The organism is Arthrobacter sp. GW822-FHT05G07 (assembly GCF_058799755.1).
Genome location: NZ_JBXALT010000001.1, coordinates 129,473 through 244,815 on the forward strand (window position 1 = coordinate 129,473; position 115,343 = coordinate 244,815).

Sequence of the window (115,343 nt, forward strand, 5' to 3'; positions counted from 1 at the left end):
CGCCGCCGCCAGGACGGAGCCGGGCGGGCGCAACCCCAAGTCCCAGACACACTCATTCCCACCCCGCGCACCCCTTCCCGTCCCGCGCACCCCTTCCCGCCCCGCGCACCCCTTCGGCGCCAGGAGCGCACGCCTTCCCGCCCCGCGCACCACCTATGCACCAGGGACTGCGCCGTCTCGGCCCCGCGCATCTGATCGCTCTTTCGGCAGAGATCATCGCCACACCGCTTCCAGGAATAACTTCACACACGCCCCACTCAGGGCCGGAAATTCGGGGATCAACCGGCAACGAGGTTCCCGAGCCCGCGTAACATTTCTCAACGTTCGTTCGCTATGTTATTTGAGAAGCACCTAACGTGTTCCGGTGAGCACCTCAACCAACACTTCCCCAGCAGCTGGCAAGACCGGCTTCCGGCTCCCCAAGTGGGCCGGTTCCTTCGGCGTCCAGATCATCGCAGCCCTCATCATCGGCCTCGTCCTCGGCCTTATTGCCAAGTACACGGGCAGCACCAAAACCGCCCCCAACGGCCTCGGCGCTACTCTCCAAACGATCGGCTCCAGCTACGTCTCGTTGCTGCAGACCGCCGTCGTTCCTTTGATTTTCACCGCCGTGGTGAGCTCCATTGCGAATCTTCGTCAGGTCTCCAACGCTGCCCGACTCGCATGGAACACGCTGCTCTGGTTCGCCATCACTTCGCTGGTTTCGGTGCTGATCGGCATTGGGCTGGGCGTCCTCCTGCAGCCCGGCGCAGCCACGGGTATCACCGAAGAGGCCAAGTACACAGGTAAGACCGGCGACTGGTGGGCCTTCCTGATCGGCCTGTTCCCCAAGAACTTCCTTGGACTCGGTGCCAGCTCCACCGTCACTGAAAGTGCCAACGCCGCCACAACGGTCAGCACTGCAGTCAACTTCAACGTGCTCCAGATCCTGGTGATCGCCATCGCCATCGGCGTTGCAGCCCTCAAGGTGGGCAAGCAGGCCGAAGCCTTCCTGACGTTCAACGCTTCCGCACTGGCCGTCATCCAGAAGGTCCTGTGGTGGATCATCCGTATCGCTCCGCTTGGCACCATCGGCCTGATCGGCAACGCTGTGGCCATCTACGGCTGGGACACCATCGGCTCCCTGGGTAAATTCACCGCAGCCATCTACATCGGTTTGGCCCTGGTGCTCTTTGTCCTTTACCCGATCCTGGTCCGCGTCCACGGCCTCTCCGTCAAGCAGTACTTCTCCGGTGTTTGGCCGGCCGTGCAGCTGGCCTTCGTCTCCCGCTCTTCCATCGGCACACTGCCGCTCACGCAGCGCGTCACTGAGCGGAACCTGGGCGTCCCCTCCGGCTACGCTTCCTTTGCCGTGCCGCTCGGTGCCACCACCAAGATGGACGGCTGCGCAGCAATCTACCCGGCCATTGCAGCGATTTTCGTGGCACAGTTCTTCGGCATCAACCTGGACTTCAGCCAGTACCTGCTCATCGTGCTGGTCTCCGTCCTCGGTTCCGCCGCTACGGCAGGTACCACCGGCGCCGTCGTCATGCTCACACTGACCCTGTCCACGCTGGGACTTCCGCTGGCCGGCGTCGGCCTTCTGCTGGCGATCGACCCCATCCTGGACATGGGCCGCACCGCCGTCAACGTGGCAGGCCAGGCACTGGTTCCCGCCATCGTGGCCAAGCGCCAAGGCATCCTGGACGAGTCGCTCTACAACGCACCCCGCAACGGTGCCGCCTTCGCTGATGAGTTCGCCGCCGACAAGGCAGCGGCTGAAAACAACGAGCGCGAGCTGGCCGACTCAAAGGCCTAGGCTCAGCCTCTTTGGAACGGCGCAAATCCCCCGGGGAGTTCTCCCCGGGGGATTTCCCCGTTTAAGGGGTCAAGTCTGGATAGGCTCGGACCATGTTGATCGTCACCTCCAACGAAATCCCGGGCCACCGCATCGACGCCGTCTTTGGCGAAGTCATGGGCCTCACTGTCCGTTCACGCGATATTGGCTCACAGATGCTGGCCGGCTTCCGCTCCCTGGGCGGCGGTGAGCTGCCCGAAATGACCAAGGCCCTCTACGAAAGCCGCCAGGAAGTCATGGCACGCATGGTCAACGAAGCACAGCAGCGTGGAGCCAACGCCATCGTGGCCATGCGTTTCGACACCTCGGAAATGGGCACCAACTGGACCGAAGTGTGCGCCTACGGAACCGCCGTGTACGTGCTGCCTCTTGGAGAGGGTGAACCCGGAGCCACCGGACAGTCTGTTTACCTGACCAAGACGGCGGCCCAGCAGTCAGCCCAGCCCACTCCCCCGGCCCCGCCGGCTCCTCCGGCGCCGCCGCACCAGTTCTGAGCCAAGCCCTCCTTTGATCCCGCCCTAGTTTGCTCCCCTCTCCACTCAACGGGGAGGGGAGCAAACGAAGGCGGGTTTTTTCGTGCGCTCAAAGCCGCTCAAATTGCGCAGAGTGCAAACTTGCACTTAGTGTAAGTATGTGACCCAAACCAGTAGCCAGGATGCCACTGCGGAGTCGTCCGCCACAGCTGAGCCCACCGCGCCCTCACGGCGCGAACTCAACAAGGCGGCCACCCGCAGCTCTATCGCCTCCGCCGCCCTGGACCTTTTGCGCAGCAACGGGTCCGGCAATTTCACCGTGGAAGACATCGCAGCCAGCGCGGGTGTATCACGGCGAACCTTTTTCAACTACTTCCCCAGCCTTGAAGCTGCGCTGGCGTCCGTAGCCGACGGCTTCATGGACCACGCATTGGAACAGTTCCGGCTGCGTCCCAGAGACGAGTCCATCCTCGAATCCGCGCAGGCCGCCCTCATGGCCCTGGCCGATCCCATGTCCGTCGCCCCCATGGCCGAGTTGTTCAGCTTGACCCAGGACAACCGATCACTGGCCCGCTCCGAGTTGGAAGCCTGGGAACACTGCACCGAGCAGATCATTGACGCCGCCCGCAGCAGGCTCGGCACGGGCATCAGCGAGCTCTACCTTCATGCCCTCGCGGGTTCTGTGATCTCCTGCGGCAAAGCGGCGATGACCGTCTGGTTCGTCGAGCGCGGACCCGACCTCTCGGCGGAATCCCTGGCGGTCCTCCGCCAGCACCTCATCGATGCGATGGGTCTCCTCGGTGCCGGCTTCGCGCCGCCGTCGAACGCGTTCCCACAAGCCGCAACAGCCTCACCTTCCGTTCCAACCACCAAAGATCGGTTCTGACATGGCCTCGTTCCTCTACCGTCTCGGCAAGTTTTCGTATCGCCGCCGCTGGCTCGTCATCTCCATATGGCTGGCCGTCATGGTGGCAGTGGGCGGCTCGGCCGCAGCGTTCCACGGCACCATGTCCAACAACTTCACCATTCCGGGCACTGAAACCCAGCAGATGGCCGACAAACTCAAAGAGGCCCTGCCCGACTCCTCCGGCGGCTCTGCCAGCGTGGTCTTCGACGCCGGAGATGCCGGCTTTGACCAGGCCAAAAAAGACGCGGTCGCGGCTGCACTCACCAAGCTTGAAGCCATGCCTGACGTGCAGGGAACAGTGAACCCGTTCACCACCCAGGAGCAACTCGACAAGTCCGCCGGCGAAATCGCCGCCGGTGAAGCTCAGGCCGCCGAAGGGCAGACCCAGCTGGATGCCGCCCGCGCACAGTTGACTGCGGGCGAAGCGCAACTGGCAGGCGCCGAGCAGCAACTGGCAGCCTCCGGCCTGACGTCGGCACAGATTGAGGCGCAGCTGGCTCCGCAGCGCGCCGAACTCGCCGCAGCCAAGGAAAAGCTCGACGCCGGAACCAAGGAAGCAGCCGACGGCGCCACAGCGCTGGCACTGGGCAAGCGACAGCTCGAAGCCTCTCAAGGCCTACGTTTCGTGTCCAGCGACAACAAAGCCGCAATCGCACAGGTCCAGTTCAAGACCTCCATCAACGCCGTTGACCCCGCCGTCCGCGAGGAAGTTCAGGAGATCGTCCACGGCGTTTCCTCGGCAGGCGTCACGGCCTACGCCAGCAAGGAAATCACCGAGGACGTCTCGGAAATCTTCGGTGTAGCTGAAATCGTGGGCGTCGCTGTGGCTGCCCTGGTCCTGGTCCTCATGCTCGGCACTCTCATCGCGGCCGGACTGCCCCTTGTCATGGCGCTGATCGGCGTTGCCGTAGGTGTCGGCGGAACGTTCGCGCTCACCAGCGTGATCGACATGAGCTCCATCTCCCCCATGCTTGCCCTGATGCTCGGCCTTGCGGTCGGCATCGACTACTCCCTGTTCATCGTCAACCGCCACCGCACACAGCTTCTGGCCGGCATGGACGGGGAAGAGTCCGCAGCACTGGCCACCGGGACGTCCGGCAACGCAGTGCTGTTCGCAGGCCTCACTGTCATCATCGCCCTCGCTGCCCTTGTGGTTCCCGGGTTGCCCTTCCTTGCAGTGATGGGTGTTGCCGCCGCAGCGACAGTCGGCGTAGCCGTCGTCGTGGCTTTGACGCTGACACCCGCCGTACTGGCCCTGATCGGCCGCCGACTTATCTCCAAGCGCGCTTGGGCCAAGGCCGAAAAGCACAACGCCGAGCCGGGCCACGAAGCTGCCGACCGTGAACTCGAAGAGAAGCGAAGCAGCGGAGGCTGGGGTGGCTTGGTCACGCGTCGTCCGTGGGTTGCCCTCGTAGCAAGCGTCGTTCTGTTAGGTGCCTTGGCGCTGCCTGCCTCCCAGCTGCGGCTGGCACTTCCCGACGGCGGCTCCGAGCCGGTCGATTCGCAGGCCTTCAAGGCGTATGACCTCACTCGCAGCAGCTTCGGTGAAGGCATGACCGGGCCCATCATCGTGGTGGGCGAATTCCCCGAAGGCCTCAGCGAGAACGATGCCAAGAACAAGCAGTTCGACGTCGCGGATCAGCTCCGCAGCGTAGAGAATATCATTGCCGCCGTACCGATTGCACTGAGCGACGACCGCCGCACCGCCGTCTTCCAGGTCATCCCGAAGGAAGGTCCGGCCAGCGCCGGCACAGTGCAGGTGGTGTCCGATCTCCGCGCGAAGGGCACCGGCATCAATGAGGACCTGGGCGTGAAAATCGGTTTGACCGGCCAGACGGCCGGCAACATCGATGTGTCCGAGAAACTTGGCGCCGCCTTGCCGCCGTACTTGGCGATCGTCGTCGGACTTTCACTGCTGCTGCTCCTTCTGGTGTTCCGCTCCATCGTGGTGCCGCTGCTGGCCACCGGCGGGTTCCTGCTATCCCTCGCTGCCGCATTCGGTGCCGTGGTTGCTGTTTACCAGTGGGGTTGGCTGGGAGGCATCTTCGACGTCGCCAATCCAGGCGCTGTCCTGAGCTTCCTGCCCATCATCCTGATCGGCGTGCTGTTCGGACTCGCGATGGACTACCAGGTGTTTATTACATCCGGCATGCGGGAGTCGTTCATGCACGGTGAGTCCGCCAAGCATGCTGTCCGCTCCGGGTTCAGCCACGCGGCAGCCGTTGTCACCGCGGCCGCGATCATCATGGTCAGCGTGTTCTCCGGCTTCATCTTCAGCCACCTCACCATGGTCCGGCCGCTTGGCTTCGCGATGGCATTCGGTGTGCTGATCGACGCCTTCGTGGTTCGCATGACCATCGTCCCCGCAGTGATGTATCTCTTGGGCGAGAAGGCCTGGTGGCTGCCCAAATGGCTGGAACGCATCCTCCCTGACGTGGATGTTGAAGGCGCCAAGCTGGAGCGGAGCGACCGTTCAAAAGCCGGATCCGAGGAACTGGTCCACTAACCCTCACTCACATCACAGCTGATATATCCGAACGCTCGCTCACTTGCTTCAGGCAAGTGAGCGAGCGTTCGGTTTAAGCACGCGGGATGTGAGAGAGGGTTCGCCGTAAGCACGCGGGATGTGAGAGAGGGTTCGTATTAGGCTGGGAGGCGTGACCCGATTGATCCTTGCCTCCCAGTCCCCTGCCCGCACCAAGCTCCTCACGGAAGCCGGGATCCGGCATGACGTCCTGGTGTCGGACGTTGATGAGGATGCGGTGCAGGCAAAATACGGTGTGACGGACGCCCACGACACCGCTTTGTTGCTGGCACGGGCCAAAGCCGAAGCCGTCGCAGCCCTCCCCGAAGCCGAAGGTGCCTTGGTCATCGGCTGCGACTCTGTCTTTGAATTCGACGGCGAGTCCCACGGCAAGCCCTACACGGCGGAGGTCGCCCGGGAACGGATGCTGCGCATGAGCGGCTCGCAGGGGGTGCTTCACACAGGGCATTGGCTGGTTGACTGCCGGGACACCGCCGCTGACGCAGACGAGGATGCAGCAGGTGACGAGACCCCCGAAGGCACGGGCGCCACAGTCGGAGCGGTTTCGAGCGCCGAGGTCCACTTCGCCCGGATGAGCAGCAACGACATCGACGCCTACATCGCCACTGGAGAGCCCCTTCATTGCGCGGGCTCCTTCACCATCGACGGTTTGGGCGGGGCCTTCATCCGCAAGGTGGACGGCGACCCGCACGCCGTCGTCGGGCTTTCCATTTCCACACTCCGGGACCTGCTGGTCCACGCGAACGTTGGCATCACGGAGCTGTGGGACGCGAATAGCCAGTAAAGGCAATTTGTAGCAACCCTACAAAGGAACATCGCCTCACACACGGAATCCCCCATCAATATGGGCGGAACCCTCACAATCGCGCTAGGCTCCTCAAGGACAGAAGGAGTCAACAACTTGTCAGCTAACCCGGCGCAGCCCATTTCCAGCCCTCTCACCAAGGTCTTGATTGCCAACCGCGGCGAAATCGCGGTCCGCATCATCCGAGCCGCCCGGGACGAAGGCATTGCCTCCGTAGCCGTTTACGCCGACCCCGACCGCGACGCCCTCCATGTCCGCCTCGCCGACGAAGCCTACGCTTTGGGTGGCAACACCGCCGCCGAGTCGTACTTGGTGATGGACAAGATCATCGACGTCGCCAAGCAGTCAGGCGCCGACGGCATCCACCCCGGCTACGGGTTCCTCGCGGAGAACGCCGAGTTCGCGGCTAGGGTCATTGAAGCTGGCATCACGTGGATCGGCCCGTCCCCCGAGGCCATCTCGGCCTTGGGCGATAAGGTTCAGGCCCGGCATATTGCCGAAAAGGTGGGCGCTCCCCTGGTCCCCGGCACCGCCGACCCCGTTGAGTCCGCGGACGAGATCCTGAAGTTTGCTGAGGAGTTCGGCCTCCCCGTTGCCATCAAGGCAGCTTTCGGCGGTGGTGGTCGCGGCATCAAGGTTGCCCGCACCATGGACGAGATCCCGGAGCTGTACGAATCCGCAGTCCGTGAAGCCGTCGCAGCTTTCGGCCGCGGCGAATGCTTCATCGAGCGCTTCCTCGACGCTCCCCGCCACGTTGAGACCCAGTGCCTGGCCGACGCATACGGCAACGTCGTGGTGGTTTCCACCCGCGACTGCTCGTTGCAGCGCCGCAACCAGAAGCTCGTGGAGGAAGCTCCCGCTCCTTACCTCAGCGAAGAGCAGAACAAGCGACTGTACGAGTCTTCCAAGGCCATCCTGAAGGAAGCCAACTACTTAGGCGCGGGCACCTGCGAGTTCCTGGTGGGCCAGGACGGCACTATTTCCTTCCTTGAGGTCAACACCCGCCTCCAGGTGGAGCACTGCGTCTCCGAGGAAGTCACGGGCATCGACCTCGTCCGCGAGCAGTTCCGCATCGCCCGCGGTGAAGCGCTTGGCTATGACGACCCCGAGGTCCGCGGCCACTCCTTCGAGTTCCGCATCACCGGCGAGGACCCGGGACGCAACTTCATGCCCGCCCCCGGCACCATCACCACTCTGAAGAACCCGACGGGACCCGGCGTCCGGATCGATTCCGGCATTGAGCAGGGCGACGTCATCAGCGGCAACTTCGACTCGATGCTCTCCAAGCTGATCGTCACTGGCGCTTCCCGCGAGCAAGCCCTTCAGCGTTCACGCCGCGCCCTTGAAGAGATGGTGGTGGAGGGTATTCCCACCGTCATCCCGTTCGACCTCGCCGTGGTCACCGATCCCGCCTTTGCCCCGGCGGAAGGACCGTTCAAGGTTCACACGCGCTGGATCGAGACCGAGTTCGTCAACAGCCTCCCGGCATGGTCGGCAAGCGGTGCCGGTACTGAAACGCCCGACGCCGGTGAGCGCCAGCGCGTCGTCGTCGAGGTTGGCGGCAAGCGCCTTGAGGTCGTCCTGCCGTCCGGCCTGGGTGGCGGCGTCGCCGCGGTTTCCAGCGGTTCAGGCTCCAAGTCCGGCAAATCCAAGAAACGCTCCCGCTCGGCTGGTGCCACGGCTGCAGCTGCCGGTGGCAATGCCCTGACGTCCCCCATGCAGGGCACCATCGTCAAGGTGGCAGCCTCGGAAGGTGATGTTGTGGCCGAGGGCGATCTGATCGTGGTCCTGGAAGCCATGAAGATGGAGCAGCCCCTGACTGCCCACAAGGCCGGTACTGTGCGTGGCCTTGCTGCCACCGCCGGTGAGACCGTTGCCGCCGGCGCAGTCATCGCGACCATCGAGGATTAACGCCAAGAACCTCTTAACGACGTCGGCCCCGCACCGTTTGGTGCGGGGCCGACGTCGTAAGCGGGGTACTTAGGCGACGTTGTTCTCGTAGTCCATGTCCTTGGTTTCGCGGGTCAGCCAGAGCGCGATGAAGGTGACCACCGCAGCGGCGGCCATGTAGACACCTACCAGCCACGTGCTGCCGTTGGCTGCGGACCAGAGGGCAATTGCCACGAACGATGCCGGGGCGGCTCCGATCATGGAGGACAGGTTGTACGCCACAGCCGAGCCCGTGTAGCGGACGTTGGCCGGGAACAGTTCCGGAAGGATCGCCGCCATGGGACCGAAGGTCAGGCCCATGAGCGTGAAGCCCACAATGAGGCCAACCATCGCCGCTGCCTGGCCGGGACCAAACATGGTGAACCAGAGCGCACCGAACACGAAGATGCCGGCGGTGACGCCCAGCAGGAACTTGCGGCGGCCCCACTTCTCAGCGAGCGGTCCGGAGACCACGGTGAAGATGCCGAAGAAGACGACGCCGATGATCAGCATCCAGAGGAAATCGGACCGGGTGATTCCCAGGCCGGGGACGAACGCCGCGATCTGTTCTGCCGTCATGGGTGTGCCGGCCTTCTCAGCGGCTGCCTGCGCACCGGCCAGGGTGGGCTTGGTGCCGTAAGACAGCGTGAACGTAGTCATGATGTAGAACAGCACGTAGGTGGCAAACATGATGAACGTACCGGCCACCACGGGGCGCCAGTGGCTCTTGAGTGTGGCGGCGAGGGGCACCTTCTGCACCTTTTCTTGCTCGATCACCTTGGTGAAGGAGGCGCTCTCCACCAGCTTCAGTCGAACGTAAAGGCCCACCACAACCAGCACCGCGCTGAGAATGAACGGAACACGCCAACCCCACGCAAGGAACTCTTCCGCGCTGAGCGACACGTTCATCCAGATGAAGATGACGTTGGCGATGATGAAGCCGATGGGTGCACCCAACTGAGGGAACGTTCCGTAGATGGCGCGCTTGCCTTCGGGGGCGTTCTCGGTGGCCAGCAACGCTGCGCCTGACCATTCTCCGCCCAAAGCAAGGCCCTGGAAGAAGCGGAGGATAACCAGCATGATCGGGGCAAGGATGGCCCATCCCGGCATGGAGGCCGTGGGCAGGAGACCGATGAGGAACGTGGCGATACCCATGGTCAACAGCGAGGCGACCAGGGTGCCCTTGCGGCCGATCTTGTCACCGAAGTGGCCGAACACCACTGCGCCAATGGGTCGGGCGAAGAAGGCAACACCGAAGATGGCGAACGCACTGAGCAGCGCGTTGATGTCAGTGGCGTCGGGGAAGAAGAGCTTGGGGAAGACGAGTACTGACGCGGTGGCGTAGGCGTAGAAATCGTAGAACTCGATCGTCGTGCCGATCAGGCTCGCGAAGATCACCTTGCCCCGTGAGTTCACTGGCTTAGTGGACTCACCTTCCTTGGATGGTGCGGTGGAAGACATGTATTTGCAGCTTTCTTTTGCGCCGGCCGATGCCCCAGAACCTACCGGCGACGGATTATTCGAGAGTTCAATAATAGTTCCCGCTGTCCATTGACCGGACAACCAAGTCCAACATGCGGACACACAAGAAAATCTCACCTTGTGGTCCGCGCCACATTACCTCACCATTGCCTCACGCGCCGGTGACCCCGCCGATAGGGAAATGTCACAGCACGTTTACAAACGGCGCCCGTCCACGAAATGCGCGAAACCTACCTTGGAATAACAACGTCCCCCACCAAGGAGGCACTCCGTGACTGTTGACCGCTCCGCAGAAGAACTGGCCCCCGTCCAGTCCACTGCCACCGCCACCCCCACCCTTGAGCACCGCCCCGGCCGCTGGATTGCCAACTGGGACGCCGAAGACAAGGGCCAGTGGGAAGCCGAAGGCCGGTCCATCGCCAAGCGCAATCTCTACTGGTCGATCTTCGCCGAATTCCTCGGCTTCGTCGTCTGGCAGCTGTGGTCCATCGTGGTGGTCCAGCTCCCCGCAGCAGGCTTCACGTTCGACACCAACCAGATCTTCTGGCTCATCTCCATCCCCAGCCTCGTAGGCGCAACACTCCGAATCCCCTACACGTTCATGGTTCCCAAGTTCGGTGGCCGGAACTGGACCATCGTCTCGGCGCTCCTGCTCCTGATCCCCACCACAGGCCTTGCCATCTGTGTGTCCAACCCGGAGACGCCCTTCGGTGTCATGCTCCTCATGGCCGCACTCGCCGGCTTCGGTGGCGGCAACTTCGCCAGCTCCATGGCCAACATCACCTTCTTCTACCCTGCCCGCGAAAAGGGTTGGGCGCTGGGCCTGAACGCGGCCGGCGGAAACCTTGGTGCAGCCGTCGCACAGCTTGTTGTCCCCATCGCCATCACCTTGCTGGCTGCCGGGACCGTCAACCTGCCGATGGCGGGCATCATCTGGATCCCACTGATCATCATCGCCGCTTTCGGCGCCTACAAGTACATGAACAACCTCACCAGCGCCAAGGGTGATGTGGCCGGTTCCCTGGCCGCCCTCAAGGAACCTCACCTGTGGATCATGGCGTTCCTCTACATCGGTACGTTCGGCTCATTCATCGGCTTCGCGGGCGTCTTCCCCAAGCTGATCAAGGACTACTTCCCGGACTTCTCCTCCATCCACGTCGGTGCCGTTGCATTGTCCCTTGCATTCCTCGGCCCGCTGGTCGGATCCTTGGCCCGTCCCTACGGCGGACGCATGGCCGACCGTATGGGCGGCGCCCGGATGACCATCGCCTCGTTCGCCTCCATGGCCGTCATCACCCTGACCATGATCTGGACCCTCCCACTGAAGAACTTCTGGCTCTTCCTCACCCTCTTCCTGCTACTCTTCCTGGCCAGCGGCTTTGGAAACGGCGCGACGTACCGCATGATCCCGGTCATCTTTGCAACGTCCAGCCGAGCAGCCCGTTCAGGCGCCACGAGCGCCACCACCGCACGGCTCGCTTCTTCCTCGTTGGGCCTGATCTCCGCGATCGGCGCCTACGGCGGCTTCGTCATCCCTCAGGTGCTCAATGCCTCCAACAGCGCCAGCGGCTCCTACACACCGGCGTTCTACGGATTCGTTGGAGCCTACGTCCTGATGCTCACCGTCTGCTGGGTCTGCTACATCCGCCCCGCCCAGAAGCGCAACACGATCGGACACATCTAGATGCCCAACGGCGCCGATACCCACTGCCCCTACTGCGCGCTCCAGTGCGCCATGACGCTGACCCCGGCTGCACCTGCAGCCGGGGCAGTGCCCGCGCCGGACGCAGCACCCGCCGCGCCCCTGGAAGTTTCCGGGCGTGACTTCCCCACTAACCGGGGCGGGCTGTGCCGCAAAGGCTGGACATCGGCGTCGTTGTTGCGTCACAACGGGCGCGTCACGGAGCCGATGCTCAAGGGATCGGACGGCGTGCACCAGCCCATCTCCTGGGACCAGGCGCTCATGCTCATCACGGCCGCCGTCAGAGACACCCAGCAGCAGTACGGGAACGACGCCGTCGGAGTCTTCGGCGGCGGCGGCCTCACCAATGAGAAGGCGTACCTGCTGGGCAAGTTCGCCCGGCTGGCCCTGCGCACGTCAAGGATCGATTACAACGGCCGGTTCTGCATGTCTTCGGCCGCGGCTGCAGGCAACCGGGCGTTCGGCGTGGACCGCGGCCTCCCCTTCCCCGTCACGGACCTGGACACCGCGTCCGTGATCCTCATGCTCGGTTCCAACGTTGCCGAAACCATGCCTCCGTTCGTCCAGCACCTGCAAAGCGCCCGCGACGCCGGCGGGCTGATCGTTGTGGACCCTCGACGCTCGGCTACTGCTGCTTTCACGGGCGACGGCGGCGGCCTCCACCTGCAGCCGACGCCCGGCACCGATTTGGCGCTCCTTTTGGGCATCAGCCACGTGGTGGTGCACGAGGGACTCGCCGACGCCTCGTACATCGAGAAGAACACCAGCGGTTACGCAGCCGTGGTGCGCAGCCTCAACGCTTTCTGGCCGGAGCGCGTCCAGTCCATCACCGGCGTACCGGCCACCCTTATCCGCGAAACCGCACGCCGGCTCGCCCAAGGGGCCCGCGACGGTGGCAGCTACATCCTCAGCGGCCGTGGCGTGGAACAGCACGTGGACGGCACGGACACCGCCACCGCAGCCATCAACCTCAGCCTTCTCCTTGGCCTCCCCGGCTCGGCCCGCAGCGGCTACGGCACGTTGACTGGCCAGGGCAACGGCCAAGGCGGCCGCGAGCACGGCCAAAAGGCTGATCAGCTTCCCGGCTACCGCAAGATCACCGATCCCGCTGCGCGCGCCCACGTCGCCGGCGTGTGGGGCGTCGACGAGTCGTTGATCCCCGGACCCGGCCTGCCCGCCGTCGAACTTCTCAAGTCGCTCGGAAAGCCCGACGGCGTCCGTTGCCTTTTCGTGCACGGCGCCAATGTGGTGGTGTCCGCTCCTGATACCAATGCAGTGATCCAGGGGCTCCGCAGCCTGGACTTCCTGGTGGTCTGCGACTTCTTCCTGTCCGAGACGGCTGCCGAAGCGGATTTGGTTCTGCCGGTCACGCAGTGGGCCGAGGAAGAAGGAACGCTCACCAACCTTGAAGGGCGTGTGATTCGTCGCCGCCGCGCGCTAACCCCTCCCCCGGGTGTCCGCAGCGAGTTGTGGCTCATGGCCCGGCTTGCCGGGATGCTTGACGCTCCTTCAACGTTCAGCGATGACCCCGAGACCGTCTTCGAAGAGCTGCGCTTGGCTTCTGCTGGCGGCCTTGCTGACTACTCGGGCATCGATTACGCCATGCTGGACCGCGGCGAAGCTGCCTACTGGCCGTATCCGGTGGGCAGCCATGGTACCCCCAGGCTGTTCGGCGACGGATTCGCCCATGCTGACGGCCGGGCCGTCATGGTGCCGGTGACCCCGTCCAAGCGGGCTGTCCGTTCCTTTGCGGACGACTCACTGGCCCTTGCCACCGGCAGGCTTCTGGAGCACTACCAGTCCGGCGCCCAGACGCGCCGCGTGAGCGAACTCCTCGCATCGCAGCCCCAGGCCCGGCTCCTTATTCACCCGGCTACGGCGGCCTCGCGCGGCATTGCCGACGGCGACTACGCCACCGTCACGAACCAGCGCGGCGAAGTGCTTTGCCGTGCCGAGCTCAGCAACTCGGTCCGCCCGGACACCGTCTTTCTGCCGTTCCACTTCCCCGGCCAGGAAAACGCCAACCGCCTCACGGAGGCGGCCACAGATCCCATTTCCGGTATGCCGGAGTTCAAGACCAGCCGGGTATGGGTCCGGCGCGCGGTTTCCACCCAGGACCCGCACTCTTACACCGTCCCTGAGGGCACGCGGCTGCCACTGCACGTCAAGGAGGCATCATGAGCGAGCGCATTGTTGTTGTTGGATTCGGGCCGGTCGCTGCCCGGCTCGTGGACGAACTGCTCCCCGCTGTCCGCACCGGGCTGGTGCAGTTGCTGGTCATCGGGCAGGAAAGCGAAGCTGCCTATAACCGCGTCATGGTGGCTGAACTCGCTGTCGGCCGCACCACTGCCGAGGCTTTGGCCATGGCTGATGCGTCCGAATTGGAGTCCGACGGCGTGGAAGTGCGGTTGGGCGTGAAGGTCAAAAGGATCGACCGTGCCCGCCAGAACGTAGCGCTGTCCGATGGCAGCACTGAACACTACGACCGTCTGGTGTTCGCCACCGGGTCCCGTCCCGTGATTCCCAACCTGACCGGACTCAACCCGGATCCTTCCGGACCTGTGCTTCCAGCCGGCGTTACTGCTTTGCGCGATCTGAAGGACGCAGCCGTGGTCCGTGCCGCCGTCGCTGACGGCAAGCGCGTGGTGGTGCTTGGCGGCGGCGTGCTGGGCCTGGAGACTGCACTCGCGGCCGCCGAAGAAGGCGCGCAGGCCACTGTGGTTCACAACGGTCCCTTCCCGCTGGGGCGCAGCATCGACCGCGGCAGTGGCTCCGTGCTCACCAGCAGCCTGCGCGCCGGCGGCGTCCGGATAGCCGGGAACGCGCGTTCTACAGGCGTGGAAACGGCTGGTCCCGGCGGCAGCTTCTCCGCTCTGCTGCTGGATGACGGCTCCGCGATCGACGGCGACCTGCTGGTGTTGTCCTGTGGCGTCCGCCCCCGCATTGAACTGGCTGAGGGCTGTGGCCTTCCTGTGGGGTCCGGAATCCTGGTGGACCACCATCTGCGGGCCTATCACGAGCCCCACATGTTCGCGATTGGAGACTGCGCGGAAGTGCGGTGCCCGGATGCTGCCTGTGTCGAGTGCCGAACAGCCGGCGGGCCCTCAGGTTTGGTGGGTCCTGGTTGGCGTCAGGCCGAATGGTTGGCTGAGTACCTCGTGGTCCTGGCCCGTGACGGCCAGGCCGCCGCCGAGGCACTGGAAGCCCTGCCCATGGAGAAGCCCGGAGTGGTGGTCTTGAAGGCGCGGGGCATCAACCTTGCGGTGGCAGGCGACAACCAGGCCGATCCTTGGGATGAGGAGCTCCTGGAAGCCGGTGCCGCGTCCGGGCGTGCCCGCCGGCAGATCTCCCAGTGGGCTGATCCTGAACACGGCCGCTACGTGAAGATGACCACCCGCGGCGGAGTGCTGGAAGGCTTGGTAGCGGTGGGCATGCCCCGGACCGCTGCTGAGCTTGTGGTGCTCTTCGAGCGTTCCTCGGAGCTGCCCGCTGACCGGTCCCTGCTGCTCCGCTTGGATGGACCCGACCAACTCGATGCCGGAGCCGCCACCAGCAACGATCCCCAGCGGACCGTGTGCCGCTGCGCCGGAGTGAGCGCGGCCAGCATCGAGACTTCCGTGGTGGAGGGCTGCAGTACAGTGGGCGAGGTCTCCAAGGCCACCCGCGCCGGAACAGGCTGCGGGGGCTGCCACGAGGACATCAAGGGGATCATCGAAAAACATTTCCAAGCGGCTGCCGCCTGAGGCCGCATAGCCCCCTCTACGTCGTACAGTTGCCAGCACCCTGAAAGGCTGCGAAATCGCCGGTCCGGAACCGCGGTCTCGCAGCTTTCCGGCGATCTCGCTGGTTTAGAATTCCCGAGTGAAGGTATCCGAACCCGCGCCCGGCGTCCATTTTGTTGAGGGGCCTGCGTCCAACTGGCTCATTGTCCGTGACGCTTCAGGCTTCATGTTGATCGACGGCGGCTATCCGGCGGACCGCGAGCTTGTCCTAGAGTCCATCCGAGGGCTCGGACTCGATCCCGCCGACGCCAAGGCAATGTTGATCACGCATGGACACGTGGACCATACAGGATCCGCGGCTTACTTCTCCCGGACCTTTGGCACACCCATCCTCTGCTCCCCCGAGGAACTTGCCCACGTTCAGGGCAAGGAGAAGCACCAGGTCACGTTCGGGCAGGTCCTCGTCAGGGCCTGGCGTCCCACGGTGTTCCGGTGGATGCTGCACGTCATCAAGGCCAAGGCCCTTCAGGCAGAGCCGGCCACGCACGCCGAAGCCTGGAAGCCCGAAAAGCTCAAGGACCTTCCGGGGCAGCCCCAAGCGATCCTTCTACCCGGGCACACCCCCGGCAACGTGGCCCTGCTGCTGCCAACAGCCGGGGCGATCGCCGTGGGCGACTCGTTCGTCAGCGGCCACCCGATCAGCACCACGTCCGGCCCGCAGATGTTGCACCGGATGTACCACTCGGACCCGGCCGCCGCGCTCGCTTCGGCACGCTCCCTCGCTGCTGTCCAGGCGAAGGTGATCCTGCCAGGCCACGGAACTGCCCTGCATATGCCATTGACTGAGGCCCTCGCCGTGCTGCAAGTGTAGGGCCTGCGGAGCCCGCTTCGATGGTTCCCTGCCAGGAGTGCCGTGCGCACGGCATGATCAGCAGGGAACCCCCGAAACGGGCGCCGGCGTTGGAGCTACATGTGCACGTGCAGGCGCCGCGCGGCCTCCGAAATGGACCCGGTCAGCGACGGGTACACCGTGAAGGCGCTGGCTACGTCATCCACGTGGAGCTTCTGGGTGACAGCCACGGAGATCGGGAAGATGAGCTCCGAAGCATTCGGGCCCACCACCACGCCACCAATTACGGTCCCGGATCCCTTGCGTGCAATGATCTTGACGAAGCCGTCCTTGGTGTTGCGCATCTTGGCTCGGGCGTTGCTCAGCAAGGACAACATCACCACGTCGCCCTGGTACTTGCCCGAAGCGAGGTCTGCTTCTGAAACACCCACCGAGGCGATCTCCGGAGACGTGAAGATGTTCGACGCCACTTGATTGAGCTTGAGCGGCTTCACGCCGTCGCCCATGAAGTGTGCGATCGCGATGCGGCCCTGCATGGCGGCAACGGATGCCAGGGCGAAGACACCCGTGCAGTCGCCGGCAGCGTAAATGTTGGGGGCAGTGGTGCGGGAAACGCCGTCCACCTTGATGTGCCCGGACTCTGTGAGCGTCACGCCGGCTTCTTCGAGGCCGATGCCGGCGGTGTTGGGGATGGAGCCGACACATACCAGGCAATGCGAACCTGTCACGATCGATCCGTCACCCAAGGTGACCTTAACGCCGTCGTCCGTTCGCTCCACTGCGTTTGCACGGGACTTCGACAGAACGCGCACGCCGCGACGTTCGAAGACGCCTTCCAGCAGCTTGGCGGCGTCCGTGTCCTCGCCCGGGAGAACCTGGTCGCGGCTGGAGATCAGCGTGACGTTGGAGCCCAGGCCGTTGTAGGCGGATGCGAACTCGGCACCGGTGACGCCCGAACCCACCACGATCAGTTCTTCGGGAAGCTCGTCCAGGTTGTAGATCTGCGCCCAGTTGAGGATGCGTTCGCCGTCGGGCTTGGCGGTGGGGAGTTCACGCGGATGAGCGCCGACAGCCAACAGAATGGCATCGGCATCGATGGTGCGGATTCCGTCGATGGTCAGGACCTCGATGGTGTTGTTGTCCAGCAGTTTGCCGGAACCAATAACGATCTCCACACCCAGGCGCTCAAGGCCTGCACGGATGTCATCGGACTGCCCATGAGCCAGATTAAGCACGCGATCGTTGATGTGCTTGAGGTCGGCACGGGGCTTCGAAGCCGTACCGTCGCCGTCGAACTTCACACCGAGTTCGTCCGCCTCACCGACGCGGGTCATGAGGTCAGCGGTGGCAATAAGGGTTTTGGAAGGCACGACGTCGGTCAGCACCGCGGAGCCGCCGAGGCCTGCCCGCTCGATGATCGTGACGTGCGCGCCGAGCGAGGCGGCCACCATGGCAGCTTCATATCCACCGGGACCACCTCCCAGGATCGCGATACGGGGGGCACTAAAGTCAACTTGGGTGGTCACAGTCCTCAATTCTCGCTCATTGCCACGCCGGTTGCCACCCAGCCGAACCTCACTCCACCCGGGTCCCTACCAAAGTGCTGTAGCCGCAAGGTAGCTTGTACCAGTGAGTAACACTGAGCTGATGAACACTGACCCCTTTGAGGCCGCGAAGGCCGCCGCGGACTTCATCGCCGCGGAGACCGGCGTCGAGTCCCATGACGTGGCCCTGGTGCTCGGATCCGGATGGGCGGAGGCTGCCGATCTGATCGGCGAAACCACCGCCACATTGAACGCATCCGAGGTCCCGGGCTTCCACAAACCAGCGGTGGTGGGCCATGTTGGCACCATCCGCTCCGTCCTCACCAAGGAGGGCAAGCGCGCCTTGGTGTTAGGCGCCCGGACCCATTACTACGAAGGCCGGGGTGTACGGTCCGTAGTCCACGGCGTCCGCACGGCCGCGGCTGCCGGTTGCAAGACTCTGGTCCTCACCAACGGTTGCGGCGGGCTCAATGAAGACTGGACCCCGGGCACACCCGTTCTCATCAGTGACCACATCAACCTCACCGCAACCTCACCCCTTGAGGGCGCAACGTTCGTTGACCTCACCGACCTCTACTCCTCCCGGATCCGCGAGCTCGCCCGCGAAGTCGACTCCTCCCTGCAGGAGGGCGTGTACGCGCAGTTCACGGGGCCCCACTACGAGACTCCGGCAGAGGTCCAATACGCCAAGCGGATCGGCGCAGACCTGGTGGGCATGTCCACCGCCTTGGAAGCCATCGCCGGCCGCCATGCAGGCATGGAAGTTTTCGGTATCTCCCTGGTCACCAACCTCGCAGCCGGCATCAGCCCGGTTCCTTTGAGCCACGCGGAAGTCCTGGAAGCCGGACACGCAGCGGGCAAGCGGATCTCCACGCTTCTGGCGGAGATCATCGCCAAGCTCTGACCGCTACCTACAACAATGCGGGGTCACCTTACGGGTGGCCCCGCATTGCTGTTTAAGGGTGTGCGCTAACAATTCCACAGCGGAAGTAAACGCACACTAAATTCTCAGGAAGAATCCGGTAGGTGACGCAACATTTGACCCGCATCGCACAGAAATGTCACGCGCGCACGTTGGCAATGTAAGCGCTTGCGCAAGTACCGGCGGGTAACCGCAAATGCTTGCGAAACACCCTTTTGATTTGGGACCTAACACGTGTCTAGCGTGGAGAGCGTTCCGGTAAGTCGACGTGCCGGAGCCACCGCGGCGGATAGCTACAAAGCTTCCCCGCACCTCGAAACGATGGCGTCCTTCGATGACGCCTACAGCGGATCGATGGACGCCTGAGTAGAGAACCCCCAACAGGGGGTCAGGGCATGCGCCCCACTCCACGAAGTCCAACACTCCGCGAGAAGAGCAAGCATGAACACGCACTCAACCCCTCAACGGCCGCGCCGCCGGTTGCGACAGGCCGTAGCCCTCGCAGCGGCGGCAGGCGTGGCCGGCAGCATCCTGCTGGTGACGCCAGCCGCGCAGGCCAACCTCCCGGCAGACCCGCCGTCGAGCACTATGCCGGCACCCACGCCCGGCTTCCCGCTGCCAACCACCCACACGCAGCAGGCATACGATCCCGCGGCTGACTTCACGTCCAAATGGACGCGAGCTGACGCCAAACAGATCATGGCCCAGAGCAACCCCAACGTTGCCCCCGGCCAGAACTCCATGAGCCCCAACGTCACCATGCCGGAAATCCCCAAGGACTTCCCGGCCATGAACGACGACGTCTGGGTCTGGGACACCTGGTCCCTGACGGACGAGAACGCAAACCAGATCAGCTACAAGGGCTGGGACGTCATCTTCGCCCTGGTTGCCGACCGGCACGCCGGATACGGCTTCGACCAGCGCCACTGGAACGCGCGGATCGGCTACTTCTTCCGGAAGACCAACGCCGATCCTGCCAAGGACAAATGGAACTACGGCGGACACTTGTTCCTGGACAACACGTCCATCGGCAACACTGAGTGGTCCGGTTCCACGCGCCTCATGCAGGGCAACAAGATCAACGTCTTCTACACCGCTACCACGTTCTACGACGTCGCTGAGCGAAATGCGGGCGGCGGCGGTATCGCTCCGGATGCCGTGATTGCCAAGGCACTGGGTAACATCCATGCCAACCAAAACGGCGTGACCTTCGACGGCTTCCAGCACACCAAACTGCTGGAGCCGGACGGAAAGCTGTACCAGAACAAAGCCCAGAACCCCGGCTTCGCGTTCCGTGACCCGTACACCTTCGCGGACCCGGCACATCCGGGCAAGACCTTCATGGTGTTCGAGGGCAACACCGGCGGCACCCGCGGCTCCTACAAGTGCAAGCAGGAAGACCTCGGCTACCAGCCGGGCGACCCCAACGCCGAAACCGTGGCCCAGGTCAACAGCACCGGCGCTTGGTACCAGACCGCAAACGTGGGCCTGGCAGTGGCGGACAACAAGGACCTCACCAAGTGGAGCTTCCTTCCGCCGATCCTGTCCGCCAACTGCGTCAACGACCAAACTGAGCGTCCGCAGATCTACATCCAGAACGAGAACGGCAAGAACAAGTACTACCTGTTCACCATCAGCCACCAGTTCACGTATGCAGATGGAATGCGCGGCCCCGACGGCGTGTACGGCTTTGTCGGCAACGGCGTCCGTTCGGACTACCAGCCGGTCAACAACAGCGGATTGGCCTTGGGCTCCCCGACGGACCTGAACATGCCGGCCAACGCGCCGGAGGGTCCGGATCCACGGCAGAACGGCCGCCAGTTCCAGGCCTATTCGCACTATGTGCAGCCCGGCGGCCTCGTCCAGTCCTTCATCGACAACGTGGACGGCGTCCGCGGCGGTTCCCTGTCACCCACCGTGAAGATGAACTTCAAGGCCGGCGTGACCCAGGTTGACCGCAGCTTCGGCCAGAACGGCCTCGGCCCGTTCGGCTACCTGCCCACCAACCTCCGCGTTGGCGGCGAAGGCCACTACAAGTAGGCCGTAACACCCTGGCCATGAGGCCGCGGCAGGGGTGTTGGCTCCAGAAGAGCCGGCATCCCTGCCACCCCCAAACCTTCAGGATTTCTCCCCCATGACTTACCCCAACCCCCACCTGTCCCGCCGCCACATGCTGGCCGCAAGTGCCGCCGTCGTGGTCGCCTTTTCTGCCGCGTCCTGCACAGCAAGCCCGACGCCGGTGCCAACACCCTCGGGTCCGGCACCCACCGCTTCGGACCCTTGGCGGCCCGTAGCCCACCTGACGGCTGAGAAGAACTGGCTCAACGACCCCAACGGGCTCGTCTATCACGACGGGACCTACCACGCGTTTTATCAATACAACCCGCGTGGAAACTCGTGGGGCAACATGTCCTGGGGGCACTCCACCAGCAAGGATCTGATCCACTGGGAACAGCAGCCCGTGGCCATGGAGGCGAGCCCCGAAGAAGAAATCTTCTCCGGCTGCATCGTGATGGATAAGAACAATGCTTCCGGTCTCGGCTCAGCCAAAAACCCACCCATGGTGGCTCTCTACACCAGCGCGTACGGTAAGAACGGCGCGCTCCCGCAAGGCGCGCAGGCACAGTCGGTGGCCTTCAGCTTGGATAACGGAACCACGTGGCAGAAGTACCAAGGAAACCCTGTTCTGAACCTCGCACCCACCAACAACAACTTCCGCGACCCCAAAGTCACGTGGTACGAGCCCGGTCGCTACTGGGTGATGACCACTGTGGTGGCCGACGCCCAGGTGGTCAAGATGTTCAAGTCCACGGACCTCCTCCGCTGGGAATACCTGAGCGATTTCTCCGGCGCCGGTGCCCAAGGCGGGCTCTGGGAAGTACCTGAACTCATCCAGATGAACGTGGAGGACTCCACCGCGAAGAAGTGGGTGATGCTCCTGAGCATCAACCCCGGCGGCATTGCGGGCGGTTCGGGCATGCAGTACTTCGTGGGCGAATTCGACGGGACGCGCTTTACGGCCGAAGATGCGGCCGCTCCCGACGCGCCGCTCGACGAATCCCAGTGGCTGGACCACGGCGCCGACTACTACGCCGCGAACTCCATCTCGGGCGCGCCCGGGGACAAACCCGTTCTTTTGGGGTGGATGGGCAATTGGGACTACGCCCAGGATGTGCCCACCACGCCATGGCGCGGCTCCATGGCAATTCCCCGCGAACTCACCTTGGTTCGGGGCGAGAAGAGGTTTGAGTTGCGATCCGCCATTGCCGGCGCTGCGCGGGAAGCGATGGAACACTCCGGTGAAGTGAAGAGCAAAAACCTCACCGTCGGCTCTTCACCGAAGGACCTTGGCCAGGACTTCAAGGGCCGTACGCAACTAATCGAGCTGGAGATGGACCTGACCTCAGCTCGCGAGGCGGGCGTTCTCCTCCGCCAATCATCCGGCTCCGACTCCGGGCTGCGCATCTCCTATAACAAGGAAACAGGCACTGTCAGGGTGGACCGTTCCAAGGCCGGAACCAGCAACTTCTCCGAGAAATTCAGCCCATTTCACCAAGTGGCCTTGCCCTCCCCCAGCAGCAAGGTCCATTTCATGATCCTCCTGGACTCGTCCTCGGTGGAAGTCTTCGCTGCGGGTGGAAGGGCAGTTGTTTCGGACACCTTCTTCCCGGACTGGGACAACACCGGTGCCTCGGTCTTCAGCATGGAGGGCGACACGGACTTCACGGTCACGTCCCGAACTCTCTAGACCCGCCGAGGGGCGGGATCTCACCCTTTACAACCACTCTTAAAGGCGAGATCTCACTCCTCGTTGCCCCTGAAGCGCTCATTGAGGATAGTTTTGTCCCTATGACATCCAGCGATGCCGCATTTGAACAGCTGATCACCGACGCCCGCCAATGGGCCTCCCAAGACCCGGACCCGGCGACGTCGGCTGCTCTCGTCGAGCTGGCCGACCTCGCCAGCGGCGGTGACGCGGGAGCTGTCCAGGAACTGGGCGACAGCTTCAACGGCACGCTTCAGTTCGGCACAGCCGGTCTCCGCGCAGCGCTCGGCCCGGGCCCCAACCGGATGAACCGCGTCGTCGTCCGCCGGGCAGCGGCAGGCTTGGCAGCCTTCCTCACCGATGCGGTGGCCGCAGCTGCGCCGGGAACCCGGCCGCGCGCCGTCGTCGGTTACGATGCCCGCTACAACTCGGACATCTTCGCTGAAGAAACGGCCGCGATCTTCACAGCCGCCGGCATCGAGACGTTCCTCATGCCGGCAGCGCTTCCGACGCCGTTGCTCGCCTATGCGGTCCGGTCACTGGATTGCGACGGCGGCGTGATGGTCACAGCGAGCCACAACCCGCCGCAGGACAACGGCTACAAGGTCTACCTTGGGCGGCACGCCGTGTCCGAAAGCGGGCGCGGTTCGCAGATCGTGGCACCGTACGACGCCGAGATCGCCGCGAAGATCGAAGCCGTAGGCGCGCTGGATTCGATTGAACTCGCGGACAGCGGATGGACTGTGCTGCCAACAACCATCGCCTCCGACTATGAAGCCGCGATGGCGGGATTGGTGGATCGGGAACACTTTCCGGCCCGCGACCTCAAGATCGTCCTGACGCCCATGCACGGGGTCGGCGGCGAAACGGCCGTCTCCGTGTTGAACGCCGCCGGTTTCACCGACGTCACGCTCGTGGCCGAACAGGCCGAGCCGGACCCGGACTTCCCCACCGTCGCCTTCCCCAACCCGGAGGAGCCCGGCGCGCTGGACCTGGCCCTTGCGGCAGCCGCTGAGTCGGGTGCGGACATCGTTTTGGCCAACGATCCCGACGCCGATCGGGCTGCGGTTGCTGCGTTGGATCCCGCCACGGGAGCCTGGCGGATGCTCAGGGGTGATGAAGTGGGGGCGCTCTTGGGTGCGCACGTCGTGGCGCGTATGGCTGCCGGGGCCGGGGACGAGCCGCAGACCGGCGTCTTCGCCAACTCGATCGTGTCCTCCCGGCTGCTCTCGCGCATCGCGGCCGCAGCAGGGTACGCCCACGAGGAAACACTCACAGGCTTCAAATGGATTTCGCGGGTCCCCGGTCTCACCTACGGGTACGAGGAGGCGCTGGGATACTGCGTGGCACCGGACCTGGTGCGCGACAAGGACGGCATTTCAGCAGCAGTGCTGATTGCGGAACTCGCGGCAACTGCCAAGGCTGAGGGCAAGACGATCTTCGACACCCTGGATGACTTGTATCTGGTGCACGGGCTCCATGCGAGCGACCAGCTCAGTATCAGGGTGGCGGATCTGGGTCTTTTGGACGCCATGATGAACCGCCTGCGGGTCAATCCGCCGGAAGCGTTCGGGGGCTCCGCCGTCGAGGTTACCGCTGATCTCGCGGAAGGAAGCGAAAACCTGCCGCCCACGGACGGCCTGCTGTACCTGACACGGGACCAGAGCCGCGTCATCATCCGCCCCAGTGGCACGGAGCCAAAACTCAAGTGCTACCTGGAAGTCATCCAAGCCGTGGAGTCGGCCGCGGAGCTTCCCGCTGCACGCCAAGCAGCGCGAACATCCCTGGACGATGTTCTCAGGGATGTCCGCGAAGCGTTGGGCTTGTAGGACTTTTAGAGTTCAACTTCGATGAAGCCATCCACCAAACGGGTGGCAAAGGCCGCGAGCTTGAGTTCCTGGTTGGTGAAGCATTCGCCGGTTTCGAGGTCGTAGACCTCTTTGTGCAGCGGCGACGCGATGGTCGGACGGCTTCCGCGGGATCCAATGATTCCGCGGGCCATGACGTTGGCGAGAGTCGCCGGGTCCTGCTGTGCCACAGCGAAGACCTCGGTGGGCGCTGTGCGGAACAGCGCAATTTGACGGCCGGCGATCAGCGCAGCCTCGCCCCAAGCCAGTTCGAGTTCATCCACCGGGCAAACACGGTGCCATGTGGCGGTGGTGGTCAGGTCCTCGGCCCTGTCAAGAATTACGGTCATTTCAGCCCCTCTCACTGTGTCCGGGTGCTGGCATTTCCACCGTCACTCCCCCGGACCGGGCCACACTTGCGGCCACTACTCCAAGCTAGGACCCGGGTGTTTCATCGGTTGTCCGGGTTTGTGTCCAATGCGTAAAAGAGACCTCACACCTCGCGAAATGCGTTCGTGATGCAGAAGTTAAGATCACGAAACATAAGGGAAACTGAAGCGAAACTGCCCGTCCCTAGGCTGGAAGCACAAGTTGCGGAGATCCGTCTGCAACATCTGCGAAAGGCCCACCAGTGACCGGACACACTTCAAGTACAGAGAACCCGCGCCGCATCGTCGTCGTCGGCGGCGGCCCCGCTGCCCACCGTTTCGCCGATGCCATGGTCAATCGCGGACTTGAAGGTTGGCAGGTTACGGTGCTCACCGAAGAGGCCCACCTCCCCTACGACCGCGTTGCGCTGAGCAAGGCCCTCACGGAAACCGACGTGGACCTCACCTTGGGCGATGCGTCCATGTGGGACCACGAAGCCCTGACTTTGGTCACCGGCGAGCGGGCCGTGAAGATCGACTCCGTTGCCAAGAGCGTCCTCACCGCCGCCGGCAACAAGTACGAATACGACCACCTGGTGGTGGCTTCCGGTTCCGACGCGGCCCGACTCCCCATCCCGGGTTCCGAACACACCCACGTTTACCGCACGCTCGAGGATGTCTGGGCCATTAACAAGGCCATCGCCGAGCTGCGCGAAAAGCTGGGCCGCAAGGTCAACGCGGTCACCATTGGTGGCGGTTTGCTCGGACTTGAGTCCGCTGCCGGTACCGAGCAGTTGGGCGCCACACCGATCGTCATCAACGGCGCACCGTGGCTGATGAACACCCAGCTGGATGAGGGTGCCGGCCAGGCCCTCGGCCGCCTGATTGAAGCCAAGGGCTTCGAAGTGCACGGAGGCGTATTCCCCTCCGAGGTAGTAGCGGACGACGACGGCAACGTCACCGGTGTTTTGATGGCCGACGGCCGCACCATTGACGCGGATCTCGTGATCGTGGCTATCGGCGTCAAGCCCCGCGACGACCTCTTCCGTGCGGCGGAGGGCGAAGAGCAGCTCTTCAGCCTTGGCCAGCGAGGCGGCGTTGTCATCAATGATTTCTGTGCCACCGAAGTGGACGGCATTTGGGCCATCGGTGAAGTGGCCAACTTCGAGGGCATGTGCCTGGGTCTCGTGGCTCCTGCCAACACCATGGCTGAGATCGTGGCCGACCGCCTGCACGGCGGCGAAGCAACGTTCCCCGGCTTTGATACGGCCACCAAGCTCAAGTTGTCCGGCGTTGACGTGGCCAGCTTCGGCGACGCGTTTGCCCGGACCGAGCACTCCCTGGAAATCGTGTACGCCGACCCCGCTCGTGGCGTTTACCAGAAGATTGTCACCACCGATGATGCGAAGACTCTCCTGGGCGGCATCTTCGTGGGCGACGCGTCCCCGTACATGAGCCTCCGCCCGCTCCTGGGCCGCGAGCTGTCCGCCGAGCCCGGCGCATACCTGAGCGCTGCCGGTGGTGGTGAGGCTCCGGAGACCGAGCTTCCGGACGATGCCATCCTGTGCTCCTGCAACAACGTGGCCGCCGGAACCATTCGCGACACCATCAACGGCTGCGGTGCCTGCGAGGGCAACTCCCCCGTGCAGGAACTCGGCGAGCTGAAGGGCTGCACCCGGGCCGGCACCCAGTGTGGTTCGTGCGTTCCCATGCTCAAAAAGCTCCTTGAAGGCGAACTGAAGAAGTCTGGCATTGAGGTTTCCAAGGCACTGTGCGAGCACATCAGCCTCTCCCGCCAGGAACTCTTCGACGCCATCCGCGTCCTGGAGCTCACGTCCTTCGAGGACATTATGGCCAAGTACGGCACGGGCGCGGGTTGCGATATCTGCAAGCCCACCATCGCCTCTATCCTGGCCAGCCAGCACTCCGCTTATGTGCTGGATGCCGGCCGCGGCTCCCTGCAGGACACTAACGACCGTGCTTTGGCGAACATGCAGAAGGACGGCACCTACTCGGTGGTCCCCCGCATCGCCGGTGGTGAGATCACGCCGAAGGGCCTGGGCGTCATCGCAGCCGTCGCTGAGAAGTACAACCTCTACACCAAGATCACCGGCGGCCAGCGTATCGACATGTTCGGTGCCCGGCTTGAGCAGCTCCCGGACATTTGGAAGGAACTGGTGGACGCCGGCTTCGAGTCCGGGCAGGCTTACGGTAAGAGCCTTCGCACGGTGAAATCCTGCGTTGGTTCTACTTGGTGCCGATTTGGTGTGCAGGATTCGGTGGCCATGGCCATCGCCTTGGAGCTGCGTTACCGCGGCCTCCGCAGCCCGCACAAGCTGAAGATGGGTGTTTCCGGTTGCGCCCGTGAGTGTGCCGAGGCCCGCGGTAAGGACGTCGGCGTGATTGCCACGGCTGATGGTTGGAACCTTTACGTCGGCGGTAACGGCGGTGCCACCCCGGCGCACGCCCAACTGCTCGCAAAGGACCTGGACGACGAAACCCTGCTGAAGTACATCGACCGCTACCTCATGTACTACATCCGCACCGCTGACCGCCTCCAGCGCACCGCGCGCTGGCAGGAAGAGCTCGACGGCGGCATCAAGCACGTGGAAGAAGTAGTGGTCAACGACTCCTTGGGCATCGCCGAAGAGCTTGAAGCCGCCATGGCCAAGCACATCGATACCTATGAGGACGAGTGGGCCGAGACCCTGAAGGACCCGGAGCGCCTCCGCCGTTTCCGTTCCTTCGTCAACGCCCCCAACCAGAAGGACGAGTCCATCTCCTTCGTTCCGGAGCGCGGCCAGATCCGTCCGGCCACCAACGCGGAAAAGGGCGGCGTGCTCATCGCTTCCACTATCCCGGTCCGCAGCGAAACCGTCGGCGCAGAAAACTAGGGGTCCACCATGCAGCTCACCATTGATCTCACCGGCCGTGACGTCCTTGTCACGGGATCTGAAAAGTCCGCCCGCCAAGCGGTGCGCCGCTACCAGACCTCCGGCGCCAACGTTTACCGGCTCAGCACCCCTGAAGGTGTACCGGGCGACGGTCAGCTCCCCGAGCGCCCGTTCCTGGTGGCGGTAGTGGACGACGGCGAGGCTGGCTGGCTGCCGTTGGTGGAACGCTGCCGCGACGCCGGGATTCCCGTTGCGTTTGAGCCTGCACCTGGCGCCGACGGCCATGTGACCCTTGTGGGTGGAGGTCCGGGAGCCCTGGATCTGCTCACGGTGGGTGCCGTGGACGCTCTGCGCAATGCCGACGTGGTGTTTTATGATCGGTTGGCTCCCTATCAGGAGCTGGCAGACCTGACGTCTGCGGAACTGGTGGACGTTGGAAAGCAGCCCGGGCTCCACAAGGTGACGCAGAGGGACATCGAGAAGCTCATGGTGGAAGCTGCGCTGCTGGGCAAGAATGTTGTCCGGCTCAAGGGAGGCGATCCGTACGTGTTCGGCCGCGGCGGCGAAGAAGTGGCTGCCTGTGTTGCTGCCGGGGTCCCGGTCAGAGTCATCTCCGGTGTCACCAGTGCCATCTCTGTTCCGGCCGCAGCCGGAATTCCGGTGACACACCGCGAGGTGAGCCACATGTTCACCGTGGTTTCCGGCCACGCTCCTTTGACGGAGAAGGAACACACACACCTTGCCGGCCTTGGTGGGACGATCGTGGTCCTCATGGGCATTGGGACCTTGCCCCAGCTGGCGGCCGGACTGCGCCGTGCGGGCATGAATTCGGACATGCCCATGGCCGTGGTGGAACGCGGGTACCGCCCGGGACAGCGCACCACCATCGCCGATCTGGGTACCATCGAAACAGCAGCCACCGGCTGCAGCAACCCGGCCGTGCTGGTCATCGGCGAGGTGGTCCGGGTGGCTGAAGCCAACCGGAATCATGCCGAAGCGTCCGCTGAACTGAGCCGACTCGCGGCTTCGCTCCTTGAAGCCTGAAGGTAAGAACACATGACTGTTGCACGTGCCATCGAAGTCCAGGACGCTACTGCCGCGCCGGAAGTTTCCGAAGCCGTAGAAGCGCCGCTGGATGGATTCCGCATTGGCGTCACCTCGCACCGCCGTTCCCGTGACCTCATCGAGGCACTGGAGCGCCGCGGTGCGAGCGTGTTGCACGCCCCCGCTTTGAAGATCGCCCCTGTGCAGGAGGACATGGTCCTCATCGAGGACACGCGCACCATCATCGCGGCCAAGCCTGATATCTGCATCGCCACTACGGCCTACGGGATGCGTCGCTGGTGTGAGGCCGCCGATTCCTTTGGCATCGGCGAGCAACTCCTGGAAACCCTGTCCGCCTGCCGCATGTTCGTCCGTGGGCCCAAAGCCCGCGGCGCCGTGCGGGCGGCCGGTCTTGCCGACGTCGGAATCAGCAGTGACGAAACCACCGCGACGCTGGTGGACATGCTGCTGGCCGAAGGCGTGCGCGGCAAGACGGTGGCCGTGCAACTGCACGGATACACGGATGTGCGCCAGCTGGAACGGCTCCGCATGTCCGGGGCCACTGTCCTTACAGTGACTCCGTACCGTTGGGTGAAGCCCGACGGCGAAGACAAACTGCCGCGCCTGATCGAAGCCGTGGTCAGCGGCAACCTCGATGTGCTGACCTTTACCAGCGCCCCGGCCGTGGACGCGATGTGGAGCACTGCACACGAAATGGGCCTCTACCGCCAGCTCATCGAGGCCCTCAAGGGTCCGGTGACTGTTGCGGCCGTTGGGCCGGTCACTGCACAGCCGCTGGTCGACGCCGGGCTGACGCCACTGATTCCCGACCGTTACCGCATGGGCGCGCTCATCAGGCTGGTGACGGAACATTTGTCCCTCAACCATGTGCGGCGTTTGGAGACCAAGAGCGCCACCATTGAGTTGCGCGGGCGCTGCTTGCGTATCAACGGTGAGGTGGTGGACCTCGCACCGGCTCCCCTGCTGCTGCTGCGAGCGCTGCTCGGCGCGGGTGGGGCTGTCCTGTCCCGGGAAGCTCTTTCTGACCTGTTGGACCTGCGCGGTTCGGTGCACGCCTTGGATATGACAGTGAGCAGGCTGCGGTCCTCTCTTCCGGACGGCAAGCTCGTGGAAACCGTGGTGAAGCGCGGTTACCGGCTGCGGGCTTAGATTCTCTGACACGCTACGCCGCCTTCACCAAGGGGAGTTCGTCCCAGTTGGTGGTGTAGCGGGGGCTGAGCATGTCGCGTTTCATGGACCAGTCCGGGCCGCCCTTGATTCCGGCATGACCCAGACCGATGGAACCGCGGCCGTACCGCTTGCTGACTTGCTCCAGCAAGGTGCCGATCCCGCGTTCCTCATGCCGGTTCTCGAAGATCTCCAACGGTTTCTGGTTGCCGCTTGGCCGGAGATCCGTGACCATGATCCCGGCTTTGGCGTACTTCACGCCTTCCTGGATCTTTGGAACCAGTGCGTGCGCGGCCTTGGTCAGCAGCACGGGATCCGAGGTCGGCATGGGCAGCCTGACGTTGACTGTGGGGAATGATTTGTCGTTCGGGTTATAGACCGATGTTGCGGCAAAGGCAGTCAGCAGCTTGGCCTGAAGATCATGTTTGGCCAGCCTGGCACTGGCCATTTGGCCGTAGACGCTGAGCACCTGCCGCAACTCGGCTGCAGTGGTAATCGGTGTGGAGAAGGAACGGGAGAAAATTAGCTGGTCCCGTCCTATCCGTTCCTCCTCCATGGGGATGCAGGGCGTGCCCTGCAGTTCCAAAATGGTCCGCATCATGACGATGGAAAACTTGTCCCGCAACGCCACCGGGTCGGCGCGGACCAGGTCCAGGATCGAGAAGATTCCCATCGCATTCAAGCGTTTGGTGAGCCTGGTGGCCACGCCCCAGATCTCGATTACCGAAAGCCGTGCCATGAGTGCTTCGCGTTGGACTTCCGGGATGGAGTCCCAACGGCACACTCCCTTGAAGGCCGGATTGTGCTTGGCCCACTTGTTGGCAAGCTTGGCCAGGGTCTTGGTGCGCGCGATTCCTACGCAGACGGGAACCCCAACGTGCTGCTGGCACGCGGCCTTGATAGTCCGTCCCAGCTCCAGCAGATCGTCCGGTTGTCCCTTCACTCCAAGGAACGCCTCATCAATGGAGTACACCTCCTGCCATGCCGAGTACCGGGCCAGAAGCTCCATGACCCGCGAGCTGATGTCTCCATACAGTTCGTAGTTGCTTGAGAGTGCCACGAGCCCCCACTCCTTGGCGCGCGGAGCAAGCTTGAACCACGGCTCCCCAAGTCCTATCCCCAGCTTTTTGGCCTCCGGCGACCTTGTCACGGCGCAGCCGTCGTTGTTGGACAGGACGATCAGCGGTTTGCCCTCCAACGCCGGGTTAAAGGCCCGCTCCGCCGAGGCATAGAAGCAGTTGATATCCACGTGGGCAATCTCCTGCATCCGGTGCATGAGCGCTGGCTTGGACATTTCCATCCCTTGATCGGCAATAGCACGCGCGCTCCTGTTTCAGTGCAGGACACGCCGTGCATTCGAACATATATTCGAATACTTCTACTGTACCTTTTGGCCCCGACAAAAACTTCGCTGCCCAATGGATCCAGAGGATTTCATGGAGTCTTCCGTGTTCCTCAACCGTCTGACCGCAGTTCGTTGGAACAACGCCGTATTAGCCAGCTACGTCAGGAACCTGCCGTTCTCTGAGTAGGGATTTAGCTGCCGTTACTGGCCATGCTGGCTCTCAAGTGTTTCCGGGCTCTTGAGTAGCGAGTCCTGGCAGCCGTTGCCGACAATCCCAACAAGGCGCCGGCCTCGGCCACTCCGAAGCCATCCCGCAAGCGTGCAGTCCTGAGGTTCGAAGACATAGACCAAGAACTGGGGACCCGCATTCACGACCCATTCAGCCGAGGCGTAGGCAGTGCCTAGAGGGATCCGGATAAAGAACCGGATAGCTGGCAGCAGACAAAAGCATCCCGCCCGCCGGACTGTGGAAAGTCCGGCGGGCGGGATGCGGCGATACGAAAAAGCCGGGACGCTGCGGGGCGGAAAGGCTAGGAAACTCCGGCCGATTCTTTTTTGTGCACCAGGTAGATGGCACCCGTGGTCACATCTTCTTCGAGTGCCTCCAGCGTGCGTCCGCGGGTTTCGGGAACCTGCGTGTAGATGAAAATGAGGGCCAGGATTCCAACTATTCCAAAGAGGAAGAACGTTCCCGTGATCCCGACGCCGGCTACCAGCGTGGGGAAGAAGAGGCCCAGGAGTGCGTTGGCGATCCAGAGGCAGAACACCGATAGGCCGATTGCGAAACCGCGAACATGCAGCGGGAAGATCTCGGACAACATCACCCACACGGCGATGTTCAGGAAGGTCTGCATGGATCCTACAAACGCGACCACCAGGAACAAGATGACGAACGGGCGTGCGGCATTGCCGACCGGCAGGACGATGGATGCGATGCCGATGAGGAAGTGGCACACGGTGGTCAGCGTGAAGCCCAAAAGCAGCGTGGTGCGACGATTGACGCGCTGCATGAGAGTCAACGCAATCACGCCACCAACTACGGCGATCACGCCTGGTGCGATGTTGGCGATGAGGGCAGCATTGGAGTCGAACCCTGCCTCAACCAACACAGACTGGCCGTAGTACATGATCGAGTTGATGCCCGTCAGCTGCTGGGCAACACCCAGGCCAATGCCCACCAGGATGATGCGCAGGATCCATTTGTCCTTCAGCGCGCCCCAGGACGTGGCCTTGGAGGCCCGCTCTTCGTCGGCGAGGTGCTTTACATCGGCCATTTCAGCCTCGGCCCGCTCCTCGGAGCGAATGGTCTTCAGGACCACCAGGGCTTCTTCCCAGCGTCCCTTCGAGATGAGCCAACGCGGCGACTCGGGCATCCGCAGCATGCCGAAGAACAAAGCGATGGCAGGCAGTGCGGCGATGGCGAGCATGATGCGCCACACTCCCCCGAACTCACCCCAGACGTTGCCAATGATGGCGTTGACCACGAAGGCCGCGAGCTGACCGATGACGATCATGAGTTCATTCCGGCCGGCCAGGGAGCCTCGGATTTCGTACGGTGCCAACTCTGCGAGGAATACGGGGACCACCGTGGAGGCGCCGCCCACGGCCAGGCCGAGAATGACGCGCCCCAGCACCATCACTTCAAAGCTCGGCGCGAAAACGCAGGCGACGGTTCCGGCAAAGAACAGCACGGCCAGCAGGATGATCGTCTTGCGGCGACCCCAACTGTCAGACAACCGACCGCCGCCGACTGCACCGGCAGCCGCTCCGAACAAAAGCGAGCTGGTGACAATCCCTTCAGTCAACGGCGTAAGGCCGAGATCGGCCGTCATAGGCCGCAGTGCGCCATTGATAACGCCCGTGTCGTAGCCGAAGAGGAGACCGCCGAAGGTGGCTACCAGTGCGACGAGCCCCAGGCGCTTTCGGTGCGGGCCATTGGTCAGCGGAGGGAGCGAAACGCCGTTGGCGCCTCCCCGCTGCGTTTGCGTAGCAGACATCAGGACTCCTTTGTCAGTGTGGCGCGGGTCATATCCACCCGCTCTGAATACAGACTAACGCGCGAAAGGCTTAAATGTAAGGTCAAACTTACAAATGACTTAATTTTGCAGTTTCTCCTCCATGGGAGGATGAGGACATGGTTATGGACCACCGCCATCGTTCGGCCACGCAAAGTGACGTCGCCAAGGAAGTCGGCGTTTCGCGAACCCTCGTGTCCTTTGCCTTCCGCGGCGCGCCTGGCGTCAGCGACGAAACCAAGCAGGCCATTTTCGAAGCCGCCAAGCGGCTGGGCTACCGGCCCAACGCAGTAGCCGCCGATCTCGCACGCAAGCATCGCTCCGCCGTCGGGCTTTATCTCATGGACATCCGCAATGAGGTCTACGCGGACATCCTCAGTGGTGTCCGCACGGCACTGCCCCAAGACCGTAACAGACTCATTCTCAGCGTCTCGCGGTCCATTGACGGTGAGGATCAAGGCGCGCTGGAGTCGCTGATTGAGGCACGGGTGGGCATCATCATCGCCGCCACGCTGCTGGATTCCGAGGAGCGGGTCCGGGAGTTGGCCCACATTGTCCCGCTCGTGAGCGTGACGCGCCCCGTAGAGGGAGTGGATAGCGTCTATTCGGACGACGCTGCCGGCGCCCGCGCCGCCACTGAACACCTCATCGGGCTGGGTCACACGAGAATCGCCCACTTGGCCGGGCCCGTGTACGACGGGCATACGGTCCGGAGGCAGAGCTACGCGAAAACCATGCGCGACGCCGGGCTGAAGCCACTTATGCTCGCGGCTGAGGACTTCACCCAGGACGCCGGACAGCGCGCGGCCACCGAACTGCTCAGCATGACCGAGCGACCAACGGCAATCTTCACCCACAACGACCAGCTGGCCCTGGGTGCCCGGGAGGCCGCGTATGCCAAAGGCCTCTCGGTGCCATCCGAGCTCTCCTTGGTGGGTTACGACAATTCGAGGACCTCCGGACTCCACGGCATCGATCTCACCTCCGTCGACCTTCACGCTACTGAGCTGGGACAGATTGCGGGCACCGTCGCGCTGGAACGCCTCAGCAATCCCGAGGCGCCCGTCGCTGACAGGCGAGTCACGCCGAAACTGGTGGTGAGAAACTCGACAGCACCACCGGCGCGCGTCACCTAGATGTGATGCAGGCACGTGGTGGCGACGCCCCAGATGGTCAGCTCAGACAACGCCGGAACGCGAATGTCCGGATACTTGGGATTGTCCGCCTGCAGAATTACACCTGACGGCGTGACGCGCAGCCTCTTGATGGTCAGCTCGCCATCAAGGACAGCCACGACGACGGACCCATCCTTGGGCTCGAGGGCCCGGTTGACGATCAACTCGTCGCCGTCGCTGATCCCGGCGCCCTCCATGGACTGACCCGTCACCCTCACCACGAAAGTGCTGGTGACATCCTTGATCAAGTGCTCATTGAGATCGATGCGGCCATCAAAATAGTCCTGCGCAGGTGACGGATACCCCGCCGCCACCGGTATAGGCGCCAGCAGTACTGACATTAGGGAGAAGCCCGCATCTATCACGCGGGGGCCGACTATCACGCCCACAACACACCTTTATTCGAATATATGTTCGATAATTGAGTGTACAGCCAAGGGCGGACATTTGGGCTAGCGGACCACCATGGTGCGCTCAGGGAAAGGACGTGGCAGCTGCCTAGGCCTTTCCGGCCATTTAGCGCACGGCGTCGTCGAGGAGCTGGCGGAACTGGGCTTCGGTATTCAGGGTGAGCTTCTTTCCGTTCAGGAAGAACGTAGGCGTGCCAGTCACGCCGAGCGCTTTCCCGTCGGCGACGTCCCGGCTGATCCGGTCCTTGCTGGCCTGGTCTGCCACCGCGGCATCGTACTGATCCATCTCCAGGCCGATTTCTTGGGCGAAGGTCCTGAACTGCGCTGCCTGGGAGGTCTGCTTTTCGCCCCATTCGCTTTGTGTCGCGAAGAGTTTCGCTGCCATTTCCTGATACCTACCCTGCTGGGCAGCAGCCTCCGCGGCCAGTGCAGCGGCGCCTGAGTTTCGGTGACCGGGCAGCGGGAAATAGCGGTGGACGAACGTAATCCTGTCCCCGTACTCCTTTTTCAACTCCTCCACCAGAGGCTCAGCGGCGAGGCAGGATTCACACTCGAAGTCCAGGAACTCCACCAGCTGGGCTTTCTCCATGGCCGGGCTCGTCACCCGGTGACTGTCCTCCCTGACAAGCCGAGCTTCAGCGGCCGCAAGTGGGGCAGCCGGAGCCGGCTTGTTGGCGGTGAGCACTGCGTACCAGATCGCTCCCGCACCAACGATTGCGCCGAGGAGGATCCAGATCGCGATGCGGACCCTTCGACCGGAAATGACTGCGCTCATCGTTCGGCCGGCTTTGTTCCAAGCTCCGCGGCAACAGTGACAGCCACAGCATCCGATCCGCACTCGGCGCAGCAGGAATTCGCATGGCCGTGATCGGCGTCCGGAATGGCGCAGCAAGCTTCGCCCTTCCAGGCGTTGATACCTTCGCGGACGGCTATTCCGGCAATGACCAGCGCCGCGCCGGCATCGGCCCACCACCAGCCCAGGGTACTGTTCAGGACCAAGCCGATCAGCAGAACGGCGGAAAGGTACGTGCAGAGCAAGGTCTGCTTGGAATCGGCGACGGCGGTCCTGGAACCGAGCTCACGCCCGGCACGTCGCTGAGCCCACGACAGCACCGGCATGATCGCCAAACTCAACGCAGCGATAACGATGCCCGGCGTTGAATGCTGAGCCTCCCCCGCCCCCAAGAGTGAGCGGACAGCGTCCACGGTCACGAACGCAGCCAAGACGAAGAAGGAGACGGCTATGATCCGCAACGTCAGGTGCTCACGCCGCTCCGGATCCTCGGCAGAGAACTGCCAAGACAACGCCAGAGCAGAGGTCACCTCAATGACCGAGTCCAGTCCGAAGCCGATCAGCGCCGAGGAATCCGCGACCCCTCCGGCCCAGAGCGCCGCGACCGCCTCTATGACGTTGTAAGTGATGGTCGCTGCAGCGAACAGCCGGATCCTGCGGCTCAGGACCGTTCGGCGATCCGATACCGCTGCGTTCATCACTACCGTCATGCGAAGCACTCCCCATCCGGCGCACAGCAAGCCGGGTCCACGGCCAGAACCACGCCGATCAGGTCTTTGATCGCATGACCAAGCCTGGCATCCGCCAGCTCATACCGGCTCCGCCGCCCATCAGGAACCGCCACCACTAAGCCACAGCCGCGAAGGCACGTCAGATGATTGGACATGCTCTGCCTCGACACCCCCAACGAATCAGCCAGATCCGAGGGATAGGACGAGGCGTCAGAGAGGGCAAGAAGAATCCGTGCGCGGGTCGCATCCGACACCGCATAGCCAAACCGGGCCAGCACAGGCGCCTGAGTGAGTGTCTCCATACGAAAAAAGTACATTGACCGCTGTATTCACGCAATTCTGTACTCTTCCCTTGTTTGCCCAATCACGGGCTCCTCGTCCTCAGGCGCGGAACGCCATGCCGGATCAAGGCGCCGATGTGAAAACCAGGGCCATTTCGGGGACAGTTACAAGGAGGTCCGCCGGGCTAGCGGACCACCCGATACCGCACATGCGTGACCAGGCCGGTTCCGCGCACTTCGGCCTGTTCCAGCTTCACGTCCCCCACACCGTCGAGCAATCGCTCGCCACCGCCCAGGATCATGGGTGCAATGTGAAGCCGCAGCTCGTCCATGAGCCCGGCTGAGAGGAACTGGCGTGCGGTTTGTGCTCCCCCGGCAATGGCCACATCCCGGTTTCCGGCAGCTTCCCGGGCCTGGGCCAGCGCCGATTCGATGCCGTCGGTTACGAAGTGGAAGGTGGTCCCGCCTTCCATTTCCAACGGTTCATGCTGATGGTGGGTAAGGACAAAGACAGGTGCGTGATAAGGCGGCTCGTCGCCCCACCATCCCCTCCAGCCCTTGTCCCATACCGAGGGACCAGGCCCAGCGAACATGTTCCGCCCCATGATGAAGGCACCGGCCGCGAGAATCTGTTCGATCTCAGGTGCGTTCGCCTCCGGGTCTTCAAACATCCATCTGTGCAGCAGCTCTCCGCCGTCGCCCAACGGCTCCTCCGCGCGCTGGTTGGGGCCAGCAACAAATCCATCGAGTGAAACAGTCAGATCGCATGTGACTCGGCTCATGCGCCCATCATGACAGCTACCACCCTGATGTGCCTTCCCCCGTCGACGTCCAAAGCTCGCCAAAGGGCTCAGCAAGGCGGACACTATGGCTATACCTTCAGGAGGACCCATGACACGCTCATCAAACGTGGACCAATTGAACATCCTGATCGGCGAGTGGGAAACCACCGTTCCGGAGAGGGACGTGCAGGGCCGGACAACGTTCGAGTGGCTGGAAAGCGGCGGCTTCCTGATCCAGCGCTCCACGGTTCAACAACCGGACTACCCCGACTCGATCAGCGTCATCGGTGCAACAGGCTCCGATGGGGCACTGCAGCAGCATTACTTCGATTCACGAGGCGTCGCCCGGATCTACGACGTGGTGCTGAAGGACAACGTCTTGTTGATATTCCGGGATGGCCCGGACTGGCCCCAGCGATTCGTGGGCCATGTGAGCGAGGACGGAAATACCATCCACGCCCGCCTGGAGCGGGGAACCTACCCCGGGGGTCCGCTGGAGCACGACTTCGATATGGTGTACAGCCGGGTCCGGGCACGTTAGAGGCCACCACCGCACTCATCGGAAACCTCATTTTTCCAAAGCGATGTGATCCACGTTATTACCGGCGGGTAAACGGCACGCTACGGATCAGCCAAAGATGGCAACAGCGGGGAAACACCCGCGAAAAACCGGCCACCTACGCTGAAGACCAACAGCAGGTCACATGAGCGAAAGGGCCAAACATGTCCGCCATCCCGTCCGCATCTTCCCTTCACATCGTCATCGCAGGGGCAGGTCCCGCGGCCCAGTCTTTGGTGCGGCGACTTGCCGGAGGATCCGACTCCCGGCAACGCGCTTTCCACGGAACCATCACCGTGCTCAGCAACCGCGACGAGTGCCCGGACGCCCTGCTGGAACTCGCAGAACTCCCCCAGGTCTCAATTCGCTTCGGGCAGGCGGCCAGCTTCATTGACTCCGACGCGAAAATAGTCACCACCGTGGACGGCATGGAGTTCTCCTACGACCAGTTGGTCATAGCAACCGGTTCTGCCCCGACCCTCCCCCCGGTGGCGGGCTCCGAGTCGGGCCTCAGTTACTCCACCATCGACGATGCCGCTAACATCGGCGAAGCGATCAAGGAAGTCACGCGCATTGTGGGCCGCCGCCCCCTGGGGATCCTGGTCGGGAACGGACCAGCGGCGGGCCAGGCCGAGGCTGTGCTGCGGGCCCGCGGAGTCCGCCCCGTACGAACCACCCTCCGCCCTACCGCCGTCGTTCCTTCCACCGGTACCGCCGCGCCAGGCGGCCTGCTGCCGGCGAGCGGCATCCTGTTCGAAGACGGCAGCAGCATGAAGGGCGATCTGGTGGTCCTGGCCGAGGAGCGCACAGCCCGCAACGACCTCGCCGAAAGTGCCGGACTCACAACAGCTTCCGACGGCGGTATTGCAGTGGGGCGCGACCTCGCCACATCCGTCCCGGGCATCTGGGCGATTGGCGATGCCGCATCATGCGACGGACTTCGCCTGGGCTTGCTCCTTTCCGCCGAGTCCTCTGCAATGCTGTGCGCTTCAGGCTTGCTGCTGGGTGCGGGCAAGGAAGATCAGCAGGCGCTGATCGCCGCCTAACCTGCCGCCGGCGGCGGCCCCAGCGGACAACGGCCCATGTGGCAAGATGGTCCTTTGACGGGCAGTGACAACCCTGCGGCCACCGGGCCGGCCACGCCCTGCACGGAAGGATCCCATGAGCAACGAAGCCGTCGCCCCTGCAAACATCGCAAATATCGCCTCCTACATTGACCACACTCTGTTGAAGCCGGAGGCCAGCGAGGCTGACGTCCTCAAGGTGTGCGCCGAGGCTATCGAGTACAAGTTCAAGTCAGTATGCGTGAACCCCGTATGGGTTAAGACCGTCACCAAAGCCCTCAAGGGTTCGGGCGTGCTGACGTGCTCGGTGATCGGGTTCCCGCTGGGTGCCACTCCCAGCGACGTCAAGGCATTCGAGGCCCGCGGAGCTGTGTTGGACGGCGCGGATGAAATCGACATGGTGATCAACATGGCCTCCGCCCGCGCCAACGACAAAGGTGCGCTGGTGGATGACATCAGGGCCGTATCCGAGGCAGTTCACGCCGGTGAAGCCATCTTGAAGGTCATCATCGAGACGTCCATGCTGACCGATGAGCAGAAGGTCATCGCCTGCGAAGCGGCCGTGGAAGCGGGCGCTGACTTCGTCAAGACCTCCACCGGATTCAACGGCGGAGGCGCCACCGTTGAAGACGTTGCCTTGATGCGCAAGACCGTCGGACCGGACCTGGGGGTGAAGGCCTCAGGCGGAGTGCGCTCCCTCGCCGATGCACAGGCTATGATTGCTGCTGGTGCAACACGTATCGGAGCGAGTTCCGGAATTGCGATCGTCAAGGGTGAACAGGGTTCATCTGCCTACTAAGGCTTCCGCTGCCGTCAGAGATTTTTGAGCCCTGCGGGGCCGAGGAGGAATGAATGTCCAAGAACGCCACAAGCGCCCCCATTGAACGAGAGAACAACCTGGGCACCAGCATTGTGCTGTTCCTGGTGATGATCGTGCTCTTCCTGGGTGCCATCTACTCGTTGTCGTTCCTCACCCTGGATAACCCCTGGCCCATGGCAGTCTGCCTCGGCCTGTTCGCCCTCGCTTTCTGGATCCCGCAGACCATTTTTGGCCGCTCAGATTCCGCCGGCGAAAGCTAAACCCTCTTATCACGTTGAATGGCCCGGGCACTCGCCCGGGCCATTCCTTTTTGTTGACCAAATTTTATTGACCAAGTTCGTCGCCCGAAGGCGTCCCTTTACGGCAGCTGCACGACTCCGCCCAGGGCTGCAAGAACCCCAGGCCAATGCTGTTGCGCCAGTGTCCACGCCGCAGCTCCCATGCCCACCATGGCGTAACCACTGACGGGTATCAGGACCAGCCATTCACGGCGGGAACCGGCCCGCCCCAGCAGCGGGATGGAGAAGGCTCCGTTGGGCCGCCAAATCCCCCGGATCATGGATTTCCGCAGGAACTTGGGTGGCTTGATGACGATGGGCCATAAGAGCGGCACCCCGCCGACAGTGATCATGTCCCCCACAATGTGCACCACCACCCCGGTGAGCATGGACAGCGGCAACCAACCCCATTGATCCGGCGCAAACCACGTCACTAGGCCGGCCATCACCAAAGCGAACAGCCAGTTGGTAATCCAGCCGGACTTTGGAAACAAGTTCAACGCCTTGGCCGCCAGGTTGATCATGAACATGCACAGCAGCCCGGCTCCTATGGAGAGCTTGCCTACCGGCGTCACCATTTGGAACTGGGCCGCCATGGCTGCGAGCACCACAAACGCGGAAGCCCCCAACAGCGAGTGTGTCCCTTGGCGGTGCCCTCCGCTGGCTTTTTCGATCCCCACGGCAATCACATTGGACAGCGGCGGCAGCGAATTCGCGATGGTGCTGTGGCGGTGGTCCCAGTCGACCACCAAAGCAGTTCCCGCCGTCGCCATGGCGCCGATCAGGATCCCGGTGGAGTCCAACGGGTACCAACCCAAGGCGTACGGGCCTGTCGAGGCAATAGCAATCCACGCCGCGGCTCCCGACGCGGCGTGATGTCCTCCCATCATGCAGTTAGCCAGCCTTTACAGGTACTTCAGCGAAAATCGCTTCAATGACGTTATTGGCCCATTGCAGGATCTCGGCGTCCTGCAGATCGCGTCCACCGATCCTGGCCGTCTTGGGCTTGGGAATCAGCACCGCATCCAGGGCAGGCTTCACCTGCGAGCCCGGGTACATGCGGTTGAGGCGCATGGTTTTGGACTCGGGCAGTTGCGCCGGCGAGAAGCGGATGAAGTTGCCTTGGAGTGCGACGTCGGACAGGCCGGCTTCGCGGGCACCTACCCTGAAGCGGGCCACGGCAATGAGGTTTTGGGCCGGCAGCGGGGGCTCGCCGTAGCGGTCCACGAGTTCCGCCAGGACTTCGTCGATGGCTTCGTACGTGATGGCGGATGCCAGTTTCCGGTACGCCTCCAAGCGGAGCCTTTCGCCGGGCACATAGTCGTGTGGCAGGTGGGCGTTGACGGGCAGCTCGATCTTCATTTCGGCTGCCTTCTCCTCGGCCTCGCCGCGGTATTCGGCCACAGCCTCTCCCACCAGGCGGATGTAGAGGTCGAAGCCCACTCCTTGGATGTGGCCTGACTGCTCACCGCCCAGCAGGTTTCCTGCGCCACGGATTTCCAGGTCCTTCATGGCCAGTTGCATGCCGGCGCCGAGCTCGTTGTGCGCTGCCACGGCTTTGAGGCGTTCCAAGGCCACCTCGCCCAAGGGCTTCTCCGAGGGGTACAGGAAGTACGCGTAGGCACGCTCCCGGCCACGGCCAACACGGCCTCGGAGCTGGTGGAGCTGCGAGAGGCCGTACTTGTCGGCCCCGTCCACGATCAGGGTATTGGCGTTGGAGATGTCCAGGCCGGTCTCAATGATGGTGGTGCAGACCAGGACGTCGAAACGCTTTTCCCAGAAGTCCACAATGATCTTCTCAAGGCGGCTCTCGGACATCTGGCCATGTGCCACTTCCACCCTGGCCTCGGGGACAAGCTCGCGGATCTGCGCGGCGATGCGCTCAATTGACGAGACGCGGTTATGGACAAAGAAAACCTGCCCTTCGCGCATGAGTTCACGACGGATCGCGGCGGAGGTTTGCTTGTTGGTGTACGGGCCCACGTAGGTCAGCACGGGGTGGCGTTCCTCCGGCGGCGTCGCCAGGGTGGACGTTTCCCGGATGCCCGTGAGCGACATTTCCAGTGTTCGGGGAATCGGCGTTGCACTCATGGCCAACACGTCCACGTTGGTGCGCATCTTCTTGAGCGCTTCCTTGTGCTCCACCCCGAAGCGCTGCTCCTCGTCAACGATCACCAGACCCAGGTCCTTGAACTGGAAGTCCTTGGACAGCAGCCGGTGGGTACCGATCACCACGTCCACAGCGCCGCTCTTGACGCCTTCGGCGGTTTCCTTGGCTTCCTTGCTGCTCTGGAACCGGGACAGTGGTTTCACGCGCAGAGGGAAGCCGGAGAAACGCTCGGTGAACGTTTCGTAGTGCTGCTGTGCGAGCAGGGTGGTGGGCACCAGGACCGCCACCTGCTTGCCGTCCTGGACGGCTTTGAAGGCAGCCCGGACGGCGATTTCGGTCTTGCCGTAGCCCACGTCGCCGGAGACCAGCCGGTCCATGGGGATCTCCCGCTCCATGTCCGCTTTGACCTCGTTGATGGTGGTCAGCTGGTCCGGTGTCTCCACATAGGGGAACGCTTCCTCAAGCTCTCGCTGCCACGGGGTGTCGGGTGCGAAAGCGTGGCCCCGGGACGCCATGCGGGCGGAGTACAACCGGATCAGCTCTCCGGCTATTTCCTTGACGGCCTTGCGTGCCTTGGACTTGGTGCTGGCCCAGTCCGCGCCGCCCATCTTGCTCAACGCCGGCGCATCTCCACCGACGTAGCGGGTCACCTGATCCAGCTGATCCGTTGGGACGAAGAGCCGGTCACCCGGCGCACCGCGCTTGGAGGGCGCGTACTCCAGCACCAGGTACTCGCGCAGCCCGGCATCGGAGGACGATGTACCGGCCACCTTGCGCTGGATGAGCTCCACGAACCGGCCGATGCCATGCTGCTCATGCACCACGAAGTCGCCGGCATGCAGCTGCAACGGGTCCACGGCGTTGCGTCGCTTGGACGGCATGCGGCGCATGTCCTTGGTGGAGCTCGCCGTGGCGCGACCCAACAGATCGGCTTCGGTCAGCAGGCCCAGTTTGAGGCCGTCCAGGACAAAACCACGTCCGACGGCGGCGGTGGTCACCTCGATGATGCCCGGCTGGGGTTCTTTATCCAGCGAGTCAACGCGGGAACAGGGAATCTCGGCGTCGTGGAACAACTCAGCCAGGCGCTGGGCGGGTCCGGGACCATCGGTCACCACCACCACACGCCACTGCTCGCGGACGCGGGAGCCAATGAATTCCAGCATTTCAGCCACGTCACCCTGGTAGCCACGAGGTTCGCGTGCACGCATGTTGAGGACATCGATGTCCAGGACCAGGTCCTCGTCCGAGGCGAGCGAGGTGATGGACCACCAGGACACGCCATGTTCCAGGGCGGCCGAGCGGGTGTCGGTGAGCGAACGGAAGCTGGCAGCGTGCAAATCGGTGGACGCCTGGGATGAGAGGTCAAGGGGCGCCGCACCGCCGTCGGACGCCGTTGACCAAGCAGCTTCCAGGAACTCCTCGTTGGTCGCTGCGAGGTCGTGCGCGCGGGTGCGCACCTTCTCCGGTTCGATGACCACGGAAAGCGAACCGGCGGGGAGCTGATCCACGAACGGCACCATGGCATCCACCAAAACAGGTGCCAATGATTCCATGCCTTCAACAGCGATTCCGCCGGCGATCTTCTCGAGCATGTCTGCCGCGGCAGGCATGTCTGCCTTGAGCTTGGCTGCACGGGACATGACGGACGCGGTGATCAGGATTTCCCGGCATGGCGGGGCGTGCAGTTCGGTGGGGTGGTGGATTCCGGGTGCGGACAGCGAGCGCTGGTCCGCCACGGCGAACCAGCGCATCTGGTCCACTTCATCGCCGAAGAATTCCACGCGGATGGGGTGGTCCTCCGTGGGTGGGAAAACGTCGAGGATGCCGCCGCGGACCGCGAACTCGCCGCGGTGCGTCACCATGTCAACGCGGGCATACGCGGCGTCGGACAGGGCACGGACAACTTCGGTGAAGGAACGCTCCTGTCCCACCTGCAATGTCACCGGCACCAAGTCACCCAAGCCGGCAACGATGGGCTGGACCACGGCGCGGACCGGAGCCACCACCACACGCAAGGGGGCCGTCGTCGAGGTTTCGGGGTGCGTCAGACGGCGCAGGACGGAGAGCCGGCGGCCCACGGTGTCCGAGCGTGGCGAGAGCCGCTCGTGCGGGAGGGTTTCCCAACTGGGGAAGGTGGCTACGGACTCTGCGGGGAGGTAAGAGGCGAGCGCCGCGGTGAGGTCCTCGGCTTCACGGCCGGTTGCGGTGACGGCGAGGACCACAGGAGCGCCCGCGCCATCAGCACCAACGGCAGCCAGGGCGTCGGCCATTTCGGCCAGCAACACCGCGCGCATCCCTTGGGGGGCGCTGATCTGGTAGTCGGCGTTCCGGTCGTTGAAGGACCGCTGCGCCTCCGTGCGAACACGCGCAAAAGTCTTGTCCTCCGCCAGTGCGCGGCGCAGACCGTTGAGGCTCATGGCAGAAACTCCTAGGGTGGGTCCAAGGGCAGGCAACACAAATGCCCGGAAATTCAGATGAATGCCGGGTCATTCCAGCCTACCTCTACCCCCAGCCACAGGAGTTCCTTTTGCAGCCTTCGGAAGCTACGCATTCCAATACCCCGCAGGACACCAAGACCGTGCTGGTCACCGGCGCTACCGGTTACATCGGCGGTCGTTTGGTGCCCCGGCTCCTGGAGGCGGGTCACCGGGTCAAGGTCCTGGTGCGCACGCCCCAAAAGATCGCTGATGTTCCCTGGCACGATCAGGTGGAGATTATCCAGGACAGCCTGTCCGAGGCCGAAAGCCTGGCGAAAGCCCTGACCGGCGTCGATGTCCTGTATTACCTGGTCCATTCCATGGCGTCGGGCAGCGGTTTTGAGGCGAAGGAAGAAGCGATGGCCCGGCTCGTGGCTGGCGCGGCCACTGACGCCGGTGTGGACAGGATCGTCTATCTGGGCGGCCTGCACCCGGAGAACACGGAGCTGTCCACCCATATGCGGTCCCGGGAGACAGTGGGCCGGGTGTTCCTTGAATCCGCGGTTGATTCCATTGTGTTCCAGGCGGGTGTGGTGATCGGTTCGGGCTCTGCGTCGTTCGAGATGATCCGCCACTTGGCCGATACTTTGCCCGTGATGCCGGCACCCAGTTGGGTTAATAACCGGATTGAAGCCATTGCCGTCCGTGATGTCCTGCATTACCTGGTGGCGGCCGCGTCCGTTCCGGAGAAGCTGAACCGCTCCTTCGATGTGGGTTCGCGGGATGTCCTGAAGTACAAGGACATGATGAACGAGTACGCCGTGGAACGTGGGCTCCCCCGGCGGCTGGTGATTGCGCTTCCTGTGCCGGCGCCCAAGCTCGCGGGCTTGTGGGTGGCCTTGGTGACGCCCATTCCGTTGTCCATGTCCCTGCCGCTGGTGCAATCGCTGCAGCACGATGCGGTGTCGCGGGAGCACGACGTGGACGATTACTTTCCACAGCCCGACGGCGGCCTGACGCCTTACCGGCGCGCCGTCGCCTTGGCGCTGGGCAAGGAACGGGACGGACAGGTTGAGACGACGTGGGCGAACGCGGGCATTGACGCCGATCCCCTGCCGAGCGACCCCGACTGGGCCGGGTACAAAGTGTTCCTTGACGAACGGACCTTCCACAGCGAGGCCAAGCCTGAACATGTGTGGACCATCATTGAGGGCATCGGCGGCAAGAACGGCTGGTACTCCCTTCCCTTGGCCTGGCGGGTCCGAGGTTGGCTGGACAAACTGCAGGGCGGTGCAGGGCTTTTGAGGGGTCGCCGACACCCCCGGACGCTGAACACCGGCGAGGTAGTGGACTGGTGGCGGGTGGAGGCGATCGACCGCGGGCGTCTGCTGCGTTTGCGAGCCGAGATGCGTGCCCCGGGCGGCGCCTGGCTTGAGTTGGCTGTGGAGCCCGACGGCGCCGGCAGCCTCTACAAGCAACGCGCCATCTTCTTTCCGCGGGGCCTGGCCGGAAGGCTGTACTGGCTTGGCGTGTATCCCTTCCACGGGTTCATCTTTCCCTCAATGGCCCGCAACATTTCGGCCGCGGCCACTACCCTCCAGGAGGCCGGTTCAGGCGTGTCCACCGAGACCCCGTAGGATGTTGGGAGCTAAAAAGCTTCACCACAAACCACCACGGAGGACCCATGGCCCTGAGTGCATCCACCACCCTGCCCCACAGCGTTGACCGCGTAGCTGCCGTCTTCGTCAACGAAGATTTCCTGCGTCACACCAGCGAATACGTGGGCGGCTCCTTGGAATCGTTCACCGTCGACGGCGACACTGCAGGCGCGTTCACCACCACCACGGTTCGCACGCTGCCCACAACCCGTCTGCCGGACATCGCCCGCAAGTTCGTCGGCGAGACCCTGAAAGTCACCCAAACCGAGAAGTGGGAAGCCCCGGCTGCCGACGGTTCACGTGCCAGCACCATTGCCCTCAAGATCTCGGGCGCTCCGCTCGATGTCACCGCGGTCCAGCGCCTGGTCGCCGAGGGCGGCAGCACCCGGATCGAGCTCGAGGGTAACGTGACCTCCTCAGTTCCGTTCCTCGGTGGCAAGATCGCTGACGCTGCCGAGCCGATGGTCGGCAAAGCCTTGGGCATCCAGTCGCAGCAGGCGCAGGCCTGGCTCGAAAGCCACTAGCGTGGAGATCCCCGCCATCCTGGCGGTTGTCCTGATCGTTGCCGGTGTCTGGTCCTTGGTTGTGTGGCCGCAGTTCCTCAAGCGCGTCATGAAGGACCCTCGCGCCCGCGACGCCGCCGGGAAAGCCACCAAGTTTTTCACGGTCCACGTTGTGCTGGTCACCATCTCCATGGTGCTCGGGCTCGCGACGGCGGCCATCGGGATCGCGGGCCTCGTCGCCTAACGCTCGTCCCAACCGGCGGACAGCACATGCTCTATGAGCCCTCATTGGAACATGTGCTGTCCCCCAGTTGGTAAGATGGTTGTTGGTGTGCCGGGAAGTCTGGTCGGCGGAGTCATTATCCATGCCCGCACACCATAGAAGGAGCCTTCGTGGCTGACCGTCCCCGCCTGCCGAACAACTCTTCCCAGACCGGCAAAGTCTTCTCCCGCTCCAGCTATCCCGAGTACCGCAGGATCCTTTCGATCCTCCGCACGGAAACCGTGGGCGGCGCCCTCCTCCTTGCAGCTACCGTGGTCGCGCTCATTTGGGCGAACTCCCCTGCAGGGGACGGCTATTTCGCACTCCGAGACGTCAAGATCGGCTACGAACCCTGGCATCTTGAGCTGAGCCTTGGCCACTGGGCTTCAGATGGCCTGCTGGCGGTGTTCTTCTTCCTCGCTGGGCTTGAACTTAAGCGTGAATTCGTTGCGGGCGAACTCCGAAAACCAGCCCGCGCCGTAGTCCCCGTCGCCGCAGCCGTTGGCGGAGTGGTGGTGCCGGCCCTGATCTACGTTCTCTTCAACCTCGGAACTGCCGGAGAAACGTTCAAAGGCTGGGCCATTCCCACAGCCACGGACATTGCCTTCGCCCTTGCGGTGCTGGCCGTCATCAACACGCACCTGCCCGCCGCGCTCCGGACGTTCCTGCTGACCCTCGCCGTAGTGGACGATCTGATCGCCATCGGAATCATCGCCTTCTTCTACTCCACGGGGCTCCAGCCGCTCATGCTTTTGGCCGCCCTGGTGCCGCTTGCCCTCTTCACGTTCCTTGTGCAGAAGCGGATCCGTAGCTGGTACCTCTTGTTGCCCCTTGCTTTGGCCACGTGGGGCTTCGTCCACGCTTCCGGCATCCACGCCACCGTGGCCGGTGTGTTGTTGGGCTTCGCCGTCCCTGTTCTGGCCAGCGGGAAAAAGGGAGAACCAGCCGAGGGCCTGGCCGAGCACCTCGAACACAAACTACGCCCCTTCTCGGCAGGCTTTGCGGTACCTGTCTTCGCGTTCTTCTCCGCAGGCGTGGCCTTGGGCGGGTTGGACGGCATGGGAGCCGCCCTTAGGGACCCCGTGGCGCTCGGGATTGTTGCAGCATTGGTGGTGGGCAAGGCCGTTGGTGTCTTCGGCACCACGTTCCTGGTCACCAAAACCACCCGCGCAAGCCTGGATTCCAGCATCGCGTGGATCGACCTCTTCGGGCTTGCATTGCTGGCTGGCATCGGCTTCACGGTCTCATTGCTGATCGGCGAATTGAGCTTCGGCGCCGGCTCCGCCCATAACGACCACGCCAAAGTGGCCATCCTCGCAGGTTCCTTGATCTCGGCGCTGCTGGCCGCCGTTGTGCTTAGGGCCCGCAATCGGCGCTACCGCCAAGTGCAGGCAGATGAAGAACGGGACGACGACGGCGACGGGGTACCCGACGTCTTTGCCCGCTCCTGATGCGGGGGTGCTCCGGTAGAAGCTACGCGGTGGCTTGGTTGAGGGCGTCCTCAGCGGCAACCCAGGAGATCATGGCGCATTTCACGCGGGCCGCGTAGCGGGCCACTCCTTCGAACGCGGCGGCGTCGCCCAGAATCTCGGGGTCAGCCTGTACTTTTCCGCGTGAACGGAGAACCTCGCGGAAGTTGTCGATGACAGCGTGCAGTTCCTCCACGGACATGCCTTCACCGAGTTCACTGAGCACCGACGCCGAAGCCATGGAGATGGAGCAGCCGGCACCGTCCCAGCGGATCTGCTGGACAGTTCCGTCGGAGACTGCGAGCCGCAGCGTCACTTCATCCCCGCATACGGGGTTCAGCTGGTGCGATTGACCGGTGGAAGTATCGGCCGGGGCATCCGTTTGTGCCAGCCCGCTGCCGTGCCGCTGCTTGGAGTGGTCCAGGATAATCTGCTGGTACAGCTGGTCAAGACTCATGATGCTTGTTGCCTATCTGGGGAAAATCGTTGGTTGACGGCTGCACGGCCAGGGGCCTGTGCCGCGTGTCAGGCCTGGAAGTAGGCCCTGACACCCGAAACTGCGTCGAGGAAAGCGTCGACGTCGTCCGTGGTGTTGTAAAGGTAGGTACTCGCCCGGGTGGTTGCCGTCAGGCCCAGGCGGCGGTGCAGCGGCTGGGCGCAATGGTGACCGACGCGGACGGCGATGCCGCGGTCATCAAGGAATTGTCCGACGTCGTGCGCGTGCACACCGGCGACGTCGAAGGCTGCCAGGCCGATCCTCTCGGCACCGGATGCCGGGCCCACCACGCGAATGCCGTCGATGCTTTCAAGGCCTTTGACCAGGCGCTGGCCAAGAGCCGTTTCCCAAGCGTGAATACGGTCAATGCCGGTCTCGGTGAGGTAGTTCACGGCGGTTGCGAGCGCCACGGCCTGGGAGATGCGCTGGGTTCCGGCCTCGAACCGCTGCGGTGCCGGCAAGTACTCCGCCCGTTCCATGGTGACCGTGGTGATCATGGAGCCGCCCGTCAGGAATGGTGGCATGACATCCAGGAGATCCTGTTTGCCGTACAGAACGCCAACTCCTGTGGGCGCCAGCATTTTGTGCCCCGAGAATACGGCGAAGTCGACGTCCAAGTCCTTGACGTCTACGGCCATGTGCGGAACGGACTGGCAAGCGTCCAGGACCACCAACGCGCCCACGCGTCGGGCCATGGCTACAAGCTCGGCTACGGGGTTGATGGTGCCCAGCACGTTCGAGGCGTGGGTGAAGGCCAGGAGCTTGGTTCGCTCCCCTACGATGTCGGCGGCTGCATCGAGGCGGAGGGTCCCCTGGTCCGTCACGGGGATGTACTTCAGAGTGGCCCCTGTCCGGAAGGCCAGTTCCTGCCAGGGGATGAGGTTGGCGTGGTGCTCCATCTCAGTGACCACGATCTCGTCGCCCGGACCAATCGCGAGGTCCTTCAGGGCGGAACCGCCACGGCCTTGCGCAGCCCACAGGGCAGCGTTGGACAGCGCGTAGCTGATGAGGTTGAGGCCCTCCGTGGCGTTGGAGGTCCAGACGGTTTCCTCGTACTGCGCACCAATAAAGTCCGCCACGGTCTGACGGGCGTCCTCAAATACTTCGGTGGCTTCCACAGCAAGGTGGTGTGCGCCGCGGTGAACGGCGGCGTTGCGTTGCTCATAGTATTCCTGTTCAGCTTCGATCACGCTGAGCGGGTTCTGCGATGTAGCGCCGGAATCGAGGTAGATCAAGGGTTTGCCGTTGACCAGCTGGTCCAGCACCGGGAAATCATTCCGGATCCGCAACACCTCCGCGTTGTCCATGGCATGCATGGACCGCTGCAGTGACGCGGGAGTTGATACGGCAGTCAAGGGACGCTCCTTGGAAATCCTTCAGGGACTCTTCATTATCCCACGGTGGTCCTTGACGTGCGGTCCCACAGGTGTGCCGTACAGCACGTCAGCTCCCGGCCCTCCCCGGCACCCATCCGAGCGGCGGAACCATTCCGCTGTCGAAGGCGCTCCGGAGCCGCTCGACGAGCACCGAGGCCCGGCGGCTCGCAGCGGCGCGTGTCCTTGCCTCGTAGCCGCTGGCTGCCTGCGAATAGCAAAGGGCTGCATGGGCAAACTGCCGGTCTGCGGACAGGCTCCGCCCCGCCGACTCCAAGGTCTTGGGGTCGTTGTCCCCCAAAGCCGCGGCAAACGTCCCCAGCGCTGCCCCGGCCGGACCGTGAACAGCCGTGGCCAAGGCGCCCAGGCGGCGCTGTATCTCAAGATCGTCGACGGCGGCACTGCTCGCGTTGAGTGTCAGGAGGGACAACGCCTCCGTCTCCATCAAGATGCTGTCCTGGGAGTGGAGCCTTGCCGCCAGTGCCACCAGCTGTTGTGACGTACCCGAAGCCTGGTCTTGCGCGGCGGCGACAAATACAGCAGTGAGCTGCGGCAAGAGGCCGGCGGGAACAGAGCTCACATTGTTCTGCGCGGTTTCCTGCGCGGCCAAGCTCTGCCTGACCCTCAATAACGCCTGACGCGGGTTCCCGCACAGCGCCTCGGAGTAGGCCAGCAGGGCCGCAGCCAGAGCGAGTACCGGCGGCAGGCCGGCGTCGTGCAGTTCCGCAAGGGCGGGCTCCAAAGTGGCGCGGGCAGCGCGCGGGAGGCCTTGGCTGAGCTGGGCGTAACCGCGGGCGACACCCAAGCATGCCGAAAGGTGCGGCGGCATGGTGTAGTCGGCGGGACAGTCCAAAAGCGGGTCTACCAGCCCCCACGCGAGGTTGTACCGGAGGCTCATCACATGCCGTAGCAGCGTCCCCGGCATGAAGATCTCCAAGGCCTGGTCGGCACTGATGGCCTCCATCGCAGCAGAAGACCTTAGCAGCGCTTCCGGCGCGGCCCCGGAGAGCAGCAGGCGCTCGGCTTCGCGCACATTCCATGCGATCAGTGCGGCAGGGTCCGTCGGTTCCCCGGAGCCCCGGTCGGCAGGCGCCGGCCCGGCTGGGTCCGGCCCGGCTGGGTCCGCTTCAAGAGGTACCGCGCCCAGCAGCCCCAGGGCCAATAGCCGGCGTGTGGCGTCCACTTTCACTCCAGAAGACCCGCCCGCGGTTGCCAACTGCCGAAGTTCCGGCGCTGCTTCCCGGAGTTGGCCCTCGGCGATCAGCGCCCGCGCCCTGAGCAGCCTTGCCTCGTCCGCGTGATCCACCCCCGTCACCGCTGAGGCGGCCCTTCGGGCAAGTTCGGCAGTGGAGGGCCTGTCAGCGGCGGGAGCGGCAGCCAGGAGGAGCTCGTCAGAGAGCGTCAGGCCGCAGTCGAGGGTCCACGTCATCCATCGCAGCATGGTGGGCGCAGTCTCCGGGGTCAGCCCAGGTTCTTCCACCCCGAGTCTGAGCGCCACGCTCCGGGACCGCGGTACGGACAGACGGGTTCCCTCTCCTCGCAGCCAGGAACTGGTCCGGAGCAGCGGGGGCAGGCCGGGAAGCATCCTGATGTCGTTGTTCGCGAGAAGGTGCTCCATGGCCTTCTGGCCGAAGTGGCGCTCCACCACGTCAAGCGCCACGGGCTCTGCGAGCGCGATGAGTTCCAGTGCCTGCCGCTCTTCCGGCGAGCGCGCAGCGTTTTCCGCCCGGATGTGTTCAACGATGCCGGGCCAGTGGCAGTGTGCCCTGACATCGATGGTCCAGAAACCATCCACTTGCGCCAGGAAGCCTGCGCGGCGGGCATCGTTCACTGCAAGGCACAGCAAACCTACGTTGAAGCCGCTCATAGCGGCCAGGAGGCTGCTGGCGCGTCGCTGGACATGCCCGCCCAAGATGGACTCGCACAGGGCGTGGGCCTCGCTGAAGGTAAAGGGCGGCAGGAAGTACTGCTCCAGGAAGCCGTCTTCCCAGAGCTGGTAGAGGTCCTGCGGGAGGGGGTGGCGGCTTTCCGCCGTGGCTACCAGGGTTGCGCCGAAGCCGGGGATGAGTTGCAGCAGGACCGCCAGCGAGGCCGGATCAATGTAGTGGATGTCGTCCACCAAGAGGACCAGCTGGGGCCGTGCCGGTTGAGCGTGCCGCCTGTTCCGCCGTCGTCCAACTGGTGGTGTGTACAGGTAGTCCGCTGGCCCCAGCGTACTGGTAAGGGCCCGGAGAACGTGGAGGCCCGGCGCTACCGGCTCATCCGCCTCAGCTCCGGAAAGGGCTCCCAACGCCCCGAACTGAAGGGCTTTGAGTTCCGGCTTTCCGGTGAAGGTGCGGACATCCACGGTGTTGGGAAGGCCGGCTTTGATGGAGAGCAAAAGGTGGCTCTTTCCGGATCCCCGTTCCCCCACCACCACGATGCCACTGGTGGAGGCCGAAGGAACGGCGGAGAGGATGAGTTCGAGCAGCTGCGCCCTGTCCGGGAATGTTGATGGCCTCAGACCTGCTGTGACGGTGTCTTCGTCCAGCCAGGGGTCCGGCAACATGCACACTCCAATAGCAGCAGTCCCATGATGCGGGAGGGGTTTTGGGTTCCGCGATGTGCGGGGTCCCTGGCCTAGAAGCCGGCGGCGGCTGGGGGGAGAGTCTCGGTCTCAGAAGACTCTGTCGCCGCCGGCTTCGTACAGGGCCGGACCACCTTTCGGCGGCCGGAGCATCGGATCAAGAGACCTCCGATGCGGGTGGTGCAACTTTCGGAATCCCGGTGATGCTTGGGGCTGAACCGTTCTTCCAAGATCAATACTGCCGGGACGCAACATGCCGTACATCAGTAGTTGGTACTCGAAAAGTGGGCCGCTTTTGATGCCCCGGTACTCTTTTGTACTCAGTCCCCGGACGGGGCACTACTTGGTTTCAGCACCGACTACCCGCACATTACTCCAATGAATGGGTATATTCCGCGGCATTCCGGGGATAGGTGGGCTGGGCCCTCGTTTAGCAGGTACTCAGGAGCGGGCGTCAGTGACGGACGGCAGCGCCCAGATCTTCACGGCGGCGAATGCCCAGTTTGGCGTAGCTCCGATACAAATGACCTTCCACGGTCCGGACCGACACCATGAGCTTCTCGGCAATCTGGCGGTCGGTCAGTCCGGAGACGGCCAAGGCCACGATGTCCTGCTCACGTCGGGTCAGCGGCACGGATCGGTCCGTCTCGGTGTGCGGATCATGAACCAGGGCGTCACCCAAGCTGGCCTCGCTGACATCGCGCAGAACCGCTGCCTGCCGCGCCTCCGGGCGTTTGCCTTCGGCATCAAACGTCACAGCGGCTTTGTCGAACGCTACCGCGGCCGGTCCGGGCATTCCTGATGCTGCCAGGAGGTTGCCCGCATTCACGAATCCCTGGCCCTCGCCGCCCAACTGTGCCGCTGCGAGCGACTGCCAGCCCCCTGCCCAGCCTCCGGCCATCGATGACGCTGTTTCCTGGATGGACTCCATGGCCTGCACGTCCCCCAGCTCGGCCCTGAGGACCAGGTTCTGCATCAATATGCCTGGCAGCCGATGCAGGTCTTCTGATTCCGGTAGACGACGCAGTGACTGCAGTCCTGTGCCCTTGGTGACGAGTTCCTCGCCAGCAAGCCTGAACAGCTCCGCGAGGGCCTCCACGTAGGCACCACCGGCGGCAGCTTCCCCCCGCTCGCTCGCCAACCGTTGGGCAAGCACTGCGTTGCCGGACTTTGCTGCGGCGTAGAACGCCAAGGCGTTTCCGAGGTTTCTCAGTTGCAGTGGATCTTTGACCCGTAGCGCTTCGACGGCGGGCGTCAGCAGCTCGGCGGCCTTCTCCAGACGGCCTTGGCGCAGCATTGACATGCCTTTGAGCACTTCAATGCCTGCGCCAAAGTAGATGAGTCCCATGGCCGAACCGGCGGCGTGGCGGTCGAGAGCAGACTCAGCAGCTTCCCAATCTCCGGCTTCCAAAGCGGCCAAGGTGTAACGCAGCAGAACGAAGTCGCTGAAGTACAGGAGGTCCTTGTGGTGCTCTTCAAGCACCAGCAAGGCTTCACGGCCGGCTTCCAACGCCTGCACCGCCTGGCCCTCCACGGTCAGGAGCTCACACTGCATTGCAAGCAGGAAAATCCGGTCCATGGCAAGATCGGGCCCCTCCGATCCGAGCGCTTCGGCAAACCGCTCCAGGCCCTTTCGGAGATCTTCGAAGCTGCCCTCGTGGGCCAATGCGCGCAGCCCAATGGCATGGGCATGCCTGCTGATCAGTTGGACAGCGGGGTCGCTGGCAGGCTGACCGTGGATCAAGGCAGTTGCGGCTGTCCGGGCAGCAGCTGCGATGTCGGCGGACGAATCCCCCAGGGCAAATCTGGCAGCCGCCCACAAGAGACCCGCCCCCACTGGCCCCAAAGGATCAGCGTCCAGGAACCCGGAACCCTCCTCCAGCAGCCGCACGGCAGCGCGGTAGTCGCCGTCGTTGTAGTTGACCAAGGCCATGACTGCGCGTGCCCGCGGGCGCAGCGCCTCCGAGCGAACCTTGCCCGCAGCCGCCATTGCCAACGGGTTCTGGAGCAGTTTGGCGGCAAGGAATGCGGCCTGCAGCAGCCGTTCATCATCGACGTCGGCACCACAGTCCAGCGCCCAGCTCACCATCCGGAGCAGTCCCTCCGCCGTGGACGGCTCCGGGGGCAATTGCTGCACCATGCGCTGGCGGATCTGGAGGCTGCGGGCCGGTGAAACGATCTTGCGTAGTGCCTCGCTGTACATGGGGTGCCACATTTTCAGGGGCCCGCCGGGTCCGTTGGCGGAGAGGACAAGCCGGCTGTCCATCAATGCCCGTACGGTGTCCCTGCCTACCTGCGTGTCCAGCACGGCGGCAGGGACGGGCTCGGATAAGGCAATGACATACATCGCCTCCCGTTCAGCTTCGCTGGTCCTGAGAACCCTGTTCCGGACTACCTCGGCCAAGCTTTCCCCGCTGCCGGAGAGTGCACGCGTGAGCAGCCACACTCCGTTCCGGCGGACCAGGTTTCCATCAGCCTTCGAGTCTTCAAGGAGGCAGTGCAGCAGCAGTGGGTTGCCTTCGGACACTGAATGCAGGACTTCGGCGGCGCTGGACATGACCGTTCCGCCGAGGGTCTTTTCCGCAAGCTCGGTGACGGTTTCTTTATCCAGCGGATGCAGCTCCAGCCGCTCTGCGAGTCCGTCGTACCAGAGTTGCAGCAAGGCCGCGGGCAGGCCGGGCCTGGGCCTGCTGGTTGCTACGAGCCGCGCCCATCCGGCAGTGACCAGCTCGGCCAGGATCTGCGTGCTGCCTTCGTCGAGGTTGTGGGCGTCGTCCACGATCAACAGCAGGCGCGCGCCTTCGCCTCCACGCCGCTTCTCGAACTGGGACCAGAACTCGCGGAGGATCGCTACCGGCGATGTTGCTTGCTCCAGCGGAAGGTCCAGCAGATACGGGGCCAGCACGCCGTAGGGAACGGCGGACAATGCGGGGCTGCCATGAACGCGCATCACCACCATTTCCCCGGCCAGCCGGGCGGCGATTTCGGCGGCCAGAGCAGTTTTACCGATGCCGGGATCCGCAACCAGAAGTACGGCCCCGGCGCCTTCCTGCCTCAGAATCTCCGTGGCCAGTTCCAGTTCAGCGTCCCGGCCTACAAGGTGCTCAGCCTGCATGGGCAACCCACGCCAGGTCTACGGAAGTTCCTTGCCTTGCCTCATAGCAGCCCATTGAGCTCGCCCCGAGACGATACGCCGAGCTTGGTGAACACTTGATACAGATGACCTTCTACAGTTCGCACAGACACCCCAATATCCATCGCGATTTCACGGTTGCTGACACCCTTTCCGGCGAGTTTAGCAATTTGGCGTTCCCGTTCGGTCAGTACCGGCGCGTCGCTGCGTGGCTGGATGGGTAACGCAGGGACGGAATGCTCCAGCCGTTCAAGCCTGAGCTGCGCCGTTCGGGCTGCTGTTGTTTCGCCGGCTTCCCTGGCGTAATCAAGTGCCATGGCCACGCACCGGGCTTCAACCACCAGCAAGTCGAGGGATGCTGCGGCATCAGCGGCCGCCAAAAGGGATCGGGAGCTCTTGGTCAGGGCGCCGCGCGCAAGGTCGCCGGAGATCTTGGCCAATGGGCCCTGCCGACGGGCGGCAATGTCTTCCAACAACCGGTATTCCTCGTCCGTTCCCTGCACAGTGGCGCCAAAAAGGTAGATGCCGGCCGTGGTGAAGCGCTGCTGGTCAAGGTGGCTGCGTACCCGGGCCAGAAGCCGCTGTTTCACATCCGGGTCACCCATCCACCGCCCGGCCATCTCCGCACAAAACTCAGCAACGGATTCGGAGAAGCACGTTCCCACTCCCCTGCAGGTTCTGTAGAGGTCCAGGTATCGGCCGGCCTCCACGGAGTTGCCCAGTTGAGCGTAGGCAAAAGCGGTGGCTGCGTAGGCCACCTTGTTCATGTTCATGCTCGGGCGGAGCTCCAGTTGGGCCACGGCCGAACGCAAGGGTTCGATTGCGCTGGCGGGCTTGCCCGCATAGGCGAACGCGAGCCCCACGCCGAGTTCGGTGAGCGCACCCCGGTACTGAAGGCGTGACGACCCGGAGGGGGTTCGGCGCATGAGTTCGATGCACTTCCGCCACTGCCCGGACAACAGGAGGACCAAGTATGCATGCCTGGCAAAGGATTCCTCCAACTGCGAAGAGCGGTCCGTGTCCCCCAAGTGCCGCGAAACGGTCCGCGCGAGTTGTTGCGCCTCCAACTCCCTGCCCAACATGCAGCGGGCCTCAATGAGGAAGAAGGAGGACTTAAGCCAGTGTTCGCGGTCATCCGACGGGGCCTTGGCATGCTCCTCTTCCAAGGCGTCAATCATTTCCGCGTACTCGCCCATATAGGTTTTGTACTCGTAGCCGCAAAGCCGGAGCCGGTTTCGCGCCCGGGCCATGGCGTGTGCGGGATGGTCCGCGGCTTTGGCCTCGAGCGTCTCCAGACCGGCGGCGATCACTCCCGGCACCATTCCGGAACGACCGTCAATCCACGTCATTGCCTGGCATTTTGCTGCGATGACCTCAGCGAACTCCAACGGCTCCAGAGCCTCGATGTGAGACTCGGACACCTCGTCCAATGCCTGGGCCGCGTGCAACGGCAGGTCCAGCATGAGGTAGGCCGCAGCTTTCAGGCGCTGCCCTGGCACCCATTCGCTGTCCTTCGGGTCCAATGAAAGGGTGCACTGAATAGCGAAGTTGGGGTCGTAGTCATCCAACGCGGCCCGCCCTGCCGCAAGTGCATGCGCCGGCGACGGCGCGGGCTCGTCCTCACAGGCATGCATCCACGCCGCATAGCTCAAGAGGTCCTGCGGTGCCAAGGCTTGAAGTTCCGGCTCTTTGGGACCATGGAGCATCAACCGCAGCTCGCGCATGCGGCGGGTGCTCAGCCACCCACGGACTACTTCCCCTACGTACGGGTCCCGGAGCGAGACCCAGTGGTCGCCACCTTTTTCAATGGTCAGCAGTGCCGACTCTTCCATCTCCACCAGAACTTCGGTACCGAAGATGGCTGCAAGATCCAACAGTGTTGCGCGCTGCGCGCAGGCAAGGATTTCGACGACGGTCCTGTTGGCCTGCGCTTCGCGCGCCAGTCTGGAGCGGACAAAGTCCTCCACTACCGTGGCGCCCTCCAGTTTGATCCGGTCACGGAGTGTCCAGACGGAGTCGTTGAGGACCAAGTTGCCCGTGTGCCGCTGCTCTTCAAGAAGCGCGTGCAGGAGCATGGGGTTTCCACCTACGGCGGAGTGCAGTGAACCCACCAATGTTGAAGAAACATAATGGCCAAGGACCGAGCCCAGGACTTGCTTGGTTTGTTCCTCAGTGAGGGTATTCAGATGCACCTCGCCCAGCGCACCTTCAAGGACCAGCCGATGGAAATCCGCCGGGAGGTCGCTGGCGCGTTGGACGGTGGCGATGACCTTCGCGGTGCCGGTAGCCATGAGGTTCAGCAGCACGCCTGTGCTCATGGGGTCCATACCCCCGGCGTTGTCCACGATGAAGACAGTGTCCCGGCCAGCGGCTTCCGACCTGATCAGGTTGGTGACCGCGTGCAGGATACCGGTGGGCGAACCCACGGCACCGGACGGCAAGCGGGCCAGAAGGAAACCAAGGCAACCGTAAGGGGTTTGACCGCTGGCTACGGTATTACGCAATTGAAGGCTATGGACTTTGGGGCCGAGGGATGACACCACCGCCCTTGCCAGGCCTGACTTGCCGATTCCTCGCTCCCCGGTGAGGACCACTCCGTAGGAATCGGGAGATTCGAGATGTTTACCCGCCTTGGACAAATCGTGGCTCCGGGCCAACAGAGACCATGTTTGACGGTCCGTTGGGCCGCCCACAAGATCGGGAGCCGCAGCCCTTGCTACGCCTCCCCCGCTCCTGTTTAGCAACTCCGCCGACATCTGCATCCTTAGCTACACATCCGCGACAGTCCCCCACCGCTTACTTGCGTAACTTGCACACTACCGTCGGGCGCCCACTGTGTGTAGGCCTTAAGGTCCTTGGGACCGTCAGGCTTTGATCAGGCTTTCCTCAAGATTTGCTCAAGCTTTGGCAGGGTGATGTTTCTGTTGCGCGGCGAGCAGGCCCTGGTCCATGAGCAACTCCACGGCGTCGGCCGCTTCGTCCAGGAGGAACGGCAGTTCCTTCTTCTCCGCAGTGGCGAAGTCCCGGAGGACATAGTCGGCTGTCTCCATCCGGCCTGGCGGCCGACCCACCCCTACGCGGACGCGCAGGTAATCCTTGGTGGCAAGTGCTTTGGAGATGTCCCGCAGGCCGTTATGCCCGCCCTCACCGCCACCCATTTTTAGCTTGACTGTGTTAAAAGGAATGTCGATCTCATCGTGGACAGCTATGACATGGTCCGGCGCTATATCGAAGAAGTTGCACAGCCCGGCCACCGGTCCACCGGAGACATTCATGTACGTCATGGGTTTGGCCAGCACCACGCGGGGACCCCCGATGCCGAGCCGGCCCTCCACCACCTGGGCGCGCGCCTTGTGGACCTTGAACTTCCCGCCCATGCGGGAAGCCAGCTCATCCAGCACCATCTGGCCAACATTGTGCCGATTGTTGCTGTACTCACTGCCGGGGTTGCCGAGGCCGACAATCAGCCAAGTGTCAGTCATGGTCTCATCCTAGGGAGCGTTCGGTTAATCAGCAGGGATTGTTGGGGGCAAAGAAGAAAGTGGCCGGGACCCCAAGGGTGCCCGGCCACTCAACGGCATAAGCCTCAAGCAGTCAGAAGACTACTCGGCTGCAGCTTCGGTGCTCTCTTCTTCTTCTGCACCAGCGGCTTCAGCGATGCGGACCACCAGGGTGTCGCCTTCGGTGAGCAGGGTGGAACCCTTCGGCAGGACCAGGTCCGAAGCGTGGATGCTCTCGCCGGCCTTGAGGCCATCGATGGTGACCTCAACGGCGGTGGGAACGTGGGTTGCCTCGGCTTCGAGGGAAACCGTGGTGGCTTCGAGGCTGGCGACAGCACCCGGAGCAACTTCACCGGAAACGTGGATGGCGATGTCGACGGTAACCTTCTCGCCGGCCTTCACGGTCTGGAGGTCAACGTGCTCGATGATCTGCTTTACCGGATCGCGCTGGATGTCCTTGACGAGCGTCAGGTGCTGCTCGCCGTCGACGTCGATTGCGAGGAGGGCGTTGGAAACGCGCACTGCCAGCGTGGTGGCGCGGCCCGGCAGGTTGATGTGGATCGGCTCTGCGCCGTGACCGTAGATGACAGCCGGGATCTGGCCGGCCATGCGTGCACGGCGGGCGAAACCCTTGCCGAATTCGGTGCGCAGTTCTGCGGTGAGCTTCTGCTCAGACATATGTACTCCTTGATTACTGTGGCACCCGGAAAGTCCGGGCTGGTCTATCAGCAAGGGCGGAGGTCTGGAGACCTTCTACGCCCGGCCGAGATCGGCCGCCGAGCAGCCGTTCCGCCTGTGTTGAAGGAGATGCAGACCCAGTCGATAACGGAGACCCGCAACCCTGGTTCACAAAATGCGAACCGGATGTGCTCTCCCTCGCCAAGGTATCCCCAAGAGTTTAGCAGCGGTGTGCGCTCTTTCTGAAAACGGGCAATGAAAACGGGCCACCCGCGCACCCGAAGGTGGCGAATGGCCCGCTCAAACTCAGCAGCCCGGCGTTATGCTTTGCCGTCGAACAGGCTGGTGACCGAACCGTCGTCGAACACTTCGCGAATCGCGCGCGCAATCAACGGTGCGATCGACAACACCGTCAGCGACGGGAAACGCTTCTCTGCCGGGATGGGCAGCGTGTTGGTGACCACAACTTCGCGGGCACCGGAATCAGCGAGGCGCTGTGCGGCGGGATCGGAGAAGACCGCGTGCGTGCAAGCAATAATGACATCCTTGGCGCCGGCGTTTTTCAGGACCTGGACGGCACCGGAGATGGTTCCACCGGTGTCGATCATGTCGTCGATGAGGACGCAGGTGCGTCCTTCAACCTGACCAACCACGGTCTTGGAGACGGCCTGGTTGGGGACGGTGAGATCGCGGCTCTTGTGAACGAACGCGAGCGGGGCGCCGCCCAGGCGCTCAGCCCACTGCTCGGCAACGCGGACGCGGCCGGTGTCGGGCGAAACAACGGTGATGTTGTCGGCTTCCACCTTGGTGCGGATGTAGTCGGCCAGCAACGGGATGGCCATCAGGTGGTCCACGGGACCGTCGAAGAAGCCCTGGATCTGCGAGGTGTGCAGGTCAACAGACATGATGCGGTCTGCGCCGGCAGTCTTGTACAGGTCGGCAACCAAGCGGGCGGAGATGGGCTCGCGGCCGCGGCCCTTCTTGTCCTGGCGGGAGTACGGGTAGAACGGCGAGACAACCGTGATCCTCTTGGCGGAGGCGCGCTTGAGGGAATCGATCATGATCAACTGCTCCATGAGCCAGTTGTTCAGCGGAGCCGGGTGGGCCTGGATGACGAAGGCATCGGTGCCTCGCACGCTCTCGGCCGAACGAACGTAGATTTCCCCGTTTGCGAAGTCGTAGGCGTCGATGGGCAGGAGCTCAGTCTCCAGCTCCTTGGCGATTTCCTGCGCCAGCTCCGGATGCGCCCTTCCGGCGGCGAGAATCAGTTTCTTCTCGCCGTGTGCGGTAATTTCGCTCATGCCTGTTTGCCTTCTTCTATGGTTGCCGGGAATTGTGAAGATGTGGATGCCAGTTCTTGCGCGGCTTCGGCCAGCTTCGCGGAGGCGGTGCCCGGCCGGTTGGCGGCTACCCAGCCCTCGGCGTTCCGCTGTGCGGCCAGGCTGAGGGCCAGGGCTCCCGCGGGAACATCCTTGCGAATGACCGCCCCGGCGCCGCTGTACGCGCCGTCGCCAACTGTTACGGGTGCTACGAAGACTGTGTTCGAACCCGTGCGGACGCCCGAGCCGATCACCGTACGGTGCTTCTTCTCGCCGTCATAATTGGCGGTGATGTTGCCGCAACCGATGTTGGTGTCTTCGCCGATCTCAGCGTCACCGGCGTAGCCCAGGTGGGAAAGCTTGGAGCCGCGGCCGATTGTCACGTTCTTGGTTTCATAGAACGCGCCGATCTTGCCGGTCTCGCCCAGGACCGTGCCCGGGCGGAGGTAAGTGAACGGTCCAACGCTTGCCTTGGCACCGATCGTGGAACCGGAGCCGTGCGTACGGATCACCTTGGCGCCCTCGCCAACGTTGACGTCGGTCAGGGTTGTATCAGGACCCACGACGGCGTCCCGCGCCACCGTGGTTGAACCGTGCAGTTGGGTGTTGGGCAACAAGCGGACGTCTTCGTCCAGTGTGACGGTGGAATCGATCCAGGTGGTGGCGGGATCCACCACGGTTACGCCTGCACGCATCCAGGACTCGATGATGCGGCGGTTGTGTTCGGCAGCAAGGGCGGACAGCTGGATGCGGTCGTTGGCACCCTCAACCTGCCAACGGTCTTCAGTGACGACGGCGGCAACACGGCCGCCTGCGTCGCGCGCCAAGCCGAGGACATCGGTCAGGTACATCTCACCCTGAGCGTTGTCCGTGGTGACCTTCTCCAGGGCGGTCCGCAGCACGGCGGCGTCGAAAGCGTAGATGCCGGAGTTGACCTCGCGGATGGTGCGCTCGGCTTCGCTGGCATCCTTGTGCTCGCGAATGCCGGTGACTGTCCCGTTTTCGGCGCGCAGGATCCGGCCGTAACCGGTTGCGTCGTCCAGGACTGCTGTGAGGACCGTGACGGCGTTGCCCTCGGCCTCGTGCGTTGCCACAAGCTCTCCGAGCAATTCACCGGTCAGGAGGGGAACGTCGCCGTAAGTGACCACCACGGTGCCGGTCAGCTCCGCTTCGGCGTCGAGCGCCTTGAGGGCAACTTCCACTGCCCGGCCGGTGCCTGGAACGTCGTCCTGGTCAACAATGAGGGCTTCCGGATCCGAGGCCGTGACGTGCTCAGCCACGCGGTCCCGCTCGTGGCGGACAACCAGGGCCAGCTTCAGGGGATTAATGGCACGCGCGGCGAGAAGAGCGTGGCCCACCATGGAGCGGCCGCCTATTTCGTGAAGGATCTTGGGAGTCCGCGACTTCATGCGCGTTCCGGCACCTGCGGCCAAAACGATCACCGCTGCGGGACCGATGGTTTCGGGGCTCACGTACTGGCTCTCCTTGCTCGGTATGTCCCGGGTAACCCGGCTTCGGATTGCTGCCATCCAACAATGGACCCAGGCACCGTGAGAGCCGCTACAGGTACAGAGAAGGAGCGCATTTTCCGACCGTTCCGCCCATAGGATTCGAACCTATACTCCACGGCTCCAAAGGCCGGGGTGCTGCCATTACACCAGAGCGGACCGTGCATGATTCATCCCCCGGATCTTGCGGCCCGGAGGGTTTCCCGGATCACCGGGATGCACACACAAGAATCTAGTTTGCCATGACCCATGCGTGCTTCGCGACTTGACCGCCCTGCGCCCGCTCCACGACCCACTGTTCCGCCCCCGGAGGACCCGCCCAGCACCCCTTCCAGAAGGCATTTAGGGCATGATGGTCACGTGAGCAACCGCACTGAACTCCCCCGGCCGGCAGCCGCATCCGAGCCCGCAGAACACGCCGCCAGCGGTCCGGCAGCGCGTGTACGGATGACCGGGCAGCAGCGCAAATCACAGCTCATCGGCATCGGACGCGCCCTCTTTGCGGCACGTGGACTGGATGGCACCACCATCGAGGAAATCGCCGCCTCCGCCGGAGTCTCCAAGCCCGTAATCTACGAACACTTCGGCTCCAAGGAAGGCCTGTACCGCCAGGTGGTGGAGACCGAATTCCGGATCCTCCTGGATTCCATCACCGAGGCCCTCAGCACCGAAGCCAAGCCCCGGGTACTGGTTGAACGCGCTGCCCTGGCACTCCTTGGCTACATCGAAGACCGCACCGACGGCTTCCGCATCCTCATGCGTGACGCCCCGCCCTCACAGCCCGAGGGCGCCTTCTCCACACTGCTCTCCCACGTCACCGCCCGGGTGGAACATCTTCTCTCCGACGAATTCGCGCGCCGTGGATTCAGCGCGGCAGACGGAGCGATGTATGCGCAGATGCTCGTCGGTATGGTGGCGATGACGGGCCAGTGGTGGCTCGACAGCCGCACACCGGACAAGCGGGCCGTTGCCGCGCACTTGGTGAACCTGGCTTGGAACGGCCTCACCGGGCTGCAAAAAGAGCCCGAGCTCCGCAGCGAGGACTAGGTCTATTCCCGCGTTGGGGCCGCCATCCGCGTTGGGGCTGCCATCCGCGTTGGGCTGCCATCCGCGTTGGGGCTGCCATCCGCGTTGGGGCTGCCATCCTCTGCGTGCTGCTCCTTCGTCGCTTTGACGCACGCTGCCGGATGCCTGCCACAACCCTCTCTCACATCCCCCGCCCTTGAGCCCCACCCTCTCTCACATCCCCCGCCCTTGAGCCCCACCCTCTCTCACATCCCCCGCCCTTGAGCCCCACCCTCTCTCACATCCCCCTGCCCCGGTGCTTTTGTAAGCTTTGCTCATGACAGCGCCCCAGCTATACATCAGCTTTCCCGGCACAGCACGAGATGCTCTTGGCTTTTACGCCGAGGTCTTCGGAGGCGAACTTTCCCTGCATTCGTACCAGGACTTTGGACGCACCGACGGGCCGCCGGACGCGGTCGCCCATGGAGTCCTCAGCGGAGTCGTCTCCCTAAGCGGATCTGACGCAGCGGCTGGCGAGGAGTCCGTCAAGATCGAAGGGGCCATGCTCTCTCTGCTGGGAGCAGCCGAACCGGCAGTCCTCCACCAGTGGTTCGACAAGCTCGCCATGGGCGGCCGGATTCTGGACCCGCTGGAGCCGAAGCCCTGGGGTGCATCAGACGGCCAAGTCGTCGATCGTCACGGATTACGCTGGCTCATAGGCTACGAGCCGGCGTCGTCAACCGACGGGATGTGAGAGAGGATCCACCCCAAACCCGAGGGATGTGAGAGAGGATCCACCCCAAACCCGAGGGATGTGAGAGAGGGTTGGTAATCGTCAGTGGCGTTTCGCGTAGGAGCGCATCGCGGCGCATCGGGAAACGCAGGTCGCCCCGCGACCGCAGGTGCCCCTATGCGCCGGGTCTAAGCGACGCCGAAACGGCGCTGACCACCGCTAAGCGACGGCGAAGCGGCACTGTCGGGCCGCAGCACCCCTATTCGCCGAGGACTTCGGCGGCCTCCAGCCATTCCAGCTCCAGGCCCTCTTTCTCCTCGAGCAACTCCTGCAGCTTGGCGTTGAGCTCCCCCAAGGCATCGAAGTCGCCGGATTCGGATTTGGCGGCCATCTGGGTGTGGAGCTTTTCTTCCTGCTGGGAGATCTTGCCCAGTTGGCGGTCGATCCTGTTAAGGTCCTTGCGGGCTTCGCGCTTTTCGGCTTCGCTGGCACCGGATGGAGCGGCGGAGCCGGTGGCGGCGGTCGGAGCGCCGGAGCCGCCCCCAACGGCGCCCGAGGCCAGTGCAGCTTCGCGCAGTTCGAGGTACTGGTCCACGCCGCCGGGCAGGCCGCGGAGTTTGCCGTCTCCCAGGAGAGCCATCTGGTTGTCGGTGACGCGTTCCAGGAGGTAGCGGTCGTGGCTGACGACCACCAGCGTTCCGGGCCAGCCGTCCAGGACGTCTTCGACGGCGGCAAGGGTGTCGGTGTCGAGGTCGTTGGTGGGTTCGTCGAGCATGAGGACGTTGGGCTCCCCCACAAGCAGGCGCAGGAGCTGGAGTCGCCGCCGCTCACCGCCGGAGAGGTCGCTGACGGGGGTCCACTGCTTTTCTTTGGTGAAACCGAGTTGTTCCACGAGCTGGCCCGCGGTGAATTCCTTGCCGCCCACGCTGAAGGACCGCTTTTCCCGTTCGATGACCTCGATGACGCGCAGGTCCGATACTTCGTCCAGCTCTTTGACGTCTTGGGTGAGCACGGCGGTGACCACGGTCTTGCCCCGCTTGACCTTGCCGGAGCTCGGCTGGATTTCACCGTTCAGCAGCTTGAGGAGCGTGGACTTCCCGGCTCCGTTGACGCCCACCAGGCCAAGTCTTTCGCCCGGCGCCAGTCGCAGGGTGATGTTGTCGAACAGCTTCTGCCCGGTTTCGCCGCCCTCGAAGTCCAGCGTCACGTTTTCGAGGTCCAGAACGTCCTTGCCCAGGCGCGCGGTGGCCATTTTGCTGAGGGCCACGGAGTCGCGGGGATCGGGTACGTCGGCAATGAGGTCGTTGGCAGCTTCGATCCGGAACTTGGGCTTGGCAGTTCGGGCCGGCGCACCACGCCGAAGCCACGCTAGTTCCTTTTTGACGAGCTGCTGACGTTTACCTTCGACGACGGCGGCCATGCGGTCGCGCTCGGCGCGCGCCAAAACGTACGCGGCGTACCCGCCGTCGAACATGTCCACCATGGCGTCGTGGACTTCCCAGGTGTAGTTGCAGACTTCGTCGAGGAACCAGCGGTCGTGGGTGACCACCAGGAACGCGCCCTGGTTGGCGCGCCAGCGTGTCTTGAGGTGCCGGGCCAGCCAGGCGACGCCTTCGACGTCGAGGTGGTTGGTGGGTTCGTCCAGCATGATGACGTCGTGGTCTTCGATGAGGAGCTTGGCAAGTGCTACGCGGCGTTTCTGTCCACCGGACAGCGCGTGGACGTTGGCGTGCCAGTCGACGTCGCCTACCAGTCCGCCCATGACTTCGCGGATCTTGGCGTTGGCCGCCCATTCGTGGTCCGCGCGGTCGCCGACGATCGCAGCGCCTACTGTCAGGTCGCCGTCGAGCACGTCGCCCTGGTCCAGGTAGCCGACGTTGACGTCCCCGCGCTTGGTGACGCGACCGGAATCCGGCGTCGAGCGCAAGGCGAGCAGACGCATGAGCGTCGATTTACCATCCCCGTTGCGCCCCACCATGCCGATGCGGTCGCCATCTTCCAAGCCGAGGGTGACGCCGTCGAGGACAGTGCGGGTCGCGAACGAAACGGTGAGGTTTTCGCCGCCAAGCAGGTGGGCCAATGGGTACTACTTTCTACTGCTGGAATGCGGAGTTACTAAAGGAGGGTATCGGAGATGATCCGGGCGCCGGGCACGGGACCGTGAACGGCCAGGGCATTGTGTCCACGGTGAGTCAGCTCTTCGGCAAGAACGCTGGCTGAGACGGAATCCCGGGCCAGGAGTGCGATGGTTGGTCCCGAGCCTGAGACCATGCCGGCAAGGGCGCCTCGCGCTTCACCCAGTCCTATGGTGTCGCGAAGTTGGGGCGCGAGTGTGATGGATGCCCGCTGGAGATCGTTGATCAGCACGCGGCTGAGGGTCTCAGGGTCACCCTTACGCAGGGCCTGGAGGATGGTGGGATCCACGTCAACGGGCTCTGGAATCTCGACGCCTTCCGAATCCCGAAGTCCGTCAAGCGTGCGGAACACGTCAGGTGTGGACAACCCGTAGTCGGCAAAAACCAGCACCCAATCCATTTGGGCCTTGGCCAGGGCCGGCGAGAGTTTGTCTCCCACGCCAAGCCCGACGGCGGTGCCTCCCAGGAGCGAGAACGGCACGTCTGCGCCCAACTCGGCGGCCAGGTGCGCGAGTTCCTCGCGTGAAAGACCACTATTCCAGAGTGCATCGCAGGCCAACAGGGTGGCTGCGGCATCGGCAGAACCGCCGCCCATGCCACCGGCCACGGGCACACGCTTGGTGATTTCCAGGTGCACGCCGGTTGGCTTCTCTGACATTTCAGCCATGATGGCTGCAGCCTTGTACGCCAGATTGCGCTCGTCCAGGGGGATGTCCACGCCGTCCAGGTCCAGTGTGCTGTCCGGGCTGATGCTGACAGTGATTCCTGGCGCCTCTGTGCTGGTGGCCGCCACTTCCTCGTACAGGGAAACGGCGAGGTACACGCTGGCTACCGAGTGGTATCCATCGGGCCGCAACGGCCCGACGCTCAGGGAGACGTTGACCTTGCCCGGGGCTTTGACGCGGACTGTGCGGGCATGGAAGCGCTCCCCCACGAACGGGAGGCTGCTTGGCTTGCGGTTACCCGGGTTCATGCGTCCACTGGGTGGCGGGCTTCGGCGATCTTGACATAGGCATTGATGTCCAGGACCTCGCCGCGCGCCGTAGGGTCAACGCCGGCGGCCACGAGGCACCGCTCAGCTTCCGAGGCGCTCCCGGCCCAACCGGCAAGTGCGGCACGAAGTGTTTTCCGCCGTTGCGCGAAGGCTGCATCAATGACGGCGAAGACCTGCTCACGGGTTGCATGCGTTTCCGGGGGGTCGTGCCGGGTGAAGGCAACCAGGCCGGAATGGATTTTCGGAGCAGGCCAGAACACGTTCATGCCAATGACACCGGCTTTGCGCATGTGCCCGTACCAGGCCGCCTTGACCGACGGGACTCCGTAGATCTTGGAACCAGGTGTTGCGGCTAGGCGATCGGCAACCTCATCCTGCACCATGACCAGGCCATGCTGGAGGCTTGGAAAGTGCTGCAGGAGGTGAAGCACCACCGGAACAGCCACGTTGTAGGGCAGGTTGGCCACCAACGCTGTGGGAGGCAGAGGCAGTTCGGTGACCTTCATGGCGTCGGACAGCACCAGGTGGAAGTTCTCTTCCGCCCCGGGCCGCCAGGCGCGCACGGTCTCCGGCAGCTTTTCTGCCAACACGGGGTCGATTTCGACAGCGACGACAGCTTTGGCCGCGTCCAGCAAACCCAGGGTCAAGGAGCCCAGCCCCGGGCCTACCTCCAACACGGTTTCATCATCGCCAATGGCGGCGGCGGCCACGATCCTGCGGATCGTGTTGCCGTCGATCACAAAGTTCTGCCCCAGGGTTTTTGTGGGGCGTACACCGATTTCCTCGGCGAGCCGTCGGATATCTGTGGCGCCCATCAAAGGCGCGACGGCGGCGGGTTCGGAATTCGGTTCAGTCACCTAGGTATCGTATCGCCTGTGCGGGGTCAGGCCGCGTGGGCGCAGCCCCAGTCGCTGAGGCCGTTCTTGGCGTAGAGACGGTTGGCGATCTCGATCTGCTGTGCTTTGGTGGCAAGGCTGGCGTTGGGAGCGTAGGCTCCACCACCGTTGGCAAGCCAGGTGGGGCTGGAGAACTGCAGGCCGCCGTAGTAGCCGTTGCCGGTGTTGATGGACCAGTTTCCACCCGATTCACACTGGGCAATCCTGTCCCACATGGCTTCGTTCGGAGCGCCGGTGGGGCCGCTGGCTGCGGGGGCTGCGGCTGCTGCCTGGGGGGTGGGAGCCGGGACGGGGCGGGCCTTGGTACCGACGCTGATCTTTTCGGCTACCGGCTGGGTGGCTACGTTGCTGGAGACCAAGGTGCGCGACGCTTCGCGGCCGTCCACGAGGACCAGCTTGAACGTCTTGACCAGGGATCCTGCGACGCCTTCCTGGGTCACCTTCTCTTCGCCCTTGAAGAGCTCGGCACTATCGCTCTTCACGCTTTCGAAGGGAACTTCTTCGGTGGCTTCGGCGGTCTTGCTGGTGTCCACGCGGGAGACCTTGATCACCATGTCCTGGACGATGGGTGCGTTGCCCGGCTGGGAGATGTGGTCGTTGGCGCCAACGGTAATTCCGGTGTCTTTGAGCACGGTGGCGACGTCGGTCGCCGTCGTGGTGGTGCTGGTGTCCTTGCCGTCTGCCACCACGCTGATGGTCTTGGGCGTGGAGATGGAAACGAAGGAGCCGGTCACTTCCAAGGATGCCTCTTTGGGCTGGGAGATCTCGGAGGAGCTCGCTACACCGAGTTCGGTCACCAGTCCTGCAACGTCAGGGGCGGTGGTGTTCACCGTCTTCCGGGCGCCGTCCAGTTCAATGGACACGGCCTTGGCCAGGTTGACGTTCACTACGGATCCGTTGTCGACCCGTGCGTCGAGAGCCGGCGAAACGCGGTCCGCGTCCTTCAACTCGACCTTGGCTGCTTTGACCACTTGGTCAACAGTGCCGCCGAAGGTCTGGATGGAGCTCACTTTGCCGTCCACATTGAGGGTGACGGTCTTGTTGTTGCCGACAAATGCCACGACACCAACTACCAGCGCTGCGACTACCAGCAACTGGGTACCTACTTTGAGGAAGCTGAACTTGCCATCCGTTGTGAAGAACTTGATCACGATCGCCCATTACTCTCAGACCATCCGGGCACGGGGAAAAGCGCAAAAGTAATGCCGACCGCAAAAACGGAGGGCCAGGCAAAAAGCCTGGTCCCACCTTTGCTGCCGGCATCTGCGCCGCCAAAAAACATTCAACTTATTGCCCCGAAATTATCCGGAACAGTTGTCCGAAGGCCTTCCCCGACCCCGGCTACTTGTTTAACACAGTAACCGATCCGTTATAAACGAGCCAAGAAAGGTGCATACCGGGTATCCACGCAGTCGGCTCCGCCGGTGTGCAAAGAGGGCGGCCTAGGCCCAGGATCCGTAGGCATTCAGGGTGTTTTCGGCCAATCGCGAGCATAGCTCGGACAAGTCATCTTCTGTCACGTCCGCCATGGAGCGGACCGTGTAGGGAACCATATAGCTCGCATTTGGCCTTCCGCGGTGGGGATGCGGCGTGAGGAACGGCGAATCGGTTTCCACCAGGATCCTGCTTGGCTCGGCAATGGCCAGGGCGGCGCGGAGATTTCCTGCGTTCTTGAAGGTCATGGTGCCGGCGAACGACATGTACCAGCCGTTCTGGTTACAGATCCGGGCGAGTTCCTCATCTCCGGAGAAGCAGTGGAAAACCACGCGGTCCGGGGCGCCTTCCTCCCGGAGGACCTGCACAACGTCGTCGTGAGCGTCGCGGTCGTGAATCTGGAGCGTCAGCCCGAGCCGTTTGGCGATGTCGATGTGGCGCCGGAAGGAGTACCGCTGATGGGCCAATCCCTCGCCGTGGGTCCGGAAGAAGTCCAGCCCGGTCTCGCCGATGGCCCGGATCCGCGGATGTCCGGCCAGCGCCTCGATTTCAGCGAGTGCCGATTCCAGTTCACCGCGGGCCGCGTATTCGGGGGCATCGTTGGGGTGAAGTGCTACGGCTCCGAGCAGCCGGGGATCAGCTTCCACCGCTTGTACCGTGAATCGTGACGATTCGAGGTCGCACCCCACTTGGACAGCGCCCTGGACACCCACGGCTTCCGCGGAGTCCATCGCGTCCCGGACCGAGACCTCTATCAGGCCGTGCCTGAAGTCCAGATGCGTGTGATTGTCCATCACGGGTACGGGCAGGGGTTCGGGCGCTGGCGGGTACTCCCGGCGCGACTCTTTTTCGTCTGCTGCGCCGGCGGGCGCCCGGTAGGGTGCGGGGGCGAGGGAATTGCACATGCTTCCACCTTAATCGGACCGCGGTCCTCCTTGGGCGGCGCAGGACGACTACACGGTAAATTCCCAGCGGAACATAAATTCCGGAGCAGTATGTTAGCGCGGGCCAAAGTCTGGGTAGTCTGGAACGGACAAGCGGCCAACACCAGCAGCGCTCAGCGAAGACAGCTGCTGCCGAGGCCACGGCTGAAGGGCAATCCATGGAGTCCAAGCGACAAGTCACCGTTGAACCTTCTCCTGTTCAGGGCGAGGATTACAGTCCCCTGCCACGTGACGGCGCGGGGCTCAACGGGCATAGGCCGCACGTCATGGATGCGGAACGGTTCCACGATGCCAGCGAACGCATCCTTGGCTCCATCAACAAGGTCATCGACGGAAAAGCCGATGCCGCGAAGCTTGCCCTCACCGTACTGCTGGCCCAGGGCCATCTCCTGTTGGAGGATGTGCCGGGCGTCGGCAAGACCCTGCTTGCGAAGACGCTGGCCCGCACTGTGGACTGCACGGTGTCCCGCATCCAGTTCACCCCGGACCTGCTGCCCTCCGATGTGACCGGAGTGTCCATCTATAACCAGTCGTCCCGGCAGTTCGAGTTCCGGCCCGGCGCCGTGTTCGCGAACATCGTCATCGGTGACGAAATCAACCGGGCTTCGGCCAAAACCCAGTCCGCGCTCCTCGAATGCATGGAAGAGCATCAGGTGACTGTGGATGGGCATTCGTACCAGCTGGGTTTGCCGTTCATGGTGGTAGCTACACAGAATCCCATCGAAATGGAAGGCACGTACCCGCTGCCCGAAGCACAGCGGGACCGTTTCATGGCCAGGATCTCCATGGGTTACCCGGACAAGGACGCAGAGATCGAGATGCTGGAGACTCATCAGGCGTCTTCACCCTTGACCAAGGTGACTCCCGTGGTCACGGCCGCTGATGTGGCCGCCATGATCGCCACCGTCCAGCAGGTCTACGTCTCCGCAGCCATTAAGGAGTACACCGTGGCCATCGGACGGGCCACCCGGGACAGCGCCCGCCTTCGCCTTGGAGCCAGCCCGCGGTCCTTGCTGCAGCTGCTGCGTGCGGCCAAGGCCACGGCAGCACTGGACGGTCGCGATTTTGTCCTTCCGGATGACGTAGTGGACGTAGCCGAATCGGTGCTGGCCCACCGCATCATCCTGGACCGCAAGGCTGCGAGTTCGGGCGATACCCCGCAGAGCATTCTCCGGGGCATCTTCGCTTCCCTGCCCGTTGCCCAGGAACCGCCGGGCGCGTGGGGCAGGGACAGGCACAGCGTTTAGGAGACATGCCGGAATGGCGCTCATGGATCGGCTTCCCAAGCATTTATTCACCAACCGTGGCTGGGGACTCTTGGCTGCCGGGGCGCTTGCTCTGGGGTGCGCCTACGTCATGGGCAGGCGTGATCTCCTGACGCTGTCCGTTCTCTTGATTGTCCTGCCGCTGGTGGCGCTTGCCGGCGTCCGGGTGCTCAAACCAAAATTCCAGGTGTACAGGGAGTTCAACCCGTCCACGGTGGAGACCTCCAGCACCACCACAGTTCGCCTGGCCGTTGCCCGGTCTTCGTATTCCACGGGGCACGTCATCATGGAGGAGCAGTTGCCTCCCCGTTTCGGCGAGCCGCCCGCTTTCCGTTTTCCCGCCCGGTCAGCATCCGGAGGGACCAGCCGCTATGAGTATCACCTGCGCTCCGGCAAGCGTGGGCAGTTCCGGATTGGTCCGGTGACTGCCGAGTTCAGTGACCCGTTCGGCTTGTCGCTGCGGCGGCATGCAATTGACGACGGCGATATCCTCACCGTGACGCCGGCCGCCGTCGAACTTCCCGTCACAGGCCTTGCCGGTGCGCGCGGCAACGATGGCGTCACTGCGACCCGCATCCGCGCCAACCCGAGCGACGATGACATCATGACCCGCGAGTATCGGCACGGTGATCCCATGCGCCGCGTTCACTGGGCGGCGACTGCCCGCCACGGCCAGCTCATGGTGCGCCAGGAGGAGTCCGTGACCACACCGGAAGCCACCCTCATTCTTGACCAGAGATTCACCGCTTTTGCCGCCGGAACCGGGTCCGTCTTCGGGAGCCACGACGAAGATTCGGACCTGGTCACCAGCACCAACTTTGAGTGGGTTGTCACGGCCGCGATGTCCATCACGGCGCATTTGGCGGAACGGAACTATTCGTTGCGGCTCCTTGACTCCTTTGGCAGCCCGGCTTTCCTCCGTTCGCGCTCGGCGCCGGACCCGGATGCGGAGGAGTTTGCCGGCACGGGCGGCCTTCAGGCCATCGCCGAAGGCCTGGCGGCCGTGGAACTGAGCGGACCCAGGCACGTCAGGGTGGAGCACCACCGGACCGATCACAATGCCGAACTCAAGCACACTGCAGAACACAGGCACGGCGCAGAACACATCGGTCCGGCGGGCACGGAAAGTGCCGACCTTCCTTTCAATGACCGCCTGATGGACAAGCTCTCGGCGCATCGCTTGCGCGGTCCCCTGCTTGCCCTGGTGGGCAACCTGTCGCTCACCGAGGCAAGGTCACTTGCCCCGGCGGCCGGCTACGGCGCCAACGCGTTCGCCTTGGTGATGACCGATGCGTCACGGAACAACGAGGAAGTACTGGAGATTTTGCGCCTCGCAGGTTGGAGGGCGGCCGCTGTCACGTCAAAGACCCAGTTGACGGCTGCCTGGTCATCCTTCGATGAGGGCGGCATCGTAGCTGCCGCGGACGCCGCCATGGATGTCCGGCGTGGAGCGGCGGTGCCACGATGACCGCTACGTCCCACCGCAACTCCCCCGGCGTCCCTACCAAACCGGCCGGCACCCCTGCATCCGGTAGGACTCCTCGGCCCCATGTCCCGGGCCCTGGGCCGTATCCGTGGGCCATGGCAGGTTCAGTGGTGGTAGCTATACTTGGCGCCGGACTGTCCCTGAACGGTGTCCTCAGGGGCTGGGCCTGGTTCATGCCGCTGGTCACCACGGTGGTAGTGGTTGCGCTGACGTTGGCTGTCCTCCGGGCAATCCGTGCCCAGCCGCTGATTGCCACTTTGGCCTCTTTTGCTTCACTCGCCGGTGTGCTCAGCTTCATCTTCTGCCGCCAGGAAAGTCTGGCGGGATTCATCCCCACTACCGGAACCTTCGCCGCCGTCGGACGCCATATTAAACGTGCCGCCGAGACGGTGGTGTCCGAGAGTGCACCTGTGGCCCCCAACGCCGGGATCGTCTTTGTCATGTGCGCCTGCCTTGGGCTCCTGGTGATCCTGATCGATGCCCTGGCCGTTCCCCTGTCCATGCCTGCGGCCAGCGGCATTGGACTCCTGGCGGTTATGGTGGTCCCGGCCACCATCAAACCCCAGAGCGTGGGAGTGGCTGGATTCATCGGCGCGGCAGTGGGCTACCTGCTCATCCTCGGTTGCAGCCACTGGTTCGCCCCTGATGCCAGGCTCCAGTCCGGTTCTGGACGTGGCGCCGGCCAGTTCAAGCGCTCGGTGGTCACCGGAGGGCTGGCACTGGCTCTGACCATGACTGTCCCCCTGGCCATTCCCGGGTTCGAGACCGGAACCTTTCCGCAGGGTTCACGGCTGAGCCCGTGGGGAACGTCCAATGGCCTCAACCCCATGATCACCTTGGGCAACAGCCTCCGGAGCCCCACCGGTTCGGGTCGCATCACCTATGCAACCAGCGCCAGCGGTCCCCTGTACCTCAGGTCCGTTACCATCGACCACTTCGACGGCGAAACCTGGGCGCCCGATGATCGTGCCGCCGAGCGCCGTGTTGGGGCCGACAGGATCGAGACGGGGTACGCCGTGCAAGGCGAGGTGGTCAACGCCGTGACTTCCGTCAATGCGGGCCTGTTCACCAGCCCTTACCTCCCTGCTCCGTTTGCTCCGGCCTCCGTGAACGGCCTGAACGGGCGCTGGACCTGGGATCCAGCGACGTTGAGCATCATGAGCACGGAGACCACCACACGCGCGCAGCGGTACGTCGTTTTTTCCGCAGCCCCCAAGATCACGGCACAGTCCCTGTCCCAGGCCTCTGCCCTCCCGCAGGGCATTTCAGAGGACTTCCTCCGGGTTCCGGGCAACCTTCCGGACATCGTGCGGCAAACCGCCGACTCCGTCACGGCCTCTGCCGGCAGCAACTACGGCAAGGCGCTGGCCATCCAAAAGTACCTGCGTTCCGGAGAATTCACTTACTCCCTCCAAGCTCCCGTGCAGAACGGTTATGACGGCAACGGACTCTCGGTCCTGGCTGATTTCCTCGCCGTGAAGAGCGGTTACTGCGTTCATTTCTCCTCCGCCATGGCGGTCATGGCGCGGGCTGAAGGCATCCCCAGCAGGATCGCCGTGGGCTACGCACCGGGCCGCCTGACGGGCGAGTCGGTGGCGCTGGTGGGCCAGGGTTCCTTCCCTGAGTACGAGGTTGACGCCCGGGATGCCCATGCGTGGCCCGAGCTGTACTTCGAGGGCCTGGGCTGGGTCCCCTTCGAGCCGACACCGTCCCGTGGCGTCCCTCCCGAGTACGCGATGGAAAGTTCAGTACCCGGGAACCTCAGCACCAACGCGGATGAGAAGGACGTCCTCACTACCCCTGCACCGCCGGCGCCAGCGCCGATACCGATACCCGGAGTGGAGACTCCCGCCGGAGGGTCGGCCACCGCTAACCCGCTTCCCACGATCGGCGCGGCAGCGGCCGGGGTACTGCTGCTTGCTGGATTCCTATGGTCACCGAGGCTGAGCCGGACGGTCCTCCGGCGGCGTCGACTGAACCGAAAGCCTCCGGATGATGCCGACGTCCCGGGCTATAAGGATCCCGCCCCTGAACTCGCATGGGCGGAATTGCAGGACCTGGCCACCGATTACGGTGTGCCTTCAACGCCCAGCGAAACGCCCAGGCATTTCTCCGCCCGGCTGCGTTCCAGCACCGCACTGGGTGATACGGGAGGACTCGACGACGCCGCACATACAGCAGTCGCATCCCTCACCTCGGACTTCGAACGGCAACGCTACGGTCGCCCGGCGGCGGCAGCGCCGGCAGCGGCCGGCCGCATCGCCGTCGTCCGTGAGGCGTTGCGAAACAACGCCCGCTGGTTGGTGCGCTTCCGCGCTGACTGGCTGCCGCCGTCGATGATGCAGCGTTGGGTCCATGCGCTCGGCGCACCGTTCCGGGCGGTGGGAAGGCTCGCCAAAGCCACAGGGTGGGCGATTGTCCGGTGGTGGCGCAGGCTCAGGGGCCTGCTCCCCCAGCGCCGCTAGCTCAGCGCACAGACAGCAAAGGGCCCGACGCCGGAACTTGTGATTCCGGGGCCGGGCCCTTTGCATGTGTCAGCCGTTCTTGTTGCGAGAGCGGCGGACCGGATCCTGTGCAGCCTAGTCGGCGTACGGGTCCGCGATACCTACGTACTGGGTGTAGAGGTACTCTTCGATGCCTTCGGAGCCGCCTTCGCGGCCCAGGCCGGACTGCTTGACGCCACCGAAGGGGGCAGCGGCGTTGGAGATCACACCGGCGTTGAGGCCGAGCATGCCGGTTTCGATCTTTTCGCTGATGCGAAGCCCGCGGTTGAGGTCCTTGGTGAAGACGTAGGCAACCAGGCCGTACTCGGTGTTGTTGGCCAGGCGAACGGCGTCGTCTTCGGTGGAGAAGGTGATGATCGGCGCAACGGGCCCGAAGATCTCCTCCTGGAGGATACGGGCGTCAGCTGCGACGTTTTTCAGCACGGTGGGCTGGTAGAAGTAGCCGGGACCGTCGACGGCGGCACCACCTGTGACTGCTGTGGCACCTCCCGCTACGGCTTCGGAAACCAGTGCGTGCACGCCATCGCGGGCCTTGCCGTCGATCAGCGGGCCAACCTTGGACTCCGGCTCGGTGCCACGGGCAGTGGTCAGTGCACCGATCTTGGCGGCGAACTTCTCCGCGAAGGAATCAGCGATGGACTCGTGCACAATGAAGCGGTTCGCTGCGGTGCAGGCCTCGCCCATGTTGCGCATCTTGGCTGCGATGGCACCTTCAACAGCCTTGTCCAGGTCGGCGTCTTCGAAGACCACGAACGGGGCGTTGCCACCCAGTTCCATGGAGGTGCGCAGGACCTTGTCCGCGGCTTCGCGGATCAGCGCCTGGCCCACCGGGGTGGAGCCGGTGAAGGAGATCTTGCGGAGACGGTCGTCCTTGATCAGCGGGCCGGTGACGGCGCCCGCAGTGGAGGTCTGGATGACGTTGAGGACACCGGCGGGCAGGCCGGCTTCCTGCATGACCTGGGCGAACAGGAGGCTGGTCAGCGGGGTCAGGTTTGCGGGCTTGAGCACCATGGTGCAACCAGCGGCGACGGCGGGGGCTACCTTACGGGTGGCCATGGCCAGCGGGAAGTTCCACGGGGTGATCAGCAGGCAGGGACCCACCGGCTTCTTCTGCACGAGGAGGCGGTTCTTGCCATCCGGTGCTGCGGAATAGCGGCCGGACACGCGGACGGCTTCCTCGGAGAACCAGCGCAGGAACTCGGCACCGTAGGTGACTTCACCGCGGGCTTCGGCCAGGGGCTTGCCCATTTCCAGGGTCATCAGCAGTGCGAAGTCTTCGGCACGCTCGGTGACAAGTTCGAACGCACGGCGCAGGATTTCGCCGCGTTCGCGCGGTGCGGTGCGGGCCCAATCAGCCTGGGCGGCAGCGGCGGCGTCGAGTGCGGCAGCGCCGTCCTCAGCACCGGCGTCGGAGATGCTGAGCAGGACCTTGCCCGTTGCCGGGTCCTCAACATCAAAGGTTTTTCCGGATCCGGCCGGGCGCCACTGACCGTTGATCAGCAGGCCGGTAGGGACGGAAGCCAGCAGTTCGCTTTCGCGTTCAACCGTGACAGTCATGGCGACTCCTTCGTCTTGGGTGCTTTGGAGAATTGCACCACTGGGGTTCGTTGCCGGAAGTGGCTTGAATTACTGCCACGGTACTGCCCCGTGAGAAGCAGTGTCTACGCCTTCACGCACTGCCGCATGGTCGCCATTTTGTGCAGCTGCACAGCACGCGTCAGCGTGCCGCCAGTACCGCCGAATAGAGCTCCCGCTTGCTGACACGGGCGTCGTCGGCCACTGCGGCCACGGCCTCCTTCAACCGGATGCCCTGGGAAATGAGTTCGTTCACCGCGGCCACGTGGTCCTCCGGCTTGCCGGGTTCCTGTTCAGGCGCACCGCCCACCACAACCGCGATTTCGCCGCGGACCTCGTTGTTCTCTGCCCACTCCAGCAATTCACGCAACGTGCCGCGAATGACTTCTTCGTAGGTCTTGGTCAGCTCACGGCACACGGCGACGCGGCGATCGGCCCCGAAGCGCTCATGGAGTGCCCGCAACATGACCTCAAGCCTGTGCGGGGCCTCAAAGAAGACCATCGTGCGGCGTTCGTCGGCGAGGTCGGCCAGACGTGAGTTCCTGTCCCCCGACTTTCGCGGCAGGAATCCTTCAAAGCAGAAGCGGTCGGTGGGCAAGCCGGACAGCGCCAAGGCCGTCAGCACCGCAGAGGGGCCGGGAACGGCCGTGACCGTCAGTCCGGCGGCAACCGCGCCCTCCACCAGACGGAATCCAGGGTCCGAAACCGCCGGCATTCCGGCGTCGCTGACCATCAGGATGGTCTTGCCGGCGCGCACGTGGTCCAGGAGCTCACCGGTCTTGGCTACTTCATTGTGCTCGTGGTAGCTGATGACCCGACCAGTGACTTCAACGCCGAGCGCCGTCACCAGCCGGTGCAATCGCCTGGTGTCCTCTGCAGCCACAATGTCTGAGGTGCCCAGGAGCTCAATCAAACGCGCGGAAGCATCGCCCACGTTGCCGATGGGTGTTGCCGCAAGCACAATCCTGCCCACCCCGTGAGTTGCGCCGGAAGCAGAAGCGGCCTCCTCCAGATCGTCGTTAAAGGGAGCCTCGTCCGGGGTGCTGCGTTGTTCGTCCACCTGCCAAGCCTAATGCCGCGCGGGGTTCAAGGATGCAGCAAGGATGGAAAGGTAGCATGGGCGGGTGAACCAGTCGCCCGTTCCTGTCACCGCTTCCGGATCCCCGGCGGCGTCCCCGGCGACCCCGGAACCCGGAGACTCAGCTGTGGAGGGAAGCAGCGATCAGCCGGATACGCCGAAACCCGTAAGTGAGCCACAGCCCCGGCGGGCGGCGCACCTGAGTGACAGCACCGTTGGTCCGTTGCCCGGCCGCGGGTTGGAGGGGCACCGTTGGATCGCCCGACCGTCCGAGGCCTACACTGCCCAGGCATTGAAGGAACGTCTGATCGGTGGTGTCCAAAGCTGGCGGGATTACCCTGTTTCCTTGCGCCTATGGTTCTGGCTCATCCCCGCCATCACAGCGATCCTGGGCGGCATTCTCCGATTCTTCCGACTGGATGACCCACCCAGCCTGGTTTTCGACGAAACGTATTACGTCAAGGATGCTTACTCCTATGTGGTGAGCGGCTACGAACGCAGTTGGCCTGCCAACGCCAACGATTCCTTCAATTCCGGCAACCCCGATATTCTCCTCAACACTCCTGAGTACGTAGTCCACCCACCCGTCGGCAAGTGGATGATTGCCTTCGGAATGTGGCTGTTCGGCGGGGACAATCCCTTTGGCTGGCGGTTCAGCGCGGCTTTGGCCGGCACACTGACGGTCTTCCTCGTCTCGCTCATTGCACTGAAGCTGTTCCGCTCACACACCCTCGGCGCCGTTGCCGGACTCCTGCTGGCCATCGACGGCCACCATCTGGTGCTCTCCCGTACGTCGTTGCTGGACGTCTTCCTGGCGCTCTGGATCCTGGCCGCTTTCGGCGCCCTGTTAATGGACCGCGACGACGGCCGCCGTCGTTTGGCTTCCCGGCTCGCCGCGCAAGCGGCTGCTTCGCCGGGAGGCCGTCCCAAGCCCTCCCAACTGGTAGCCGGACCGTGGCTTGGCATGCGGTGGTGGCGTCTGGTTGCAGGTCTTTGCCTTGGCCTGGCCGTGGGGACTAAATGGTCGGCACTGTTCTTTGTGGCCGCTTTCGGGCTGATGACCGTGCTGTGGGACCTGAGCGCCCGGCGTATCGCAGGCATCCGGAGCTGGTTCAGCGCCGGCATCATCAAGGACGGCATCCCCGCCTTCGTGACCATCATTCCGATTGCCGCCGTCACCTACGTGGCCAGCTGGACGGGTTGGTTCCTCTCGAAGGACGCCTACTACCGGCAATGGGCTGCCGCCAACCCGGCACCCGGACTGGATTGGCTGCCTAACTCGGTGCGCTCCCTGGCGCACTACCACCTAGAGGCCTACAAATTTCATCAGGGCCTCAGCTCCGATCATCCGTACGAGTCCAGCCCGTGGACGTGGCTCATCATGGGCCGCCCCACCTCCTTCTTCTACCAGACCCCCAAACAGGGGACCCCGGGCTGCGTTGTTGAGACGTGTTCCTCTGCCATCTTGCCGGTAGGAAATCCCGTGGTGTGGTGGGGTGGAACCATCGCCCTGGCCATCCTGCTGTTCTGGTGGGCCGGACGTCGCGACTGGCGCGCCGGCGCCATCCTCGCCGGAGTGGCCGCCGGCTATCTTCCGTGGTTCATGTACCCGGAACGCACCATGTTCATCTTCTATGCGGTGTCTTTCGAACCATTCCTGGTTTTGGGCCTGACGTATGTGTTGGGGTTGGTGTTGGGACGCAGCGGCGACCCCGTCTGGCGGCGACGATCCGGACTGTACATAGTGGCTCTGGTCCTGGTGTTGGCAGTGTTGGCAACAGCCTTCTTCTATCCGGTGCTCACGGCGGAAGTGATCAGCTACCAGGAGTGGCGGATGAGAATGTGGATGCCATCGTGGATCTAGGAGGCAAACAGTGAGGGAAGCAAGCACGGAGCTCCTGGTCGAGGCGGACCCGAACACCAACGTGACGGACCTCCTCCTGGAACGCTGCCACAAGGATCCCTTCGGTAACCTGTACGCGCACAAGACGGCGAATGGTTGGCTGAACGTTTCCGCGGCGAGGTTCCTTGCCGACGTCACGGCTTTGGCCAAAGGACTGATCGCGGGCGGGCTGAACCCGGGCGATCCCGTGGCTGTGCTTTCCCGCTCAAGTTTTGAGTGGACCCTGGTGGATTTCGCCATCTGGATGGCCGGCGGAGTTACCGTGCCCATTTATGAGACGTCGTCGGCAAGCCAGATCGAATGGATCCTCACGGATTCCGGAGCCCGGCGCATCTTTGTGGAGGACGCCGCCAAAGCAGATCAGGTCCATGCCCTGGTTGAGCAGTCGTCTGTCCTGGGCGAGGACCCCGTGACCATCGTCCGGATGGAGCACGACGGCGACGCACCCAACCTGACCAGCGTCTCCGCCGTCGGAATCGGCATCATGGACGCCGAACTGGAACGTCAGCGCAGCGCAGCGAACCTGGCCAGCGTCGCCTCCATCGTGTACACCTCCGGAACAACCGGTAAGCCCAAGGGCTGCGAAATCACCCACGGCAACTTTGTCCTCGTGGCGCGAAACGTCATCCCGTTTCTTCCCGAGCTACTCATGCAGCAAGGCGCACGGACGCTGATGTTCCTGCCGCTGGCGCACGTCCTCGCCAGGGCGGTCCAGGTTGTTTGCCTCACGGCCGGCATCACGCTGGGACACAGTGCAGGCGCCAGCGGACTCATGGCGGACCTTGGGTCCTTCAAGCCCACTTTCCTGCTCGCCGTGCCCCGCATTTTCGAGAAGGTCTACGCCGGCGCCAACCACAAAGCGGCCATGAGCGGCAAGTCCGCGCTCTTCTCGGCCGCTTCCGCCACCGCAGTGGAATATTCGACGGCGGTGGACCTCGCCGCACGTGGCGAGGGGACCGGTCCGGGCTGGCTTCTGGGCCTGAAGCACTCCATGTTCAACAAGCTCCTCTATCCCAAGGTGAGGGAGGTCTTCGGCGGCGACGTGGGCTACACGGTGTCCGGCGCCAGTCCCCTCAGCCTCCGGGATAACCACTTCTTCCACGGCGCAGGCGTTCCGGTGCTGGAGGGCTATGGCCTGACGGAAACCACGGCGCCCTGCACCGTCAATACGCCCAGCATGTCCCGCATCGGCACTGTTGGCATTCCCCTCCCCGGAACCACCATCCGGGTTGCTCAGGATGGCGAGGTGCTGGTCAAGGGAATCGGTGTCTTCAAGGGCTATCACAATAATGAAGAGGCCAACCGGGCTGCCTTCGTTGACGGTTTCTTCCGTACCGGAGACCTGGGCGAACTCGACGCCGACGGCTTCCTGACCATCACCGGCCGGAAGAAGGACCTCCTGGTCACGGCCGCTGGGAAGAATGTAGCCCCGGCTCCCTTGGAGGAAAAGCTGCGCGAACACCCCTTGGTGGGCCATGCAGTGGTTGTGGGCGATGGGCGGCCCTTCGTCGCCGCACTGATCGGCCTGGACCCCGAAGGGCTTGCGGAGTGGTGCGCCGAGAACAAAGTGGGCGCAATGACACCCGACGAAGCCGCTGGAGATGACCGCGTCAGGTCGGCCGTTCAATCGGCAGTGGACCAGGCCAACAAGCTCGTCTCAGCTGCTGAGTCGATCAAGAAGTTTGCGTTCATCACGGCCGAACTCAGCGTGGAGTCAGGACACCTGACGCCGTCGCTCAAGCTGAAGCGGGCCGCGGTGCTCAGCGACTTTTCGGCGGCTGTGGAAAAGATCTACGAGAAGTAGGGCTCCACCTAGGAAGCCTCGAATTACCACCTAGTGCAACAGATTCAGCACCTAATTCGGCCAAATTCACCACCTAGTTAGGCCAATTTCTCCCTAGGTGCCGTTGTTATCCCCGTAGCGTTTCCTCACGAACCAAACGTTCAAAGGGGAACTCATGGCTACACCATCAGGCATACCAACACCGACGCTCTACTACTCGCGTGTCCGGGCTACCTTGGTACCTCGAGTTGCGGGTTTCACAATGGTTGCGCTGGGCCCGGTGCTGTTCGTGCTGATCGTCCTGAAGAACACACCGGAAGTGCTCTTCGCACCGCTGGTCATCACCGCAGCTGGTTCATTCATCGCGTTCATGACCGTCACCGTCAAGGTCGACTCGCAGAACGTCGTGATCGCCTTCTGCGACATCTTCAAACGGACATTACCCAGGGATGAAATCGCGATGTTGACCACGGACAACGCGGCCGGTCCCAGTGGTTACGGATTCCGATACATGGGGCCCGGCATGGTCGGGTACCTCGTCGGCGGTCCCGAGATCAATATCGAGATGAAAAACGGCACGACGATTATTGCCAGCACGGACAGCCCTGAGCGCCTTATCGGTGTCCTCACCCGGCATGCCGGACAGGGCTCGGAAGCGCCTTCTAGCGGGTAATGCCCGTCGGTTCCTTGCTCAGGTTGTCGGCATCATCGGCATCGGCAGTTGCCTCGTCAGGGTCCCCGGCTTCGTCGGCCGATGAGGTGGAGCCCACGCCACGGCGCCGCTTCGTAGGCCAGGTGAGGATGAACGTCACCGTCGCAGCCAGGAACACCAAGGCGCCGATGACAATGCCCGCGTCGATCCAGAACTGTCCCGGGAAGAGCCGGATCAGGGTGTCCTCCAGCGAGAATGTCCACGTTCCGTTGGCGAAGAAGAGCCGGTGGAACTCGGTGAAGAACTGCTGCCAGCTCAGGGCTGCCAAAACAGCGAGGGCAATGATGATGACCAGCGTGACGATCGATCCGGCAAAGAGGCCGCGGCGGATCCCGCCGGTGCTTCGCTTACGCAGATACAGGATGCCGATGATGCTCAGGATGATGAGCAAAAGCCCGGCTCCGAAGGAGGACAGAATGACCAGCTTCACGTCGGCCATGTGCGAGACTTCGCTGTCGGTAAAGAGCTTTGCGCCGTCCTGGTTGACCAGGCCCCCAAGGTAGCGCGGACCGGCCCAGTTGCTGAGGTAGTCAACGGCGTAGGAACCGTACGTCATGCGGTCGTCAGTGCTGAAACCGTAGCCGTCGCCGGGGAAACCCGGACGGTTGTACTCCACCCACAGGAACAGCGGGCTGGTCACTGCCCGGACGGCGAGCACCAAGAGGATCACCGGGTAGAAAACAGCCAACAGCACTTGGAAAATCCGCGGGCCCATCGGCTTTACCTTTGCGGCTTGCTCGCGTTCGGCGTTTCGTCGCGCCACTTCGTCGTCCGGCGGACGGACCTGAAGGGCCGACGTCGGCAAAGGTTCCGAATAGTGCGACGGCTGCTTGGCGGTGGAAGCGTCCGCCAGGGTGTCAGCGAACAACGGCGGCTCAGCCCCGTTGTCGGCGGCCTCAGCAGCCTTCCGGTCCGCGCGGCTCTCAGGCTGGCCGTTGGCGGGCGTCGCAGTAGTGGGACTCACGGACGACTTTGCGTCCATAGGTGTGGGTCCGGTCTTCGCTGCAGGAGTGGCCGCGGAAGCCCCACTGGACGTTTTGGGCTTCATCCAGTCGAAGGCCGGTTCGTTGGGGTCCTCGTGGACGTCCGTGTCCGGTTCTTGTGGTTTTGGGCTCTTGTCGCTCACAGCGGGTTCACTTCCGTAGGCATCCACCGGCGATTGCTTGCTGCCGGCTCTCTTGTCTGCATTCGAGCCTACCGCCCGGCATTACAGAGACACGCGGTGCCACCCCGGCTGCGACCAGATTGAAACGTAACTGTAAGGTCTATGCTGCAATGCTGCGGTAACCGGCGTCGTTGGCGTCCATATCTCCTGTGACGCCTGCTCGGACTGCCTTCCTACCGAGCACCAAGGTGTAGACCCAGTAACCGGCCAAAACCAGCGCACCAATGGCGATCTTGGCCCATACAGGCAGCGGGCTCGGTGTCACGAAACCCTCCACAATGCCGGAGATCAGCAAAACCAGCACCAACCCGAGGGCAATAGTAATGAGGGAACGGCCTTCATCAGCCACAGCCTGAAGCCGCGTCCTCGGGCCAGGACGCACCATGGCCCAGAAAATCTTCAGCCCTGCAGCACACGCAATGAAGACGGCAGTGAGTTCCATGAGGCCGTGCGGAAGGATGTAGCTGAAGAAAATGTCCATCTTCCCTGTTGCCAGGAAGAGTCCCGCCGCGATACCCAACCCCTGCGCGTTCATGAACAAGATGAACGGCACCCAGAATCCGGTAATGCCAAAGGCCACTGCTTGCGCGGAGATCCAGGCGTTGTTCGTCCACACGGCGCCGGCGAATGAGGCCGCAGGATTCTCGGAGTAGTAGTCGATGAAGTCTTCCTCCACGTACTGCTGCACTTTGGCATCACTGGACGCGACAGCCCTCAGCGCCTCCGGTGACGTGCCAATCCACAAGGCGTAAGCCCCTGCCACCAGGACAAAGCCCAGCCCGCACCACACAGTCAACCACCGGATCCGGTAGAAGGCCGCAGGAAGGGAAATGACGAAAAACCGTGCCAGGTCCTCCATGAAATTCGAGCGGGCCCCAGTGAACCTCGTCCGTGCCTGGGCCAGTGCTGCCGACAAGGAAGCCGACAACCCCGTCTCCGGTGCCACAGAACGGATCAAGGACAGGTGCCCTGACACCGTTTGATACAGGCGCAGAAGTTCGTCCGCCTCGGCACCCGTGAGCCTGCGCTTATGCGCCAGGAAATGAAGCCGCGACCATTTGTCCCCATGTACGGCCGAGAAGGCATCGATGTCCACGCCACCACCCTAGCGCCTGTATCCACCAAGGAGTCAGCCCGCCGCTAGACTCGATGGTGCGGGCGCTCCGGGCGCCCGCTGCGTTGGCGAACCACGGGGGCGGGCATGAGTTCAATCATCACAGGCGAGGCAGTGGTCCTCGAGCTTCGCCCGGCGTCCTTCGCCGCGCGTGCACTGGGGCTCATCCTGGACGTCATCTCCCACATCATCCTCGCGATACTCCTGATCATCCTGATCACGTCGGCCTCCCGGGATCTCGACGACGCCGCCATTCAGGCGCTCGTCCTCAGCAGCGTCATCTTCTCCGTGGTCATCGTCCCTGTGACTGTCGAGACCCTCACACGCGGGCGATCCCTGGGGAAGCTCGCCACAGGACTACGCATAGTGCGCGACGACGGCGGGTCCATCCGCTTCCGGCACGCCCTCATCCGCGGGCTCCTCGGATTCCTGGAGATCTACTTGACCTTCGGCGGTCTCGCAATCGGTGTGGCACTGTTCAACGACAAATCCAAGCGCCTCGGTGACATCGTTGCAGGAACCTACTCCCTCCGGCAACGCGTACCCTCAACGCCACGGATCATGCCCGTAGCGCCGCACCATCTCCAAGCATGGGTCGCGATGGCAGACATCGGCAGGGTACCGGATGCCACCGCCCGCCGCGCCGGAACCTTCGTGCAGCAGGCCTACCTCATGGCACCAGCCTCACGCGTCAACATGGCGGCCTCCCTCGCTTCAGAACTCGCAAGATACGTCGCACCACCCCCGCCGGCCGGCACCATCCCCGAAGACTACATAGGCGCAGTCCTCGGGGAACGGCGCAACCGCGAACTCACGCGGCTCCGCCAAGCGGAGCAGCGGAACGCGACCGTAGGGGAACGGCTCAGGAAGCTGCCGTTCACTGATGAGTCTTAGGTCTGGTGCGGCTGTTACCAGCCGTCCTCGGCGTGCTCGCTCATTCTTCGCTTAGACGCACGCTGCCGGACGGCTGGCGACCGCCGCACCAGTCGAAGTCACCAGTGAGCCGGTCTTGTGAGTCGTGGGGGTAGGAGGGTGTTGCGGTCCCCTTCGGCGGCGTTGATCTGCGGTTGGGTCAGGTAGAGCGCCCCGGAGAGATCGGCTCCGTGGAGTTGCGCTCCACGCAGATCCGCTCCCAGGAGGTCGACGGCCGTGAGGTCGGACTTCCTCAGATTGGCTCCGATCAGGTATGCACCGCGGAGGTCTGATCCGCAGTGGCTTTGGTTCGCGAGGTTGGCGCCCATCAGATCAGCGCCGCCCGGCTTAGCGTCGGCACCCGGGTGGAGGCCGCCGTCGAGCGTTTGCTTGTCCTCGGCGCCGTAGGAGGCTCGCAGTTCCTCACTAACCTCCATCAAGAGTGTCCGGACCTCGCCGTGAAGTGTTTCGACGTCGGCGGCCAGGACCGTGGATGCATCACCGTGGGCGGTGGCTGTTATGTACTCGGACAGGTTGTCCGCAGCGGTCGCCAGGTCCGGATCGAACGTTCGTTGCCGGGCTTCTGCGAGGTACCAGAGCATCTCATGAAGTTGCCTGACTACTTTGAACACGGCGAACATCGAGGACTTGGATGAAGGGTCCTGAGTCCAGCTGGTACCGGCGAAAGTGTGTTGTGACACCAGTTGGCCGGCACCGAAACAATCAAACACTGTGCAACCGCGGAAGCCCCGGGGCCGTAAGCGTTGGTGAATGGTACAGGAAAAGTCGCCGGCCATATTCGGGCACGGCGTAGCAGCAGGTTTGTCGATGGCGAAGTCAGCCGAGCGGGAAAATCCGAGCGCGGTGCAGCACAGGGCAAAGCAGTTGCCGCAGTCTGGGCTGAGTGTAGGTGAAGTGGTCATGCGTGCTCCAGGTGATGAAAAAGGGTCCGGTGGAAGAAGCCGGGGAACCCGTGAACGGGTTCCCGTGAGGGACACCCGGAATCACCGTGGAGGGCAGCACAAAGAGCAGGACCGACGAGACGTCAGCGCTGAAAAGTTGGGTCAAAGCGCGCAGGAAATAATCACTGCAACAATCGTAACTGCGGGACTACCGCTGAGCGTAGCTCGCCCAGGGAATGTTCCAGTCGCCGAAGCCCTCCAGCGGTTCAACTGCCGGTGCGCCAGTGTTGAGGACCTGGACCACGTCACCGGTCTTCATGTTGTTGAAGAACCATGCAGCATCCGCCGGCAGCAGGCCCACACAGCCGTGCGAGACGTTGGCCACTCCAATGGAGCTCCATGCCGCTTCAAGAGCTTGGTGGACGTACACGCCGGACCACGTCAGCCGGTTGGCGTATTCCACCACCAGGGGCGGGTAGTAGCCTTTGTCGCCCGGCTTCAGGCCAATGGTCCCGGCGTTGAAGTTGGAGTGGCGTTCTTGCTCCATGATCACCGCGTACCCGGTAGGCGAAAGCCAGTCCTCCCCACCCAGGGATACGGGGGCAGTGTGAACCAGCTGGCCATCGAAGTACACGTTCATTGTCTTGGTGATGTCGTCCACCACGGCCACACGCTGGGGTCCGGTGGTGAACGTTGAGACTACGTCGGCGTTGCCGATCATGTTGTTCCCGAAGTCCACGCCCAAAAGCTTCATGTCTACGGTGACGGTGGTACCGGACACCCAGAAAGCCTCCGGCCGGATCCTGGCCTTCTTGTCCGAGTACCAGTGCCATGCCACGGGCTGGCCGGAGGAAACGGTGATGGCGACGCGCTTTTCCATTGCCGCCTTGTCCACAACGGGCTCACTGAAGTTAATTTCAATGGGCTGCCCGGAGCCGGCCGTGGTGCCGTTGCGGGGGTAGATGGACGCGTCGGCCTCGTATGCCGCGGAAACCGTGGTGAAGGTCTGTGACTTCCTGGTCTCTTTCCCCGCAGTATCAACCACGGTGAAGGAGTAGCTGTATTGGGTTTTGAACTTCAGGACTTCCAGGGTGGTCCAGGTGCTGCCATCGGGGCTGGTCTGGCCTTGCACAGGTGCCCCGCCGCTAACCGGCGCCAGCACAACGTCCTTCAGCTTGCCGTTGATTGCTTTGATCTGGGGACCAACAACAGGGTTCCATTCCACAGCGCCATCGAGCGGGGTGATACCGAGCTCTACGGGTTTGGCTTCCACGGTGGGAGTGGGCGACGGCGCTACAGCGGCGTCCTGCGTGAAACCTGCAAGCAGCCCGGGCACCGTGACGACGCCAATTCCGCCCACCACAATAGCTGCGCAGACTCCCATGATGGCAAGGATCTTGCCCTTTTTCCGTTTGGCGACTTCCGTCATGGTTCCCGTCATTCTGTCCCCCGCAAGCGTTACCGAACACCCAATTCTAGCGGAAAGGCCGGACACGCTGGTCGCGTGTCCGGCCTTTCACCATCGATTTGGGTACCGCCGATGCGGGCCCGGCTCGGTACTAGTGCAGCCTAGTAGCGGTAATGCTCTGGCTTGTACGGCCCCGCGACATCCAGGTCGAGGTAGTCCGCCTGGTCCTTGCTCAGTTCCGTGAGCTCCACACCCAGAGCATCCAAGTGAAGGCGTGCAACCTTCTCGTCCAGGATCTTGGGCAGGACGTAAACCTGCTTCTGATACTCGCGCTCACCGGCGGGCTGGTCCTTCTTGGTCCAGAGCTCGATCTGCGCGATGGTCTGGTTGGCGAAAGAGTTGCTCATCACGAACGACGGGTGGCCGGTGGCGTTGCCCAGGTTGAGCAACCTGCCCTCGGACAGCACAATGATGGACCGTTCGGAAGCGGTGCCGGCCTCGAAGACCCACTCGTGGACCTGCGGCTTGATCTCAACCTTCTTGACGCCCGCAATTTTGGCAAGCCCGGCGATGTCGATCTCATTGTCGAAGTGGCCAATGTTTCCAACGATCGCCTTGTTCTTCATGCCCAGCATGTGCTCGGCCATGATGACGTCCTTGTTGCCCGTGGTGGTGATGAAGATGTCACCCTGGGCGAGTACTGTCTCCAGCTTGGCAACCTGATAACCGTCCATCGCGGCCTGCAGAGCACAGATGGGGTCGATCTCCGTGACGATGACACGCGAGCCCTGGCCCCGCAGCGCCTCAGCCGCGCCCTTGCCGACGTCGCCATAACCACAGACGACGGCCACCTTGCCGCCCATGAGGACGTCCGTGGCCCTATTGATGCCGTCCGGCAGGGAGTGGCGGATGCCGTACTTGTTGTCGAACTTGCTCTTGGTGACGGAGTCGTTGACGTTGATGGCCGGGAACAGCAGCTTGCCCTGTTCCGCCAGCTGGTACAGACGGTGCACGCCGGTGGTGGTTTCCTCGGTGACCCCTTCGATGCGGGCGGCCAGGCGGGTCCACTTCTGCGGATCCGCGGCAAGGGTCCTGCGAAGGAGATCCAGGATGAGGACGTACTCCTCCGGATCATCCTCGGTGGCGGTGGGCACGGCGCCTGCGGCTTCGAATTCCACGCCCTTGTGCAGCAGCAGCGTGGCGTCGCCGCCGTCGTCGAGAATCATGTTGGGACCCAACTCCGGGTTGGTGTCCGCACCAGGCCACGTGAGAATCTGCTCAGCAGTCCACCAGTATTCCTCAAGGGTTTCGCCCTTCCAGGCGAAAACCGGAACACCCAGCGGGTTCTCCGGAGTGCCCTTGCCGACGACGACGGCGGCAGCGGCTTCGTCCTGGGTGGAGAAGATGTTGCAGGAAGCCCATCGAACTTCCGCGCCCAAGGCAGTGAGGGTTTCGATGAGCACTGCAGTTTGGACCGTCATGTGCAGGGACCCGGCGATGCGCGCACCCTTGAGGGGCTGCGAGGCACCGAACTCTGCCCGGAGCGACATGAGGCCCGGCATTTCGTGCTCGGCGAGGCGGATCTGGTGGCGGCCGGCCTCCGCAAGAGTGATATCAGCCACTTTGAAGTCGAAAGTCATGGAAGTCCTTAGGGGTACCGTGCGGAATTGATGAAAGAAAGCGTGTCAGGCCTTGGAATCGTGCTGGCCCGAGGTTGCCGCGTTGGCTGCGGCCAGCAGTTCAGGAGGCAGGAGCAGCGGGATGCCGTCCTCAATGGAGTAGCGGAGCTTTTCGCCGTCCGCAGCGGCATCGGTGGAAACCAACTCATCGCCCTCTTGGACCAGCGGTGAACCCGTCACGGGGCAGCGCAGGATGGACAACAGTTCAGGACTGACCTTTGGCATGAATGATGCTCCCTGGATGGCGCCGGCTAGGCGCCGCTGGCGGATATATCTGCAGATTCCAGACTACCGCGCAGGGAGATCCTGTTTTGATGCGAACGACGAATTGCGTCCGAGGCCCAAGCATGGTGCCGCTGCAACGGCCCGGCTAGGACGGTTCGCGGAGGATACGCAAATGTCCTCGGCGGGTGCCTTCGGTACCAGCGGGCGGTTCCATGTGGGGGTGGCTGTGCCGGGCCGGGGTTTCACTGGGGGCCGAAGCCGCCTCCCGGACCGCGTTGGCAAGCGCCAGCAAATCATCCGGGCCGGGCTCCTGCGGTGTGGTGGGCATAGCCAGGCGCAGGACTTCCCATCCACGCGGAACCGTGAGGGACTCTGCGTGTTGCGAGCAAAGATCGTACGCATGCGGTTCCGCGTACGTGGCCAGAGGACCCAGGACTGCGGTGGACTCTGCGTACACGTACGTCAAAGTGGCCACCGCGGACTGGCGGCAGGCTGATCTTGAACATTGACGAATGGCACCCACAACATCCCAGATTAGCGCCATTCTGCACGCACATTGCGCATTGCCCGCCCGCGCCCCGCTAACTCCCTGCAGTAACAACCGACGCGGCGCGCTCCGGGCCATGAGGTCGCGTTGACGGTTCCTCGGGACTAAAGTCGATATATGCAGTCACAGCCACATGTTCCCGGGTTCACTATCCGGTGGACTGACGCCGATGGCGATCAGTCCGAGGAACACGCCGGTTCGGAAGCGCGGGGTTTCCGGCGACGCCGGCGTAACCGGCACGGACGGGGACTGCGCGGAGAACTGATGCTCCCCAACCTTCCCGGCTTCCGCACCCGCTCAGAGCGCTTCGACGACATGGTGCTGGACTCCGCGGAGCGGCTCCAGGACATGTGGGGCAAACAGCTGGACGGCGTCCTCTTTGCGGTGGACGAAATTCCACCCAACCTTGAGCAACTCGTCGCTACGGGAAACACTGCCCCCATGGGGTCCTATACGCCCGGTGGCCGCGGCGAGGCACCCATGATCACCGTTTACCGTCGAGTGGTTGAGCAGGGCGCTTCCACGCGCGAGGAACTGCAGGACCTGGTCCATGACGTCGTGGTGGAGTACACCGCAGAGATGCTCGGCGTGCCGCCGGAGACGCTGGATCCGGTCTACCGGCGTCGATACCAATAACGTCGCTAGTAGCCCACCGAAACGGGGACCTTCTCAAGTCCCGCCGCCGCGTCCTGAATCGCCACGACTGAGACGTCTGTCCGTCCTTGCCTTCCTAGTACCAAGGCGCCGTACACCGGATCGCCGGAAGCGGACACCACGTAGCCCGCCACAGCCGAACCGCCGGACTTGTCCGGAAGCTCGATCAGGGAGGTGGTCCCGCCGGACATGTCCACGTCGACGGCCTTGCCGACTTTTCCGTCGGCGGTCACCGGAGCGTAAGTGACAGTGCCGCGCCCCTCGGGGACACCAAAGCTCAAGGATCGCTGGCCGTCCCGGGGAACGGCCACCAGGTGCTGGCTGCCGAGACGGGCCGATGACGGTGACCAGGCGAAGTCCGTTGGCTCCTCCGCTTTGGCGCCGCGGGTCAGCCTGGTTGATGCCAGGAACGAAACATCGGAGCTGGCGCTGACGGTATAACTGCCGGCCGGAACACCGTCAAGGTTAAGGGTGGCCACAGTTCCGCCTTTGACCGTCACCACTCCCCCATTGGGAATCTTGCGTTCACCGTTGGCGCCATAAAGGCTTACTTGCACAACGGCGTCGGTGGATCCGGGTACTGCGATCTGGAGAGCCGGTACGGCGTCCGCGAAGCCTGACTTGCCGGCCAGCGCCTTGATGGCCGCCGGGTCCTGGATGTCCACTCCGGACATCACCTGCAGGTTGGACGGCCCCGTACCCGGCGAAAGGTACTCCACACCACCTGGAGCGACTCCACGCAACACGCTCTGCTGGATGGTGGAGGCAACCGGGCCGCCCGTGCTGCGCACGTGCACTGCGAGTTGCGATTCACCCGGTGCGAGTCCAGCGAGGTTCACCGAGCGGGTGGTTCCGGGAGCCACCAAGAGACCGCGGGCTCCGGGAGCCTGGATCTGCCCTTCGTGTCCATACAGGTCAAGGTTTACCGTGGCCGGCGTCTCGGAGGCGTTGCTCACGTTCAGGACAGCTGTCCGACCCACGGCAGTATTGGCTCCCAAGAGCCATGCGTCGTTGCCCGGTGCCTGGCATTGGGTTGACGCGAGGCCACGGAGATCGCCGTCCGAGGCTGAGTAGCTAAGGTTGGCAGCCAAGGATGCTTGTTCGTTTCCAAGGGCCTCGGCGCCCACCACTGCCGGAGAATTCACGGGGCTGATGGACGCCACACCGGCCGCCAGTACTGGCGGCCCAACTGTAGGCGTCGGCGTGGTGGCAGGAGCTTTGGCGATCTCGGCCACCGTCTCGCCATCCAGAGATGTCACGTTACTCCCGGGCACCGTTCCGGCCGGGTTGCTGAGCACCACAGCGTTCAGGGCACTGGCAGCAGTGGTGGACACCGGGCTGAAGTCCGCGTCGGTTCCCACCACGGTTCCATTCACAAGCCTCGCTGGTTCGGGACAGACACCCAGGGCTCGGCCCGCGGGTACATCAGCCTGGCGGATGTCCATGGTGGTCCCGCCGGAAGGTTCGGGCACCATGGACGTCGCCGCCACTGCGCCTCCGCCTGCCGCAAGGATGACCACTGCTGACAGCACGCCGGTGATGATTCCCTTGTTGGAGCTCCGGGATGTGGAACCCCGCGTGGCGGAGCTCCGGGACGTGGAACCCCGCGTGTCGCCGGACACGTTTTTCTGGTCCTCAGACACTGCTGTACTCCTTACGGAGGGACACTTCGTCCCTCGACATGCCGGTTCGGCTGCGGCGTGCGGGCATCGGAACGGCCAACAGGACCGTCAATCCAATCACCACAGCCTGCAGAATTCCGAACCACAGGGCCCAAGGGTTGTTGTAGCGGATTTCAAGGTCGCCGCCGCTGGCCGGTAGCTCAAAGGCCTGTGACCATCCGGATGTTGTGGCCTGCAGTTGGCGGCCATTCATCCAGGCGCTCCAGCCGGGATCGGACCGTTCGGCCAGGACCACCTTCCGGCCCTCCTCGCCCGATGGCACAGTGGCATCCACGGACACATCTTCGGATGGCAGGGCACTCATGAGAGCGCCTTGGGAGTCCACGATGCGTACCCGGTGGGTAGTGTCGGCGGCAGTAGCCGCTGGCTGGTTCCGCGGCGTCACACGCCACAGCCACCCGGCGTCGGTCTGGCCGACAGCCACGAGTCCGGGGACGGCGTCGATCCTGCTGGCCGTCAGCTGCGCGGCGTTGTCCGCAGCCTTGAGGACCACGAAGCCGGCGCCGAGTTGTTCAAGGTCCGCGCGGGGGTCAACGCCCGTGCCCGCCACGATGGTGGCCACGGCCCTGCGGAGGGAGGCAGTGGCAGCGTCATCGGCCGCAATTTCCTCGCGTCCAGGTGCACCAATGATGGTCCGCGCCGAGGCAATGGTGGACAAGCTGTCCAGCGTGGTCCCGGCTCCACGCATTAGCGAAGTGGAGTAGGCGCCGTGCTCACCACTGGTGATGACCAGCGTTCGCGTTCGTTCGGGTCCCTGGCCACGGTCGACGGCGGTGGCCGGCAACGTGCCCGCGTCCACCGGCCATACTTGGCGGCTGGCCCCAAGGGACGGCACCTGTTCGGCAGCCTTGGGCGCCGCAATGGCGCCGGCAGTCGGCGTGGGCTGAAGAACATTCTGGGCAGCCCATGCGGTCATTCCTGCAAGAGGGCCCACGACCAGCAGCGTAATGGCCACGGTCGAAGAAATGCGCCGCACTGGAAGGTGACGCCGTGATGCTTGCGGTGTCCTTCGCGGTGCAGCGAAAAGCTTCTCGGCTCCGAGAATGGCAGCGCCCAGCAGCAATATGCCCGCCGCCGATACGGCCGGGCCTGTGAATGGTCCCACAATCACGTTGTTGTTGACGCCTGTAGCCACATGACCCACCAGCCAACCGCTGGCAAGGGTAGCCAAAGCAACCAACCAGAACACCCGGGCCAGCCCCGCGCGCTTTCCCGGCAGGAACAACGCAGCAACGGCAAGGATCAGGACTGGTGCGATGACGAGCAGAGCCAGCAACAGGGCCCAAGGCACAGCGCCAGGACCGAAGAACGCCAAACCGGTCAAGCCGCCGTCGATATCGAAGGCCAGCGGCTGGCCGAGAAGCTGCTGCCACAACGGCGCTGCCTCAAACGTCAACGGCAATCCGGGATCGGCGAGCAACGAGCGCGGCCTGTCCAGAACGGATATTACGTAGGGCAGGAACAACGCGACCGTTGGCAGCAGCGCCCACCACAGTGTTTTGCCACGCTGCCCGAGGACCACCGCGGCCAGGATCACCGCAACGACGATGGGACCCAACAACGACGGCGCAGAGGCGGTGACTACGGCCATGGCAAGACCTGCGGCAGCTGCAGCAGTCCACGATGGTGTTCCGTTGATGCCCGGCTTGCCTACTATCGGGGCCGGACGGCGGCTGCGTTGGGTTCCGGTGAAGGCGGGCCCTTGGGCGACGGCCGATCCCGAGGCGCGCAACAGCGCCAAGAGCAGCAACGGCATCATCACGTGCGCCACGACGGCGCCGGCACGGCCCTCGTTGATCGCGATCAGGAGTGCGGGAGCACCGGTCCACGCCAAGGCGGCCGCAATCCGGAACCGGCGTTTTGTAGTGAGCGCGCCCGCAGCGAACCATGCGCCCAGGGCGGACAGGGGCATTGCAAGTATCAGCAGCCACACCATCGCGGCGTTGCCGTCGCCGCCTCCAAAGAGGGAGAGCAGCCACAGCACATAGCCGAACGGGTCGCCGTGTCCGGGCAGGCCTGCGCCCAAGGAGATCCACCAAGTTGACGCATTGGCCCAGATATCTCCCGGTGACGCCGAAAGAGGGATAAGCCCACCACCGGCAACGGTGCCTGAGCGGAGCAGCCCCAGCAGTCCCACGAGTGCTGCGGCCAAGGCGATCAGCGCGGCCGCGACGGCACCTGTACCCACCCAGCCACGTTCGTTGGTGGCCAGCGCTGCGAAGTCGTCCGAAGCATCCCCGCTGGGTTCCGGGGCTAAAAGGTCGGAGACGGCCGGGGTTTCGTCGGCCGGGCGGATCGCTTCCAACAACGATCGCCTGTTGGCACGCACCTCCCGCGTGGGCGTCTGCAGGCCACGGACAACCGACCTGTGCACGCGTCGCGTCCTCGCCGCAACGCGGCGGCCCCTGGCGATGGCCATGGGGCGGACGAGCGCGGCGATGGTGGCGGTGAACTGCGAGATGCCGTATCCCGGTTCTTTGACCAGGATGCTCAACACCAGGCGGATAACCGCACCGAACAAGGCGCCCATGGCTTGGAACGGCACGTTCCACCAAGGCGTGTGCTTGAGCCGCAGATGGATCTGGGCTCTACGTGCCGCAGAGGAGGTGCCCAAACCATGTGGGCGGTGCTCCACATGGAACATGCGCGCACTGGGGACTACCACTACGCGGTTGCCCGCAAGCCAGTTGCGCCAGCAGAAGTCAACGTCATCGCCGCTTCCGGGCAAGGCGGGGTCAAAGCCCTGCAGCAGCTCCCAGACGTCGCGGCGGATCAACATTCCTGCTGAGTTCACGGCGAAAGTGTCGCTGCGGGCATCGTATTGCCCCTGATCCACTTCGTCGGCGTCGATCAAGGTGAGGCGTTCGGCCCAGCGGCTCGTTGAAAGTCCCACATCCACCAGGTGCCGCTCGTTGTCCCAGCCGAGCTGCTTGCAGCCCGCCACAGTAACCGAGGGGGCGCGTTCCACCGCATGGAGAAGCTCCGCCAAGGCATCAGGCGCAGGCGCGGCGTCGTCATGAAGGAGCCAGATCCATTGGACGGCGTCTGCTTCCCTGGCGTCGCTGCCGGCGGTGGGCGCGAGCTCTTGGAGGCCAGCGTGAACAGCTGCCCCGAAACCTGACTTCGCGTGCTGGAACGAGGTGACGTTGCGCTGGCCGAGGGCCTCGCGAAGCAACTCCAGCGAGTTATCCGTGGAACCTGTATCAATGCCAATGGCGGCATCTGCCGAACGCGTCTGGTCCGTCAGTGCCGCCAGTGTCCTGGGCAGATAGTTGCCGCCGTCGTGGGAAACCACGACGGCGGTAACGTGCACTTCCTTGAGAATTAGACCGCTCGCTTCCTTAGCCGACGACGTTCCCGCTCAGAGAGTCCGCCCCAAATTCCGAACCGCTCGTCATTGGCAAGAGCGTATTCCAAGCACTGCGAGCGGACGTTGCACGCCCCGCAGACCTTCTTGGCGTCCCGTGTGGATCCACCCTTTTCGGGGAAGAAAGCCTCGGGATCAGTCTGTGCGCAGAGTGCGTCAGTCTGCCAGCCGAGTTCGCCTTCGTCGTCGAAGTCCCCCTGGGGCAGGCCGATCCACACGGGTTGCCCCGGAGTTTCAAGCGGACGACGCAGCTCCATGGGAGGGTCGTCAAGATCTTCGTCCGGCCCAGCGGGCAGGTCACCGATCAATGCCTCATGTGCGGCCAGGAGGGCAGTTGCCTGATCCTCCAAAGACTGCTGCACATTCTGGTTATATCGGTCTGCCGCTTCCGGGTCCGCCGGGTCTACGTACCAATCCCCCGGTACTTCCCGCGAACGGTATTTCACCGACGCATGTTCTGCGACGACTGCATCTTCCTGGATACGCAACGCTTGCCCCATGGCGTCCCTCCTGATTTTGCAGCTGCTGCTTGGATGTGTTTCCGATTCCCGGTGGCGTTCCGGGTTTCTGTGCAGCGGCGTTGATTACTAATTACACGCGTGTAACTACCCGCCAGTCAAGCCGCGCCGGGATAATAATCAAGAACCTGTGGAAACGTGGGATGCGCCACGCCCAACATTTTGCCTCTGGTCGCCGCGTGTCGTGCCGGCAAATGGAAGCCTTGAATCGGTTCGGGTGAACTTTCACTGAATTCCCGCGGAAATTCGTCCCGGACAAGGCACGCACCCCAACGATTGGAAATACTGAGTGTGTTGCATTTCACAATTGCGGCGCTAAGCCCAAGGACGTCAAGGAACCACCGTGGCAAGATTGACGCATGAGCATCCCGGCAGCGAACCTGATGACAGCCCTGCGATCCGGTCATTCAACGTCACCACGACTCACTTGGTACGGCCCCGACTCCGAGCGTGTTGAGCTCTCAGGTCGCGTCCTGGATAACTGGGTAGCCAAGACCAGCAACCTGTTGCAGGACGAACTGGACGCCGAGCCTGGAACGTCCATCAGGCTGGACCTCCCGGCGCACTGGAAATCCTTCGTGTGGGCCCTGGCTGCGTGGCAACTGGGAATGGAGGTGGTCTTTGACGACACCTCTGCGGATCTCCTGGCGACGGACAAGCCCGACGACGGCGCCGGGGCCGGCTTCGGCGCGATCGTTGCGGTGCCGCTGGCGGCACTTGCGATGCGCTGGCCCGGGGAGCTGCCTCCCGGCGTCGTGGACTACGCGGCTGAAGTCCGCTCCCACGGCGACGTCTTCATGGCACACAACGAACCCGAAGCGAGCTTGCCCGCTGTGCGCGGGACTGCAGGCCTCACCCATGAAGAACTCATTGACGGCTTTGCTGCCGCGCAGGACACAGGTGTCCGCCTGCTGGTACGCGCGGCCGACGGCCTGGAGTCATGCCTGGCAGCATCCTTGGGCGCCTGGAAAGAAGACGGCTCCGTGGTCTTGGTACATCCGGACCTCGACGTGACCGAGCACCTGCTGGACAACGAGCGCGTCAGCCGTTCCTAGCCTGCGGGGTTTACTGTCAGACGTTCTTGATGGACGGAACCTCGCCGGTTGCCGGGCCTGCAGCGCCGGCTTCGCTTGGACCCTTGGGCTTGTGGTGGAGGTCCAGAAGCTCATGGTCGTGAGAGAACTCGGGCTCGGCATCCAGCTCTTCGTTGAAGACCCAGAATCGGTAGGCGAAGAAGCGGAAGATGGTGCCCAGGACCAGGCCGACTACGCTCCCCGCGATGAACAGCGACGGCTTGTCATTCAGCTCCAAAATGTATTTGGCGAACCACACGCATCCGGAGGCAATCAGGAGCCCGATGACGTTCATGACGCCAAACAACACTGCTTCACGAACCACATTGGCTTGCTTGCGGTGACGGAACGTCCAGAACCGGTTGGCAACCCACGAGAACACACTTGCCACGATCGTCGCAATAGCCTTCGCCCAGACTTCGCTGCCGTGCATCGGGCCCGAAAAGAGCCAAATAAAGACAGCCGAGTCAATGACAAAGGCAACACCGCCGACGGCGCCGAATTTGGCCACCTCGCGCCAAAAAAGCGAGGCAAGTCCGCGGATGCGATCTGCAAGTGTGGTGATCATGACCCTCCATGGCCGTTGAAAAATGGGCCGATGGGCCAAAGCCATTTTAGCGCCGATTTCCAAGCGTCGCCTCGTAAAAGGCTGTGAGAACGCCGATACTGCACCCGGTTCACCTGTTGGCAGGCGACTTCTCCTCCTGTAAATGGCTTCGAAAGAGCGGCAGAATCAGTGATCCCGCTGCCGGTTCGGTAGGCTGAACCTTGTGACTTTTCCAGTAATTGGCGTTGTTGGCGGCGGCCAGCTCGCACGAATGATGGCTCCGCCCGCTACCGCCCTGGGCTTCGAACTGCGTGTTTTGGCCGAGGGTGAGGACGTTTCTGCCGTGGCAGCAGTGGCCACTGCGCCTATCGGCGACTACAAGGACTTGGACGCTCTTCTGGAGTTCTCCAAGGGCCTGGACGTCATGACCTTTGATCACGAACACGTTCCCACGCAACACCTGCAGGCCCTGCTCGATGCCGGCGTCAACGTCCAGCCAGGCCCCGATGCCTTGGTGAACGCCCAGGACAAGCTGGTGATGAGGGCTGCCATTGACCGCTTGGGACTCCCGAACCCGGAATGGTCAGCGGTCAACACCGTTGACGAGCTCGTGGCTTTTGGCGAGAGGATCGGCTGGCCCGTCGTCTTGAAGACGCCCCGCGGCGGCTACGACGGCAAGGGAGTCAGGATGGTTGATTCCGCGGACGACGCCCTGGAAACCGCCGACTGGTTCCAGGCCATGAGCCCCCTGCTGGCCGAAGCCAAGGTGGACTTCAGCCGCGAACTTTCCGCCCTGGTTGCGCGCAGTCCCAGTGGCGAATCCCGTGCCTGGCCGGTTGTCCACACCATCCAGGTGGACGGAGTTTGCGACGAAGTGATCGCACCTGCCCAAAACATTTCTGTTGAAGTGGCTGCCGCCGCCGAAGAGGCCGCGCTGCGTATCGCCAACGAACTCGGCGTCACCGGCGTCATGGCCGCAGAGCTGTTCGAAACTCCGGGAGTCGGAGTGGGCTTCCTCATCAACGAACTTGCCATGCGCCCGCACAACACCGGTCACTGGACACAGGACGGCTCCATCACCAGCCAGTTCGAGCAGCACCTGCGCGCCGTCTTGGACCTCCCGCTGGGCGCCACCGATGCTTTGGCCCCGGTGGTGGTCATGAAGAACTTCCTGGGCGGCGACAACCAGGATCTCTTCAAAGCCTTCCCCATGGCGTTGGCCTTCGAACCCGCGGCCAAGGTCCACTCCTACGGCAAGTCCGTCCGTCCGGGCCGCAAAATCGGCCACGTGAACCTCGTTGGCAGTTCGGTTTCGGACGTGGACTCCGTCCGTCAGCGCGCCACCGCCGTGGCCAACATCATCCGCGACGGCCGCAAGCCGGAGCAGACCACCCTTGAGGAGACTGCATGACTTCGACAACAACAGCCCCGCTCGTTGGGCTCGTGATGGGTTCGGATTCCGATTGGCCGGTCATGGAGGCCGCCGCGGACGCCTTGGCCGAGTTCGGCATCCCCTTTGAGGCGGACGTCGTTTCAGCGCACCGCATGCCCACTGAGATGATCCGCTACGGCCAGACGGCCCACGAACGCGGGCTCCGCGTCATCATTGCCGGAGCGGGCGGCGCAGCCCACCTTCCCGGCATGTTGGCTTCCGTCACGCCCCTTCCCGTCATCGGCGTCCCGGTCCCCCTGAAAACATTGGACGGCATGGACTCCCTGCTGTCCATCGTGCAAATGCCTGCCGGCGTTCCCGTGGCCACTGTGTCCATCGCAGGCGCCCGCAACGCGGGACTCCTTGCCGTTCGCATCCTCGCTTCGGGAACCGACGACCTCGCTTCGAAGCTTCGCGCTGACCTCCTCACCTTCGCCCAGGAGCTGAACGACGTGGCCACCAAGAAGGGCGAAAACCTGCGCCACAAAGTGGAAGAGGTCTTCTCTCCCGCCAACGCCTCTGCCCGGAGCTCCCGCTAGGAAGGCAGCGGTTGATGACCATGCACAAGACTCCGAGTCAGCCCGGTTCCGCCCTGACTGATCCCGTCCGCTATCCGACCGGTGCAAGCGCTCCGGTGCGGACCAAACGCGCCTTCGTGCTGGTCCTCCTCACCCTTTTCGTTCCCGGCAGCGCACAAATCGTTGCCGGGGACCGCAAACTTGGCCGCATCGCCTTGCGGGTCACCATCACGGTATGGGCTCTTGCCCTCCTCACGCTGTTCATAGCCTTGGTGAACCGGACAATGCTGCTCAGCATTGTCACCCACCCTGTGGGCTCGTTGTTCATCATCGTCATCCTTGTGGCGTTGGCCTTGGGCTGGGCCTTCCTGTTCCTCAATACCCTGAGAATCATCAGGCCCGCACTCCTGGCACCGGGAATGCGGCCCATCATCGCTGTCGTCCTGGCGGTAACCACTGTCCTTGCCAGCGGATCGCTGGGCTATCTCGCCTACGTCCTGAACGTGAGCCGCAATGCGATCGGCAGCATCTTCAATGCCGGCCCCGCCATAGATCCTGTGGACGGCCGGTACAACTTCCTCATGATGGGCGGCGACGCCGGAGACGACAGGACAGGCCGTCGCCCGGACAGCCTGTCGGTCATCAGCGTCGACGCGAAAACGGGTGAGAGCGCCATCATCTCCGTCCCCCGCAACCTTCAAAACGCGCAGTTCAGCGAGGGCTCGCCGATGCGCGAGGTCTATCCGGACGGCTACAACTGCGGCGACGAGTGCCTCATCAACGCCGTCAACACCGAGGTCACCAACAACTACCAGAACCTCTACCCAGGGGTTGCCGATCCCGGCGCGCAGGCCACGCTCGAAGCCGTGTCCGGCACGTTGGGCATCACCGTCCAGGCATATGTCCTGGTTGACATGGACGGTTTCGCCAAACTCATCGATGCCATGGGCGGGATCCGCATCAAGGCCGGCGGCTGGGTACCCATCAGTGGTCCCGTCACTGACGAGGCCAACGGAATTCACGGGATGCCGGATGGCTGGATCGCGGCCGGCGACCAGCACTTGAACGGCTTCCAAGCCCTTTGGTACGGACGTTCCCGCGAATTCGTGGATGACTACGCCCGGATCGCACGTCAGCAGTGCGTCCAGCAGGCCATGCTCAAGCAGCTGGATCCTGCCACCCTCCTCACCAAGTTTGAGGACATCGCCAACGCCGGCACCAAGGTGGTCGACTCCAATATCTCGTCCAACCAGCTGGGCAGCTTTGTGGACCTCGCCTTGAAGTCCAAGAACCAGCCCATCAAACGCCTCACCATCGGGCCTCCGGACTTTGACGCGTCCTTCTCCACGGTTCCTGACTTTGACGTGATCCATTCCAAGGTCCAGGAAGTCCTGGCGTCGTCCAACACCCCCAAGGCGAGTGACGCCGTCGTTTCGTACGATGGAGCCGCTGCCGGAGCGGTCATGGCCGCTGGCCCGGTTGCCGGATCCGTTCCCGCGGGTCAGCTGCCGTCGCCGTCGGCCGATTTCACACCTGTGACCACCACGCCCGACGGCACCCCGATCACCATCGAGTTGCTGAATGGCCTCAAGGCCCAAGGCGATGAGCAAGGTATCCGTGACCTCGTGGCCACCAACGGACAGTGCGCCCCGCTGTAAGCTGCCTTCCGCCCACCCCACGTTCAGCGCAACGATAAGGACTTTCTTTCGTGTATCAGATTGAGAATGTTTTGCGACCCTATGCGTGGGGTTCGACGACGGCGATCGCCGGGTTGCTGGGTCGTCCGGCATCAGGTGGGCCCGAAGCCGAAATGTGGATCGGAGCCCACCCGGACTCTCCCTCCACAGCCATCCATCCCAATGGGGTTACTCAGCCACTGGATGCCTTGATCGCCTCCGATCCCCTGCGCTGCCTGGGTTCGGAAAGCATCGCCGAGTTCGGAGCACGGCTGCCGTTCCTCACCAAGCTCCTGGCCGCCGAGCAGCCGTTGTCCTTGCAAGTGCACCCCAGCCTGGACCAGGCACGGGAAGGATTCGCACGGGAGAATGCAGCCGGGATCCCGGCCGATGCCGCGGACCGCAACTACCGCGATGACAACCACAAACCGGAAATGATTTTCGCCCTGACTCCGTTCAAGGCACTGTGCGGTTTCCGTTCGCCGGCTGCGTCCAAGGACATTTTTGAGCACCTGGCCCATGTCCTTGATTCGGCAGCAGTCGATGCTCCCGATGTCATTAACGGTGTCATCACAGACCTCAGCCAGCCCGATGAGTCCGCAGCCCTGAAGGCTGCCTTCAGCCGGCTGATCCAGGGTGGCAGCGACGTCTCCGACGTGATCCATGAGGTAGTTGCGGTCCTATCCGCGGGCGCACCGTTGGAGCCGCACCGCGAAGCCCTCACCGCGATGCTGGACATCAACGAGGCCTTCCCCGGAGATCCGGGCGTCCTCATTTCCCTCCTTCTCAACCACCTGTCCTTGGAGCCCGGCGACGTGGTTTACCTGCCTGCCGGCAACATCCACGCCTACCTCCATGGATTGGGCGTGGAGGTCATGGCGTCCTCGGACAATGTGCTCCGCGGGGGGCTCACGCCCAAGTACGTGGACGTCCCGGAGCTGCTGAAGACTGTGCGCTTCGAAGCACTGGGTGTGCCGCGCGTCGAGGCCAGCGGGACGGAATTCGGGCAGGAACTGTACCGCCCGCCGTTTAGGGAATTCCAGCTCCAGCGCATTGAGCTTGCCCCGGGCGCCGAGCCGGTGCCGCTGGCACAAAACGGGCCTGCCGTCGTCGTAGTGGTGTCCGGTTCGGTGATGCTGGACTCTCCCAAGAGCGACCTCCGCTTGCAACGGGGTGCCGCCGCGTTCATCCCCGACATCGAGGCACCCGTGAACGTCCACCCCGTGCAAGGCGCCACGGACACGAGTGTTGCCTTTGCAGTGACCACCGGTCTGGGGAACTGATCCATGGAGTTTTTCCTGCAAACGCCCGCATGGGCGGCTGTCCAGCGTTCCCTGGGACGCCGTGTCCATGAGCAATCCGGGCCCGGTTGGAGTTTCCTCGCCATTGAGGAGAAGAACCCTGCCGGCAAGGTGATTTACGCCCCCTACGGCCCCGTGGCGGAGTCCGTGGAAGCTTTCGACGCCGCCACTGCGGCCCTGGTGAGGCTGGCCAAGGACCAGCATGCGGTGTTCGTGCGGATGGAGCCCGCTGCGGCAGGGTTTACAGCGTCCGACGCCGATGCTCTCCTTCGTGCCCGCGGCTTGCAGCCGGCGCCGGTCAACCAGCAGCCGGAGCTCAGCTGGATCGTTGATCTCGAGGGTGACTTCAAGGATGTCCTGGCCGGTATGAAACCGACCAACAGGAACCTCTACCGGAACATCCATAAGAAGGGCGTGACATTCCGCGCCTCCCAGGATCCCGCCGATATCTCGGTGCTCCTGCATTTCCTCCACCTGACAGCTGCCCGGAACGGCTTCAAGCCCCAAAGCGACGAGTACCTTACCCAGGTGGCCGCCTCGCTCCTGCCCAACGGTGCTGGAACACTGTTTATTGCGGAGCTTGAGGGCGAACCGATCGCTGCTGCCTTCGCCTATGACTCTGCTGATACCCGCGTGTACGCCCACGCAGCCTTGGATGACACCCACCGAAGACTCAGTGCAGGAATCCCCCTCCTGGTGACCTTGATGGCTGACGCCAAGGAAAAGGGACTCAAACACGTGGACCTCTGGGGCGTGGCACCCGAAGACCAGCCGGACCACAAATGGGCGGGCTTCACCGCATTTAAGAAGTCATTCGGAGGCCGCGAAGTCTCCTACCCTGGCACATGGGACCTGCCGGTCAACAAGCTCCGCTACGGTGCATACCAACTGGCACGGAAACTCCGCGACAAACTGCGCTAAGCCTTTTCCCGCGATCCACCTGTACCTCCACCACCCACTTTGAGCCGGGGGCACTCTGACACGCCGTGCATCAAGGCATGTCGGCAGGGTTTCCAAATCAAAGTTGGTGGTGAAGGCACACCTCGCGCTCTGCCCTACCCACCCCACAACAGCGCGAAGCCGGAAGACCGCGGCACCATCGCATCCGGACAGCGAAAAGCGCCCTCTCGCGTCAGCGGCATCAAATCGACGAGGTACGAGGAGATAGCCGCAGAGCGATAGGGCGCTTTTCGCGTCAAAGACGCGACAGCAATGGGGTGGTTACGGCTTGCGCGCGTATGTCTCCCATTTGGATGCGTGGTGCTCGGCCTCTACGAAGCGGACCGTGCCGGACTTGGAGCGCATCACGATGGACTGCGTCATGACGCGGTCCTTCTGGTAGCGCACGCCGTGGAGAAGATCGCCGTCGGTGATACCGGTTGCTGCGAAGTAGCAGTTGTCGGAGGTGACGAGGTCGTTGGTGGACAGGACGCGGTCGAGGTCGTGTCCGGCGTCGATGGCCTTCTGCTTCTCTTCGTCCGACGTCGGCCACAGGCGGCCTTGGATGACACCGCCGAGCGACTTGATGGCACAGGCTGCAACGATGCCTTCCGGCGTGCCGCCGATGCCCATGAGGGCGTCAACGCCGGTGCCGGAGCGTGCTGCTGCGATGGCGCCGGCCACGTCGCCGTCCATGATGAACTTGGTGCGGGCACCGGCTTCGCGGATTTCTTCCACGAGCGGACGGTGGCGGTCGCGGTCCAGGATCATGACGTTGAGCTGGTTGACCTTGACGCCCTTGGCCTTGGCGATGAGGTGCAGGTTTTGCTTGACGGGCAGGCGCAGGTCCACCATGTCGGCGGCTTCGGGGCCGGTGACGAGCTTCTCCATGTAGAACACGGCGGAGGGGTCGAACATGGATCCGCGCTCAGCAACTGCCAGAACTGCGAGGGCGTTGTTGATGCCGAGAGCGGTCAGGCGGGTTCCGTCGATGGGGTCGACGGCGACGTCGCACTCGGGACCGGTGCCGTCACCAACCTGCTCGCCGTTGAACAGCATGGGGGCTTCATCTTTTTCGCCTTCACCGATGACCACAACGCCGTTGAAGTGGACGGTGTGAAGGAACGAACGCATGGCGTCGACGGCGGCGCCGTCTGCCTTGTTTTTGTCGCCGAAACCTACCCAGTGGCCACCGGCAATTGCCGCGGCTTCGGTGACACGGACGAGTTCAAGCGCAAGGTTGCGGTCGGGTTCGTCGATGCCGACGGCGAGCGACGGCGAAATCGTGGAATACTGCTGGGTCATTGGTGCAGGAGACACTTGAACCTCTTCTTCGAGTGACGATTCACGGGACCGGACATGGTTGCACGGGGCAACCCGGGGTTCCTCTATCAACGATCATAGTCGCCGCGTGGTCAGTGAGTCGTTGGATGACCACGCGCCGCTATACCGGCGGTGAGGTTGCCGGATGTGTGTTCCCCGCTGGGATAAGGGATCATGGAGGGGTGAGTGAAACGCAGGACAAGCCCGCAGCGGAGAACCAATCTGACGCTGCAGCGGCCAAGCAAAACGATGCCCAGGCAGCCCCGGATGCCCCCTACAAACCCGTCATCGCGGCGAAAGCCGCCAAGCGGGCCAACGCTTCGGTCATCGGCATGGTCATTGCGCTGCTTGTCTGTGTGCTGGCTTTCCTCCCCATCGTTTTGATGAACCCGGCTCCCAAAGGTGAGGGTTTCAGGCCCGATGTTGATGTAGCGGCCATCGCCCGCAATGCCACAGGTGTGGCAGGATTCACACCGGTCACCCCGGATACGGGCGACACATTCAAGCCCAACTACGCGCGCTGGGAGTCCGGTACCGGAAGCGGGGTTCCTACGTGGGAGATCGGTTTCCTGACTCCCAAGGAAAACTTCATTGGCCTCACCCAGACCAACCAGGCGAACGCCACGTGGGTTCTGCAGCAGACGGAGAACCTTCCTGTCACCGGCACCCGCAGCGCGGGCGGCCAGGAATGGGAGCTGAGGGACTCCGGCAAGGAAAAGCGCGCCATGGTCTTGGAGTACCGGGGTACCACCCTCATCCTGAGCGGCACCGCAAACCTGGATGAGTTCGCAACGCTGGCGGCTGCGGTGGTTAAGTCCGCAGAGCAGGCTCCACCTGCAAGCGCACCGGCTACTGCGTCTCCTTCCGCGCAGCCGTCCGCCTGACTCCGGTTCTCCGACTTATGAGGCGCAACAGTTTCACAGACTGCCGTGTGCGCGTCGTAAAGTAAGGCTCGTGCCTACTTACCTGACTCCAGCCTTGGCGTGGCGCCGTCTCCGCGAAGGCAACGAACGTTTTGTTTCCGGCGAATCCCTGCACCCCAACCAGGATGCTTCGCGACGATCTTCACTCATTGAGAATCAGAATCCTTTTGCCGTGATCTTCGGATGCTCGGATTCACGGCTCGCTGCAGAAATCATTTTTGACCTGGGCCTCGGTGACGCCTTCGTGGTGCGCACCGCCGGACAGGTCATTGACGACGCGGTTCTGGGTTCCCTCGAGTACAGCATCAGCGAACTCCGGGTTCCGCTGATTGTCATCCTCGGCCATGACAGCTGTGGTGCCGTGAAGGCCACCAAGGCCGCCGTGGAAACGGGTGAAATGCCTCCGGGTTTCATCCGCGACCTCGTGGAGCGCATCACTCCCTCCGTCCTGACGGCCAAGCGCAACAGCCAGGAAGACGTCAACGACATGGTGGTGGAGCACGTCAAGCAGACGGCCGCCCGTCTTGCTGACAGCTCGCGTGTGATTTCCGACGCCATCGACGACGGCCGCGTTGCCGTCATCGGCCTGTCGTACAAACTCGATGAGGGCCGCGCGGCCCTCGTTTCCGGGATCGGCAAGCTCTAGGAAGCCGTGCTCCGGCCTCAGCGCCGGAGCACGTAGCACTCTCCGCCGGGTTTTCTGTGAGGCGTCCAATCGCCATAAGCTAGCCCCATGACTTCCACCACTGAGTTCCGTATTGAACATGACACGATGGGCGAAGTTCGCGTCCCCGTGAACGCCCTGTACCGCGCCCAGACGCAGCGTGCTGTGGAGAACTTCCCGATCTCCGGCAAGACGCTTGAGCGCACACACATTGAGGCCCTGGCCCGCGTGAAGAAGGCCGCCGCACTGGCGAACGCCGAACTGGGGGTGCTCGATGGTGAGCTCGCCGAGGCTATCGCCGCCGCTGCCGATGAGGTTGCCACCGGTAAGTACGACGGCGACTTCCCGATTGACGTTTTCCAGACCGGCTCGGGCACTTCTTCCAACATGAACACCAACGAGGTCATCGCCGAGCTTGCATCGCGCGCCCTCGCGGCCGCCGGGAGCGACAAAGTTGTCCACCCGAACGACCATGTGAACGCTTCGCAGTCTTCCAACGATGTGTTCCCGACCTCCGTGCACGTTGCCGCCACCTCGGCCCTGATCAACGACCTGATCCCGGCGCTGGAGTACCTTGCAGCTTCCCTGGACCGGAAGGCCGTGGAGTTCAAGGACGTCGTCAAGTCCGGACGTACCCACCTCATGGACGCCACCCCGGTAATGCTCGGCCAGGAGTTCGGCGGTTACGCTGCACAGGTCCGCTACGGCATCGAGCGAATCAACGCAGCACTCCCCCGCGTTGCCGAAGTTCCCCTGGGCGGCACCGCCGTGGGCACCGGCATCAACACCCCGGCCGGTTTCCCGGAGCGCGTCATCGAACTGCTGGCAGCTGACACCGGCCTGCCGCTGACAGAGGCGCGCGACCACTTCGAGGCACAGGCAAACCGCGACGGCCTCATCGAAGGTTCCAGCCAGCTGCGCAACATCGCGATCTCCTTCATGAAGATCAACAACGACCTCCGCTGGATGGGATCCGGCCCCAACACGGGCCTCGGCGAAATTGCCATTCCGGACCTTCAGCCGGGCTCCTCGATCATGCCGGGCAAGGTCAACCCGGTCATCTGCGAAGCGTCCATCATGGTCTGCGCCCAGGTCATCGGCAACGACACCGCCATCGCCTGGTCCGGCACCAACGGCGCGTTCGAACTCAACGTTGGCATCCCCGTCATGGCTGCCAACCTCCTCGAGTCCATCCGCCTGCTGGCCAACACCAGCCGTGTCATGGCCGACAAGATGATCGACGGCATCACCGCCAATGTGGAGCGCGCCCGCTTCCTGGCCGAGGCTTCCCCGTCCATCGTGACGCCGCTGAACAAGTTCATTGGTTACGAGAATGCCGCCAAGATCGCAAAGATCGCCGTCAAGGAAGGCCTGACCATCCGCCAAGCCACCGAGAAGCTCGGCTTCGTCGGCGAGGGCGAAGGCAAGGTTACCGAGGCCGACCTCGACAAGGCCCTTGACGTCACCACCATGACGTCTCCCGCGCACAAGGCCTGACTTCTGGTCTAATACCCAAAGCACGACGACGGCCGGTACCTTTCGCACGAAAGGTGCCGGCCGTCGTCGTACCCGGAAGGTTTGTACAGCGACTTCCACACTCTTTTTGCACTTTGACCCCAAGAGTGCAAAACTTTACTCTGTGAGCAATAGTGCAAATACTGATGGTGGCCTCCGCGAGCGCAAGCGCGCTGCCACGAGGACGGCGATCACCGCTGTCGCGCGTTCCATGACAGCGGCGCATGGCCTGAGCGGTTTCACTGTTGAGGAGGTCTGCGAAGAGGCGGGGATTTCGCGCCGGACCTTCTTCAACTACTTCCACTCCAAGGAAGACGCCGTGATCGGTTCGTTCTCGGATGAGCTGCCCGAAGAAGCACTGGAGGCGTTCAACCGGAACCCTTCCCGCACGCCGGACAGCATCTCCGGGTCCCTCCTCGCAGCTCTGCACGTGCTCACCGTGACCCTCATGGAGCGCTCATCCATCAGCCGTACCGAGGTCCAACAGTTCATCGCGGCCATTACGGCCGAACCGCAACTCCTGGCACGGCTCACCCTCGAAGGGGAAGCCCGCGAACGGCAATTCGCCGCACTGGTAGCCGCGCGCGAAGGGCTGGATCCGGGGCACCCCGAAGTCATGACAGCAACTGTGTTGTTCGGGGCAGTGTCCAAAAAGACAGCACAGCAGTTCTTCTCTGAGGACAATGAGCGCCCCTACCGCGGGATCCTCGAACAGAACCTCAACGCCGCACGGAAACTTTTTGCCCAGCCGTTGGCCACGAACCACCAACTGGGCCCTAACCCCCTTGAGACCTCGAAGGACCCCGCATGAGTACACTCTCGAAGGCAGCTGAACCGCTGCTGCTGACCCAGAAGCGAATCTGGATCATCTTCTCGGCGCTGATTGCAGGCATGCTGCTGTCCAGCCTCGACCAAACCATCGTCTCCACTGCCATGCCTACCATCGTGGGCAAGCTGGGCGGCGTTGAGCACCAGGCATGGATCACCACTGCCTATCTCCTGGCAACCACCATCGTGATGCCCATTTACGGCAAGTTCGGTGACATCCTGGGGCGTCGAAACTTGTTCCTTGTGGCCATCGCTTTGTTTACGCTCGCGTCCGTGGGCTGCGCTTTTGCCACTGATTTCTGGGGCTTCGTGATCTTCCGCGCCATTCAGGGCCTGGGCGGCGGCGGACTCATGATCCTCTCGCAGGCCATCATCGCCGACATCGTTCCGGCCAAGGAGCGCGGCAAGTACATGGGCCCGTTGGGCGCCATCTTCGGTCTCTCCGCTGTGGCCGGACCCCTGCTGGGTGGGTTCTTTGTGGACCACCTGACCTGGGAGTGGGCTTTCTACATCAACATCCCCATTGGCATCGCCGCGTTCATCACCGCCTGGTTCACCCTGACTCTGCCTAACAAGAAGGCCGAGAAGAAGATCGACATCCTCGGCGTCCTGTTCCTCTCCGCTGCCACCACGTGCCTCATCTTCTTCACCGACTTTGGTGGCAAGAAGGACGAAGGCTGGGACTCGCCACTTACATGGGCGTTTGGCGCCGGCATGGTCCTGGCGGCCTTCGCCTTCGTGATGGTTGAACGTCGCGCCGAGGACCCCATCATTCCGCTGAGCCTGTTCAAGAACCCCATCTTCATCAACGCAACGGCCATCGGCTTCACGCTGGGCCTGGGCATGTTCGCGGCCATCGCCTTCGTTCCCACGTTCCTGCAGATGTCGTCCGGAACCTCGGCGGCTGAATCCGGCCTGCTGATGCTGCCCATGATGGTTGGCCTGATGGGCACGTCCATCTACTCCGGTATCCGAATTTCCAAGACCGGCAAGTACAAGATGTACCCCATCCTGGGTGCAGCGCTCACCATCGCTGCCATGCTGTGGCTGACCACGCTCGCAGCTTCCACCCCCATCTGGGTCATCTGCGTCCAGCTCTTCATCTTCGGTGCGGGCCTTGGACTGATCATGCAGGTCATCGTCCTGGTGGTGCAGAACTCTGTTCCCGCTGACCAGATCGGTACGGCGACCAGCACCAACAACTACTTCCGCGAGGTAGGTGCATCGCTGGGTGTCGCCGTCTTTGGAGCAATCTTCACCAACCGCTTGGCCGAGTCTCTCACCGGGGCCTTCACAGGTGCCGGGGCCTCTGCCGAGCAGGCTTCGCAGTCCACCAGCACGCTGGACCCCCAGGCGTTGGCACAGATGCCTGAACAGCTGCGCGATGCGATCGTCAACGCCTACGCCAATTCACTGGCACCGGTGTTCTGGTACCTGGTTCCGTTCATCGCCATCGCGCTGATCCTGGCCATTACTCTGAAGCAGATCCCCCTCTCCGATACCGCCGGCATGGTGGCACGCGGTGAGGCTGTGGGCGGCGAGGAAGCTGACCGTCTCGAGGCAGAGCGACTGGAGACTGCGCGTTTGGAAGCCGATCTGCTGGCGTCGGAGGGATTCGACAAGGATCGTGCTGACGCGGGACGCCAGTAACGCTAGTCCTCCACTTGGTACGCCACGGGGCCTTCGGGCTCCGTGGCGAGCCTGATGGCTTCAAGATTTCCGGCGCTCATGTCCGGAAGCTCGTCCAGCGCGAACCACCCGACGGCCAATGATTCGTCATCGTTGACTTGGGCTTCGCCGGACACGTAACGGCAGCGGAACGTGATGTCCAGGAAGTCGCAGACGTCGCCGTTGGGGAACGTCACCGGCCCCACAACCCCGACGCCGATGATGCGCTCGGTCTCGGCCACCACCGCTGTTTCCTCGAAGATTTCCCGCACGAGCCCGGGCGCAGGATGTTCTCCCGGTTCCAGCATGCCGGTGATGAGTGTCCAATGGCCGTTATCGGCACGCTGGCCCAACAACACCCTGCCTTCGTCATCAAACACCACTCCCCGCACAGCCGGCAGCCAGAGGGGGTCGTTGCCGATCTTTTCCCGTAGTCTGAGCACAAATTCGGGTGCACCCATGGTGTCAGCTTTCCTTAAGTTCGATGGTGGCGTGTGAATTGCGCAAGGTGAGCGTATCGCCGTCCAGCTTCCACTGAACAGGCTGTTCAAAGAGCTGCTCTGTCCAGGCCTGGTAGTCGTCCGTTGGCTCCTGGCAGCCCCTATCGGAGACCATCCTCCACAGCTGCGTCAGGACATCGTTCTGCACCGAAACTGCTACCTGGAGATAATTGCACGGTGTGTGGACGAAAAGGGTCCACTCACCGTTGGCCTTCCTGGAACTCACCGTGAGCGGGTCTGTTCCGAGCCACGCCACCTCTCCCGTGGCATCGGTTCCCCGCACGGACGTAAACTCGGAACAGCCCAGCGGGCCGCCTTCACAGGGTGTCAAGGGCATCTGCGTCGGGTCTGGCTGTTGCTCAGTGCCCGGTTGTTGCGTCATCCCCGGTTGTATCCCGGATCCCGAGGTCACCCCAGGATCGTTGACTGCTTGCCCGCATCCGGTCAGCAGGACGGCACAGGAAATGGACGCTCCAAGCAAGAAACCCAAGCTGTTCCGTCTCACTGCACCCTCCAACGCCCTCAACCACGTCCGAACACTCGCTGGGCTAAGCATGACCCAGCCCGGTGAACGCCGAGAATACGGGGAGCGTTGCAATTTGGCCGCAGTTGGGCCGGGACGAGTGGTGACTGGCTTCACGCAGGAAGGATCAGCATTGCGGCAGCCGCGCCCGCCAGCATGAACGGGCCGAACGGGATGGCCGAGCGCAGCGTGCCTCGCCGGGCCACCAGGATACCCAGGCTCCACAGCCCTCCCAACAGGAAGGCCGCAAACGTCCCGGCAAAAATGTGGCTCCACCCCAGGTAGCCCAGATAGAGGCCCAGCACTCCGGCCAGCTTCACGTCACCGAAGCCCATCCCCGGCGGGTGAACGAGCCGCAGCACAAAGTAGAACAGCCAGAGCACGGCACCGCCGGCAATCACACCCAGGCCGGGCACACCAAAGAGCACAGCCCCCGATGCACCCTCCGTGGGTGCATCGGCGAAGTACGCCAGTAGTGCCGCAGCCAATAACAGCACTCCAGCCACCGCATAGGAAGGGAACACAATCCGGTTCGGCAGCAGGTGGCTCCGGATATCTATCACCGTGAGCCGCACTGCCATCACCATGAAGTACAGGCACGCGGCCGCCACGAGCCAAAAGCCGAGCGGGCTGTCCGTCCAGAGGTCTGAGAGTCGTCGGATCACCTTCGGATGCTATCCCGCTTTGGCGATCCGGCCCGCTTGAACGCGTGGGTAAACTGTGGATATGGGGCGCTATAGTGCAGCTGGACCGGGTTTTGACTTGTCCTCCACATTCCGCAATCTTTGCCGTTCTTCGCCGTGGAAGTGGACCAGCCTCCGCTTCGAGTACCTTGAACGGCCCGCGTCCGGGGCCACCATGGTCCGGGCCTGGCTCAGGCGCCCGGGTGCACTTCGCCTCGAGACCCCGGACGGCCAACTCCTGCACAGCACCACCGGCATCAACGATTCCCGGGACGATCTTTACGTCAGTGCCACACGGCGTTCGTGGCTACTTCCGGCTCATCTTGTGACGCCCGTTTATGACGACGCCGGCCTGGTCCGCCGGCGTCCCGAGGCCGCCTACGGTGAGCCCTCCTTTGGTAACGGTCGCCTCGCCGCCGCACTCGATCCCGTGGAACTTGCCGGCAACGCACCTGTCCCTTTGGAGTTTCCTGACACCAATCCCGTCTTCCTCGAACAAACCCGTGAGGTGGACCATGAGGGGCGCCCGGCTTTGGAAACCATCGTCACACCAAGCCGGACGTACGTTCCCTCGGACCCAACTGAACCCTTGGCGCACTCCGGCCGGACAATGATCAGGATCGACACCGGCACCGGCGTTTGTGTCGCCAGCGAAAGCCTGGACGGAGACTCCGCAGGCAAAGGCCACTGGCTCAGGATCCTTGCAGTGGACGAGTACATGCTGGACGACCTTTTCCTTGCGGAATCGATGAACCTCACGGACGTCCGGCGCCACATCTCATGGGATATCGGCCCGGCCGCCTGAGAGCTACCCGCCATCCGGGCTAAGCTACGGCGATGACATCGCTGGCAGAAATATGGCCCCCGTTCGGACTCACCCTCACCACCCCGAGGCTGACCCTCCGTCCCGTTCTTGACGACGACATCCCTTCAGCCGTAGCGGCGGCCCGCTCCGGCGTGCACGAACCCGGAAGGAGCCCGTTCAGCATGCCGTGGGCAGAACTTCCAGACGACGAACTCGCCCCGAACATGGCCCAGTGGTATTGGCGCTGCCGTGCCAATTTCACGAAGGAATCCTGGACCCTCCTCCTCGGTGTCTGGCACGAGGACGACCTCCTGGGCGTTCAGGACATCGGTGCCAAGAACTTCCACACCCTCAAAACAGTCAGCACGGGCTCATGGCTCAAGCGGTCCGCGCAGGGCCAGGGCTTCGGCAAGGAGATGCGTGCCGCCGTCGTAAGCTACGCCTTCGATTACCTGGACGCGGAAGTAGCCGAGTCCGAGGCAGCTGTCTGGAACCAACAATCCCTGGGCGTCTCCACCGCCCTGGGCTACGAACTCAACGGCATCTTCCGCGATGGCTGGGGCGAAAAAGTGGAAACGGTCCAAAGAGTCCACCTCACCCCCACCACCTTCAAACGCCCCGCCTGGACCCTCAAAGTCCAAGGCCACGAAGGTCTAAAAACCTACCTCAAGCTCCAGGGGTCATGACAGTACGGCGAGCAAGGCGAAGGCCAGGCATCCGGCAGCGTGCGTCAAA

At 63.4% G+C, this 115,343-nt stretch carries 95 protein-coding genes and 1 tRNA gene; 51 read left to right on the forward strand and 45 right to left on the reverse strand.

What is annotated here, in order from left to right; translation table 11 throughout:
* The 7 genes from AC1RJY_RS00545 to AC1RJY_RS00575 all read left to right on the forward strand — a co-directional run.
* Positions 1–195: hypothetical protein (locus tag AC1RJY_RS00545; RefSeq protein WP_498600910.1), on the forward strand; the 195-nt coding region annotated here is incomplete at its 5' end.
* Between the two features lie 169 nt (positions 196–364).
* Entirely contained in the window at positions 365–1,798 is a 1,434-nt protein-coding gene (locus AC1RJY_RS00550; protein ID WP_011774136.1) for a dicarboxylate/amino acid:cation symporter, read from the forward strand.
* Positions 1,799–1,890: 92 nt separating this feature from the next.
* Positions 1,891–2,331, forward strand: coding sequence for a YbjQ family protein (locus AC1RJY_RS00555; protein ID WP_011774135.1), 441 nt, complete (start codon positions 1,891–1,893; stop codon positions 2,329–2,331).
* 139 nt (positions 2,332–2,470) lie between these two features.
* Positions 2,471–3,196 (forward strand): TetR family transcriptional regulator, encoded by a 726-nt coding sequence (locus AC1RJY_RS00560; protein ID WP_498600912.1) that lies wholly within the window; start codon positions 2,471–2,473, stop codon positions 3,194–3,196.
* A gap of 1 nt (position 3,197) precedes the next feature.
* Positions 3,198–5,723, forward strand: a complete 2,526-nt coding sequence (locus AC1RJY_RS00565; protein ID WP_498600914.1) for an MMPL family transporter — start codon at positions 3,198–3,200, stop codon at positions 5,721–5,723.
* 151 nt (positions 5,724–5,874) lie between these two features.
* The gene (locus AC1RJY_RS00570) at positions 5,875–6,546 is read left to right on the forward strand and encodes a Maf family protein (protein ID WP_011774132.1); all 672 of its coding nucleotides are present in this window, start codon (positions 5,875–5,877) and stop codon (positions 6,544–6,546) included.
* Positions 6,547–6,606: 60 nt separating this feature from the next.
* Entirely contained in the window at positions 6,607–8,478 is a 1,872-nt protein-coding gene (locus AC1RJY_RS00575; RefSeq protein ID WP_498600916.1) for an acetyl/propionyl/methylcrotonyl-CoA carboxylase subunit alpha, read from the forward strand.
* 69 nt (positions 8,479–8,547) lie between these two features.
* Here AC1RJY_RS00575 and AC1RJY_RS00580 read toward each other — a convergent pair whose 3' ends face one another.
* The gene (locus AC1RJY_RS00580; protein ID WP_011774130.1) at positions 8,548–9,957 is read right to left on the reverse strand and encodes an MFS transporter; all 1,410 of its coding nucleotides are present in this window, start codon (positions 9,955–9,957) and stop codon (positions 8,548–8,550) included.
* Between the two features lie 292 nt (positions 9,958–10,249).
* Here AC1RJY_RS00580 and AC1RJY_RS00585 point away from each other — a divergent pair, with 292 nt between their 5' ends.
* The 4 genes from AC1RJY_RS00585 (at position 10,250) to AC1RJY_RS00600 (ending at position 16,273) form a co-directional block, all read left to right on the forward strand.
* Entirely contained in the window at positions 10,250–11,662 is a 1,413-nt protein-coding gene (locus AC1RJY_RS00585) for an MFS transporter (RefSeq protein WP_011774129.1), read from the forward strand.
* Positions 11,663–13,861 (forward strand): molybdopterin oxidoreductase family protein, encoded by a 2,199-nt coding sequence (locus AC1RJY_RS00590; protein WP_498600917.1) that lies wholly within the window; start codon positions 11,663–11,665, stop codon positions 13,859–13,861.
* On the forward strand, positions 13,858–15,423 hold the full coding sequence (locus tag AC1RJY_RS00595; RefSeq protein ID WP_014921172.1) for an FAD-dependent oxidoreductase: 1,566 nt from the start codon (positions 13,858–13,860) through the stop codon (positions 15,421–15,423). Before AC1RJY_RS00590 ends, AC1RJY_RS00595 begins: the two co-directional genes overlap by 4 nt.
* A gap of 118 nt (positions 15,424–15,541) precedes the next feature.
* Complete coding sequence (locus tag AC1RJY_RS00600) at positions 15,542–16,273, forward strand: MBL fold metallo-hydrolase (RefSeq protein WP_014921171.1); 732 nt, start codon at positions 15,542–15,544, stop codon at positions 16,271–16,273.
* Between the two features lie 95 nt (positions 16,274–16,368).
* On the opposite strand, the gene AC1RJY_RS00605 is transcribed toward AC1RJY_RS00600, so the two are convergent.
* A complete protein-coding gene (locus AC1RJY_RS00605; RefSeq protein ID WP_011774125.1) occupies positions 16,369–17,778 on the reverse strand; it encodes an NAD(P)H-quinone dehydrogenase in 1,410 nt (469 codons plus the stop codon).
* 121 nt (positions 17,779–17,899) lie between these two features.
* Between AC1RJY_RS00605 and AC1RJY_RS00610 the strand changes: the two genes are divergently transcribed.
* The 5 genes from AC1RJY_RS00610 to AC1RJY_RS00630 all read left to right on the forward strand — a co-directional run bounded on the left by AC1RJY_RS00610 (position 17,900) and on the right by AC1RJY_RS00630 (position 24,313).
* Complete coding sequence (locus AC1RJY_RS00610) at positions 17,900–18,700, forward strand: purine-nucleoside phosphorylase (protein WP_014921168.1); 801 nt, start codon at positions 17,900–17,902, stop codon at positions 18,698–18,700.
* A gap of 252 nt (positions 18,701–18,952) precedes the next feature.
* On the forward strand, positions 18,953–19,084 hold the full coding sequence (locus tag AC1RJY_RS00615) for a hypothetical protein (RefSeq protein WP_272941667.1): 132 nt from the start codon (positions 18,953–18,955) through the stop codon (positions 19,082–19,084).
* A 75-nt stretch (positions 19,085–19,159) separates the two neighbouring features.
* Positions 19,160–20,758, forward strand: a complete 1,599-nt coding sequence (locus tag AC1RJY_RS00620; RefSeq protein WP_014921167.1) for a glycoside hydrolase family 68 protein — start codon at positions 19,160–19,162, stop codon at positions 20,756–20,758.
* 94 nt (positions 20,759–20,852) lie between these two features.
* Positions 20,853–22,466 (forward strand): glycoside hydrolase family 32 protein, encoded by a 1,614-nt coding sequence (locus AC1RJY_RS00625; RefSeq protein WP_498600919.1) that lies wholly within the window; start codon positions 20,853–20,855, stop codon positions 22,464–22,466.
* A 101-nt stretch (positions 22,467–22,567) separates the two neighbouring features.
* Entirely contained in the window at positions 22,568–24,313 is a 1,746-nt protein-coding gene (locus tag AC1RJY_RS00630; protein ID WP_498600920.1) for a phospho-sugar mutase, read from the forward strand.
* A 5-nt stretch (positions 24,314–24,318) separates the two neighbouring features.
* Here the strand turns inward: AC1RJY_RS00630 and nirD are convergent, their stop codons facing one another.
* Positions 24,319–24,681 carry a nitrite reductase small subunit NirD gene (nirD, locus tag AC1RJY_RS00635; protein WP_210064330.1) on the reverse strand — a complete coding sequence of 121 codons (363 nt, stop codon included), beginning with the start codon at positions 24,679–24,681 and terminating at the stop codon, positions 24,319–24,321.
* Between the two features lie 281 nt (positions 24,682–24,962).
* Here nirD and nirB point away from each other — a divergent pair, with 281 nt between their 5' ends.
* The 3 genes from nirB to AC1RJY_RS00650 are packed head-to-tail and all read left to right on the forward strand — an operon-like array spanning position 24,963 to position 29,807.
* The gene (gene nirB, locus AC1RJY_RS00640) at positions 24,963–27,593 is read left to right on the forward strand and encodes a nitrite reductase large subunit NirB (RefSeq protein WP_498600922.1); all 2,631 of its coding nucleotides are present in this window, start codon (positions 24,963–24,965) and stop codon (positions 27,591–27,593) included.
* A gap of 9 nt (positions 27,594–27,602) precedes the next feature.
* Positions 27,603–28,637, forward strand: coding sequence for a uroporphyrinogen-III C-methyltransferase (gene cobA, locus AC1RJY_RS00645; protein WP_498600924.1), 1,035 nt, complete (start codon positions 27,603–27,605; stop codon positions 28,635–28,637).
* A gap of 12 nt (positions 28,638–28,649) precedes the next feature.
* Positions 28,650–29,807, forward strand: coding sequence for a uroporphyrinogen-III synthase (locus AC1RJY_RS00650; protein ID WP_014921161.1), 1,158 nt, complete (start codon positions 28,650–28,652; stop codon positions 29,805–29,807).
* A 13-nt stretch (positions 29,808–29,820) separates the two neighbouring features.
* On the opposite strand, the gene AC1RJY_RS00655 is transcribed toward AC1RJY_RS00650, so the two are convergent.
* The 3 genes from AC1RJY_RS00655 to AC1RJY_RS00665 form a co-directional block, all read right to left on the reverse strand.
* On the reverse strand, positions 29,821–31,119 hold the full coding sequence (locus AC1RJY_RS00655; RefSeq protein ID WP_014921160.1) for a Y-family DNA polymerase: 1,299 nt from the start codon (positions 31,117–31,119) through the stop codon (positions 29,821–29,823).
* Positions 31,120–31,361: 242 nt separating this feature from the next.
* On the reverse strand, positions 31,362–31,538 hold the full coding sequence (locus tag AC1RJY_RS00660; RefSeq protein WP_498600925.1) for a sigma factor-like helix-turn-helix DNA-binding protein: 177 nt from the start codon (positions 31,536–31,538) through the stop codon (positions 31,362–31,364).
* Between the two features lie 162 nt (positions 31,539–31,700).
* Positions 31,701–33,167, reverse strand: coding sequence for a sugar porter family MFS transporter (locus AC1RJY_RS00665; protein WP_498600927.1), 1,467 nt, complete (start codon positions 33,165–33,167; stop codon positions 31,701–31,703).
* Between the two features lie 143 nt (positions 33,168–33,310).
* Here AC1RJY_RS00665 and AC1RJY_RS00670 point away from each other — a divergent pair, with 143 nt between their 5' ends.
* Complete coding sequence (locus AC1RJY_RS00670) at positions 33,311–34,321, forward strand: LacI family DNA-binding transcriptional regulator (protein ID WP_014921154.1); 1,011 nt, start codon at positions 33,311–33,313, stop codon at positions 34,319–34,321.
* Here the strand turns inward: AC1RJY_RS00670 and AC1RJY_RS00675 are convergent.
* From AC1RJY_RS00675 to AC1RJY_RS00695, 5 genes are all read right to left on the reverse strand, one after another.
* The gene (locus tag AC1RJY_RS00675; RefSeq protein ID WP_011774093.1) at positions 34,318–34,749 is read right to left on the reverse strand and encodes a LexA family protein; all 432 of its coding nucleotides are present in this window, start codon (positions 34,747–34,749) and stop codon (positions 34,318–34,320) included. The genes AC1RJY_RS00670 and AC1RJY_RS00675 overlap by 4 nt on opposite strands.
* A gap of 127 nt (positions 34,750–34,876) precedes the next feature.
* Positions 34,877–35,545, reverse strand: coding sequence for a DsbA family protein (locus AC1RJY_RS00680; RefSeq protein WP_011774092.1), 669 nt, complete (start codon positions 35,543–35,545; stop codon positions 34,877–34,879).
* Positions 35,542–36,273, reverse strand: coding sequence for a cation diffusion facilitator family transporter (locus AC1RJY_RS00685; protein ID WP_014921152.1), 732 nt, complete (start codon positions 36,271–36,273; stop codon positions 35,542–35,544). The genes AC1RJY_RS00680 and AC1RJY_RS00685 overlap by 4 nt, the downstream gene beginning before the upstream one ends.
* Complete coding sequence (locus AC1RJY_RS00690) at positions 36,270–36,596, reverse strand: ArsR/SmtB family transcription factor (protein WP_043471092.1); 327 nt, start codon at positions 36,594–36,596, stop codon at positions 36,270–36,272. Before AC1RJY_RS00690 ends, AC1RJY_RS00685 begins: the two co-directional genes overlap by 4 nt.
* Before the next feature lie 164 nt (positions 36,597–36,760).
* Positions 36,761–37,357 carry a dihydrofolate reductase family protein gene (locus tag AC1RJY_RS00695; protein ID WP_498600930.1) on the reverse strand — a complete coding sequence of 199 codons (597 nt, stop codon included), beginning with the start codon at positions 37,355–37,357 and terminating at the stop codon, positions 36,761–36,763.
* A gap of 109 nt (positions 37,358–37,466) precedes the next feature.
* Here AC1RJY_RS00695 and AC1RJY_RS00700 point away from each other — a divergent pair, with 109 nt between their 5' ends.
* From AC1RJY_RS00700 to AC1RJY_RS00715, 4 genes are all read left to right on the forward strand, one after another.
* Positions 37,467–37,898: a hypothetical protein gene (locus tag AC1RJY_RS00700; protein ID WP_011774088.1), complete on the forward strand. Its 432-nt coding sequence runs from the start codon at positions 37,467–37,469 to the stop codon at positions 37,896–37,898.
* 182 nt (positions 37,899–38,080) lie between these two features.
* Positions 38,081–38,962 carry an FAD-dependent oxidoreductase gene (locus AC1RJY_RS00705; RefSeq protein ID WP_498600931.1) on the forward strand — a complete coding sequence of 294 codons (882 nt, stop codon included), beginning with the start codon at positions 38,081–38,083 and terminating at the stop codon, positions 38,960–38,962.
* Positions 38,963–39,077: 115 nt separating this feature from the next.
* Positions 39,078–39,779, forward strand: a complete 702-nt coding sequence (gene deoC, locus AC1RJY_RS00710) for a deoxyribose-phosphate aldolase (RefSeq protein ID WP_014921148.1) — start codon at positions 39,078–39,080, stop codon at positions 39,777–39,779.
* A gap of 53 nt (positions 39,780–39,832) precedes the next feature.
* On the forward strand, positions 39,833–40,060 hold the full coding sequence (locus AC1RJY_RS00715) for a hypothetical protein (protein WP_011774085.1): 228 nt from the start codon (positions 39,833–39,835) through the stop codon (positions 40,058–40,060).
* Positions 40,061–40,158: 98 nt separating this feature from the next.
* Here AC1RJY_RS00715 and AC1RJY_RS00720 read toward each other — a convergent pair whose 3' ends face one another.
* The gene (locus tag AC1RJY_RS00720) at positions 40,159–40,968 is read right to left on the reverse strand and encodes a metal-dependent hydrolase (RefSeq protein ID WP_014921147.1); all 810 of its coding nucleotides are present in this window, start codon (positions 40,966–40,968) and stop codon (positions 40,159–40,161) included.
* 4 nt (positions 40,969–40,972) lie between these two features.
* Positions 40,973–44,605 carry a transcription-repair coupling factor gene (gene mfd, locus AC1RJY_RS00725; RefSeq protein ID WP_011774083.1) on the reverse strand — a complete coding sequence of 1,211 codons (3,633 nt, stop codon included), beginning with the start codon at positions 44,603–44,605 and terminating at the stop codon, positions 40,973–40,975.
* Between the two features lie 41 nt (positions 44,606–44,646).
* Between mfd and AC1RJY_RS00730 the strand changes: the two genes are divergently transcribed.
* From AC1RJY_RS00730 to nhaA, 4 genes are all read left to right on the forward strand, one after another.
* The gene (locus AC1RJY_RS00730; protein ID WP_498600933.1) at positions 44,647–46,242 is read left to right on the forward strand and encodes an SDR family oxidoreductase; all 1,596 of its coding nucleotides are present in this window, start codon (positions 44,647–44,649) and stop codon (positions 46,240–46,242) included.
* A gap of 47 nt (positions 46,243–46,289) precedes the next feature.
* Positions 46,290–46,787, forward strand: coding sequence for a DUF2505 domain-containing protein (locus AC1RJY_RS00735; RefSeq protein WP_011774081.1), 498 nt, complete (start codon positions 46,290–46,292; stop codon positions 46,785–46,787).
* A 1-nt stretch (position 46,788) separates the two neighbouring features.
* Positions 46,789–47,010 (forward strand): SCO4848 family membrane protein, encoded by a 222-nt coding sequence (locus AC1RJY_RS00740; RefSeq protein ID WP_011774080.1) that lies wholly within the window; start codon positions 46,789–46,791, stop codon positions 47,008–47,010.
* A gap of 149 nt (positions 47,011–47,159) precedes the next feature.
* Entirely contained in the window at positions 47,160–48,479 is a 1,320-nt protein-coding gene (gene nhaA / locus AC1RJY_RS00745; RefSeq protein WP_498600935.1) for a Na+/H+ antiporter NhaA, read from the forward strand.
* 22 nt (positions 48,480–48,501) lie between these two features.
* Here nhaA and sufU read toward each other — a convergent pair whose 3' ends face one another.
* The 10 genes from sufU to AC1RJY_RS00795 form a co-directional block, all read right to left on the reverse strand.
* Positions 48,502–48,954, reverse strand: a complete 453-nt coding sequence (sufU, locus tag AC1RJY_RS00750; RefSeq protein ID WP_011774078.1) for a Fe-S cluster assembly sulfur transfer protein SufU — start codon at positions 48,952–48,954, stop codon at positions 48,502–48,504.
* Between the two features lie 68 nt (positions 48,955–49,022).
* On the reverse strand, positions 49,023–50,348 hold the full coding sequence (locus tag AC1RJY_RS00755; protein ID WP_043469941.1) for a cysteine desulfurase: 1,326 nt from the start codon (positions 50,346–50,348) through the stop codon (positions 49,023–49,025).
* An 88-nt stretch (positions 50,349–50,436) separates the two neighbouring features.
* Positions 50,437–52,914 (reverse strand): ATP-binding protein, encoded by a 2,478-nt coding sequence (locus AC1RJY_RS00760; RefSeq protein WP_498600937.1) that lies wholly within the window; start codon positions 52,912–52,914, stop codon positions 50,437–50,439.
* 472 nt (positions 52,915–53,386) lie between these two features.
* Entirely contained in the window at positions 53,387–56,047 is a 2,661-nt protein-coding gene (locus AC1RJY_RS00765; RefSeq protein WP_498600939.1) for an AAA family ATPase, read from the reverse strand.
* 41 nt (positions 56,048–56,088) lie between these two features.
* Positions 56,089–58,821 carry a LuxR C-terminal-related transcriptional regulator gene (locus tag AC1RJY_RS00770; RefSeq protein WP_498600941.1) on the reverse strand — a complete coding sequence of 911 codons (2,733 nt, stop codon included), beginning with the start codon at positions 58,819–58,821 and terminating at the stop codon, positions 56,089–56,091.
* Positions 58,822–58,962: 141 nt separating this feature from the next.
* The gene (gene pth / locus AC1RJY_RS00775) at positions 58,963–59,547 is read right to left on the reverse strand and encodes an aminoacyl-tRNA hydrolase (RefSeq protein ID WP_011774073.1); all 585 of its coding nucleotides are present in this window, start codon (positions 59,545–59,547) and stop codon (positions 58,963–58,965) included.
* Positions 59,548–59,667: 120 nt separating this feature from the next.
* Entirely contained in the window at positions 59,668–60,243 is a 576-nt protein-coding gene (locus AC1RJY_RS00780) for a 50S ribosomal protein L25/general stress protein Ctc (RefSeq protein ID WP_011774072.1), read from the reverse strand.
* Positions 60,244–60,563: 320 nt separating this feature from the next.
* Positions 60,564–61,544 carry a ribose-phosphate diphosphokinase gene (locus AC1RJY_RS00785; protein ID WP_011774071.1) on the reverse strand — a complete coding sequence of 327 codons (981 nt, stop codon included), beginning with the start codon at positions 61,542–61,544 and terminating at the stop codon, positions 60,564–60,566.
* Positions 61,541–63,034 carry a bifunctional UDP-N-acetylglucosamine diphosphorylase/glucosamine-1-phosphate N-acetyltransferase GlmU gene (glmU, locus tag AC1RJY_RS00790; RefSeq protein ID WP_043469936.1) on the reverse strand — a complete coding sequence of 498 codons (1,494 nt, stop codon included), beginning with the start codon at positions 63,032–63,034 and terminating at the stop codon, positions 61,541–61,543. The genes AC1RJY_RS00785 and glmU overlap by 4 nt, the downstream gene beginning before the upstream one ends.
* A 123-nt stretch (positions 63,035–63,157) precedes the next feature.
* Positions 63,158–63,229 (reverse strand) — tRNA-Gln (locus AC1RJY_RS00795).
* Positions 63,230–63,517: 288 nt separating this feature from the next.
* Here AC1RJY_RS00795 and AC1RJY_RS00800 point away from each other — a divergent pair.
* Together AC1RJY_RS00800 and AC1RJY_RS00805 are read left to right on the forward strand one after the other, a co-directional pair.
* On the forward strand, positions 63,518–64,117 hold the full coding sequence (locus tag AC1RJY_RS00800; RefSeq protein WP_014921137.1) for a TetR/AcrR family transcriptional regulator: 600 nt from the start codon (positions 63,518–63,520) through the stop codon (positions 64,115–64,117).
* Positions 64,118–64,412: 295 nt separating this feature from the next.
* Positions 64,413–64,829, forward strand: coding sequence for a VOC family protein (locus AC1RJY_RS00805; protein WP_043805919.1), 417 nt, complete (start codon positions 64,413–64,415; stop codon positions 64,827–64,829).
* A 238-nt stretch (positions 64,830–65,067) separates the two neighbouring features.
* On the opposite strand, the gene AC1RJY_RS00810 is transcribed toward AC1RJY_RS00805, so the two are convergent.
* The 5 genes from AC1RJY_RS00810 to AC1RJY_RS00830 all read right to left on the reverse strand — a co-directional run bounded on the left by AC1RJY_RS00810 (position 65,068) and on the right by AC1RJY_RS00830 (position 71,172).
* The gene (locus AC1RJY_RS00810) at positions 65,068–66,888 is read right to left on the reverse strand and encodes an ABC-F family ATP-binding cassette domain-containing protein (protein WP_011774068.1); all 1,821 of its coding nucleotides are present in this window, start codon (positions 66,886–66,888) and stop codon (positions 65,068–65,070) included.
* A 35-nt stretch (positions 66,889–66,923) separates the two neighbouring features.
* Positions 66,924–67,916: a 4-(cytidine 5'-diphospho)-2-C-methyl-D-erythritol kinase gene (locus tag AC1RJY_RS00815; RefSeq protein WP_014921135.1), complete on the reverse strand. Its 993-nt coding sequence runs from the start codon at positions 67,914–67,916 to the stop codon at positions 66,924–66,926.
* Positions 67,913–68,794 carry a 16S rRNA (adenine(1518)-N(6)/adenine(1519)-N(6))-dimethyltransferase RsmA gene (rsmA, locus tag AC1RJY_RS00820; protein ID WP_014921134.1) on the reverse strand — a complete coding sequence of 294 codons (882 nt, stop codon included), beginning with the start codon at positions 68,792–68,794 and terminating at the stop codon, positions 67,913–67,915. Before rsmA ends, AC1RJY_RS00815 begins: the two co-directional genes overlap by 4 nt.
* Positions 68,795–68,820: 26 nt before the next feature.
* The gene (locus AC1RJY_RS00825) at positions 68,821–69,984 is read right to left on the reverse strand and encodes a resuscitation-promoting factor (protein ID WP_014921133.1); all 1,164 of its coding nucleotides are present in this window, start codon (positions 69,982–69,984) and stop codon (positions 68,821–68,823) included.
* A 291-nt stretch (positions 69,985–70,275) separates the two neighbouring features.
* Positions 70,276–71,172, reverse strand: a complete 897-nt coding sequence (locus AC1RJY_RS00830; protein ID WP_011774064.1) for a TatD family hydrolase — start codon at positions 71,170–71,172, stop codon at positions 70,276–70,278.
* A 197-nt stretch (positions 71,173–71,369) separates the two neighbouring features.
* Between AC1RJY_RS00830 and AC1RJY_RS00835 the strand changes: the two genes are divergently transcribed.
* The 3 genes from AC1RJY_RS00835 to AC1RJY_RS00845 are packed head-to-tail and all read left to right on the forward strand — an operon-like array spanning position 71,370 to position 76,427.
* Positions 71,370–72,458, forward strand: coding sequence for an AAA family ATPase (locus AC1RJY_RS00835; RefSeq protein ID WP_011774063.1), 1,089 nt, complete (start codon positions 71,370–71,372; stop codon positions 72,456–72,458).
* A gap of 13 nt (positions 72,459–72,471) precedes the next feature.
* A complete protein-coding gene (locus tag AC1RJY_RS00840; RefSeq protein WP_014921131.1) occupies positions 72,472–73,944 on the forward strand; it encodes a DUF58 domain-containing protein in 1,473 nt (490 codons plus the stop codon).
* A complete protein-coding gene (locus tag AC1RJY_RS00845) occupies positions 73,941–76,427 on the forward strand; it encodes a transglutaminase TgpA family protein (RefSeq protein WP_498600945.1) in 2,487 nt (828 codons plus the stop codon). Before AC1RJY_RS00840 ends, AC1RJY_RS00845 begins: the two co-directional genes overlap by 4 nt.
* A 114-nt stretch (positions 76,428–76,541) precedes the next feature.
* On the opposite strand, the gene AC1RJY_RS00850 is transcribed toward AC1RJY_RS00845, so the two are convergent.
* Positions 76,542–78,023: an NAD-dependent succinate-semialdehyde dehydrogenase gene (locus tag AC1RJY_RS00850; RefSeq protein ID WP_011774060.1), complete on the reverse strand. Its 1,482-nt coding sequence runs from the start codon at positions 78,021–78,023 to the stop codon at positions 76,542–76,544.
* A gap of 160 nt (positions 78,024–78,183) precedes the next feature.
* Positions 78,184–79,053 (reverse strand): 16S rRNA (cytidine(1402)-2'-O)-methyltransferase, encoded by an 870-nt coding sequence (gene rsmI / locus AC1RJY_RS00855; protein WP_498601241.1) that lies wholly within the window; start codon positions 79,051–79,053, stop codon positions 78,184–78,186.
* 112 nt (positions 79,054–79,165) lie between these two features.
* On the opposite strand from rsmI, the gene AC1RJY_RS00860 reads away from it, so the two are divergent.
* The 3 genes from AC1RJY_RS00860 to AC1RJY_RS00870 all read left to right on the forward strand — a co-directional run bounded on the left by AC1RJY_RS00860 (position 79,166) and on the right by AC1RJY_RS00870 (position 83,478).
* Entirely contained in the window at positions 79,166–80,983 is a 1,818-nt protein-coding gene (locus AC1RJY_RS00860; protein ID WP_498600947.1) for a dolichyl-phosphate-mannose--protein mannosyltransferase, read from the forward strand.
* 10 nt (positions 80,984–80,993) lie between these two features.
* Positions 80,994–82,826 (forward strand): AMP-dependent synthetase/ligase, encoded by a 1,833-nt coding sequence (locus AC1RJY_RS00865; protein ID WP_498600949.1) that lies wholly within the window; start codon positions 80,994–80,996, stop codon positions 82,824–82,826.
* Positions 82,827–82,980: 154 nt separating this feature from the next.
* Positions 82,981–83,478 (forward strand): hypothetical protein, encoded by a 498-nt coding sequence (locus AC1RJY_RS00870; protein WP_498600950.1) that lies wholly within the window; start codon positions 82,981–82,983, stop codon positions 83,476–83,478.
* Here AC1RJY_RS00870 and AC1RJY_RS00875 read toward each other — a convergent pair.
* Both AC1RJY_RS00875 and AC1RJY_RS00880 read right to left on the reverse strand, forming a co-directional pair.
* The gene (locus AC1RJY_RS00875; protein ID WP_498600952.1) at positions 83,468–84,643 is read right to left on the reverse strand and encodes a TIGR01906 family membrane protein; all 1,176 of its coding nucleotides are present in this window, start codon (positions 84,641–84,643) and stop codon (positions 83,468–83,470) included. The genes AC1RJY_RS00870 and AC1RJY_RS00875 overlap by 11 nt on opposite strands.
* A gap of 139 nt (positions 84,644–84,782) precedes the next feature.
* A complete protein-coding gene (locus AC1RJY_RS00880) occupies positions 84,783–85,778 on the reverse strand; it encodes a stage II sporulation protein M (protein WP_498600954.1) in 996 nt (331 codons plus the stop codon).
* Between the two features lie 105 nt (positions 85,779–85,883).
* Between AC1RJY_RS00880 and AC1RJY_RS00885 the strand changes: the two genes are divergently transcribed.
* Positions 85,884–86,690, forward strand: a complete 807-nt coding sequence (locus AC1RJY_RS00885; RefSeq protein WP_011774049.1) for an RDD family protein — start codon at positions 85,884–85,886, stop codon at positions 86,688–86,690.
* A gap of 98 nt (positions 86,691–86,788) precedes the next feature.
* On the opposite strand, the gene AC1RJY_RS00890 is transcribed toward AC1RJY_RS00885, so the two are convergent.
* From AC1RJY_RS00890 to AC1RJY_RS00910, 5 genes are all read right to left on the reverse strand, one after another.
* Positions 86,789–87,631 (reverse strand): pentapeptide repeat-containing protein, encoded by an 843-nt coding sequence (locus AC1RJY_RS00890; RefSeq protein ID WP_498600956.1) that lies wholly within the window; start codon positions 87,629–87,631, stop codon positions 86,789–86,791.
* 187 nt (positions 87,632–87,818) lie between these two features.
* Positions 87,819–89,039 carry a L,D-transpeptidase gene (locus AC1RJY_RS00895; protein ID WP_238324555.1) on the reverse strand — a complete coding sequence of 407 codons (1,221 nt, stop codon included), beginning with the start codon at positions 89,037–89,039 and terminating at the stop codon, positions 87,819–87,821.
* Between the two features lie 140 nt (positions 89,040–89,179).
* Positions 89,180–90,658, reverse strand: a complete 1,479-nt coding sequence (gene ahcY, locus AC1RJY_RS00900; RefSeq protein WP_011774045.1) for an adenosylhomocysteinase — start codon at positions 90,656–90,658, stop codon at positions 89,180–89,182.
* Between the two features lie 45 nt (positions 90,659–90,703).
* Positions 90,704–90,922, reverse strand: a complete 219-nt coding sequence (locus AC1RJY_RS00905) for a Trm112 family protein (RefSeq protein WP_011774044.1) — start codon at positions 90,920–90,922, stop codon at positions 90,704–90,706.
* 145 nt (positions 90,923–91,067) lie between these two features.
* Positions 91,068–91,466: a DUF3499 domain-containing protein gene (locus tag AC1RJY_RS00910; protein ID WP_011774043.1), complete on the reverse strand. Its 399-nt coding sequence runs from the start codon at positions 91,464–91,466 to the stop codon at positions 91,068–91,070.
* 120 nt (positions 91,467–91,586) lie between these two features.
* On the opposite strand from AC1RJY_RS00910, the gene AC1RJY_RS00915 reads away from it, so the two are divergent.
* Positions 91,587–92,105, forward strand: coding sequence for a metallopeptidase family protein (locus AC1RJY_RS00915; protein WP_011774042.1), 519 nt, complete (start codon positions 91,587–91,589; stop codon positions 92,103–92,105).
* 5 nt (positions 92,106–92,110) lie between these two features.
* On the opposite strand, the gene AC1RJY_RS00920 is transcribed toward AC1RJY_RS00915, so the two are convergent.
* Genes AC1RJY_RS00920 through AC1RJY_RS00930 form a run of 3 tightly spaced genes read right to left on the reverse strand, consistent with a single transcriptional unit; the run spans position 92,111 to position 97,672 of the window.
* Entirely contained in the window at positions 92,111–93,766 is a 1,656-nt protein-coding gene (locus AC1RJY_RS00920; protein ID WP_498600958.1) for a DUF5719 family protein, read from the reverse strand.
* Entirely contained in the window at positions 93,759–97,118 is a 3,360-nt protein-coding gene (locus AC1RJY_RS00925; RefSeq protein ID WP_498600960.1) for a glycosyltransferase family 2 protein, read from the reverse strand. The genes AC1RJY_RS00920 and AC1RJY_RS00925 overlap by 8 nt, the downstream gene beginning before the upstream one ends.
* Positions 97,119–97,129: 11 nt before the next feature.
* Positions 97,130–97,672, reverse strand: coding sequence for a WhiB family transcriptional regulator (locus tag AC1RJY_RS00930; RefSeq protein ID WP_014921116.1), 543 nt, complete (start codon positions 97,670–97,672; stop codon positions 97,130–97,132).
* A 377-nt stretch (positions 97,673–98,049) separates the two neighbouring features.
* Here AC1RJY_RS00930 and AC1RJY_RS00935 point away from each other — a divergent pair, with 377 nt between their 5' ends.
* Positions 98,050–98,745, forward strand: coding sequence for a TIGR03089 family protein (locus tag AC1RJY_RS00935; RefSeq protein ID WP_498600962.1), 696 nt, complete (start codon positions 98,050–98,052; stop codon positions 98,743–98,745).
* Positions 98,746–98,761: 16 nt separating this feature from the next.
* Here AC1RJY_RS00935 and AC1RJY_RS00940 read toward each other — a convergent pair whose 3' ends face one another.
* Positions 98,762–99,331: a GtrA family protein gene (locus AC1RJY_RS00940; protein WP_011774037.1), complete on the reverse strand. Its 570-nt coding sequence runs from the start codon at positions 99,329–99,331 to the stop codon at positions 98,762–98,764.
* Positions 99,332–99,533: 202 nt separating this feature from the next.
* Here AC1RJY_RS00940 and AC1RJY_RS00945 point away from each other — a divergent pair, with 202 nt between their 5' ends.
* The 5 genes from AC1RJY_RS00945 to AC1RJY_RS00965 are packed head-to-tail and all read left to right on the forward strand — an operon-like array spanning position 99,534 to position 105,158.
* Positions 99,534–100,721 (forward strand): 5-(carboxyamino)imidazole ribonucleotide synthase, encoded by a 1,188-nt coding sequence (locus AC1RJY_RS00945; protein WP_014921115.1) that lies wholly within the window; start codon positions 99,534–99,536, stop codon positions 100,719–100,721.
* Positions 100,718–101,281 (forward strand): 5-(carboxyamino)imidazole ribonucleotide mutase, encoded by a 564-nt coding sequence (purE, locus tag AC1RJY_RS00950; protein WP_011774035.1) that lies wholly within the window; start codon positions 100,718–100,720, stop codon positions 101,279–101,281. The genes AC1RJY_RS00945 and purE overlap by 4 nt, the downstream gene beginning before the upstream one ends.
* Before the next feature lie 14 nt (positions 101,282–101,295).
* Positions 101,296–102,918 carry an LCP family protein gene (locus AC1RJY_RS00955; RefSeq protein WP_014921114.1) on the forward strand — a complete coding sequence of 541 codons (1,623 nt, stop codon included), beginning with the start codon at positions 101,296–101,298 and terminating at the stop codon, positions 102,916–102,918.
* 50 nt (positions 102,919–102,968) lie between these two features.
* Complete coding sequence (manA, locus tag AC1RJY_RS00960; RefSeq protein ID WP_498600965.1) at positions 102,969–104,219, forward strand: mannose-6-phosphate isomerase, class I; 1,251 nt, start codon at positions 102,969–102,971, stop codon at positions 104,217–104,219.
* Between the two features lie 3 nt (positions 104,220–104,222).
* On the forward strand, positions 104,223–105,158 hold the full coding sequence (locus tag AC1RJY_RS00965) for a lipid II:glycine glycyltransferase FemX (RefSeq protein WP_498600966.1): 936 nt from the start codon (positions 104,223–104,225) through the stop codon (positions 105,156–105,158).
* Between the two features lie 300 nt (positions 105,159–105,458).
* On the opposite strand, the gene glpX is transcribed toward AC1RJY_RS00965, so the two are convergent.
* On the reverse strand, positions 105,459–106,481 hold the full coding sequence (glpX, locus tag AC1RJY_RS00970) for a class II fructose-bisphosphatase (protein WP_011774031.1): 1,023 nt from the start codon (positions 106,479–106,481) through the stop codon (positions 105,459–105,461).
* Positions 106,482–106,681: 200 nt separating this feature from the next.
* Between glpX and AC1RJY_RS00975 the strand changes: the two genes are divergently transcribed.
* The 5 genes from AC1RJY_RS00975 (at position 106,682) to AC1RJY_RS00995 (ending at position 112,079) form a co-directional block, all read left to right on the forward strand.
* Positions 106,682–107,383 carry a DUF4245 domain-containing protein gene (locus AC1RJY_RS00975; protein ID WP_238324547.1) on the forward strand — a complete coding sequence of 234 codons (702 nt, stop codon included), beginning with the start codon at positions 106,682–106,684 and terminating at the stop codon, positions 107,381–107,383.
* A 70-nt stretch (positions 107,384–107,453) separates the two neighbouring features.
* On the forward strand, positions 107,454–108,068 hold the full coding sequence (locus AC1RJY_RS00980) for a carbonic anhydrase (protein ID WP_011774029.1): 615 nt from the start codon (positions 107,454–107,456) through the stop codon (positions 108,066–108,068).
* Positions 108,069–108,155: 87 nt separating this feature from the next.
* Complete coding sequence (locus AC1RJY_RS00985) at positions 108,156–109,583, forward strand: class II fumarate hydratase (protein ID WP_498600967.1); 1,428 nt, start codon at positions 108,156–108,158, stop codon at positions 109,581–109,583.
* A 142-nt stretch (positions 109,584–109,725) separates the two neighbouring features.
* A complete protein-coding gene (locus tag AC1RJY_RS00990; protein ID WP_498600969.1) occupies positions 109,726–110,412 on the forward strand; it encodes a TetR/AcrR family transcriptional regulator in 687 nt (228 codons plus the stop codon).
* Entirely contained in the window at positions 110,409–112,079 is a 1,671-nt protein-coding gene (locus AC1RJY_RS00995) for an MDR family MFS transporter (protein ID WP_498600971.1), read from the forward strand. Before AC1RJY_RS00990 ends, AC1RJY_RS00995 begins: the two co-directional genes overlap by 4 nt.
* A gap of 2 nt (positions 112,080–112,081) precedes the next feature.
* On the opposite strand, the gene AC1RJY_RS01000 is transcribed toward AC1RJY_RS00995, so the two are convergent.
* From AC1RJY_RS01000 to AC1RJY_RS01010, 3 genes are all read right to left on the reverse strand, one after another.
* The gene (locus AC1RJY_RS01000; RefSeq protein WP_498600973.1) at positions 112,082–112,558 is read right to left on the reverse strand and encodes an NUDIX hydrolase; all 477 of its coding nucleotides are present in this window, start codon (positions 112,556–112,558) and stop codon (positions 112,082–112,084) included.
* A gap of 4 nt (positions 112,559–112,562) precedes the next feature.
* The gene (locus tag AC1RJY_RS01005; protein ID WP_143711619.1) at positions 112,563–112,880 is read right to left on the reverse strand and encodes an META domain-containing protein; all 318 of its coding nucleotides are present in this window, start codon (positions 112,878–112,880) and stop codon (positions 112,563–112,565) included.
* Positions 112,881–113,233: 353 nt separating this feature from the next.
* A complete protein-coding gene (locus tag AC1RJY_RS01010) occupies positions 113,234–113,785 on the reverse strand; it encodes a prepilin peptidase (RefSeq protein WP_498600974.1) in 552 nt (183 codons plus the stop codon).
* A 61-nt stretch (positions 113,786–113,846) separates the two neighbouring features.
* On the opposite strand from AC1RJY_RS01010, the gene AC1RJY_RS01015 reads away from it, so the two are divergent.
* Together AC1RJY_RS01015 and AC1RJY_RS01020 are read left to right on the forward strand one after the other, a co-directional pair.
* Positions 113,847–114,608: a hypothetical protein gene (locus AC1RJY_RS01015; protein ID WP_051024918.1), complete on the forward strand. Its 762-nt coding sequence runs from the start codon at positions 113,847–113,849 to the stop codon at positions 114,606–114,608.
* Between the two features lie 32 nt (positions 114,609–114,640).
* Positions 114,641–115,294 (forward strand): GNAT family N-acetyltransferase, encoded by a 654-nt coding sequence (locus AC1RJY_RS01020; protein WP_498600976.1) that lies wholly within the window; start codon positions 114,641–114,643, stop codon positions 115,292–115,294.
* Positions 115,295–115,343: the final 49 nt, after the last annotated feature.

Excerpts from the sequence above, each read along its gene's own strand:
- AC1RJY_RS00555 (WP_011774135.1), top strand. The coding sequence starts at position 1,891 with ATGTTGATCGTCACCTCCAACGAAATCCCGGGCCACCGCATCGACGCC.
- AC1RJY_RS00700 (WP_011774088.1), top strand. The coding sequence starts at position 37,467 with ATGACACGCTCATCAAACGTGGACCAATTGAACATCCTGATCGGCGAG.
- AC1RJY_RS00695 (WP_498600930.1), bottom strand. The coding sequence starts at position 37,357 with ATGAGCCGAGTCACATGCGATCTGACTGTTTCACTCGATGGATTTGTT.
- AC1RJY_RS00845 (WP_498600945.1), top strand. The coding sequence starts at position 73,941 with ATGACCGCTACGTCCCACCGCAACTCCCCCGGCGTCCCTACCAAACCG.
- deoC (WP_014921148.1), top strand. The coding sequence starts at position 39,078 with ATGAGCAACGAAGCCGTCGCCCCTGCAAACATCGCAAATATCGCCTCC.
- AC1RJY_RS00720 (WP_014921147.1), bottom strand. The coding sequence starts at position 40,968 with ATGATGGGAGGACATCACGCCGCGTCGGGAGCCGCGGCGTGGATTGCT.
- glpX (WP_011774031.1), bottom strand. The coding sequence starts at position 106,481 with ATGACCCAGCAGTATTCCACGATTTCGCCGTCGCTCGCCGTCGGCATC.
- AC1RJY_RS00850 (WP_011774060.1), bottom strand. The coding sequence starts at position 78,023 with ATGACTGTCACGGTTGAACGCGAAAGCGAACTGCTGGCTTCCGTCCCT.
- AC1RJY_RS00995 (WP_498600971.1), top strand. The coding sequence starts at position 110,409 with ATGAGTACACTCTCGAAGGCAGCTGAACCGCTGCTGCTGACCCAGAAG.
- AC1RJY_RS00910 (WP_011774043.1), bottom strand. The coding sequence starts at position 91,466 with ATGGCGCTAATCTGGGATGTTGTGGGTGCCATTCGTCAATGTTCAAGA.
- AC1RJY_RS00905 (WP_011774044.1), bottom strand. The coding sequence starts at position 90,922 with ATGCCAAAGGTCAGTCCTGAACTGTTGTCCATCCTGCGCTGCCCCGTG.
- nirD (WP_210064330.1), bottom strand. The coding sequence starts at position 24,681 with ATGACCGTAATTCTTGACAGGGCCGAGGACCTGACCACCACCGCCACA.
- sufU (WP_011774078.1), bottom strand. The coding sequence starts at position 48,954 with ATGAGTCTTGACCAGCTGTACCAGCAGATTATCCTGGACCACTCCAAG.
- pth (WP_011774073.1), bottom strand. The coding sequence starts at position 59,547 with ATGACTGACACTTGGCTGATTGTCGGCCTCGGCAACCCCGGCAGTGAG.
- AC1RJY_RS00870 (WP_498600950.1), top strand. The coding sequence starts at position 82,981 with ATGGCTACACCATCAGGCATACCAACACCGACGCTCTACTACTCGCGT.
- AC1RJY_RS00650 (WP_014921161.1), top strand. The coding sequence starts at position 28,650 with ATGACTGTTGCACGTGCCATCGAAGTCCAGGACGCTACTGCCGCGCCG.
- AC1RJY_RS00935 (WP_498600962.1), top strand. The coding sequence starts at position 98,050 with ATGAGCATCCCGGCAGCGAACCTGATGACAGCCCTGCGATCCGGTCAT.
- AC1RJY_RS00840 (WP_014921131.1), top strand. The coding sequence starts at position 72,472 with ATGGCGCTCATGGATCGGCTTCCCAAGCATTTATTCACCAACCGTGGC.
- AC1RJY_RS00770 (WP_498600941.1), bottom strand. The coding sequence starts at position 58,821 with ATGTCGGCGGAGTTGCTAAACAGGAGCGGGGGAGGCGTAGCAAGGGCT.
- AC1RJY_RS00655 (WP_014921160.1), bottom strand. The coding sequence starts at position 31,119 with ATGTCCAAGCCAGCGCTCATGCACCGGATGCAGGAGATTGCCCACGTG.
- AC1RJY_RS00715 (WP_011774085.1), top strand. The coding sequence starts at position 39,833 with ATGTCCAAGAACGCCACAAGCGCCCCCATTGAACGAGAGAACAACCTG.
- AC1RJY_RS00660 (WP_498600925.1), bottom strand. The coding sequence starts at position 31,538 with ATGCGGGTCCCCAGTTCTTGGTCTATGTCTTCGAACCTCAGGACTGCA.
- AC1RJY_RS00890 (WP_498600956.1), bottom strand. The coding sequence starts at position 87,631 with ATGACCACTTCACCTACACTCAGCCCAGACTGCGGCAACTGCTTTGCC.
- cobA (WP_498600924.1), top strand. The coding sequence starts at position 27,603 with ATGCAGCTCACCATTGATCTCACCGGCCGTGACGTCCTTGTCACGGGA.
- AC1RJY_RS00915 (WP_011774042.1), top strand. The coding sequence starts at position 91,587 with ATGCAGTCACAGCCACATGTTCCCGGGTTCACTATCCGGTGGACTGAC.
- ahcY (WP_011774045.1), bottom strand. The coding sequence starts at position 90,658 with ATGACTTTCGACTTCAAAGTGGCTGATATCACTCTTGCGGAGGCCGGC.
- AC1RJY_RS00760 (WP_498600937.1), bottom strand. The coding sequence starts at position 52,914 with ATGTTGCCGGACCCCTGGCTGGACGAAGACACCGTCACAGCAGGTCTG.
- AC1RJY_RS00625 (WP_498600919.1), top strand. The coding sequence starts at position 20,853 with ATGACTTACCCCAACCCCCACCTGTCCCGCCGCCACATGCTGGCCGCA.
- AC1RJY_RS00955 (WP_014921114.1), top strand. The coding sequence starts at position 101,296 with ATGACCATGCACAAGACTCCGAGTCAGCCCGGTTCCGCCCTGACTGAT.
- AC1RJY_RS00830 (WP_011774064.1), bottom strand. The coding sequence starts at position 71,172 with ATGTGCAATTCCCTCGCCCCCGCACCCTACCGGGCGCCCGCCGGCGCA.
- AC1RJY_RS00620 (WP_014921167.1), top strand. The coding sequence starts at position 19,160 with ATGAACACGCACTCAACCCCTCAACGGCCGCGCCGCCGGTTGCGACAG.
- AC1RJY_RS00930 (WP_014921116.1), bottom strand. The coding sequence starts at position 97,672 with ATGGGGCAAGCGTTGCGTATCCAGGAAGATGCAGTCGTCGCAGAACAT.
- AC1RJY_RS00665 (WP_498600927.1), bottom strand. The coding sequence starts at position 33,167 with ATGTCTGCTACGCAAACGCAGCGGGGAGGCGCCAACGGCGTTTCGCTC.
- purE (WP_011774035.1), top strand. The coding sequence starts at position 100,718 with ATGACTTCGACAACAACAGCCCCGCTCGTTGGGCTCGTGATGGGTTCG.
- AC1RJY_RS00765 (WP_498600939.1), bottom strand. The coding sequence starts at position 56,047 with ATGCAGGCTGAGCACCTTGTAGGCCGGGACGCTGAACTGGAACTGGCC.
- AC1RJY_RS00705 (WP_498600931.1), top strand. The coding sequence starts at position 38,081 with ATGTCCGCCATCCCGTCCGCATCTTCCCTTCACATCGTCATCGCAGGG.
- AC1RJY_RS00670 (WP_014921154.1), top strand. The coding sequence starts at position 33,311 with ATGGACCACCGCCATCGTTCGGCCACGCAAAGTGACGTCGCCAAGGAA.
- AC1RJY_RS00680 (WP_011774092.1), bottom strand. The coding sequence starts at position 35,545 with ATGAGCGCAGTCATTTCCGGTCGAAGGGTCCGCATCGCGATCTGGATC.
- AC1RJY_RS00780 (WP_011774072.1), bottom strand. The coding sequence starts at position 60,243 with ATGTCTGAGCAGAAGCTCACCGCAGAACTGCGCACCGAATTCGGCAAG.
- AC1RJY_RS00815 (WP_014921135.1), bottom strand. The coding sequence starts at position 67,916 with ATGAACCCGGGTAACCGCAAGCCAAGCAGCCTCCCGTTCGTGGGGGAG.
- mfd (WP_011774083.1), bottom strand. The coding sequence starts at position 44,605 with ATGAGCCTCAACGGTCTGCGCCGCGCACTGGCGGAGGACAAGACTTTT.
- AC1RJY_RS00690 (WP_043471092.1), bottom strand. The coding sequence starts at position 36,596 with ATGGAGACACTCACTCAGGCGCCTGTGCTGGCCCGGTTTGGCTATGCG.
- AC1RJY_RS00730 (WP_498600933.1), top strand. The coding sequence starts at position 44,647 with ATGCCCGGAAATTCAGATGAATGCCGGGTCATTCCAGCCTACCTCTAC.
- AC1RJY_RS00630 (WP_498600920.1), top strand. The coding sequence starts at position 22,568 with ATGACATCCAGCGATGCCGCATTTGAACAGCTGATCACCGACGCCCGC.
- AC1RJY_RS00590 (WP_498600917.1), top strand. The coding sequence starts at position 11,663 with ATGCCCAACGGCGCCGATACCCACTGCCCCTACTGCGCGCTCCAGTGC.
- AC1RJY_RS00575 (WP_498600916.1), top strand. The coding sequence starts at position 6,607 with ATGGGCGGAACCCTCACAATCGCGCTAGGCTCCTCAAGGACAGAAGGA.
- AC1RJY_RS01020 (WP_498600976.1), top strand. The coding sequence starts at position 114,641 with ATGACATCGCTGGCAGAAATATGGCCCCCGTTCGGACTCACCCTCACC.
- AC1RJY_RS00685 (WP_014921152.1), bottom strand. The coding sequence starts at position 36,273 with ATGACGGTAGTGATGAACGCAGCGGTATCGGATCGCCGAACGGTCCTG.
- AC1RJY_RS00610 (WP_014921168.1), top strand. The coding sequence starts at position 17,900 with ATGAACACTGACCCCTTTGAGGCCGCGAAGGCCGCCGCGGACTTCATC.
- AC1RJY_RS00985 (WP_498600967.1), top strand. The coding sequence starts at position 108,156 with ATGACTTCCACCACTGAGTTCCGTATTGAACATGACACGATGGGCGAA.
- AC1RJY_RS00805 (WP_043805919.1), top strand. The coding sequence starts at position 64,413 with ATGACAGCGCCCCAGCTATACATCAGCTTTCCCGGCACAGCACGAGAT.
- AC1RJY_RS00800 (WP_014921137.1), top strand. The coding sequence starts at position 63,518 with ATGACCGGGCAGCAGCGCAAATCACAGCTCATCGGCATCGGACGCGCC.
- AC1RJY_RS00595 (WP_014921172.1), top strand. The coding sequence starts at position 13,858 with ATGAGCGAGCGCATTGTTGTTGTTGGATTCGGGCCGGTCGCTGCCCGG.
- AC1RJY_RS00835 (WP_011774063.1), top strand. The coding sequence starts at position 71,370 with ATGGAGTCCAAGCGACAAGTCACCGTTGAACCTTCTCCTGTTCAGGGC.
- AC1RJY_RS00895 (WP_238324555.1), bottom strand. The coding sequence starts at position 89,039 with ATGACGGAAGTCGCCAAACGGAAAAAGGGCAAGATCCTTGCCATCATG.
- AC1RJY_RS00565 (WP_498600914.1), top strand. The coding sequence starts at position 3,198 with ATGGCCTCGTTCCTCTACCGTCTCGGCAAGTTTTCGTATCGCCGCCGC.
- AC1RJY_RS00580 (WP_011774130.1), bottom strand. The coding sequence starts at position 9,957 with ATGTCTTCCACCGCACCATCCAAGGAAGGTGAGTCCACTAAGCCAGTG.
- AC1RJY_RS00735 (WP_011774081.1), top strand. The coding sequence starts at position 46,290 with ATGGCCCTGAGTGCATCCACCACCCTGCCCCACAGCGTTGACCGCGTA.
- AC1RJY_RS00940 (WP_011774037.1), bottom strand. The coding sequence starts at position 99,331 with ATGATCACCACACTTGCAGATCGCATCCGCGGACTTGCCTCGCTTTTT.
- AC1RJY_RS01015 (WP_051024918.1), top strand. The coding sequence starts at position 113,847 with ATGGGGCGCTATAGTGCAGCTGGACCGGGTTTTGACTTGTCCTCCACA.
- AC1RJY_RS01000 (WP_498600973.1), bottom strand. The coding sequence starts at position 112,558 with ATGGGTGCACCCGAATTTGTGCTCAGACTACGGGAAAAGATCGGCAAC.
- AC1RJY_RS00785 (WP_011774071.1), bottom strand. The coding sequence starts at position 61,544 with ATGAGCGAAATTACCGCACACGGCGAGAAGAAACTGATTCTCGCCGCC.
- AC1RJY_RS00965 (WP_498600966.1), top strand. The coding sequence starts at position 104,223 with ATGGAGTTTTTCCTGCAAACGCCCGCATGGGCGGCTGTCCAGCGTTCC.
- AC1RJY_RS00885 (WP_011774049.1), top strand. The coding sequence starts at position 85,884 with ATGAGTTCAATCATCACAGGCGAGGCAGTGGTCCTCGAGCTTCGCCCG.